Source organism: Actinospica robiniae DSM 44927 (assembly GCF_000504285.1).
GTDB lineage: Bacteria > Actinomycetota > Actinomycetes > Streptomycetales > Catenulisporaceae > Actinospica > Actinospica robiniae.
Genome location: NZ_KI632511.1, coordinates 3,505,412 through 3,618,340, shown reverse-complemented (window position 1 = coordinate 3,618,340; position 112,929 = coordinate 3,505,412). Strand labels below are relative to the sequence as shown.

The 112,929-nt window shown below is 69.9% G+C and carries 98 protein-coding genes and 6 pseudogenes (2 of these 104 only partly in view); 50 read left to right on the top strand and 54 right to left on the bottom strand.

Annotated features, from left to right (window positions below; all coding sequences use genetic code 11):
* A protein-coding gene (locus ACTRO_RS15380; RefSeq protein WP_157436228.1) for a DUF4097 family beta strand repeat-containing protein crosses the window boundary here: on the top strand, positions 1-682 show its 3' portion. Its footprint begins 101 nt before the window's first position; the window shows 682 of its 783 coding nt (coding positions 102-783); its start codon lies beyond the left edge, outside the window; the stop codon is at positions 680-682.
* An 85-nt stretch (positions 683-767) separates the two neighbouring features.
* Here the strand turns inward: ACTRO_RS15380 and ACTRO_RS15375 are convergent, their stop codons facing one another.
* The 5 genes from ACTRO_RS15375 to ACTRO_RS15355 form a co-directional block, all read right to left on the bottom strand.
* Positions 768-1,514: an AfsR/SARP family transcriptional regulator gene (locus ACTRO_RS15375; protein WP_034263750.1), complete on the bottom strand. Its 747-nt coding sequence runs from the start codon at positions 1,512-1,514 to the stop codon at positions 768-770.
* Between the two features lie 225 nt (positions 1,515-1,739).
* Positions 1,740-2,996 (bottom strand): helix-turn-helix domain-containing protein, encoded by a 1,257-nt coding sequence (locus ACTRO_RS43355; RefSeq protein ID WP_051450881.1) that lies wholly within the window; start codon positions 2,994-2,996, stop codon positions 1,740-1,742.
* 311 nt (positions 2,997-3,307) lie between these two features.
* Positions 3,308-4,036, bottom strand: coding sequence for a thioesterase II family protein (locus tag ACTRO_RS15365; protein WP_034263748.1), 729 nt, complete (start codon positions 4,034-4,036; stop codon positions 3,308-3,310).
* Positions 4,037-4,078: 42 nt separating this feature from the next.
* Positions 4,079-5,011 (bottom strand): TauD/TfdA family dioxygenase, encoded by a 933-nt coding sequence (locus ACTRO_RS15360; protein WP_051450879.1) that lies wholly within the window; start codon positions 5,009-5,011, stop codon positions 4,079-4,081.
* Positions 5,008-5,949 (bottom strand): TauD/TfdA family dioxygenase, encoded by a 942-nt coding sequence (locus ACTRO_RS15355; protein WP_211244264.1) that lies wholly within the window; start codon positions 5,947-5,949, stop codon positions 5,008-5,010. Before ACTRO_RS15355 ends, ACTRO_RS15360 begins: the two co-directional genes overlap by 4 nt.
* Before the next feature lie 145 nt (positions 5,950-6,094).
* Between ACTRO_RS15355 and ACTRO_RS15350 the strand changes: the two genes are divergently transcribed.
* From ACTRO_RS15350 to ACTRO_RS15330, 5 genes are all read left to right on the top strand, one after another.
* On the top strand, positions 6,095-6,517 hold the full coding sequence (locus tag ACTRO_RS15350) for a DUF6086 family protein (RefSeq protein WP_034263746.1): 423 nt from the start codon (positions 6,095-6,097) through the stop codon (positions 6,515-6,517).
* 112 nt (positions 6,518-6,629) lie between these two features.
* Positions 6,630-7,445 carry a tRNA(His) guanylyltransferase Thg1 family protein gene (locus ACTRO_RS15345; protein WP_211244263.1) on the top strand — a complete coding sequence of 272 codons (816 nt, stop codon included), beginning with the start codon at positions 6,630-6,632 and terminating at the stop codon, positions 7,443-7,445.
* A gap of 812 nt (positions 7,446-8,257) precedes the next feature.
* The gene (locus ACTRO_RS15340; protein WP_051450878.1) at positions 8,258-9,415 is read left to right on the top strand and encodes a transposase; all 1,158 of its coding nucleotides are present in this window, start codon (positions 8,258-8,260) and stop codon (positions 9,413-9,415) included.
* A gap of 154 nt (positions 9,416-9,569) precedes the next feature.
* Positions 9,570-9,848, top strand: coding sequence for a transposase (locus ACTRO_RS45690; protein ID WP_051450877.1), 279 nt, complete (start codon positions 9,570-9,572; stop codon positions 9,846-9,848).
* A 752-nt stretch (positions 9,849-10,600) separates the two neighbouring features.
* On the top strand, positions 10,601-11,905 hold the full coding sequence (locus ACTRO_RS15330) for an IS110 family RNA-guided transposase (RefSeq protein WP_211244262.1): 1,305 nt from the start codon (positions 10,601-10,603) through the stop codon (positions 11,903-11,905).
* A gap of 271 nt (positions 11,906-12,176) precedes the next feature.
* On the opposite strand, the gene ACTRO_RS47220 is transcribed toward ACTRO_RS15330, so the two are convergent.
* On the bottom strand, positions 12,177-13,052 hold the full coding sequence (locus ACTRO_RS47220; RefSeq protein ID WP_157436226.1) for a hypothetical protein: 876 nt from the start codon (positions 13,050-13,052) through the stop codon (positions 12,177-12,179).
* Positions 13,053-13,439: 387 nt separating this feature from the next.
* Here ACTRO_RS47220 and ACTRO_RS15315 point away from each other — a divergent pair, with 387 nt between their 5' ends.
* A complete protein-coding gene (locus tag ACTRO_RS15315; protein WP_034263741.1) occupies positions 13,440-13,898 on the top strand; it encodes a hypothetical protein in 459 nt (152 codons plus the stop codon).
* 89 nt (positions 13,899-13,987) lie between these two features.
* Here the strand turns inward: ACTRO_RS15315 and ACTRO_RS15310 are convergent, their stop codons facing one another.
* Positions 13,988-14,422 carry a hypothetical protein gene (locus tag ACTRO_RS15310; RefSeq protein ID WP_034263738.1) on the bottom strand — a complete coding sequence of 145 codons (435 nt, stop codon included), beginning with the start codon at positions 14,420-14,422 and terminating at the stop codon, positions 13,988-13,990.
* Between the two features lie 103 nt (positions 14,423-14,525).
* Positions 14,526-15,254, bottom strand: coding sequence for a hypothetical protein (locus ACTRO_RS15305; protein WP_034263736.1), 729 nt, complete (start codon positions 15,252-15,254; stop codon positions 14,526-14,528).
* 114 nt (positions 15,255-15,368) lie between these two features.
* On the opposite strand from ACTRO_RS15305, the gene ACTRO_RS15300 reads away from it, so the two are divergent.
* Together ACTRO_RS15300 and ACTRO_RS15295 are read left to right on the top strand one after the other, a co-directional pair.
* The gene (locus ACTRO_RS15300) at positions 15,369-15,869 is read left to right on the top strand and encodes a hypothetical protein (RefSeq protein WP_034263735.1); all 501 of its coding nucleotides are present in this window, start codon (positions 15,369-15,371) and stop codon (positions 15,867-15,869) included.
* Positions 15,870-15,891: 22 nt separating this feature from the next.
* Complete coding sequence (locus ACTRO_RS15295; RefSeq protein ID WP_034263733.1) at positions 15,892-16,374, top strand: SMI1/KNR4 family protein; 483 nt, start codon at positions 15,892-15,894, stop codon at positions 16,372-16,374.
* Positions 16,375-16,589: 215 nt separating this feature from the next.
* Here ACTRO_RS15295 and ACTRO_RS15290 read toward each other — a convergent pair whose 3' ends face one another.
* On the bottom strand, positions 16,590-17,615 hold the full coding sequence (locus tag ACTRO_RS15290) for a GNAT family N-acetyltransferase (RefSeq protein ID WP_034263731.1): 1,026 nt from the start codon (positions 17,613-17,615) through the stop codon (positions 16,590-16,592).
* A gap of 130 nt (positions 17,616-17,745) precedes the next feature.
* Entirely contained in the window at positions 17,746-19,062 is a 1,317-nt protein-coding gene (gene eno / locus ACTRO_RS15285) for a phosphopyruvate hydratase (protein WP_034263727.1), read from the bottom strand.
* Positions 19,063-19,264: 202 nt separating this feature from the next.
* Here eno and ACTRO_RS15280 point away from each other — a divergent pair, with 202 nt between their 5' ends.
* Complete coding sequence (locus ACTRO_RS15280) at positions 19,265-19,687, top strand: MarR family winged helix-turn-helix transcriptional regulator (RefSeq protein WP_034263724.1); 423 nt, start codon at positions 19,265-19,267, stop codon at positions 19,685-19,687.
* 41 nt (positions 19,688-19,728) lie between these two features.
* Here the strand turns inward: ACTRO_RS15280 and ACTRO_RS15275 are convergent, their stop codons facing one another.
* The 3 genes and pseudogenes from ACTRO_RS15275 to ACTRO_RS51415 all read right to left on the bottom strand — a co-directional run.
* On the bottom strand, positions 19,729-20,361 hold the full coding sequence (locus ACTRO_RS15275; protein ID WP_034263722.1) for an FMN-dependent NADH-azoreductase: 633 nt from the start codon (positions 20,359-20,361) through the stop codon (positions 19,729-19,731).
* A gap of 50 nt (positions 20,362-20,411) precedes the next feature.
* A pseudogene (locus ACTRO_RS15270) lies at positions 20,412-20,804 on the bottom strand (DsbA family oxidoreductase); the annotation flags it as partial.
* A gap of 29 nt (positions 20,805-20,833) precedes the next feature.
* Positions 20,834-20,998, bottom strand: a pseudogene (locus ACTRO_RS51415) (DsbA family oxidoreductase); the annotation flags it as partial.
* Positions 20,999-21,142: 144 nt separating this feature from the next.
* Here ACTRO_RS51415 and ACTRO_RS15265 point away from each other — a divergent pair.
* Complete coding sequence (locus ACTRO_RS15265; RefSeq protein WP_034274991.1) at positions 21,143-21,544, top strand: winged helix-turn-helix transcriptional regulator; 402 nt, start codon at positions 21,143-21,145, stop codon at positions 21,542-21,544.
* 110 nt (positions 21,545-21,654) lie between these two features.
* Here ACTRO_RS15265 and ACTRO_RS15260 read toward each other — a convergent pair whose 3' ends face one another.
* The gene (locus ACTRO_RS15260; protein WP_034263720.1) at positions 21,655-21,861 is read right to left on the bottom strand and encodes a hypothetical protein; all 207 of its coding nucleotides are present in this window, start codon (positions 21,859-21,861) and stop codon (positions 21,655-21,657) included.
* A gap of 173 nt (positions 21,862-22,034) precedes the next feature.
* Entirely contained in the window at positions 22,035-22,466 is a 432-nt protein-coding gene (locus ACTRO_RS15255; protein ID WP_063628246.1) for a nuclear transport factor 2 family protein, read from the bottom strand.
* Between the two features lie 88 nt (positions 22,467-22,554).
* Here ACTRO_RS15255 and ACTRO_RS15250 point away from each other — a divergent pair, with 88 nt between their 5' ends.
* Positions 22,555-23,382 (top strand): helix-turn-helix domain-containing protein, encoded by an 828-nt coding sequence (locus ACTRO_RS15250; RefSeq protein ID WP_034263718.1) that lies wholly within the window; start codon positions 22,555-22,557, stop codon positions 23,380-23,382.
* A gap of 3 nt (positions 23,383-23,385) precedes the next feature.
* Here ACTRO_RS15250 and ACTRO_RS15245 read toward each other — a convergent pair whose 3' ends face one another.
* Both ACTRO_RS15245 and ACTRO_RS15240 read right to left on the bottom strand, forming a co-directional pair.
* Complete coding sequence (locus ACTRO_RS15245) at positions 23,386-23,880, bottom strand: hypothetical protein (protein WP_034263717.1); 495 nt, start codon at positions 23,878-23,880, stop codon at positions 23,386-23,388.
* On the bottom strand, positions 23,810-24,727 hold the full coding sequence (locus tag ACTRO_RS15240; protein WP_051450874.1) for a MerR family DNA-binding transcriptional regulator: 918 nt from the start codon (positions 24,725-24,727) through the stop codon (positions 23,810-23,812). Before ACTRO_RS15240 ends, ACTRO_RS15245 begins: the two co-directional genes overlap by 71 nt.
* 206 nt (positions 24,728-24,933) lie before the next feature.
* On the opposite strand from ACTRO_RS15240, the gene ACTRO_RS15235 reads away from it, so the two are divergent.
* The 3 genes from ACTRO_RS15235 (at position 24,934) to ACTRO_RS15225 (ending at position 26,535) form a co-directional block, all read left to right on the top strand.
* Entirely contained in the window at positions 24,934-25,110 is a 177-nt protein-coding gene (locus ACTRO_RS15235) for a hypothetical protein (protein WP_245594386.1), read from the top strand.
* A gap of 128 nt (positions 25,111-25,238) precedes the next feature.
* On the top strand, positions 25,239-25,889 hold the full coding sequence (locus tag ACTRO_RS15230) for a molybdopterin-dependent oxidoreductase (RefSeq protein ID WP_245594385.1): 651 nt from the start codon (positions 25,239-25,241) through the stop codon (positions 25,887-25,889).
* Complete coding sequence (locus ACTRO_RS15225) at positions 25,873-26,535, top strand: cytochrome b/b6 domain-containing protein (RefSeq protein ID WP_034263712.1); 663 nt, start codon at positions 25,873-25,875, stop codon at positions 26,533-26,535. Before ACTRO_RS15230 ends, ACTRO_RS15225 begins: the two co-directional genes overlap by 17 nt.
* Positions 26,536-26,642: 107 nt before the next feature.
* Here ACTRO_RS15225 and ACTRO_RS15220 read toward each other — a convergent pair whose 3' ends face one another.
* Complete coding sequence (locus ACTRO_RS15220) at positions 26,643-27,098, bottom strand: DoxX family protein (protein WP_034263711.1); 456 nt, start codon at positions 27,096-27,098, stop codon at positions 26,643-26,645.
* Between the two features lie 711 nt (positions 27,099-27,809).
* Here ACTRO_RS15220 and ACTRO_RS15215 point away from each other — a divergent pair.
* Positions 27,810-28,664 carry a hypothetical protein gene (locus tag ACTRO_RS15215; RefSeq protein ID WP_211244261.1) on the top strand — a complete coding sequence of 285 codons (855 nt, stop codon included), beginning with the start codon at positions 27,810-27,812 and terminating at the stop codon, positions 28,662-28,664.
* Between the two features lie 1,475 nt (positions 28,665-30,139).
* Here ACTRO_RS15215 and ACTRO_RS15210 read toward each other — a convergent pair.
* Positions 30,140-30,964, bottom strand: a complete 825-nt coding sequence (locus ACTRO_RS15210) for a MerR family transcriptional regulator (protein WP_034263710.1) — start codon at positions 30,962-30,964, stop codon at positions 30,140-30,142.
* A 139-nt stretch (positions 30,965-31,103) separates the two neighbouring features.
* Between ACTRO_RS15210 and ACTRO_RS15205 the strand changes: the two genes are divergently transcribed.
* Positions 31,104-31,466 (top strand): nuclear transport factor 2 family protein, encoded by a 363-nt coding sequence (locus ACTRO_RS15205; RefSeq protein ID WP_034263708.1) that lies wholly within the window; start codon positions 31,104-31,106, stop codon positions 31,464-31,466.
* Positions 31,467-31,541: 75 nt separating this feature from the next.
* On the opposite strand, the gene ACTRO_RS15200 is transcribed toward ACTRO_RS15205, so the two are convergent.
* Together ACTRO_RS15200 and ACTRO_RS15195 are read right to left on the bottom strand one after the other, a co-directional pair.
* Positions 31,542-31,928, bottom strand: coding sequence for a YybH family protein (locus ACTRO_RS15200; RefSeq protein WP_051450873.1), 387 nt, complete (start codon positions 31,926-31,928; stop codon positions 31,542-31,544).
* A 64-nt stretch (positions 31,929-31,992) separates the two neighbouring features.
* Complete coding sequence (locus ACTRO_RS15195; protein ID WP_034263705.1) at positions 31,993-32,418, bottom strand: nuclear transport factor 2 family protein; 426 nt, start codon at positions 32,416-32,418, stop codon at positions 31,993-31,995.
* Positions 32,419-32,519: 101 nt separating this feature from the next.
* On the opposite strand from ACTRO_RS15195, the gene ACTRO_RS15190 reads away from it, so the two are divergent.
* Positions 32,520-33,419: a LysR family transcriptional regulator gene (locus ACTRO_RS15190; RefSeq protein WP_034263704.1), complete on the top strand. Its 900-nt coding sequence runs from the start codon at positions 32,520-32,522 to the stop codon at positions 33,417-33,419.
* 56 nt (positions 33,420-33,475) lie between these two features.
* Here ACTRO_RS15190 and ACTRO_RS43345 read toward each other — a convergent pair whose 3' ends face one another.
* The 7 genes and pseudogenes from ACTRO_RS43345 to ACTRO_RS15160 form a co-directional block, all read right to left on the bottom strand.
* Complete coding sequence (locus ACTRO_RS43345; protein WP_051450872.1) at positions 33,476-34,501, bottom strand: GGDEF domain-containing protein; 1,026 nt, start codon at positions 34,499-34,501, stop codon at positions 33,476-33,478.
* Between the two features lie 142 nt (positions 34,502-34,643).
* Complete coding sequence (gene egtD, locus ACTRO_RS50960; RefSeq protein WP_034274979.1) at positions 34,644-35,639, bottom strand: L-histidine N(alpha)-methyltransferase; 996 nt, start codon at positions 35,637-35,639, stop codon at positions 34,644-34,646.
* Between the two features lie 189 nt (positions 35,640-35,828).
* A pseudogene (gene egtC, locus ACTRO_RS50955) lies at positions 35,829-36,572 on the bottom strand (ergothioneine biosynthesis protein EgtC); the annotation flags it as partial.
* Complete coding sequence (gene egtB / locus ACTRO_RS15175; protein ID WP_051450871.1) at positions 36,572-37,957, bottom strand: ergothioneine biosynthesis protein EgtB; 1,386 nt, start codon at positions 37,955-37,957, stop codon at positions 36,572-36,574. The gene egtB and the pseudogene egtC, both read right to left, overlap by 1 nt.
* 17 nt (positions 37,958-37,974) lie before the next feature.
* Positions 37,975-39,264, bottom strand: a complete 1,290-nt coding sequence (egtA, locus tag ACTRO_RS15170; protein WP_051452397.1) for an ergothioneine biosynthesis glutamate--cysteine ligase EgtA — start codon at positions 39,262-39,264, stop codon at positions 37,975-37,977.
* A gap of 53 nt (positions 39,265-39,317) precedes the next feature.
* Positions 39,318-40,673 (bottom strand): dihydrolipoyl dehydrogenase family protein, encoded by a 1,356-nt coding sequence (locus ACTRO_RS15165; RefSeq protein WP_211244260.1) that lies wholly within the window; start codon positions 40,671-40,673, stop codon positions 39,318-39,320.
* 143 nt (positions 40,674-40,816) lie between these two features.
* Positions 40,817-41,287 carry a VOC family protein gene (locus ACTRO_RS15160; protein WP_051450870.1) on the bottom strand — a complete coding sequence of 157 codons (471 nt, stop codon included), beginning with the start codon at positions 41,285-41,287 and terminating at the stop codon, positions 40,817-40,819.
* A gap of 562 nt (positions 41,288-41,849) precedes the next feature.
* Between ACTRO_RS15160 and ACTRO_RS15150 the strand changes: the two genes are divergently transcribed.
* A complete protein-coding gene (locus tag ACTRO_RS15150) occupies positions 41,850-42,506 on the top strand; it encodes a Bax inhibitor-1/YccA family protein (RefSeq protein WP_034263698.1) in 657 nt (218 codons plus the stop codon).
* A 7-nt stretch (positions 42,507-42,513) separates the two neighbouring features.
* Here the strand turns inward: ACTRO_RS15150 and ACTRO_RS15145 are convergent, their stop codons facing one another.
* Positions 42,514-45,912, bottom strand: a complete 3,399-nt coding sequence (locus ACTRO_RS15145) for a DUF4132 domain-containing protein (RefSeq protein ID WP_034263696.1) — start codon at positions 45,910-45,912, stop codon at positions 42,514-42,516.
* A gap of 90 nt (positions 45,913-46,002) precedes the next feature.
* Here ACTRO_RS15145 and ACTRO_RS47215 point away from each other — a divergent pair, with 90 nt between their 5' ends.
* Together ACTRO_RS47215 and ACTRO_RS15140 are read left to right on the top strand one after the other, a co-directional pair.
* A complete protein-coding gene (locus tag ACTRO_RS47215) occupies positions 46,003-46,155 on the top strand; it encodes a hypothetical protein (protein ID WP_157436220.1) in 153 nt (50 codons plus the stop codon).
* 77 nt (positions 46,156-46,232) lie between these two features.
* The gene (locus ACTRO_RS15140; RefSeq protein ID WP_157436218.1) at positions 46,233-46,451 is read left to right on the top strand and encodes a hypothetical protein; all 219 of its coding nucleotides are present in this window, start codon (positions 46,233-46,235) and stop codon (positions 46,449-46,451) included.
* On the opposite strand, the gene ACTRO_RS15135 is transcribed toward ACTRO_RS15140, so the two are convergent.
* The 4 genes from ACTRO_RS15135 to ACTRO_RS47210 form a co-directional block, all read right to left on the bottom strand.
* On the bottom strand, positions 46,445-46,654 hold the full coding sequence (locus ACTRO_RS15135) for a hypothetical protein (RefSeq protein ID WP_034263694.1): 210 nt from the start codon (positions 46,652-46,654) through the stop codon (positions 46,445-46,447). The two genes, ACTRO_RS15140 and ACTRO_RS15135, sit on opposite strands and share 7 nt — an antisense overlap.
* Before the next feature lie 102 nt (positions 46,655-46,756).
* Positions 46,757-47,089 (bottom strand): RNA polymerase-binding protein RbpA, encoded by a 333-nt coding sequence (locus ACTRO_RS15130; RefSeq protein ID WP_034263693.1) that lies wholly within the window; start codon positions 47,087-47,089, stop codon positions 46,757-46,759.
* Between the two features lie 230 nt (positions 47,090-47,319).
* Positions 47,320-48,162, bottom strand: coding sequence for a DeoR/GlpR family DNA-binding transcription regulator (locus ACTRO_RS15125; RefSeq protein WP_245594384.1), 843 nt, complete (start codon positions 48,160-48,162; stop codon positions 47,320-47,322).
* A gap of 104 nt (positions 48,163-48,266) precedes the next feature.
* Positions 48,267-48,422, bottom strand: coding sequence for a hypothetical protein (locus ACTRO_RS47210; RefSeq protein ID WP_157436216.1), 156 nt, complete (start codon positions 48,420-48,422; stop codon positions 48,267-48,269).
* Between the two features lie 287 nt (positions 48,423-48,709).
* On the opposite strand from ACTRO_RS47210, the gene ACTRO_RS15120 reads away from it, so the two are divergent.
* The 5 genes from ACTRO_RS15120 (at position 48,710) to ACTRO_RS48080 (ending at position 54,178) form a co-directional block, all read left to right on the top strand.
* Positions 48,710-50,020 carry an ABC transporter substrate-binding protein gene (locus tag ACTRO_RS15120; RefSeq protein ID WP_034263691.1) on the top strand — a complete coding sequence of 437 codons (1,311 nt, stop codon included), beginning with the start codon at positions 48,710-48,712 and terminating at the stop codon, positions 50,018-50,020.
* Positions 50,021-50,029: 9 nt separating this feature from the next.
* Positions 50,030-51,022: a carbohydrate ABC transporter permease gene (locus ACTRO_RS15115; RefSeq protein ID WP_051450869.1), complete on the top strand. Its 993-nt coding sequence runs from the start codon at positions 50,030-50,032 to the stop codon at positions 51,020-51,022.
* Entirely contained in the window at positions 51,022-51,888 is an 867-nt protein-coding gene (locus ACTRO_RS15110) for a carbohydrate ABC transporter permease (protein ID WP_034263690.1), read from the top strand. Before ACTRO_RS15115 ends, ACTRO_RS15110 begins: the two co-directional genes overlap by 1 nt.
* 58 nt (positions 51,889-51,946) lie before the next feature.
* Positions 51,947-53,290 carry an alpha-galactosidase gene (melA, locus tag ACTRO_RS15105; RefSeq protein ID WP_034263688.1) on the top strand — a complete coding sequence of 448 codons (1,344 nt, stop codon included), beginning with the start codon at positions 51,947-51,949 and terminating at the stop codon, positions 53,288-53,290.
* A 207-nt stretch (positions 53,291-53,497) separates the two neighbouring features.
* A complete protein-coding gene (locus tag ACTRO_RS48080) occupies positions 53,498-54,178 on the top strand; it encodes a RodZ family helix-turn-helix domain-containing protein (RefSeq protein ID WP_169739902.1) in 681 nt (226 codons plus the stop codon).
* 43 nt (positions 54,179-54,221) lie between these two features.
* Here ACTRO_RS48080 and ACTRO_RS15090 read toward each other — a convergent pair whose 3' ends face one another.
* From ACTRO_RS15090 to ACTRO_RS15055, 8 genes and pseudogenes are all read right to left on the bottom strand, one after another.
* Positions 54,222-55,040, bottom strand: a complete 819-nt coding sequence (locus ACTRO_RS15090) for a DeoR/GlpR family DNA-binding transcription regulator (RefSeq protein WP_211244259.1) — start codon at positions 55,038-55,040, stop codon at positions 54,222-54,224.
* A gap of 138 nt (positions 55,041-55,178) precedes the next feature.
* Positions 55,179-56,141, bottom strand: coding sequence for an N-acetylglucosamine kinase (locus ACTRO_RS15085; RefSeq protein WP_034263681.1), 963 nt, complete (start codon positions 56,139-56,141; stop codon positions 55,179-55,181).
* Entirely contained in the window at positions 56,138-57,322 is a 1,185-nt protein-coding gene (locus tag ACTRO_RS15080) for an SIS domain-containing protein (protein ID WP_051450868.1), read from the bottom strand. Before ACTRO_RS15080 ends, ACTRO_RS15085 begins: the two co-directional genes overlap by 4 nt.
* Positions 57,315-58,658: a D-tagatose-bisphosphate aldolase, class II, non-catalytic subunit gene (locus tag ACTRO_RS15075; RefSeq protein ID WP_051450867.1), complete on the bottom strand. Its 1,344-nt coding sequence runs from the start codon at positions 58,656-58,658 to the stop codon at positions 57,315-57,317. The genes ACTRO_RS15080 and ACTRO_RS15075 overlap by 8 nt, the downstream gene beginning before the upstream one ends.
* 166 nt (positions 58,659-58,824) lie before the next feature.
* Positions 58,825-59,673: an SDR family oxidoreductase gene (locus ACTRO_RS15070; protein WP_034263679.1), complete on the bottom strand. Its 849-nt coding sequence runs from the start codon at positions 59,671-59,673 to the stop codon at positions 58,825-58,827.
* Between the two features lie 27 nt (positions 59,674-59,700).
* Positions 59,701-61,347 carry an oxaloacetate-decarboxylating malate dehydrogenase gene (locus ACTRO_RS15065; protein ID WP_034274959.1) on the bottom strand — a complete coding sequence of 549 codons (1,647 nt, stop codon included), beginning with the start codon at positions 61,345-61,347 and terminating at the stop codon, positions 59,701-59,703.
* A 185-nt stretch (positions 61,348-61,532) separates the two neighbouring features.
* Positions 61,533-62,315, bottom strand: a pseudogene (locus ACTRO_RS15060) (alcohol dehydrogenase catalytic domain-containing protein); the annotation flags it as partial.
* Positions 62,316-62,502: 187 nt separating this feature from the next.
* A complete protein-coding gene (locus ACTRO_RS15055) occupies positions 62,503-63,945 on the bottom strand; it encodes an NAD-dependent succinate-semialdehyde dehydrogenase (protein ID WP_034263675.1) in 1,443 nt (480 codons plus the stop codon).
* A 327-nt stretch (positions 63,946-64,272) separates the two neighbouring features.
* Between ACTRO_RS15055 and ACTRO_RS15050 the strand changes: the two genes are divergently transcribed.
* Entirely contained in the window at positions 64,273-64,464 is a 192-nt protein-coding gene (locus ACTRO_RS15050; RefSeq protein ID WP_034263673.1) for a hypothetical protein, read from the top strand.
* A gap of 37 nt (positions 64,465-64,501) precedes the next feature.
* Here the strand turns inward: ACTRO_RS15050 and fumC are convergent, their stop codons facing one another.
* From fumC to ACTRO_RS15035, 3 genes are all read right to left on the bottom strand, one after another.
* The gene (gene fumC / locus ACTRO_RS15045) at positions 64,502-65,950 is read right to left on the bottom strand and encodes a class II fumarate hydratase (protein ID WP_034263672.1); all 1,449 of its coding nucleotides are present in this window, start codon (positions 65,948-65,950) and stop codon (positions 64,502-64,504) included.
* A gap of 40 nt (positions 65,951-65,990) precedes the next feature.
* Entirely contained in the window at positions 65,991-66,821 is an 831-nt protein-coding gene (locus tag ACTRO_RS15040) for an alpha/beta fold hydrolase (protein WP_034263671.1), read from the bottom strand.
* Positions 66,822-66,884: 63 nt separating this feature from the next.
* Positions 66,885-67,682 (bottom strand): maleylpyruvate isomerase N-terminal domain-containing protein, encoded by a 798-nt coding sequence (locus ACTRO_RS15035; protein WP_034263669.1) that lies wholly within the window; start codon positions 67,680-67,682, stop codon positions 66,885-66,887.
* 193 nt (positions 67,683-67,875) lie between these two features.
* Between ACTRO_RS15035 and ACTRO_RS15030 the strand changes: the two genes are divergently transcribed.
* Positions 67,876-68,526 carry a GNAT family N-acetyltransferase gene (locus ACTRO_RS15030; protein ID WP_051450866.1) on the top strand — a complete coding sequence of 217 codons (651 nt, stop codon included), beginning with the start codon at positions 67,876-67,878 and terminating at the stop codon, positions 68,524-68,526.
* A gap of 48 nt (positions 68,527-68,574) precedes the next feature.
* On the opposite strand, the gene ACTRO_RS43340 is transcribed toward ACTRO_RS15030, so the two are convergent.
* The 3 genes from ACTRO_RS43340 to ACTRO_RS15015 all read right to left on the bottom strand — a co-directional run bounded on the left by ACTRO_RS43340 (position 68,575) and on the right by ACTRO_RS15015 (position 69,943).
* The gene (locus tag ACTRO_RS43340; protein WP_051450865.1) at positions 68,575-69,213 is read right to left on the bottom strand and encodes a DUF4352 domain-containing protein; all 639 of its coding nucleotides are present in this window, start codon (positions 69,211-69,213) and stop codon (positions 68,575-68,577) included.
* 102 nt (positions 69,214-69,315) lie between these two features.
* The gene (locus ACTRO_RS15020) at positions 69,316-69,609 is read right to left on the bottom strand and encodes a hypothetical protein (RefSeq protein ID WP_034263668.1); all 294 of its coding nucleotides are present in this window, start codon (positions 69,607-69,609) and stop codon (positions 69,316-69,318) included.
* 52 nt (positions 69,610-69,661) lie between these two features.
* Positions 69,662-69,943, bottom strand: a complete 282-nt coding sequence (locus tag ACTRO_RS15015) for a hypothetical protein (RefSeq protein ID WP_034263667.1) — start codon at positions 69,941-69,943, stop codon at positions 69,662-69,664.
* 140 nt (positions 69,944-70,083) lie between these two features.
* On the opposite strand from ACTRO_RS15015, the gene ACTRO_RS15010 reads away from it, so the two are divergent.
* On the top strand, positions 70,084-70,515 hold the full coding sequence (locus ACTRO_RS15010) for an ATP-binding protein (protein WP_051450864.1): 432 nt from the start codon (positions 70,084-70,086) through the stop codon (positions 70,513-70,515).
* 140 nt (positions 70,516-70,655) lie between these two features.
* Positions 70,656-70,963 (top strand): annotated as a pseudogene (locus tag ACTRO_RS49660) (transposase); the annotation flags it as partial.
* A gap of 86 nt (positions 70,964-71,049) precedes the next feature.
* Here the strand turns inward: ACTRO_RS49660 and ACTRO_RS15005 are convergent.
* Positions 71,050-71,880 carry a hypothetical protein gene (locus ACTRO_RS15005; protein WP_034263666.1) on the bottom strand — a complete coding sequence of 277 codons (831 nt, stop codon included), beginning with the start codon at positions 71,878-71,880 and terminating at the stop codon, positions 71,050-71,052.
* 148 nt (positions 71,881-72,028) lie between these two features.
* Here ACTRO_RS15005 and ACTRO_RS48890 point away from each other — a divergent pair.
* The 13 genes and pseudogenes from ACTRO_RS48890 to ACTRO_RS14940 all read left to right on the top strand — a co-directional run bounded on the left by ACTRO_RS48890 (position 72,029) and on the right by ACTRO_RS14940 (position 87,356).
* Positions 72,029-72,588, top strand: a pseudogene (locus ACTRO_RS48890) (DJ-1/PfpI family protein).
* A 178-nt stretch (positions 72,589-72,766) separates the two neighbouring features.
* Positions 72,767-74,158, top strand: coding sequence for a condensation domain-containing protein (locus tag ACTRO_RS14995; RefSeq protein ID WP_034263665.1), 1,392 nt, complete (start codon positions 72,767-72,769; stop codon positions 74,156-74,158).
* Positions 74,158-76,068: a N,N-dimethylformamidase beta subunit family domain-containing protein gene (locus ACTRO_RS14990; protein ID WP_211244256.1), complete on the top strand. Its 1,911-nt coding sequence runs from the start codon at positions 74,158-74,160 to the stop codon at positions 76,066-76,068. Before ACTRO_RS14995 ends, ACTRO_RS14990 begins: the two co-directional genes overlap by 1 nt.
* A complete protein-coding gene (locus tag ACTRO_RS14985; protein ID WP_034263664.1) occupies positions 76,065-77,210 on the top strand; it encodes an acyl-CoA dehydrogenase family protein in 1,146 nt (381 codons plus the stop codon). Before ACTRO_RS14990 ends, ACTRO_RS14985 begins: the two co-directional genes overlap by 4 nt.
* 50 nt (positions 77,211-77,260) lie before the next feature.
* Positions 77,261-78,214: a thiamine pyrophosphate-dependent dehydrogenase E1 component subunit alpha gene (locus ACTRO_RS14980; RefSeq protein ID WP_034263663.1), complete on the top strand. Its 954-nt coding sequence runs from the start codon at positions 77,261-77,263 to the stop codon at positions 78,212-78,214.
* On the top strand, positions 78,211-79,218 hold the full coding sequence (locus ACTRO_RS14975; RefSeq protein ID WP_034263662.1) for an alpha-ketoacid dehydrogenase subunit beta: 1,008 nt from the start codon (positions 78,211-78,213) through the stop codon (positions 79,216-79,218). The genes ACTRO_RS14980 and ACTRO_RS14975 overlap by 4 nt, the downstream gene beginning before the upstream one ends.
* Positions 79,215-80,345, top strand: coding sequence for a 2-oxo acid dehydrogenase subunit E2 (locus ACTRO_RS14970; protein WP_034263661.1), 1,131 nt, complete (start codon positions 79,215-79,217; stop codon positions 80,343-80,345). Before ACTRO_RS14975 ends, ACTRO_RS14970 begins: the two co-directional genes overlap by 4 nt.
* Positions 80,346-80,563: 218 nt before the next feature.
* Positions 80,564-82,324 carry a non-ribosomal peptide synthetase gene (locus ACTRO_RS14965; RefSeq protein WP_051450863.1) on the top strand — a complete coding sequence of 587 codons (1,761 nt, stop codon included), beginning with the start codon at positions 80,564-80,566 and terminating at the stop codon, positions 82,322-82,324.
* Positions 82,321-83,247, top strand: a complete 927-nt coding sequence (locus tag ACTRO_RS14960) for a 3-oxoacyl-[acyl-carrier-protein] synthase III C-terminal domain-containing protein (RefSeq protein ID WP_034263660.1) — start codon at positions 82,321-82,323, stop codon at positions 83,245-83,247. Before ACTRO_RS14965 ends, ACTRO_RS14960 begins: the two co-directional genes overlap by 4 nt.
* Positions 83,248-83,324: 77 nt before the next feature.
* Entirely contained in the window at positions 83,325-83,603 is a 279-nt protein-coding gene (locus tag ACTRO_RS14955) for a phosphopantetheine-binding protein (protein WP_034263659.1), read from the top strand.
* The gene (locus ACTRO_RS43335; protein WP_157436210.1) at positions 83,600-84,355 is read left to right on the top strand and encodes a hypothetical protein; all 756 of its coding nucleotides are present in this window, start codon (positions 83,600-83,602) and stop codon (positions 84,353-84,355) included. Before ACTRO_RS14955 ends, ACTRO_RS43335 begins: the two co-directional genes overlap by 4 nt.
* Positions 84,352-85,746 carry an MATE family efflux transporter gene (locus ACTRO_RS14945; protein ID WP_034263657.1) on the top strand — a complete coding sequence of 465 codons (1,395 nt, stop codon included), beginning with the start codon at positions 84,352-84,354 and terminating at the stop codon, positions 85,744-85,746. The genes ACTRO_RS43335 and ACTRO_RS14945 overlap by 4 nt, the downstream gene beginning before the upstream one ends.
* Before the next feature lie 11 nt (positions 85,747-85,757).
* Positions 85,758-87,356: a class I SAM-dependent methyltransferase gene (locus tag ACTRO_RS14940; RefSeq protein WP_051450861.1), complete on the top strand. Its 1,599-nt coding sequence runs from the start codon at positions 85,758-85,760 to the stop codon at positions 87,354-87,356.
* Positions 87,357-87,543: 187 nt separating this feature from the next.
* On the opposite strand, the gene ACTRO_RS14935 is transcribed toward ACTRO_RS14940, so the two are convergent.
* Positions 87,544-88,257 (bottom strand): SDR family NAD(P)-dependent oxidoreductase, encoded by a 714-nt coding sequence (locus ACTRO_RS14935; RefSeq protein ID WP_034263656.1) that lies wholly within the window; start codon positions 88,255-88,257, stop codon positions 87,544-87,546.
* A 162-nt stretch (positions 88,258-88,419) separates the two neighbouring features.
* Between ACTRO_RS14935 and ACTRO_RS14930 the strand changes: the two genes are divergently transcribed.
* The gene (locus tag ACTRO_RS14930; RefSeq protein WP_211244255.1) at positions 88,420-89,028 is read left to right on the top strand and encodes a TetR/AcrR family transcriptional regulator; all 609 of its coding nucleotides are present in this window, start codon (positions 88,420-88,422) and stop codon (positions 89,026-89,028) included.
* Between the two features lie 222 nt (positions 89,029-89,250).
* Here the strand turns inward: ACTRO_RS14930 and ACTRO_RS14925 are convergent, their stop codons facing one another.
* Positions 89,251-90,003, bottom strand: coding sequence for a GntR family transcriptional regulator (locus ACTRO_RS14925; protein ID WP_084316274.1), 753 nt, complete (start codon positions 90,001-90,003; stop codon positions 89,251-89,253).
* A 123-nt stretch (positions 90,004-90,126) separates the two neighbouring features.
* Positions 90,127-91,548 (bottom strand): cellulose binding domain-containing protein, encoded by a 1,422-nt coding sequence (locus tag ACTRO_RS14920; RefSeq protein ID WP_034263654.1) that lies wholly within the window; start codon positions 91,546-91,548, stop codon positions 90,127-90,129.
* A gap of 277 nt (positions 91,549-91,825) precedes the next feature.
* Here ACTRO_RS14920 and ACTRO_RS14915 point away from each other — a divergent pair, with 277 nt between their 5' ends.
* The 6 genes from ACTRO_RS14915 (at position 91,826) to ACTRO_RS14890 (ending at position 98,767) form a co-directional block, all read left to right on the top strand.
* The gene (locus ACTRO_RS14915; RefSeq protein WP_034263653.1) at positions 91,826-93,157 is read left to right on the top strand and encodes an extracellular solute-binding protein; all 1,332 of its coding nucleotides are present in this window, start codon (positions 91,826-91,828) and stop codon (positions 93,155-93,157) included.
* 40 nt (positions 93,158-93,197) lie between these two features.
* Positions 93,198-94,169 carry a carbohydrate ABC transporter permease gene (locus ACTRO_RS14910; protein ID WP_245594381.1) on the top strand — a complete coding sequence of 324 codons (972 nt, stop codon included), beginning with the start codon at positions 93,198-93,200 and terminating at the stop codon, positions 94,167-94,169.
* 38 nt (positions 94,170-94,207) lie between these two features.
* A complete protein-coding gene (locus ACTRO_RS14905) occupies positions 94,208-94,996 on the top strand; it encodes an ABC transporter permease subunit (protein ID WP_034274936.1) in 789 nt (262 codons plus the stop codon).
* A gap of 87 nt (positions 94,997-95,083) precedes the next feature.
* Positions 95,084-96,640, top strand: coding sequence for a beta-N-acetylhexosaminidase (locus tag ACTRO_RS14900; RefSeq protein ID WP_051450860.1), 1,557 nt, complete (start codon positions 95,084-95,086; stop codon positions 96,638-96,640).
* The gene (locus ACTRO_RS14895; RefSeq protein ID WP_051450859.1) at positions 96,637-97,392 is read left to right on the top strand and encodes a GntR family transcriptional regulator; all 756 of its coding nucleotides are present in this window, start codon (positions 96,637-96,639) and stop codon (positions 97,390-97,392) included. The genes ACTRO_RS14900 and ACTRO_RS14895 overlap by 4 nt, the downstream gene beginning before the upstream one ends.
* Positions 97,393-97,405: 13 nt before the next feature.
* Positions 97,406-98,767, top strand: coding sequence for a condensation domain-containing protein (locus ACTRO_RS14890; protein WP_034263651.1), 1,362 nt, complete (start codon positions 97,406-97,408; stop codon positions 98,765-98,767).
* A 1,317-nt stretch (positions 98,768-100,084) separates the two neighbouring features.
* On the opposite strand, the gene ACTRO_RS14885 is transcribed toward ACTRO_RS14890, so the two are convergent.
* The 3 genes in view from ACTRO_RS14885 to ACTRO_RS14875 are tightly spaced (each overlapping or abutting the next) and all read right to left on the bottom strand, a layout consistent with a single transcriptional unit that may run on beyond the window.
* Positions 100,085-105,508: a non-ribosomal peptide synthetase/MFS transporter gene (locus ACTRO_RS14885; RefSeq protein WP_034263650.1), complete on the bottom strand. Its 5,424-nt coding sequence runs from the start codon at positions 105,506-105,508 to the stop codon at positions 100,085-100,087.
* Positions 105,505-111,741, bottom strand: a complete 6,237-nt coding sequence (locus ACTRO_RS14880; RefSeq protein WP_034263648.1) for a non-ribosomal peptide synthetase — start codon at positions 111,739-111,741, stop codon at positions 105,505-105,507. The genes ACTRO_RS14885 and ACTRO_RS14880 overlap by 4 nt, the downstream gene beginning before the upstream one ends.
* Positions 111,738-112,929, bottom strand: the 3' portion of a protein-coding gene (locus ACTRO_RS14875) for a condensation domain-containing protein (RefSeq protein WP_034263647.1). Its footprint extends 284 nt past the window's final position; only the last 1,192 of its 1,476 coding nucleotides appear in the window; its start codon lies beyond the right edge, outside the window; the stop codon is at positions 111,738-111,740. Before ACTRO_RS14875 ends, ACTRO_RS14880 begins: the two co-directional genes overlap by 4 nt.

Here is a 112,929-nt window from a genome sequence, read left to right as displayed (position 1 = left end):
GTGCGCCGCCGTCACCGCCGGGCCGACCGACCAGACCGATCAGCACAGCAGCTATCAGCACACGATCTCCAAGGTCGAGCTCACCGTGGACTCCGGGAACATCTCGTTGTCCGCCGGGAACTCGGGCGCGGAGAGCATCTCGGCCCACCTGGAGTGGAACAAGACCAAGCCCTCCGTCTCGGAGTCCTGGAGCGGCAGCACCCTGGTGATCAAGTCCAGCTGCCCGAGCCAGTCGCACTGCAGCGTCGACTTCACCGTGCAGGTCCCGGCGGGAACCGAGGTGAGTTCCCGCACCACCGACGGCGATCTGTCGGTGCAGGATCTGACCGGGGGCCTCGACGCCACCGTCGGCACCGGCGACGTCAACCTCGCCGGGGTCGGCGGGCGGATCCAGGTCGGCTCGGACACCGGGACGGTCACCGGGACCGAACTCGCCGCCGGCGCGGTCACGGTCCACGGCGACACCGGGGACGTCTCGCTCGGCTTCGCGAACGCCCCGGACACCGTCTCCGCCGTCACCAGCACCGGCAACGTCACCGTCTCCGTCCCCGGCGGCTCGGCCGGCTACCAGGTGACCGCCGAGGCCCAGACCGGGCAGCGCACCGTCAGCGTGCCGGTCGACTCGGGCAGCTCGCACACGATCACGGCCCGGACCGGAGACGGCGACGTCACAGTGAGCTGAGCCGGACGCGGCCGGACGGACCGGGCCGCGCCCGTCTCCTCGCGGATCCGCCGCGCAAGCCGCAGCGGATTTCCGGGCAGGGACACTAGCGGGAGGGGACGAGGTCCCGCCCGTGCAGGATGAACTGGTGCGCCTCCCGCAGCGCCCGGCCCGGATACACGCCGAGCTCGTTGGACAGGATCCGGCAGCCGTCCTGGTACACGCTCATCGCGTCGCCCTGGCGGCCGCAGCGGTACAACGCGGTCATCAGGTGGGCGCGCAGCCGTTCGTGCAGCGGGTGCCGCACGACCAGGCCGGAGAGCTCGGAGACCAGCTGGCTGTGCCGGCCGAGGGCCAGATCCGCCTCGATCCGGTTCTCCAGCACCGCCATCCTCGCCTCCTCCAGCCGGTCGGCCTCGGCGTCGATCAGCGACTGGCTGACGTTCGCCAGGGCCGGCCCGCGCCACAGGGCCAGCGCGGCGCCCAGCAGCTCGGCGGCCGTCTCCGGGCGGCCCAGCCGCAGCGCCTCACGGCCCTGCGCGGCGTACCGCTCGAACAGGTCGCTGTCCAGGACGCCGTCGCCGGTCTTGATCAGGTAGCCGGGATGTTGACGGAGTATTGCGGTTCCCGTACCGAATCTCTTGCGCAACCGAGAAATGTAGGTGTAAAGCTGTGATGTATACGTTTTCGGCGGGCTTTCACCCCAGAGGAGGTCCAGCAGCACCGCGTCGGACACCGTCCGACCCTTTGCCAACAGAAGCGCCGCCAGCACCGTGCGCTCCTTCGGGCCGTCGATGGGTATCTCAGAGCCCATGTCCCACATCTCCACCGGGCCGAGGATGCGAAATTCCATGTCGCGTCGAGGCCTTCCCCTAAATATCAAATGGCGAGACGCGCGCGTCGGGTCAACAGACTAGTCCCCCCCGTTCGCACGCCTGGAATCCACTAAAGCCGACCCGGCGTGTTCGAACCGCCTTCTGCGGCCGGAAAGAGCTGCCATGGCAGAACGCTGCCACTTGAGCCGGCGAGTCGCGCCCACTCCGCTCGCGGTCGGTGGCGGTACGCTCGCGGCCGGTGGTCAGCGGCGGCGCGTCAAGGTGCGTGCGCCGACTCCCGGTTCGTCCCATTCCGGCGGGTAGTCCCGCGCCGGCCGGGGCTCGGGCGCGGCCCGGTTCTGCGCGCCGGAGTCCCGTACGGCGGAGTCCCGCACGGCGCCTGGGCGCGCGGAGCGGAGCGTGGCCGGGCTGACCCAGCCGCGGGCGGCGACCTCGATGGCGAGCTCGAACCGGGACTGCGCCTCGACCCGCTGCATCAGGTCGGCGACCCGGCGGCGCAGTGTGCGCACCGAGATGCCCAGCAGCCGGGCGACCGCGTCGTCCTTGTTGCCGGTCGCCAGCTGGCGCAGGATGGCCCGGTCCAGCGGGCTGCACTCCTGCGACTCGTCGTCCGAGGCCGGCGCCTTGGCCTGGATCCAGTAGGACTCGAACAGGGCGCGCAGCGCGGCGACCGTGCTGGCGTCCCGAATCAGCAGCGCGCCGCGCGCGGGATCGTCGGAGACCAGGGCCACGCCGCCGTCGACCACCAGCATGCACAGCGGCAGTTCGGGGGCGATCCGCGCCTCGGTGCCCTCGGGGGCGATCCGCAGCTGGTACGGCGCCCGGACCGGCACGGGCCCGGACCCGGCCGGTTCCGCGCCCTCCGTCTCCGAGTCGGAGTCGGCCTCGAAGGTCTCGATGTCGAGGGCCGCCGAACCGGTGACCGCGTCCTCGAGGCCGGCGCCGGGTTTTTCCGGACCGGCCTCCTCCGGTGCGCCGTCCGGGAGCGGGTGCCCCTGCGCGTCGGCGGGCGCCGACTCGTCGAAGCCGGCCGTGGCGTACACCGACTCCGGGTAGATCGCCCGGATCCGCACCCCGGGCCGGGCCGCCGCCTGGTTCAGCATCCGGTCGGTCAGGGCGGCGCAGTCGGGGTGCGCCGGCGTCGGCGGGAAGGCCAGGATCTCATCGCGGGCCTGGAACACCAGAACCTGAACGGCCTGATGTACCGCGGACAACCCGGTCAGCCGCTGCGGCGGATGCTCCGCCGTCTCCGACGCGGTGCTCACGCCCGGCCCGGCCGCCATCGACAGCAGGACCTCGCAGTTGCGCTGCAACTGCCGCCAGCGCTCGTTGACCACCGCGATCTCCTCGGTCAGCATGCGGTGGATGGCCAGGGCCGGATGATCGCCGGTGTCCGCCGTCCGCCGCGTGCCGGAGGCCGAGGCCCCCGGGCCGGCCGGCGGCGAATGAGCCGCGGCGGTCTCGTCCCCGTTCGGAGGCTGCGTGGAACTGACTGCCATGGTTCTTCCCCCAGCTTTGAGCGTTGGATTCCCCGCCGGCGAACGGCAGTCAGCCGGCCCGGCCCTGTATCGCTTCAAGCAGAGCGGATCACGATTCTGATTGTACCGCAGTGTACGCACGCGGCGTACGGAAAACGAAATACCACAGCAACGCTAAGAACCCGACATTCGATGTTTCCCCGGGGTTGCCGGACATGAATTCACATTCGTGTTTCGCGTTTGAAAAGAAGGGAGATAAAAGGCCTTGTTCACCACCCCTGATCATGCCGATTCCACGTGCGGACAAGGATCCTCCGGGTGTTCCCGGCCGGTCACCGCAGTCGGGAGAACAGATGCGCCAGCAGCGTTTCCCGCTCCGGCACCAGGTAGAAGTGATCACCGGGGAACACGCGCAACTCGAACCCGCCGAGGCTCAGTTCCGCCCAGGCCCGGGCCTCGTCCAGGGTGCAGCCGGGGTCGGCCAGGCCCGTGTAGGCGACCACCGGCACGCTCGTCTTGACCGGCTCGGCCGGGCAGTAGGCGGTGACCAGCCGGTAGTCGGCCCGCAACGAGGGCAACGCGATGGCCCGCATCTCGGGCAGGTCCAGCAACCCGTCGTCCACGCCGCCGAGTTTGCGCACCTCGGCCACCAGATCGTCGTCGGGCAGGTCGGCGAGGTTCTCCTCGAACGGCAGGTGCGGGGCTCTGCGGCTGGAGACGAACAGCCGGACCGGCGGGCGGCCGGCGGCCTCGAGCCGGACCGCGACCTCGTACCCCACGGTGGCGCCCATGCTGTGGCCGAACAGCGCGATCGGCCGGTCGAGCAGCGGCTCGAGCGCGGCGGCCACCGGATCGGCGAGCTGCTCCATGGACTCGGCGAAGGGATCGCCGTACCGGTCGTGCCGGCCCGGATAGCGCACCGCGAGAAGTTCCACGTCCGGCGGCATCAGCTCGGCCCACGGCTGGAAGAAGGACGCCGTCCCGCCCGCGTGCGGCAGGCACACCAGGCGAAGCCGGGGCCGGGCCACGGGTCGCAGCACCCGCAGCCACCGGTCAGTCATGGGGTCAGGGTATCGGCTCATCGCCCCGATTCCGATCCGGCCTCAGCCCGAGGGCGTGGCCATCGCGACCGCGACCTTGCGCGGCCCGGTGAAGGATTCACGGCCGTGCGCGACGCGCATGTTGTCGACCACGAGCACATCCTCGGCCCGGTAGTCGAAGCGGGTGCGAGCCGCCTGGTAGCAGCCCCGCAGATGCTCCATCACGTCGTCCGGTATCCGGCCGCCGTCGCCGTAGTACGTGTTGGTCGGCAGGTCCTCGTCGGCGAAGAAGGTGCGCAGGCCGGTCTGCACGTCAGCAGCCTGAGTGGTGATGTGGAAGAACGTCGCGTGGTTGAACCAGGTCTCCTCGCCGGTGACCGGGTGCCGGTGGACGGCGTCGCGCACCGCGCGGGTGCGCAGGCCGCCGCCGTCGCGCCACTCCAGCTCGATGCCCCGGCCGGCGCAGTACCGCGCGACGGCGTCCCGGTCTTCGGTGTTGAACACGTGCTGCCACTGCACACCGAAGTCGGGATGAAAGTTGCGCACCACGGTCCATCGCCGCCGGCGGAACTCCTCGCGCACATCCGGGTCGATCGACCGGTAGACCTCGCCGATGTCGGCGAGCGGTGTGGCGCCGAGGGTGAGCGGGGCGGTGATGCAGTAGAAGTAAAGCGTCAGCGGCCACACGGCCTGATACGAGTTCTCGTTGTGCAGGAAGATCTCCTCGTTCGGCGGGTAGTCCGTCGAGGTGTAGACCTGGCCCTTGATGGTGCTGCGCGGCGAGGAGCGCTCGGAGTAGGTCAGCGGCGCGCCGGAGAGCTCCCGCACGACCGCGTCGAACCCGTCCACCCCGCCGATCTCGAACCCGCGCAGCAGCACCGCGCCGCGTTCGACGAGCAGCTTGTGGATCTCGTCGTGCTCGGCCCGAATCCGGCCGGTGACAGACTCCTGTGATCCGGCGGCCTCGACCACGGCCGGCAGCATGCGCTCGGTCATCGGGACATCGCCACCAGCACCCGCCGCTCGCCGGCATACGGCCGCCGACCGTGTCCGACCAGAACGTTGTCGATCAGCAGCAGGTCGCCGGCGTGCCAGTCCACATCGACGGCGGCCGCCAGCCCCCGGTCGCGCACCTGGAGGACGTACTCGGCCGGGATCGGGCTGCCGTCGGCGAAAGTGACCGACTGCGGCAGCTCCTCGGCCGGCATCACCTTCGCCAGCGCCAGCGCGGTCTCGTCGCCCAGCGCCGCGGGATGCCACTGATCGGACTGATTGAACCAGACCTCCGTGCCGGTCACCGGATGGCGAGCGGTGGACGGCCGGATCTGGCTGATCCGCACACCGTTGCCGATCCACTTCCATTCGGCCCCGGACTCGGACAGGAAGGCCTCGACCTCGTCGCGGTCCACGGTCTCGAAGGTGTCCTGCCAGCTCTTGCCCAGGCCCGCGCCGCCGTGCAGGTTCTGCTGGTAGCGCACGCCGCCGGCATACGCCTCGCGCACCTGCGGATCGAGCTCCTCGAGCCAGCGGGCCGCGTCCACCACCGGTGTCGCACCGCCGCTCGCGGCTGCCCGCTCGCAGTAGAAGGCCAACCGGGACGGCCACGCCGCGGCGTAGGAGAGCTCGTTGTGCATGGAGATGGTGAACTCGGCCGGGTACTCGGTGGAGGTGTAGACGTTGCGCCCCACCTTGGTGCGCGGGGAGTTGCCGTGCACGTAGGCCAAGCGGTTCGGCAGCATCAGGTCGAGCACGGCGCCGAGCTGCTCCGTGCTCACCTCGAACTGCCGGAACACCAGAGCCTTGTGCTCGGTCAGCAGTGCACTGAGCCGGTCGCCGTCCCCGAGATAGCCGAGCAGACCGCCATCCCCTCCGGTGTCACCCACCGTGCCCGGAGAGATTGTCAACGGCTGCCACGAGCCGGCCTCGCTGATCATGGGACTCCTCACGACAACCCCGACTTTCCGGCAGTGTCGCTCGGGCGCCTATATATCTTCGATACTCGCGCAGCGGAGTCTGTCATCCTGGTGTCACCCCGGGGAAGATCGGCCACTGGGTCGTCTGCTGGTCGGAAGGAGCCTGATGAGCCAGTATTTTCGGCTGGCAGACGTGGCGTTGTGGAGCCCGTCGAACGGCGCATCGGGGTTGTTCTTGCAGCAGGCGAGCGTATTCGAGGCCCAGATCGGTATGACCTCAGGGATCGGCCCGATGGAGGAGGACGAGGCCGAGGTCGACGGCGCCCTCCTCGGAGAGTTCGTCAGCACATTGTTGGACTGGCGCAGCCGCACGAACCACACCGTCATGACGGCGCTCTCCGACGGCTTCATCGCCACATGCGTCGTCCTGGCCGAGCGCGCCGGTGCCAGCTTGCGCTGGCCGGAGCCGTTGACCGCCGCGAGCAGCCTGCACGATGTGCAGGTCGGTGCCGAAACGGGGTTCGGCGACGGATGGCAGGGCAGCGTACGCGAACAAGCGGCGCTTCTCGCTAGGGCCATGTGCCGCTGAATGCGCTCCCGTCGCGGCCAGCCGTTGGTCTCAGACGTCTCCGTCGCTATTCGTTGGCCCCTGCGATGGCGGATACGCGAGACTGAAGCGATCCGAACGCGGGAGGTGCGTGGTGAAGTTCAGCGAGCTCGAGGCCGCACAGCGCGAACGCGAGCGGTACCACGCGCTGTCCGTCCCCGAGGGACAGTGGATCGTCATCCGCGTGGACGGCCGGGGGTTCACGTCCCTGACCAATGCGCACTTCGGCAAGCCCTTCGACGACCGGTTCGGCGAACTCATGGCCACCACGGCCGCTGCGATGATCGAGGAGTTCGCCGGCCTTTACGTCTACACGCAGAGCGACGAGATCTCCTTGCTCCTGGCGCATTCTGACGGCTCCTTCGGCCGGAGCGTGGAGAAGCTCGTCTCGCTCAGCGCCGCCACCGCAAGCGCCGCCTTCACCCACGCTGCCGCGCAAAGCGTCTCCTTCGACTCGCGCATCTGGACCGGTGACGCAGTAGGCGACGTCGTCGACTACTTCGCCTGGCGCCAAGCCGACGCCCAGCGCAACGCCCTCAACACCTGCCTCTACTGGGCGCTTCGCCAGAACGGCCTGACCGCGCGGCAGGCGCAGCGTCGCATGGAGGCAATGGCCCGCGGCGCCAAGGAGGAAGCCCTGGCCGACTACGGTCCCGCGTTCGAGGAGCGCCCGGCATGGCAGCGGCGCGGGGTCGGCATGTGGTTCGAGACCGTGGAAAGGGACGGATACGACCCGCGGGATCAAACGCGCGTGACGGTGATCCGCCGCCAGCTGCACCGCGAACCGGACCTCCCGGGAGGCACCGAGTACCGCGATATGGTTGCGGCCCTCACCGGCGGCGGGTTTCCAGCATCCTGCCAAGCCGAAGAACGCCGCGACAGCCTTGCCCGCGTCGGCACGCAGCTCTAACCCGACTTGATGATCGGCTGGGTGTTCGTGAGGCCTGATGGCCTGCCGGGTCGGGGTGGTCGTCGGGGTGTGGTCGGGCGCTTCGCGCCGCCCGGGTTTGCTGCCACCCGCCCACCCGTGGCGTTGGCGGCGCGGGCTGGGGTTTCAAGATCGAAAGGCGCCGCTGGCAAGCCCTTCCCTCGGAGAGAGATGCCGGGGTTGCGTGGGTGCTGGCGTGACGGGGCGGGTTGGGATTCGGGGTGGTGGGGTTGCGGGGGTGTGCTCTCTCCTCGGTCGGTCCCCGGAGGCAATCAGGAACCTGCCGGGAGGTCAAGCGGCGGTGGTTGTCGATGGTGGTGGATTGTGCAGGGCGCCGCTTGACCTCCCGGCAGAACCCTGATCGGGCTTCGCCTGCCCGACCGAGGAGAGAGCCCACCCCCTGGGGGAGTGGTGTGAGCTGCGCTCGGGCCCGGGTCCCGTCCTGTGGCCCGAGCGCGCTCCATGCGGAACGATTCTGCATCATCCTGATCCGACCAATTCGATCCCCGACCCGCGCGAAGGGATCCCGCGGCCCGTCCACGCTCAACACGGAAGAATTCTGCATCGCCCTCGTGCGATTCACCCGGTGTGCCCGCAGCGCGCAGGGTCGCGCGGCTCGGTCGCACTCCGAGGACTCTGCTGGCGAAGTCGTGGTCTGATTTTGTGGCAGGCTGGGTGGTCGTGTCGGCTGGGTGATTGAGGGGCTTGTGGTGTTTCGTCCTGTGCGGGCTGGTGGGGTTCCGGCGGCGACGGCCGCGTTGGCGTGGGCGGTGCATCCGAAGGGCACGGGCGAGATGCGGGTGCGTGATGCGCTCGGGCCGTTGTTCGCCGATGAGGATTTCGAGCACGAGCGGTTCGCCGGGATGTTTGCGGCGCTCGGCCGGCCCGCGCTTTCGCCGGGGTTGCTGGCGATGGTCACGGTGTTGCAGTTCCTGCACAACCTCTCGGACCGGGAGGCGGTGGTGGCGATGGCGGACCGGATCTCGTGGAAGTACGCGCTGGGCCTGGATGTGGCTGAGACCGGGTTCGACGCGTCGGTGCTGGCCGAGTTCCGGGCCCGGCTGGCCGAGCCGGGGCGCGCGGACGCGCTGCTCGATACCGTGCTGGACAAGCTCAAGGCGGCCGGGCTGGTGCGCGCGGGCGGGCGGGCGCGTACGGACTCGACGCATGTGCTCGCGGCGGTGCGCTCGCTGGGCCGGGTCGAGATGCTCGGCGAGAGTGTGCGTGCGGCGCTCGAGGAGATCGCGCGGGTCGCTCCGGAGCGGGTCGTGCCGCTGCTGGCGCCGGGGTGGGAGGAGCGGTACGGGCGCAAGGTCGAGACCTCCCGGCTGATCGGGCGCGGGCGGGGCAAGGCCACGATGGAGGAGTTGGCCGGGCGGTTCGGCGCGGACGGCTCGCTGCTGCTCGAGACGCTTAAGGCGGACCCCACGGCCGGGTGGGTCCTTAGGCTGCCGCAGGTACGGCTGCTCGCCCAGGTCTGGGAGCAGCACTTCGAGCGGAGTGAGGGCGGCGGATGGGTGCTCAAAGCCGTCACCGACCTGCCGCCCGCGGCCGAGTTGCCGATCTCTCCGTACGACCCGGATGCCCGCTACGCGGTCAAACGCGCGAGCGGGTGGGAGGGAGGCAAGGTCCACCTGACCGAGTCCTGCGACGAGGATCTCCCGCACCTGGTCACGGATGTCGCCACGAGCGCGGCGACCGTGCAGGATTCCGCGCAGACAACTGATATCCAGGAACGGCTCCTGGCGCGCGGGCTGGGCCCGGGCGTGCATGTGATGGACGCCGGGTATCCCACCGCCGCGAACCTCATCGCCGCGGCCGGCCACGGCATCACCCTGATCGCGCCGGTCACCGTCTCGAGCGGGCGGGGCGCGAAGACCGGGACCTTCAGCCCGGCGAGTTCGAGATCGACTGGGACACCGGGCGCGCCCGCTGCCCGGGCGAGAAGGTGAGCAACCCGATGCGCGGGCAGAAGAACGGGCTGGTCGCCTTCAGCTTCTCCCGCCGCGACTGCACACCCTGCCCGCTACGCACCGCCTGTCTGAGCGCGCCGGCCCCTCGGCCACGCGTGCTGGTCGTTCACCCCGCGAGCCCTACGAGGCCCGCATGAACGCGATCCGCACCCAGCACACCCCAGAATGGCAGAAGGTTTATAACCAGCGCGCCGGTATCGAGGGCACCATCTCCCAGGCCGTACGCATCAGCGATCTACGCCACTCCCGCTACCGCGGGCTCCCCAAAAACCACCTCCAAAACGTCCTGACCGGCATCGCGATCAACATCAGACGCCTCGGCGCGCACTACGCGCCCACCCAGACCAAACCCCGCCGACCCACCCGTATACAAGCCCTCTACGACACCCACCACATCGGCAAACCCGCCTAACCAAACCACCCCCGACTTCGCCAGCAGAGTCCCCCGAGGGGAAATCCTGCACCGTCTTCGGCCTCACCCCTGACGTCATCTGCCCATCCACCCCGTCCACCTCCCTCCCGACGCAAGCCCCGATTCCTCGTACGCTTCCATGCTAGCCGCCGCCACCGACAAAAACCGTGAATCCGGCCTTTACCTGTTATAGAGAATTCCGGATACTTCCGGGGAACTCGGGCGCGCTCCCCGGCGTTGGAACAGTAGAGAACAAAAGAGCGGCCCAGAACGGTGATGCAGGATTCTTCCGGATCGAGCGCGGCCGGGCCACGGGACGGGATCCGGCCCGAGCGCAGCTCGCACCACTCCCCCAGGGGGTGGGCTCTCTCCTCGGTCGGGCAGGCGAAGCCCGATCAGGGTTCTGCCGGGAGGTCAAGCGGCGCCATGCAAGATCCAGCATCAACGGAGGCCGTCCGCCGCTTGACCTCCCGGCAGGTTCCTGATTGCCTCCGGGGACCGACCGAGGAGTCTTCCTGTCCCCTTCCGGTGACGCCTTGACGGCGTGAAAATGGGCTTGTGCCCGCCGCCTGTGTGAGGTCGAGTTCTCTTGGGTTTCGTATCCCGTCGAGGAGTCTGACACGGGCTGCTATCCGGGGCTGTGACTTGTTGCTTCGAGCACGCCGGCGAGACTTGGCGTTCCTCGGGTGGCCTGTCGGGTGGCGGGCACGGGGTGCCGGCTCGGGGGAGCGCGGGATCGCAAGGAGGCCCTGATGGGCGATCAGATGATGGTTTGGCGGGATGAGCAGGAAGCCGACGGGCGTGTCGAGCGGGTGGCAGCGCTCGATATCGCCAAGGCGTCGGCGGTGGTGTGTCTGCGGGTGCCCGGGGCCGGTGCGCGGCGGGTGCAGCGGACCTGGAAGGTGGCCGCGCTCACCTCGGCGATCAACGAGTTGGGCGACCTTCTGGTGTGTCAGGGGGTGGAGTTGGTGGTGATGGAGGCGACCGGGGATTACTGGCGGCCGTTCTTCTACCTGCTCGAGTCCCGTGGGCTGCGGGTGTGGCTGGTCAACGCCCGGGATGTGAAGAACGTGCCGGGCCGGGCCAAGACCGACCGGCTCGATGCGGTGTGGCTGGCGAAGCTGGCCGAGCGCGGGATGCTGCGCGCCTCGTTCATACCTCCCCGGCCGGTGCGGGAGTTGCAGGACCTGACCCGGTTGCGCGAGGTGCTGGTCGGTGAGCGCACCCGGTACCGCAACCGGGTGGAGAAGGTCTTGGAGGACGCGCTGATCAAGCTCTCGCTCGAGGCCTCGGACCTGTTCGGGGTCTCCGGGCGCGCGATGCTCGATGCGCTCGTGAGCGGGCAGCGCTCCCCGGCGGTGATCGCGGACCTGGCCCGGGGCACGCTGCGCAACAAGATTCCGGCGCTGCGCAAGACCCTCGAGGGCCGCTTCACCGAACACCACGCCTACCAGCTGCGCCTGCTGCTGGCCAACAACGACCGCCTGGACGCGCAGATCGCCGAGCTCGACGCCGAGATCGAGCGCAGGATCCGGGACCTCGAGGCGGGCGGCCCCCGGCCCCCGGACGGTATGGGCGTGCTCGAACGCCTCGATGAGATCCCCGGGGTCGGGCGCGCCTGCGCGCAGGCGATCGTCGCGGAGATCGGCCTGGACATGAGCGCCTTTCCCACCCCCGGCCACCTCGCCTCCTGGGCGAAGCTGACCCCGCGCGCCATCCAGTCCGGGTCGAAGAACACCCACGGCCCGACCGGGAAAGGCAACCGGTGGCTGAAAGGACCCCTCGGACAGGCCGCCAACAGCGCCAAACGCGGCCAGACCTTCCTCGGCGCCCGCTACCGCCGGCTGATCAGACATATGCCGAAGAAGAAGGCGCAGACCGCCATCGCCCGCAACATCCTCGAGATCGCCTGGCACCTGATCAACGACCCCGCCCTACGCTTCCGCGACCTCGGACCCGACTGGCACGAACGCCACCTCAACCAGGCCCGCGCCACCCGCAACCACCAACGCGCCCTGGAAAACCTCGGCTACACCGTCACCCTCACCCGGGCATAACAGGACACGAACACTAAACCCCCGGGGCCAGCCGGGGCGCTTCGCCATGCCCTCGAACAGTTGTATTTTCCGGCGAGAGAGCACGCCCCCGCTACCTCACCATCCCGAACCTCAGCCCGCCCCTCCAACGGCAGCAGCCACGCAGGCCCGGCACTCTCTCCGAGGAAGGGCCCGCCGGCAGCGATTTTCGTCTTGAACTGCAGCCCGTCTCGCCCACGAGCACCCAGCCGATCATCAATTCGCAGTAGGGCCGCCAGCTGGCTCCAAGATGTCATTCCTTGTCGCGCACTCGTCGCCGACGGAACGCGATGTAGGCCACCGACGCGCCCGCCATCAGGACGAAGGAGAGTGGCCAGAGCACCCGCCGCGCGGTGTCAGACCTGCTCGACGCGGACAGGACCGGGTCGAACCGACTGCTCGCCGGGATCGGCGTGCTCGCCTCGGACGAGGATGTCGCCGGCGTGGGCGAAGAGGTTGAGGGCGAGGGCGATGGCGACGCCGAGGCCGATGCCGCAGGGCTCGAATGCGCGGCCGTCGGGGTGCTCTTCGCGGGTGTGGGGGCCTTGGCAGAGGTCTTCGATGTGGCGGACGTGCCCGAGCTCGGCTTGCCTCCCTTGCCCGACGTGCTCGAACTGCCCCCGATGACGAACGTCGTCTGGAAGTCCGGGGTGTCGAGGTCGGCGTCGATCGGAGCGCCGGCCGCGTTGACGAGCTCGTAGGCCCAGGCGTCCTGGAAAAAGACGTGATACGTCCCCGCGGGCAGAGAGGAGCGCAGCGACAGCTGGAACTTGAGGGTCATGGACGCGTGAGGCTTCAGGGGCAGCCAGTTCGACAACGAGCCGAGGTCCCATTCGTATTGCCCGGTGGAGTTCTCCACGCTCGTGGGCGACTGCCAGGAGCCGGTGGCCGGGTTGAACCACTTCACAGCGTTGTTGCTGGCCACGTACGCGCTGTTGTCCGAGGGGAGCCAGACCGTCAGGAGCGTGCCGTCCACGAGCATCGTGTCCGACGAGGTCTGGCTTATCGTGTCGCTGAAGGAGTACGTGCTCCCCGCGTGAGCCGTCGAGGGCGCACTGATCGAGCTCTTCAGCGTCCCGACCGTCGGCCACGCCGTGCCCGCCCACCCCTGCGCCGGCGCCAAAACCACCGAAGCCGCCGCAGCTGAACACACCGCAACGAAGCCAGCTAAACGCCGCATCGACTCGCACTCTCCGATCACTGCGGCGGCCCGACGCCACCCCACGGCACGTTGACGTCAGCGCGAGCACAGCGGTTCCCGGCGGGTCCGACCTGGCACGCCGTCACTCCCCGTCGGCGCGCTCATCTTGGTTCGAGCCCTGATGAGGTCCGGCTTATTCGGGGCGAATCAGTCCTATATTGATAAGCCAGGAACACTCGGCCCTGTGTAATGGGGTCTCAGTACCGATAGCATGCGCGCCAGTCCCGGCGAGTCCGGGTCCGCGGAACCGCCCGATGGAGTTTCGGAAGTGGTCTGCGACGTGTACCTTCCAGCCGCCCGGGAGAGCGACCCGCCATGGCCAGATCCTCCTTACGTCCCGGTACCACCCCGGCCCTGATCGCCGCTGTGCTGACCATCGGGCTGGGAGTGCTCTTCGTTATAGGCGCGCTATGGGTGCGGAGCAACACCGCCGACTGCGGCGGTCAGACCATGCAGCAGGGCGACACCTGCGTGATCACCTACCAAGGCAGGACCACCGACGCCGACCTGGCCGGCCAGCAGGCCAACAACAAGCGCGAGGCCCTCATCCTCGACGTGGCCGGTCCGCTGTTCATGATCCTCGGTGGATACCGGCTCAGCAAGGAGGTCCGAGTGCGCAGGGCCCGCGCCGCCGCGCCGGCCGGAGAGCCCTTGGCCATGGCCGGCGCCGGCCCCCTGCCCGGCGACGGCGAGTTCGCCGTGTCTGCCAATGCGGCCCCGAACGGCGTGGCCGAGTACAACGGCTCGCCGCATCAGGCCCGGCCCAGGCAGTAGTCGTCGGACATTCGCGTCGCGGGCCGGGCAACTGCCCGGCCCGCGACGCGGATATCTGCCTAGTACTCCCCGCGCGGAGTCGGAGTGAATCAGTTCTCGACGGCCGGACTGACGGCGGCGATGAAGCCGTCCGGGTCCTGCAGGCTCACCATGAGGCTGTGCACGGGCGGCCTGAAAAACAACATGCTGGATCGGCGCGGCAAGTAGGCCGGCGGATCGAACTGAAGTCGGACGAAGTTGTCCGGCGGGCCGTTGACCAACCAGTGGCCGTTTCGCCCGTGCACGCCGGTGGTACCGCGCACCGGCGCACCGGCGCGGGCTGCGTGGCGCACCGATGACCGGGGCACCGTCAGCTTGAAACCGACCGCGTGCACCCTGAGCTCTGTCTCCCCTGCCTGGACGCCGGATTTTCCGGGGCCACCACCGAACAGGGTGTCGAGCGTGCGGGTCAGGCGGGGGACGATACCCGTATCGAGGTAGCAGAGCGGGTACCAGTTCGAGTCATGGGCCTGCTGGGTCCTCACATCGTCAGGCTACGGCATCACACTCGCGCCCGACCACCCGAAATTCATGCTCGCTGAGTAAGGGCTCTTTGTCAGCGGCATACGGAATCTCGCGAGTTCACCGTCAAATGATCTCTCCTATCGGATTGAGCGCGGCGGAGATGCGAGCGAGCCGTGCGGGCGGCAGGGCGCCTGGAGTGCGAAAGGCGTACCTGCCGTCGCACGTCCACACACCTTGGTCGTCGGCCTGCCAGTGGGCCGGGCCGGCTTGGCCCTGCCCGTCGAGCAGGAGTGTGGCGGCCCGTTCGGGGTCATCGACTTGGGTGCGTGCGGCCAGAGCCTCCGCCACGGACGCGACCGCCCTTCCGTCGATCTGGTCGTCGCCAAGGGCGGGCAGCAGTAGGAGCAGCCGGGCATGCGGATCCTGGGTGCTGCCACCGGGCAGCGTGTTGAACGCGGCCGCCTCGAGCTCATGCCAGCGCAGTCCCGGGCCGCGGAAGTGGCCGTCGTCGATGGCCAGCATTTCGGCCTGCTCCCAGTCGGGGTGGTGCGCCAGATAGTCGATGCCTGACTCGTCCGGGAAGGCGCGGTAGACGATGTAGAGCCGGTGACGGTCGGCGAGGGGCACGGTGAACACCGACCAGTCCTCACCCTGCAGTAGGTCACTGTTGAGTCCCGCGGCGTCGTCATAGTCGGCGCCGAACAAGGCTTCCTCGGCCTGCTCGCTCTGCACGCACCCGTAAAGGTGTCCAACCACGAACAGGTGCTCGTTGAGCAGTTGCGGGCGATGGATGAACGGCCCGCCCTCGTACCCTGGGATGTCGAGTGGCGGCAGCTCCGTGTTCGCGATCATGTCGCGGTGCCTTGTTGCGACTTCCACACGGCGAAGGCCAGTGCGAGCCCGTCCGTTGGTTAAACTCCTGAAGGCTGTTAAGCCGGCGCCGGAGGAGTCTGGAGGTCGTTCCCGATGAGCGCCCTCGCAGAGTTCGTCGCGTCCTTCGCCAAGACCGGGCGTATCGGGCCGCTGCGTGTGGGGATGGAGGCGACTGGGCTGTCGGCTGCCTTGGCGGATCTCGGCCTGGCCTTCGAGCCGCCGCCCGAGAGGGCGGAGTTCGCCGCGAGGTTCGAGAGTCTCGAAGTCAGCGTGAGCGAAGGCCGCGTAATCCTTCTCGGTCTGGACCATGACGGAGACCTCGTGCTCTCGGTGCCTCCATCGCTGTTGGACGCCCCGGCCTCGGAGGGCTCGCGGCTGGCGCGTAGTGAGATGGTGAAAGCCCTCAGTCGTGCTGACTGTGCTTGGGCCGTCGATGCAGCGCTCACGTTCCCTGGTCACCAGAGCGCCATCCGCACGGCCATCGGAGCGTCCCTGGTCTTTGCCGCTCCAGACCTGGATGTCACAGAGCCGGATGCCGTGCCCGACGAGGAGTACTTGGCATCCATCTACATGAGCTTCGCAAGGGGGACATGATGATCGGCTCGGGCAGCATTACATGAGCGCGATTGAGGACATTGACGCGTTCATCCGCATCGTCAAGACCCACGACGGGACCGTCAACTACCACGAGGACCCGCCGGACGCCGCGCTGATCGAGGAGGCCGAGCAGATCCTTGGTGTGACCTTCCCACCCTCCTACCGGCACTTCCTTGCCGAGATCGGCGGGTGTGACATCGAGGGCGAGGAGTTCTACGGCCTGTTTCGCCGCCGCGATGACCCACAGCAAATCATGGGGACCGCGAGCTTCTCGCTCCAAGAACGCCAGGATTCCCAGATGCCGGCCACGATGCTCGTCCTCCAGTACGACGGCATGGGCGGAATCTACGTCCTCGACACCGCCCAGACAGACGCTGACGGCGAAGCTCCCGTGCTGGTCTACCTGCCGCCCTGGGTGACCAACGGTCGACCGCTCGAATACATCGCATCGAGCTTCGGGGCGTTCGCCCTCAGGAAGGCCCGCCGTGTGATCGGGCGGTGACCGGCCGGTGGTGCCTCGGCAGATGTCTGGCTTCAACGTACGCGTGCGGCCGAACCCTCGCGCGGACGCAGACCCGACCGCGCCGCCGGCCCCGCCACAGGCCGGCAGCGCCGTCAACGTCATCGACAAGGAGAGCGGCGGAGTCACCTACTGGCCCGGCTGGCCGGCGAACGTCGTCGCGGCCGCCGCCGAGTCATGCCTTGCGGCACCTAGGCTCAGTTTCCCAACCGTGCGACCAGATCGTCGACCGAGACCTCGAAGTGCGCCAACCCTCGTGCGTCGGTGTAACCGATCGAGTGGTTCACGGCGATCATGTAGCTGTTGTCCGCCGCGGTCGTGGTCGCCACCTGCTTTATCTCGGGCCGCTCCGCCATCAGGCGGCGCATCATCTCGGCCTTGATCGCCCGGCCGAGTCCGTGGCCGCGGTGTTCCTTCAGCACGGCGGTGTCGATCTGCTGGGCGAGGTCGGGCGCCGAGGGTCGGACGACGATCTCCGTGAAGCCGGCGACCTCGCCGGTGGCCTCGTGGACGGCGATGGCGATCCGGTAGTCCTGCCCGGCCGCGGCGAACGAGGCCTCATCCTCGCGGATGCGTTCCGGCGTCCATTCCATCTCCTCCCAGTCCGAGTCCTGGGCCGGCTTGTCGGCGATGGCGTTGCGCGCCACGGTGTAGGAGGGCATGAGCTCCTCGGGCGCCGGACCCGACCAGCTCTGCAGGCGGTACCCGTCCGGCGCGGGGACGTCCCACAGCGTGCGATCGACCGACGGGACCTCGAGCGTCTGCATCAGCCCGGGGAGCGTGCAGACCGAGCCGAGTGCCACGGCGAAGCGCTCGCCGTCGGAGCCGTCGGAGCCGCCGGTGGTGACGTTCATCGCCATGATGCGCGTCCTCCCGGCGGCCTGGACCGCCGGGAGGACCGCCTTGAGGAACGCGGTGCCGATCCCCTCGCGGCGGCGGCCGAGGTCGACTTCGAGGGAGACGAACGCCGTCTCCGTGTTCTCCTGCTCGGGGAACGACACCATCCCGAAGCCGACCAGGCGGCCGGAGTCGTCGCGGGCCAGCCAGAAGTTGCGGCTGGCCAGGGCCGCAGCGTCCTTCTTCGTCATCAGCTCGAGCGTGGACGCCAGAGTGGGCAGCGGAGATCCGACCCGATCGACGGCGTGCATGCGCGCACGCATCTCGGCGATCGCCGCGTAATCCGCGTCGGTCGCGGTGCTCGAATCGAATGGTGCGAACTCCACGTCGGCAGCCCCTACCTAGAGAGATGACAAGATGACAAGCGGCGCACAGCTTGTCGGAGCAATCAGGGCCCGTCAACCGGATTGTTTTCGGCGGGTCGTCGCGGGACGCTGCCGGTGGCGACGCCAGGCGTCACAAAGTGCTTCTATTCGGACGTGCCAGCACTGCCCCGCCGGCGTACTGCGCGGAAGCGCCGAGCTCCTCCTCGATCCTGATGAGTTGGTTGTACTTCGCCGTGCGGTCGGACCGGGACAGCGAGCCGGTCTTGATCTGGCCGCAGCCCGTCGCCACCGCGAGGTCCGCGATGGTGGTGTCCTCCGTCTCGCCGGAACGATGCGACATCACGACCGTCCATCCCGCGCGGTGCGCGGCGGCGACAGTGCCGAGGGCTTCGGTGAGGGTGCCGATCTGGTTGACCTTGACCAGAATCGAGTTGCCGACGCCGGTGCGGATGCCTTCGCGCAGCAGGTTCTCGTTGGTGCAGAACACGTCGTCGCCGGTGAGTTGGCAGCGGTCGCCGACGCGGGCGGTCAGCTCGCGCCAGCCGTCCAGGTCGTCCTCGGCCATGGGGTCCTCGATGGAGACGATGGGGTACGTGTCGATCAGCTTCGCCAGGTAGTCGGCGTGCTCACTGGACGTACGGCGCACACCCTCGCCCGCGTACACGTACACACCGTCGCGGAAGAACTCTGATGACGCCGGGTCCATGATCAGGCCGATGTCCGTGCCGGGCTTGTACCCGGTGCGCTCGACGGCCGTCATGATGAAGTCGAGCGCCTCCTCGGCGGTACGGAGCGCGGGCGCGAAGCCGCCTTCGTCGCCGACGCCGGTGGCGTGCCCGGCGGCCAGCAGATCGCGCCGCAGCGTGTGGAAGATCTCTGAGCCCATCCGGACGGCCTCCGAGAAGTTCTCCGCACCGATCGGAGCGATCATGAACTCCTGGAAGTCCAGCGGGTTGTCGGCGTGGGCGCCGCCGTTGACGATGTTCATCATCGGGAGGGGAAGCAGGCGGGCGTCGGCGCCGCCGAGGTAGCGGTAGAGCGGCTGGCGGTGAGCCGCGGCAGCGGCCTTCGCGGCGGCGAGCGAGACGCCGAGGAGCGCGTTGGCGCCGAGCCGGGACTTGTCCGGCGTGCCGTCCAGCGCGACGAGCGCGGCATCGAGCCCTGCCTGATCGTCGGCGTCGCGCCCGACCACTGCGGCCGCGATCTCGTTGTTGACGTGCGCGACCGCGCGGTCGACGCCCTTGCCGTGCCAGCGCTCGGCGTCTTCGTCGCGCAGTTCCACGGCCTCTCGTGCGCCGGTGGAGGCGCCCGAGGGGACGATGGCGCGGCCGAGGGATCCGTCGGCAAGGAGGACGTCGGCCTCGACGGTGGGATTGCCCCGGCTGTCGAGGACCCTGCGGGCGGTGACGGAACGGATGTCGGTGGACTCGAGTGCGGTGGAAACCATGGGAGGTCCTTCGCGTTGGCGGACGCCGCGGCCCTGCTGCGACAACGCTGGCGCGTGCCGCGACAGCGCAGACTCTACAGCAATGCTGTGCAGTTGTGCTGTTCAGTTTGTCTGTGCAGTTTGGCTGTTCAGCTTGCCTGTCCAATTAAGCTGCGCAGATGGCGCGTACGGCCACACGGGTGATCACCGGTTAAAGTGCCCTATGCCCACCGCCGAGACCGCTGCCGTCGCCACCGAACTGCGTACCGCGATGGGCAAGCTCACCCGACGCGTGAAGCACGAGGACCACATCCCGCTCGGCCAGGTCTCCGTGCTCGGCACCCTCGACCGCGACGGGGCCATGACCACCAGCGACCTGGCCGCGGATCACCGGGTCCGCCCCCAGTCCATGGCGCGAGCGGTCGGACTCCTCATGGACCAGGGGCTCGTCGTGCGCCGGGCGCATCCCACGGACGGCCGCAAGTCCCTGCTGGAGCTCTCCCCGGCCGGCCACGCCGCGCTCGAGGAGGAACGCGGGCGCAGGGCGGGCTGGCTCGCCCAGGCCATCGAACTCGAACTCACCGCCGAGGAGCGCGAAGTGCTCGCGCGCAGCGCCGTCCTGATGGAGCGCCTCGCCGCACGTTAAGCCGCGCACGTTAGGCCTTAAGTTAGGCCGCACGAGTGCCGTCAGGTCGCGGGGGAGAGGTCTGCGGCGCTGCGGCGGGCCAGGTCGTGGGCCTCGGCAAGAGACGTCTCGTGCAGGGGGAGTAGGTGCTTGAGAGGCTCCATGATCGGTGCGTAGGTCAATTCCGGTGCGATGGTGTGGACGTCGAGGCCCAGTGCGTCGCCGAGGATGGTCTCCACGGCCGGGATGAGGAAGTCCTTGCCGTGCTGCGGGGTGCCCGGGCCGTAGCCGCCGCCGCGGGCGGAGACGAGGATGGCCGGACGGCCGGAGGCAGGATCTGACCCGCCGGTGGCGAAGGTCTTTCCGGGGATCATGATGTGGTCGAGCCAGGCTTTGAACACCGACGGCATCGAGTAGTTGTACATCGGGACGGCGAGCAGGTAGGCGCTCGCGCCCAGGAACTCCGCGACGAGTTCGTCCTGCAGTTCGGCCGCGGCCCGCTGTTGAGGGGTGTGCCGGTCGGCGGGGATTGTGCGGGCGGTGATGCCGGCGGCGTCGAGGTGGCCGAGCGGGTTGCGGGCCAAGTCGCGGGTGACGATGCGTCCGCTCCAGTTGCTGGCGAAGGTGTCTGCGACTCGCCGGGAGAAGGAGGCGTCGCCGGAGGCGGAGGAATCGATACGCAGAAGGTAGGACATGATCGTGCTTTCTGTACGTCGGGTGTTGCGGTACGGGTTTTCGGGTGCGTTCAGGAGGTGTGCGTGCCGGTGACGGCGCAGCCGTCCAAGCCGCACACTCCGTCGGCCTCGGCTCCGGCTCCGGCGATGGTCAGCGGTGACGGTGCGGCGCGGTGGCCGCCGGTGTCCCATGCCTCGGTCATCGCGGCGAGGAGCTGTTCGGTGCCGACGGCGCCGTTGATGACGCAGCGGCCGTCGAGGACGAGGAACGGCACCCCTGGGGCACCCAAGCGCTGGGCTTCGCGCTGGTCGGCGGCCACTCGTCTGCGGTAGCGCCGGTCCTCGAGGGCCTCGGCGGCAGCGTCGCGATCCAGGCCCAGCTGGGCGGCGAACCCGAGCACCTCGCTCGTGGTCCACAGCTTGTCGCCCTGCCCGAGGTGCGCGCGGAACATCGCTGTCCACGCCTCCTCACCCCGCCCCTTTCCAGGAGCTCCCGCTGGGTGACGCCGTCGCGTGGCAGGTCGGGGTGGATCTGGAAGGACCGGTGGACCAGCCGTACGTCGGCGGAGTGCTCGAAACGCTCCAATGCCTGGTGAAGCCGGTGGTCCATGAGCCCGCAGTAGGGGCAGACGATGTCCGACCAGAAGTCGATCTCCACGACGGCACCTCCATTACTTACGTCGTGTTCGTAACCCCACTATGGATTAGGATGAGAAGTGCTACAAAAGGCACATTCATGTGCGCGGCGGAGAGAGGTGACCTCGTGAGCTCGGGCAAGATCGGAGCGGAGCGTGCCGACGTCCTGCAGGCCGTGCGGCGCAAGCCGGGCCCGTGCGCGCAGTGGGACAGCGCGGAGACGAACTTCATCCGCGAGATTCTCGACCTGGTCGGCGACAAGTGGAGCGTGCTGATCATCGGCACCCTGGCCGAGGGCCCGGTGCGCTACTCCGAGCTCGCGGACGCGATCCCCGGCATCTCGCAGCGCATGCTCACCCTCACCCTCAAGCACCTCCAGCGCAGCGGCCTTGTGAGCCGCACCGCTTATGCGGAGGTCCCGCCCCGGGTCGAGTACTCCTTGACCGGACTGGGCACCTCGCTGCTCTCGACGGTCCTGGACCTGGCAGCCTGGTCCGCCGGTCACCACCGCGAAATCCGCAGCAACCAGCACGCTTTCGACGACGCGGCGATACGAACGGAGCGGTGAGCGGCGGCCAGAGCACGAATACCGTCGAAGAGTCCTGCCGTTCTACCGTGGGCGTTTCCGTGAACGAACCGCAAAGCCCTGATCGCGCGTGGGAGCGCCGGCTGCGCTGCTCAGACCGTCTCGGCGTGGTCGAACACCCAGATGGCGAGCGTGGGGAACTCGGTGTCGAGTTCGGAGGTCGGTCGATAGACCGCGCTGGACCCGTCGGCGTCGAGCCTGATCGGGACCCATGCCGCGACGTGGACACACCGGCCGTCGAGCGGTCCGCCGCGCAGGACCACGTTCGGGTCGGCGCGGCTGAACGTCGAGTCGATCATGCGTCCATCGAACCGTCCGGAGTGGCTGAGCGCGAGCCTGCGTCGGCCAGATGAGCGACGGCGCATCTCGGACGCGCAGCCCACCGGTCCCGCGGGCTCACCTGCGGGACCGTTCTCGACAGCGTGGCCCCGTGCGGATGGGCTTCAACGGCTCCCGGCTGCGATGCTGGAGCTCACGCAGCGTCGGATACCAGGCCGGCAAGCGGGTCCGCGGCGCCTGCCGCGAGCTGTTCGACGATCTCCCAGCGCTCGGCGATCCGCCCGTCTTGGACGCGGAAGACGTCGGCCACGGCGATGTCGAGTCCGACGGCGGGCAGCTGACGGCGGGAGAGCATCAGCACATTGTCTCCGTCCGCCACGAGGCTGCGGATGTCGATCCGCATTCCGGCCAACGGAAGAGTCCGCGCCGTCGCGATCCACGCCTCGCGCGACGACGTCTGGAACGGCAGGCCGTGGTCGGTGTAGTCCTCGCGCAGCAGCGGCACGACGTCCTCGAGCCTGCCCTGGCTGTACAGGGCGAGGCAGTCGAGAATCAGCTGCTTGTTTTCGGTGGCGGCGGCGGTGGCGGTGGTGGTGGTGATGGCGATGTTGTTGTCGATGCTCATGTCCACGAGCATCACCGTGCCGCGGGGGCGTTGTCGATGAACTCGTACTTCATAGACCGCGCCCAGGTGCGGCGATAGGGTCGAACGGATGGAGACGGTCGGGGGACTTCTACGCGGCTGGCGACAAGCCCGCCGGTTGAGTCAGCTCGATCTCGCACTGGCCGCGGACGTATCGCAGCGCTACGTCAGCCTCGTCGAGACGGGCCGGTCGAACCCGAGCGCGGCCATGGTCCTCCGGCTCGCGGATTGCCTCGAGGTGCCGCTGCGCGAGCGCAACCGCCTGCTGGTCGCCGCCGGATTCGCGCCGAAGTACCGCGAGCGTCTGCTCGACGGGCCGGATATGTCCGCTGTTCGAGACGCCCTGGCCAGGATCCTGCGCGCGCACGAACCCTATCCGGCGCTCATCGTGGATCGACGCTGGAACATCGTCCTGGCCAACGCGCCGGTCGACTTCTTCCTCGCGAACGTGGATCCCGCGCTGCTCAGCCCTCCGGTCAACATGGTGAGGCTGGGCTTCGACCCCCGAGGCCTGGCGCCGCGCATCCTCAACCTCCCCGAGGTGCGCGCGCTCTTCCGGGCGCGGCTCTCGCGTCAGCTCGCGAAGACCGGCGATCCCGAGATCGGCGCGCTCTACGACGAGTTCTTCGCGCACCGTGAGCCCGAAGCCCTTCACGGAACGCCGCCCCTCGACGTGGCAGTGCCGATGATCTTCAGTTTCCAGGACCGCCGGGTGAGCCTGATCTCCACGATCACGACCTTCGGCACGGCGCAGGACGTCACCCTCGAGGAACTCTCCATCGAGTCCTACTATCCCGCGGACGCGGAAAGCGCGGAGATCCTGCGTGCACTCGCGGAAACCGGGAGTGGGACAGGTGAGGCGGCTTCGACAGTTGATGCTCGCCGCGGCCCTGCGTGAGGGCTACCAGTTGGCAGCGAGACGACTCTCGTTTTGGCGGCCAGGCTTGGTTTCCAGCAACATCAGGGTCCCGATGGCTGCTGCGTTGATCAGGCTCGCCACGAACAGGGCCGCCGGGTTCGCGGCCGTAGCCAGTCCCGCTGCGCCGGACAGAGCCCACAGCGCCCACAGGATGGAAACAACGGCACGCTGGGTCCCTGCCCGCCGGTGAGCCGCAATGATCTTCATCGCGAGCCAGCAGGCGGCGCCGGGAACGAGGAGAACGACGCCCACCTCGATCGCCCTCCCCGAGTTGAACCACCTCTCGCGGCCGGGCTGCGTGTAGTTGAGCCGATCTGCACCGTACCGCGTGAGCCAGCGCGAGACGGCGATCCCGACGAGCGAGACCGAGCAGAGCCAATCGAAGCCATTGGGAACGTCAACATGCTCAACCGCCGTACCCCACAGTCCCCACCACGAGACGATGCCGAACAGGAGCAGGGCTGTCCAGGTGCCCACACCGGGACGAGTAAGAGGGGCAACAGGCCGCCTGCCGTAACCCTGCATGAGTTCCTCCCCCTTGAGCGCCGTGAGCGCCCGACGGCCCACACTCTATTGCTTGATGCAGGCCGGCGGTCGTCGCCACCAGGACGTGATACCGGTTCAGCTGCGTGAGTCCGGCCGTGCTGCTCGTCTGCCGTCGAGCCCCCTTGCCGTCGAACTCGACGATGCGCCGCCGGGCCTCGTCGATGTCGTAGCGCCCGGTCATGGCGGCGACCAGTTCGGCCGAGCCGGCGGCTACACGCTCGGGGAGGTCGCGGGCCTGCGCCGAATCCGCGGACACGCCCGCCTGCCAGGCGGCGCGTGCTTCCAGCAGGAGCCTGCATTGCTTCTCCACATGGGCCGCCATGTCCGGTGAGACCACCAGCCGGCCCTGCTCGGTGTCGAAGGTGCGGTGCAGGAAGTCGCGCACCGCCGTGCGGACCTCCTTGTCCTGCACGATCTCGGCCAGTTCGATCCAGGCCTCCAACTGCTCCGTGGACGGTTCCTCGGGCAGGTGCGGACGCCGATGGTGCAGCCGCTCGACGAAGCCGGGATGCACGTCCAGGCCGTCGGTCACGAAATCCCAGAACTCGCTGATCAGCCGGTCGCGCTCGTCGTCAGACATCGACACGAGCTTGTGCATCAGGCTGACCTGCTCCGCCGTGGTGTGCTGCCGCACGATGGCGTGCACGTCGTACTGGCGGAAGCCGCCCTCGGTCAGGCCGGTGGGCGCGACGACGCCCTGATCGGCGTAGAACCTGATCGTGCTGACGCTCAGGCCGGTGCGGCGGGCGACATCGCCGATGGAGTAGAGCTCGTTCATATTCGCCACTATGGATTCTCAAGCAGCCTGAGAGTCAAGGCGGTCGGCGACGAGCGGCCGGTCGACGTCCTCGCTGGCACGGGTCGCCTAAGGCGGTAGCGTGCCTGGATGAACGAAGTTCGCCGGCGGTACGTGGAGAGGGCGAAGGCGTCGGCATTCGGCCGGCGACTTGCTCGTGAACGGAGCGTACGGTGTGGGTTCGTGGTGTGATCGGCTTGATCCTGATCGCGGTCGGAGGTGTGTGGATCGCGCAGGGCAGTGGCACGATGCACGGGTCGGTGATGACTGGCCACTCCCAGTACACGGTGCTGGGTGTGGTGGTGGTACTCGTCGGAGTCGCCTTGGTCGGGTGGGCGTGGCGGGTGCGTAGCGGAAAGCGGTGACCAGGATGGCGGCAGGCGGCGGTTCCGATGGGCGGCCCGGCGATCCTCCGGATGCGGCTGCGGATGCGGATGCGGCTGCGCACGCGGATGCCGGCCGGCCGATCGGCCGCCGCGTCGTCCTGTCGATCATGGCTCTCGGGGCCGCGGGGGTCGTGACCGGCAGGACCGTCAGCGACACTCTGGCCAAGGTCGCCGCGCACGACCCCACCGGTCTGCTGAGCATCCTCCCGTTCGGCGACAATTTCCGGTATTACTCGGTCACCGGCTCGGTCCCCGCGGCCGATCCGGCGACCTACCGGCTCAGCGTCACCGGTCTCGTGGAGAAGACGCGGCGCTACTCGCTGACCGACCTCGCCGCTCTCCCGCAGACCGATATCGTCGCCGACTTCCAATGCGTCACCGGCTGGCGCGTGCCGCAGGTGCCCTGGAGCGGCGTCCGGTTGAGCACGCTGCTGGACGCGTCGGGCGTCGATCCTCGGGCCAAGGCGCTGCGCTTCGTGTCGTTCGACGGTGTCTACACCGAGTCCCTGACGCTGAATCAGGCGCGGGAGCCCGACATGCTCGTGGCGCTGCGGATGTTGAACGGGCCGGTGTCGCACGACCACGGCGGGCCGGTTCGGCTGTACACGGCGCCGATGTACGGGTACAAGAGCATCAAGTGGCTCTCGGAGATCCAGGTCGTGGACCGGGTTGAGCCTGGCTACTGGGAGGGCTTCGGCTACGCGGTGGACGGCTGGGTCGGCGAGTCGAACGGGAGGAACGATGCTCCCACCACCTGACGGCGAGCTCATCGAGCGTTTCACTCGGGCGGAGCGCTACGTCCATTGGGCCACGACCGGGTTGATGCTCGCGCTCATCGCGACCGGCGCGATCCTCTACAACGGCCAGCTGGCGATCTACACGGGACACCGGCAGTTCGTCGCCCTGGTGCACCTGTACTGCGGCTTCGCACTGCCGGTCCCGATGGCGGCCGGCGTGTTCTCGAAGGCCTACCGCGCCGATGCGCGCCGACTGAACCGGCACACCGATCAGGATCGGGCCTGGTTCAGGCACCGTGCCTGGCGGTCCGGGAGCGTCGAGCGGCACGAGCTGAAGGTCGGCAAGTTCAACGCCGGGCAGAAGCTGAACGCCGCGTTCCTGTGCGGGGCGATTCTGGTCATGGCCGGTACCGGGGTCATGATGTGGTTCCAGGGCCTCGTCGGTGTGTCGATGCGTACCGGCGCGACGTTCGTCCACGACTGGCTCGCCTTGGCCATCGGCTTCGACATCATCGGCCACGTCTACTTCGCGATGCGCGACCGGCACGCGCGGGCCGGGATGCGCTGGGGCAGCGTCCCGCGCTGGTGGGCCGAGCAGGAGCACGAGCTCTGGGCACAGGAGGTCGCCGCCGAGCGGGAGGCGCGGGCAGGTCTAGACGAACCCTGATATGTCCCCTGAAGTGCGACCCGACATGCCGCCTGGCCGACGTGGATGACCGCGGCCGGCCGACGTGGCGACGCTGCCACGTCGGCCGGCCGGGCCTCACGAGCTGATCAACTCTCCTGTGTCTCCGCGCGCAGTGCCGTCGTGGTGGTGCCGGGTGCGCGCAGGCGGCCGATGGCCGCGTCCAGGGACAGCGGGCCTGGGCCCAGGATCGCGACCATCAGGAGCCCCCAGCAGAACAGGACGGCCAGTTCGCCGCCGTTCTGGATCGGGAGCAGGCCGTGGCTGACGTGCACGGTGAAGTACGCGTAGGCCATCGAGCCCGAGGAGACCACCGCGCTGGTACGGGTGGCCAGGCCGACCAGGACGAAGACGCCCCCGACCAGCTCGATCAGCGCGGCGGTGCCGCCGGGCCAGTCCAGCGGCGAAAGGGTGCCGCCGCGGCTGCCCACCGCTCCGCCGAAGACCCCGAAGAGGGTCGCCGCGCCGTGGCAGGCGAACAGCAGCCCGAACACCGCGCGGTAGAGCGAGATGGCGTGCCCGTGCATCGACTTGAGATTCTGCATCCGGTATGACCGTTTCCGTGTGGGTCCGCCGAGGGGGTCGGCGGACGGGACCGGGCGGACCCCGGGGACGTCGGCGCTGACGGCCCGGGGCGCTCCGGGGGCGGATACACCGACTCGGTGAGTCAGCATCCTGCTACACGGAGTGGGAGTGGCGGCGGTTCAACGTGTTCTGCGGAATTTCTGCCGGGGTAAGCAGATACGCCGCATCCGCCACATCTGTCGTACCTGCTGCATCTGCCCCATCAGCAGCACCGGAACGAGCGCCGGCGTGACGTCGTCCCGTGCGCGGGTCGGCCCCTGCCGGTGGGCTACCATGCCGTACGGCCTCGCGGCCGGGCGGCCCGCTCCGCCGTTAGAACTCTTTTATGCGTGCGCGCGTCTCGCGGAATGGGGTCCCGGATCATGTCTGGTCACAGAGGTCGCAGCCGGCGACGTCCGGCTCGGCGCCGTGCCGTTCTGGCTGCGGTCGGCGCAGTCGCGTGCCTGGCCGTGGTCGCCGCCGTGGTCATGAGCTCGGGCGGGAATCCGAGCGCGCCACCTGTCGATCCGGCCGCGGCCGAGACGAACCGGACCGTGGCGGTCGTGACGGTATCCGCGCAGGTCGGCACGCCGAGTTCGACGCCGACGCCCTCCCGTTCGGCAGCGCGGGCTTCGGCATCCCCTTCGGCGGCCGCCCGTGGTCAGTTGGCGTCGACGTTGGACGGTTGTCCGGTGGCGCCGGCCGACAGCATCTGGCGCGCCAAGGTCGACACGCTGCCGGTCGCCTCCCGCTCGAGCGCTTACGTCGCGAACATCGGCGCGCAGAGCCATGTGCACGCCGACTTCGGCTCCGGAACCTGGGACGGCGAACCGATCGGCATGCCGATCACGCTGATTCCGCCCGGCACGAGCCCGGCCCACGTCTCCTTCGACTACGCCGATGAGAGCGACCCGGGGCCCTACCCGATTCCGGCCGGCGCGTCGATCGAGGGCGGCGCGCAGTCCGACGGGGACCGACACGTCATCGCGCTGGACCCGAGCGACTGCCGCGACTACGAGCTCTACGATGCCACGGCGTCGTCCGGCGGCGCGTGGCACGCCGGATCCGGCGCGGTCTTCAACCTGAACTCGGACGCGTTGCGTCCGGCCGGATGGACGTCCGCCGACGCGGCGGGTCTGCCGATCCTGCCCGGGCTGGCCCGGTACGACGAGGCCGCGGCGGGCGCGATCGACCACGCGCTGCGCATCACCGTGCCCAAGTCGCAGGCCGCATACCTGTGGCCGGCCCGACACGACGCGTCCTCCGACACCGACCCCGATCTGCCGCCGATGGGTCTGCGGCTGAGGCTGAAGGCCGACGTGGACATCTCCGGCCTGCCGCCGGAGGCCAGAGTCGTCGCGCAGGCGCTGAAGACCTACGGTGCGATCGTCGCGGACAACGGTTCCGCCTGGTACATCAGCGGCACCCAGGACCAGCGCTGGAACAACGACGAACTCTCCGCGCTCTCCGCTCTCACCGGCTCTGACTTCGAGGCCGTCGACACCTCCTCCCTGCAGGTCTCCGCAAACAGTGGAGCAGCACGCTGAGTACCAGGGGCGCGCGTCATCGAGACACCTACTGCGCATTGATGATCGGCTGAGTGTTCCTGGGGCGTGGTGCCTTGCCGGGTCGGGGTGGTTGTCGGGGTGTGGGCGGCCGCTTCGCGTCGCCCGTTTCGTCTGACCACCCACCCACCCGTTGCGTTGGCGGGGCGGGCTCGGGTTTCAAGATCGAAAGGCGCCGCTGGCAGGCCCTTCCCTCGGAGAGGGATGCCGGAGTCTGTGGGGTGCTGGCTTTGGTGGGGCGGGCTGTGGTCCGGGGTGGCCGGGTTGCGGGTGTGTGCTCTCTCCCCGGTCGGTCCCCGGAGGCAATCAGGAACCCGCCGGGAGCTCAAGCGGCGGCGGTTTCCGCTGATGCTCGATTCTGCATCGCGCCGCTTGACCTCCCGGCAGAACCCTGATCGGGCTTCGCCTGCCCGACCGAGGAGAGAGCACACCCCCTGGGGGAGTGGTTTGAGCGGCGCTCGGGCCCGGGTCCCTCCCTGTGGCCGGGCCGCGCTCGATCCGGAAGGATTCTGCATCACCCTGATCCGACCATCTCGATCATCGATCCGCGCGGCGGGGCCGGTGGTCCGGCCACGCCTGATGTGAGATCTGGCATCGCCGTCTGAGCCGCTGTTTTCTTCTCTAGTCCTTCAACGCCGGGGAGCACGCCCGAGTTCCCCTTAAATCTCCGGAATCTTCCTTATCCAGTAAAAGCCAGATATACGGCTTTTGTCGGTGGCGGCGTCTAGCATGGAAGCGTACGGAGGTTGTCGGGACTTGGGACTTGTGGCGGGAGGGGTGGTGGAGGTGACCAAGGGACGCGCCCGTCGGAGCGTACGACGCCGGATCGGAAGATCCCGGGCCGCATGCCGCACGGAATCGTCACCGTCCAGCACGTACGAGATGCAGGAATTCCCCTCAGCGCACGACCGAGCCACGCGATCCCGCGCCTCGCATGACCACCGGGACAATCACACCAGGGCGATGCAGAATCCTTCCGCACCGAGCACGACCAGGCCACCGGACAGAACCCGGCCCGAGCGCAGCCCGCACCACTCCCTCAGGGGGTGTGCTCTCTCCTCGGTCGGGCAGGCGAAGCCCGATCAGGGTTCTGCCGGGAGGTCAAGCGGCGCCCTGCAGAATCGAGCATCGACCCAAGTCACCGCCGCTTGAGCTCCCGGCAGGTTCCTGATTGCCTCCGGGGACCGGCCGAGGAGAGAGCACACACCCGGCACCCGACCACCCCGAACCCCAGCCCGCCCCGCCAACGCCAGCACCCACGAGGACCCGGCACTCTCCGAGGGAAGGGCCCGCGCCGGAGGCGAGATCTTGAAACTCCAGCCCACCCCGCCAACGCAACGGGTGGGTGGGTGGACAGACAAACCGGGCGGAGCGAAGCGCCCGCCCACACCACGACGACCGCCCCGAACCGACAAGCCACCACACTCCAGGAGCACTCAGCTGATCATCAATTCGCCTTAACTCTCCTGGTGGTCGGCTCGGAAGATCGGCCAGCCGATCTCGGTGACCCAGTGTGTGGGGTCGGGGCTCTCGCGGGCGTCGCGCACGTAGTACTCGCGGAGCGGGCCGGCGACGCTGATCTCGTGGTGGGTGGTGTAGGCGCCGAGTTCGCCATAGGTGAGGTCGGCGTCGGCGAGTGAGCCGCGGTGGGTGATGACCGCCAGTTCCGCGGCCGGGACCACCATGGGCTCGACCCGGCCGATGGAGCGTACGTCACCCTCCACAGGGATGAAGACCGTGGCCCGGCCGTGGTCCTCCTGGAAGATCTCACTCGCGTACAGGCCGCCGCTGGGGCCGGTCGGCTTCAGGTCCTGGGTCTGGACGGCGGCGTGCAGTTCGGCCAGGGCGCCCTGCCACCAGGCCAGCAGGTCGCTGCGGTCCAACTCGGCGGTGATCCCCACTGCCGGGCAGGGCGCCACCGTGCGGTGCTGCACGGGGGCGCCGGAGGGACGCTCCAGCAGGTTGCGCAGGGACGTCACGGCGGCACGGGTGTGGGCCAGTTCGGCTTCCAGGCGGTCGAGGTGGGTCGCGATCACCTCGCCGCGTGCCGTGGCATCCGAGGTGCTCAGTACGGCCTTGACGTCGGCGATGGGCATGTCCAGGTCGCGCAGTCGGCGGATGACCTGGGCGGTGGGGATCTGATCGGGCGTGTAGTAGCGGTAGCCGGTGTCGGGGTCGATATGGTCGGGGTCCAGCAGGCCGACCTGGTGGTAGTGGCGCAGCGTCTTAATGCTCAGGTGCGTGATCCGGGAGAAGTCCCCGACCGTCAGTGTCGGCTTCATGGAGCCAGTATCAAGTCTCCCCCCGGTGGAGAGTCGAAGTGCGCGCCGCGTGTTGACCCTCCCGTGGCCGGAGCGACCAACGTGGATACCAGGTCGCCGAGGCGGCGGCCACAGAGTCCGATTCAGAGAGGTCGACCTCATGTCTGACACCACCACGCTGCTGCCGGTCCTGGCCGAGCACGTCCGCGCCGTCAACGCCTTCGACACCGACGCGATCCTCGCCACCTTCGCCGACGACGCCTTCGTCAACGACGCCCGCCGCGAGTTCCGCGGCGCCGAGGCCATCCGCCGCTGGGCGGCCAAGGAACTGGTCGGAGACAAGGTCACGCTCGATGTGACCGAGGTCGTGGACCACTACGGCGACCAGATCGTGCGGGCGCGCTATGACGGCGAGTACGACAAGACGAACTTGCCCGGCGAGCTGATCATGACCAACTACTTCACCGTGTGCGACAGCAAGATCACCTCGCTGATCGTCATCCGCAACCAGCCCGCTTACTGAGAGCGGGCCCGCGAGCTCGGACACCCTCTCGGCCGGTCGACAGGACGAAGGGGCCCCGCCAGGCGGGGCCCCTGATCATGCACTGAGGTGCTCGTGGAGCATCAGCCAGGTGCCCTCGGTGTTGACGAGCACGTTGGTTCCTCGGCCGGTGCCTGACTTCGGTCTTCCGTCGACGGTGCCGGTCCAGGTGAAGCGATAGCGGCAGACCGCGTGGCCATGGCCGACTGTGATCCACTCCAGGTCGTCGATCCGGTAGACCTCGTTGTGAATGGTGGCGAAGGTCTCGGCGATGGCGGCTAGAACGGCGTCACGGCCGTGGTGTGATCCGTCGGAGAACCAGTAGACGGCGTCGGGGGCGATCAGCGGCGCGAGCCGGGTGAGGTCGTGGCTGTTCGTGGCCTGCTCATAGGCGCGGACGAACGCGGTGGGCTCGGCGATGGACTTGGCCGTGGACTCGGGCATGCTCGACTCCTTCCCCGCCGACGGCCGCGTCCGTCGGCCGCGTCCGACGGCTACGCCCGCGACGTCAGGCCAGGCGCGCGGGCAGGGGGGCGAGGTCGTAGTTGGCCCAGACGAAGGCGTCCATCTGGTGCTGGTCGCCCGACAGGTTCAGCACCCGGTCGATCTTGCCCTCGGCGTTGAAGTGCCACACCAGCGCCCACATCGTGTCGACCTGGCCCACGCCCTCGGTGGTGTACCCACGGTGGATGTCGACCACGTATTCGTCGTTGGCCTCCAGGAAGATCGGCTCGGCCTGGAAGCCGGCCTTGCCCAGTTGCGTGAAGAAGGCGGCTACCTCCTCGACGCCGTGCTTGGTGCCCGCGAGCGGGTGGTGGCCGGGGATCGTCCAGGCGATGTCGTCGGTGAGCACCGCGCGCATGCCCTCGAGGTCGTAGGTGGCGTAGGCGGCGAAGAAGCGGTTGATGGCCTCGATCTTCGGGTTCTGGCTCATGTCTGTATCCGTCCTCTGCTTCAGCCGGTGTTCTGCTTCTGAGATCAACTCTGCCCGGCCCCCGTGACGCGGTCCAATACATCGATCCATAACCTGGTCGCATGGATGTGGACACCCGCCTGCTGCGCTACTTCGTCGCCGTCGCGGAGGAAGGCAACCTCACCCGGGCCGCCGAGCGGCTCTACCTCTCTCAACCCGCGCTGACCAAGCAGATCAAGCAACTGGAGGCGCAGCTCGGCACGATTCTCTTCACTCGTTCCAAAGCCGGAATGAGGACCACCGAGGCCGGCGAGGCGCTCGCGGCGCGGGTGCCCGCCGCTCTCGCCGAGCTCGACTCCGCTCTGCGTGCGAGCACGGCCGCGGCCTCGCGGGCCGCGCGGGTGCTTCGGGTCGGGTTCGTCGCTTCTGCCGCCAACGAACGGACCCAGGAGATCATCGCCGCCTTCGCCCGCCGCCGGCCCGGCTGGCGCGTGGAGATGCGTCAGAGCGACTGGTCCGATCCCACTGCGGGGCTCGCCGACGGCCGCGTCGATGTCGCGCTGGTACGTCTGCCCTTCCCTGGGCAGGAGGCGCTCCACGTCGAGGTCCTGTTGACCGAGCCGCGCTGGGTCGCTCTGCCGGACACCCACCCGCTGGCCGAGCAGCCCGAGATCGAGTTCCGGGCGCTGTGGGATGAGCCGTTCATCGCCACGCCGGCCGAATCCGGCTGGTGGCGTGAGTACTGGCTCGCCACCGACGAGCGCGACGGCCGTCCCGTGCGGATCGGCGCCGTCGCCCACAACCCCGATGAGTGGCTCGCCGCGATCGCCAACGGCTACGGCGTAAGCCTTACGCCCGAAGCCACCGCACGCTTCTATCAACGGCCCGGCGTGGCTTACCGGCCGGTGCGCGGCGTCAGCCCCAGCCAGGTCGGCGTCGCCTGGCCTGCTGCGAACGACCACGACCCGGCTACGCGCGACTTCATCCACGGCTGCCGAGCCATACGCACGATTGCCGAGTGAAGGTGTACCTGGCGGTGTCACCGACCACGCCGTGACCGGCCGGCTCGGCATCAGGCTTATGATCCGTCATCCCGGTTTTCGCGTGGGCAGCGGACGGCGTTGCGGCCGGCGGATTTCGCCGCGTAGAGGCCGGAATCCGAGGCTGCCACCAGGGCCGAGGCGGAGTCGGCGTCGTCGGGGAGGGTCGCGGAGCCGATGGAGACGGTGATCGGGGTGATCCAGTGCGCGGAGTCGGCCTCGACGGTCTCGCGCAGCGTCTGGGCCCTGCGATAGGCGGTGTCCGCGTCGCAGGCGGGTAGCAGGATCGCGAACTCTTCACCGCCGGTGCGTGCGACCAGGTCGCCGGCGCGGACGTGTTCGGCGAGGAGGTCCGCCAGGGCGCGCAGAACCGTGTCTCCGGTCTGGTGGCCGAAGGTGTCGTTCACGCGCTTGAAGTGGTCGATGTCGGCCGTCAGCAGCGAGAGCGGATCGCCGCGGCGGCGGTTTCGTGCGATCTCGCGTTGGAGTGAGTCTTCGAAGACGCGGCGGTTGGCCAGGCCGGTCAGCGGATCGCGGTGCGCCTGGGCGCGCAGCTCGGCCGACAGGGTTTCGACGCGCCGCCGGAAGGTGACGATGATGGCCGTGGTCAACGCGAGTGGGGCCGCGACTTCCAGCCACAGCCTGAAGCCGTACGGCGTGTCCAGCACGGCGGCCACGATCCCGAAGCCGGCGAGGCCGAGCGCCAGCGTCGTCCATGCGACGACCTGGGGGAGGAGGCATCCGGCCAGGAGTATCGGCCACACCAGGAGCATCACGTTGGTGGCCGTGATGACGTCCGCGACCACGATGCAGGTGAAGATCAACCCGATGGCCAGCGCGGGGGACACGTAGACCAGCCAGTCCGGTGCCTGCGGGCGTGGCAGGAGCAGGACGAGCGCGAACAGGGCCGATACTCCGACGAGGCTGTAGACGACGACGCGCCCGCCTGCTCTGCCGGGCGGCAACGGCGCGCTCGCCAGGGCCGCCGCCAACGCGGCGCCCAGCAGGAACAGTCCGCCGGCGACGCGCCGCGGATACCGGAGATCGCCGACCGCCTCAGGCACGAAACCTCGTCATCGCGAATCCGAACTCCACGCGGCAGCCGCAGCGCCGGCTGACCTTCCGCAGCGGTCTCAGTCTGCCGCGCGCCGGTGAGACGACCCGGCCATTGCGCTGACCGTCGGCGAGTCGGCACCCTCCCGCTCGTCAGCCCTCGGGCGCGGCGCTCGGAACGGCCAGGAGCACCGCGAAGCGTTCGGCCTTGTCGGTCCGCCACTGCCGCACGTCGAGCCCGCAGTCCGCTAGTTCGGCCGTGAGACCGTCGCGCCGGAACTTGGAGGAGATCTCGGTGCGCATCAGCTCGTCGGCCGCGAAGTCGACGGACAGGTCGAGCGCCCGGACCTTGACGGTCTGGGCACGCTGGGAGCGAAGATGCATCTCGATGCGCTCTTCCTCCTCGTTCCACAGCGCGACGTGGGTGAAGGAGTCGGGGTCGAAGTCGGCGCCGAGCTCGCGGTTGATGACGTAGAGCACGTTCTTGTTGAACTCCGCGGTCACGCCTTGCCTGTCGTCGTACGCCCGGACCAGCACGTCGCGGTCCTTGACCAGGTCCGCTCCGAGCAGGAACGCGTCGTCGGGGCCGAGGGCGGCGCGCAGCATGCGGTAGAGCTCCGGCCGCTCGGCCGGGTCCAGGTTGCCGATGGTGCTGCCGAGGAAGGTGATCAGGCGCGGGCCCGGGGCCTCGGGCGGCAGGGTGAGGTCGGCTTCGAAGTCGGCGACGGTCGCGGACACGGTCAGCGCCGGGTAGTCGTGGATGAGCGCCGCGCCGGCCTGCTCCAGCGCACTGGGGCTGACGTCGAGCGGGGCGTAGCACTGGAGGGTGCCGCGCTCGGTGAGGGCGTCGAGCAGGAGCCTGGTCTTGCGGGAGGAGCCGGAGCCGAGTTCGAAGACAGTGGCGGCGCGCGTGGCTGCGGCGATCTCCGGGGCGACACGGGTGAGGATGCGCTGTTCGACGCGGGTGGGGTAGTACTCGGGGAGCCGGGTGATCTGCTCGAAGAGTTCGCTGCCGCGCGCGTCGTAGAACCACTTGGGCGGCAGGATCTTGGTCGCGGCGGAAAGGCCGGCGGTGACGTCGCGGCCTAGCGAGCTGGCGAGGTAGTCGGCGGGGAGTCGCTGGGCGAGGGTGAATCGGGGGGCGGGCACGGCGGCAGAGCCCGCGGACGAGCCGCTAGACGCGTCAGCAGTAGCGGAGGCTGACGGCTGGCCGGCCGGTGCCGTACTGCGACGCGTGCCGCGTGCCAGTCCATTGACGTGCCCCTCGGACGACGGCAGGGCACGGATATCAGTACCCGTACGGGTTGCGAGCAGCAGCGAGTTCTCGGGGACCTCCTGCCAAGGGCCCGCCCCGCGGGTGTCCGGGACCTCATCCGGCTCGGAGGCGACGAGCACCCGGCCGGGCGCGTCGCGGTACCAGAGCGTGTCGCCGAACCGGGTGGCGACGATGGTCTCGCCGTCGGTCAGCAGCAGGTTGAGGCGCGCGTCCGGGCGGACCGCCGCGACTTGGCCGACCAGCGCGGTCGCGGCGCTGTCCGCGGGCTCGCCCTCGCGCAGCCGGCTCGCCAGCATGGCCGACAGCAGTGCGGAATCGCTGCGGGCTTCGAGGGACAGGAGCTCGGCGGGGTCGAGCGGCGGAGCCGTGTCGGGCCCGGCTTCGGCTTCCGCGGCTTCCGCGAGCGCGGCCGGCAAGCCGGTCCAGTCGGAGATGGCGCCGTTGTGGCTGAAGAGCCATCGGCCCGCGCGGAACGGCGCGGCGGCGCCCTCGTCCTGGGCGGTCCCGGTCGTCGCCGAGCGGACCACGGCGAGGATCGCGTCGCTGCGCAGCGAGCCGGCGAGCTCGGGAACGTTGGGGTCGGCCCAGATCGGCACCGCTCGCCGGTAGCGGGCGGCCCGGCGTGGGGATCCGTCCGCAGGCTCGGCGCGGTCGGGGAACCAGCCGAGGCCGAAGCCGTCGGCGTTCACCGTGCCGTGGCGCTGGTGCTGCGGCGCCCAGGCCTGCTGGTAGAGGCCGTGCGGAGGATGGAGCACGACCTCGGCCAGCGATACGACGGGGCCGAGGTAAGCGAGGTGACGGCACATCAGCGTCCCTCCCCGGGCCGAGGGTCACGCGCCGTGCGGAAGCCGGCGAAGATCTGGCGCCGGATCGGGTAGTCCCAATTGCGGAAGGTACTCCGGCAGGCGACCTCGGCGACGCTGAAGGCGCCACCGCGCAGCACCTTGTAGTTCGGACCGAAGAAGACCTCTGAGTACTCCTTGTAGGGGAAGGCGGCGAAGCCCGGGTAGGGCGCGAAGTCGCTCGCGGTCCACTCCCACACGCCGCCGATCAGCTGGCGCACCCCATACGGGGAGGCACCGTCGGGATAGGCGCCGGCCGGCGCGGGCTGGAGGTGGCGCTGCCCGAGGTCGGCCAGCAGCGGCGTCGGATCCTGGTCGCCCCAGGGGTAGCGGCGCGAGCGCCCGGTGGCCGGGTCGTGGCGCGCGGCCTTCTCCCACTCCGCCTCCGTCGGCAGGCGCCGGCCGGCCCAGCGCGCGTACGCGTCGGCCTCGTACCAGCACACGTGCAGCACCGGCTCGTCCGGCGGCACCGGCTCCAGGACGCCGAAGCGCCGGCGCAACCAGTCTCCTTCGGTTGCTTCCGGGCCTGCGCCGCGCTGCCAGAACAGCGGCGCGTGCAGGCCCGCCTCGACGCGGTGCGCCCAGCCCTCAGGGCTCCACCAGCGCGGATCCTGATAGCCGCCGTCCGCCATGAACTCCTGGAACGCGCGGTTGCTGAGGGGCACGGTGTCCAGCCAGAAGCCGGGCACCTCCACGCGATGGGCGGGACGTTCGTTGTCGAGCGCCCAGGGCTCGTCGTCGGTGCCCATGGTGAACGGGCCGCCCGGGATCCAGGCTTCTGACGGCAGGTCAGCCGCGTCCGCGGGCGCCGGCTCCGGCCGAGGGGCGTGCAGGACGGCCGGGCCTCGGCGGAGCTGATGGGTGGCCAGCATCGTCTCGTCGTGCTGCTGCTCGTGCTGCGCGATCATGCCGAACACGAACCCGTTGGCCAGCAGCGGGTCCTGGTCGGGGCCGAGCGGGGCCTTCAGCAGCACGTCGAGGGCGCGTTCGCGCACCGCGGCGATATACCGCCGAGCCTGCGGCGGCGTCAGCAGCGGCAGCTCGGGCCGTTCGGCGCGCGGTTGCTGGAACGCGTCGTAGAGCGAGTCGAGGTCCGGGCGCAACGCGGCCTCGCCGCCGGCGGTGCGCACCAGCCAGATCTCCTCCTGGTTGCCGACGTGGGCGAGATCCCAGACCAGCGGCGACATCAACGGCGAGTGCTGCGCGCCGAGCTCGTCCGCACCGAGGCAGTCGGTCAGCGCGAGCGTGCGCCGCCGGGCCTGCTCGAGCGACTCGCGCACTGCCGCGCGCATCGCCTCGTCGGTTCGGGGCGGCGCGGGCGCGTCGGGTATTCGGATAGGCACGGCCATCAGGGTGTTCCTTCCGGTTATGCGGGCGGGATGGCAGCGGCGTCGTCCAACAGGTCGTCCGCGGGGCACCGGCCACGCGCGGGATAGCGTGCGGCGAAGTCCGCGACCTTCTCCCGCATCGCCCCGGGCACTCCGGCGCGGGCGAGGGCCGGAATGGCGGCCTCGAAGCAGGCCATTGCGGCCTTGCCGAATTCGGGCGCTGACATGCCCAGCTTCGCCGCGCGCGACCACACCGCCTGCGGCGGGAACGGCGAGGACGCGGCGCACAGCGGCTCCGTCGCGCTCCACGCGGCCTGAGCGGCCTCGGGGTCGTCGAGCAGCACCGCGGTGAGCAGCGTCGGGACGATCCAGCCGTCGCCGGGCTGGGCGTCGATCATGCGCAGCTCCAGCCAGCCGCGGGGGCGAACCGGCGGGAAGAGCGTGGTGAGGTGGTAGTCGAGGTCGTCCCGGGTGATCGGGCGCTCGGCGATGCCGCCGTCCAGCCACGAGGCGAGCGTGTGGCCGTGCGGCGCGGTCCAGTCCTCGGACGGCTTGCGCCGCAGGCACAGCAGCCCGGCTTCCAGGGCGAACCGTGCCCACGCGTCGCGCGGGTCGGCATGGGCGGGAAGGTCCTGCGGGGGGCTGGTTCGGCCGGGATCGACGTTCTCCCAGATCGCCTGCCGGGTCGAGCGCCAGCCGGTCGGCTCGCCCTGCCACAGCGGGGAATTGGCGAAGGCCGCGACCAGCACCGGACCGAGCCGGTGGGCCAACTGCCAGCGGGCCCGATAGCCGTCGAGGTCGCCGTCCTCGGTGCCGGCGTCCAGGTTGACCTGGATCGCGGTGGTGGCCCGCATCATCATCCGGCCGCACGGGCCGATCCGGTCGAAATACGTCTCCATGGCCGCGTAGCGAGGATGGTCCGTCACCCGCTGCGGGTCGCGGAAGGGGTCGAGCCCGTAGCCGGACAGCTCCAGGCCGTGGACGTCGAGTGCCCGGCCGACCAGCGCGAGGTCTTCGGCGACGGTGTCGACGCAGGCGAGCAGCCGCGATGCGGGCGGGCTGCTGAGCTCGAGCTGCCCGCCGGGTTCACGGGTGATCCGGGTGCCGCTGGGAAGGCAGCCGTCGGCCGCCGGGAGCGAGGCGAGCGCCTCGTCGAGCTGCTCGGGAAGGACTTGGCGGTGGGGTTGCGCGCGGTCGAGGACGAGCCATTCGAGCTCGACGCCGGTGCTTGCGGGCGGACCGGTCTTGAAGCACACGCCGCGGATGTAGTCAGCGGCGTGTGCGGCCGAGAGCCACTCGTCGGCCGCGATCGTGAGCCTGCGCTCCATGCTGAACTCCAATGCCGGTCGGTGATGCCGTTCGCGGCCGAGAGCTGCCGGCGCTACGTCCCGGCAGGCTGCCGCTTCTCGGCGCTGACCTTGTCGTGCACGGCCTTGAGCGCGGAGACGTAGATCTCGGAGAACGTGGGGAACGGCTGGATGGTGTCGCGCAGCACGTCCAGCGGAATCCGGGCGCGGATGGCGAGCGTCGCCTGCTGGAGCCATTCGCCCGCCTCGGGGCCGAGCGCGTAGGCGCCGGTGAGCACGCGGCCGTCGCTGAGCAGCGTGAGGAACCCGTTGGAGTCGGCGTAGGCGCGGGTGTAGGTGGCGGTCTTGGCCACCTCGGACAGCGGCACGGTGGCGCTGAACAGCGCATCCTGGGCGCCGACCGCCGCCGCCTGCGGATCGGTGAACACGACGCTCGGCACGGCCCGGTAGTCCACTTCGCGGGGCGTGCCGAGGATGTTGTCCGCGACGACCTCGCCCTGGTACTTGCCGGCGTGGGTCAGCATCCATTGGCCGGTCGCGTCGCCCACGACCCAGATGCCCTCCGCGGCGCGCAGGTTCCGGTCAACGGGGATGCCGTGCTCGTCCGCGCGCACTCCGACCGTCTCCAAGCCGATGTCGTGCACGCGGGGGCGCCTGCCTGTGGCGACGAGCAGCTTGTCGCCGCGCACTTCCCGCCCGTCGTCGAGGCTGAGGACGTAGTCCCCGTCATCTTGCCGAGCGCCGGTCGTCCCCGGGCCGAGCACCAGCTCGATCCCGTCGCGGCGCAGGACCTCGCCGAGCGCATCACCGAGAGGCGCGGGCTGGCGCGGCAGCACACGCCGGCCTCGTCCGGTCAGCACGACCTCGCCGCCCAGCCGTCGCACGGCCTGGGCCATCTCCACCCCGACCGGCCCGGCACCGAGCACGACCAGCCGCCGCGGGACGGCCTTCATGCCGGTCACCTCGCGGTTCGTCCACAGTCCCGGCAGCTCCCGCAGCCCGGGAACAGGCGGGATGAAGGAGGATGCGCCGGTGGCCACGACGATGTGCTCGGCCCGGTAGCGGACCCCGGCCACCTCGACGCACCCCGGTCCGGCGAGCCGGCCGGCTCCGCGTAGCAGGTCGATGCCGTGGTCGGCGAGCCAACGCTCCTGTCCCGCATCCGAGTAGTCGGACACCATGTAGTCGCGCCACGCGAGAGCCTGCTCGACATCGACCTTCGCGGTGGCGGCAGCCTCCCGCGCGCCCTGGACCGCCTCGCCTGGACGCAGCAGCGTCTTCGACGGGACGCAGGCCCAGTAGGAGCATTCGCCGCCGACCAGTTCCGGTTCCACGAGCGCGACCCGTAGGCCGCCCTCTGCCAGAGCGCCGGCGCAGTGCTCTCCGGGTGAGCCGCCGCCCATCACGATGACGTCGTAGGTGCTGTCCACACTCTGCCCTTCTGCTTGCCCCCTGTCGGCAGTCCGCTCCCGGCCTGTTCACCGAGCCTCGGCGCAGCCCGCTCGAACCGCAGACCCGACCAGCCTCGTACAGACGACCGCGGCCCGCATCCGGAAGAGGCTGACCTCGGCGTTCACGCCGAATCGCCGGTGCGCGTGCTCGGCGGCCAGTGGGCGGGCGTCCAGTCTCCCGAGGGGTCGGTGGTCTGCCCCACCTCGATCAGGTGGCCGTCGGGATCGCGCATGTAGCAGCGGATCTCGTACTGGTGCTGCTTCGGCGGCGTGAGGAACTGGGCACCCTGGCCGCTCCACTCCGCGTAGATGGCGTGGATGTCCCTGACCCGGATGTTGAGGAAGCTGCTGACCCGGTCGGGATCGGGCGGCGTCTCCAGGACGACCGACGGCTTGTCGTCGGTCGGGCCTCCGCCGACGTTGATGATGATCCAGGTGTTCGCGAGTGCGACGTAGGTCAGCCCGCCCGGGCCGGAGTAGACCAGCCGGCCGCCGAGCACTTCGGTGTAGAAGCGCCGAGAGCGCTCGACATCGCTCGAGACGATGAAGTGGGCGAGTACGATTCCCTCCGGCGGTGACGGAAGTTCGGCCATCAGGTGCCTCCATTCGTCGGTCTGATAATCCGATCACGCCCAGGCCGCAGGCGGGTGCGGCATGATCGGCGTTCGGCGTCGGTGGAAGAGTGCCCCTTCAAGCAGCCGGCGATTCACGGCATCACCCTCCTGGCAGCCGGATCGGACCGGCACCAGCCCGCTGTCCGGCACACCGATCGGCCGACGTGCAGTGCTGCCGATCACCTCCAGGTGTTGACTGAGGGCGAGCAGGCGCGCGCCGTGCAGGTCGCATCGGCGGCGCCGGAGGAGAGGCGGACATCGGCCATCCTGTGCGTTCCGACATCGTCCCCGGTGGGAGCCACGGACGACGGTCTCGCGCTGCGAGGCTCGGGGGATGAGCCGGCGGTCGCCCAGGTCAGTGTCCTAACCCTGATCAGCGGCCTGTCGAAGTATCCGGAGTCGAGCGACGCGCGTTTGTGACGGCGGTCTTCCGGCGACTGGAGAAGCCTACGGTTTTCCGTTGTCATGGCGGACAATGGGTCCCGCAAGGTCTCACCAGGTCCGCCGCCTTTGCCCGCCGTGACGCCGATCAGGAGAATCCGTGTACGACTCGACTGCGACCCGCTGGAACTCAGGGGTCTCGGCGAACACGCTGTTCGCCAGGACTATGACCTATGTCGCCGGCACCGCTGCGCTCTTCGCCGTGGGCGCCTACCTCGGCCGTCAGATGGCGCCGGGGGCCGGGATCATCGCGTTCATCGCCGCCTTCGTCTGCCTGATCGCGATGCGTTTCACCTCCGTCCGCTCCCCGCACACCACCACCGTCCTGCTGGCCGCCTTCGGCATGTTCCTCGGCGTGGCCGTCGCCCCGACGCTGCTCTACTACGCGTCGAGCGACCCGCAGACGCTGTGGCGCGCCGGCGGGGCGACGGCGCTGTTCGTCGCCGCGCTCGGTTCGGCGGGCTACGCCACCGAGCGGGATCTGTCGGCCCTGGCCCGCACGTGCTTCTGGGCCCTGCTCGCGCTGCTGATCTTCGGCGTCGTGACGATGTTCGCGCGGATCCCGCACGCCTCGATGATCTACAGCATCCTCGGGCTGCTCGTGTTCGCGGGCTTCACCGTCATCGACTTCCAGCGCCTGCGCCGCTCGCGCCAGAACGCCTCGGCGCAGCTGATCGCGGCCTCGATCTTCCTGGACATCCTCAACGTGTTCCTGTTCTTCCTGAGCATCTTCGGCGGTGGCGGCCGCAGGAACTGACGGGCCGTCACGGCGCGGTGACCTCCGCGAGGTCGCGAAGGATCTCGGACGCGGTCACCGGATCCATCGACGAGAGCGGGATCCCGCCCGTCTTGGGCGCGTAGTGGTACCACTGCGCACCGGCGGTGTCGGTGATCCAGACGGCCCGGAAGGACTGGTCGGGGCACTCGCTGATGGCGCCGATCCACAGGCCCGGGTCGAGGTCGACGATGATCTTGTGGCCGCTCGGCAGGTCCCGTATGACGTGGGCCTGCACGCCGCCGTCGGCGGGCGGGCTGCGGTGCCAGCCGCGCCGCTCCAGACCCAGCACCTTGGGTGCCGGGACACTCACTCCGGTGAAGCGGGCGAGCTGCGTCGCGACGGCCTCCTCCGCGGTGAGGGCGAAGATCGGGCGGCCGAGTTGGGCGAAGGGCTGGAGGATCTCGTAGTCGGCGAACAGCTCCGACCAGCCGGCGAGGTCGTCGCCGAGGTCGAGCGGGTGCGCGATGCCGACCTGGGCGCCGTCTGGGAGGGTGAAGGGCTCGTCGGCCACGTCGGCGAAACTCAGGTCCTCGGCGACGCGGAAGGCGCCGCGAAGCGTGCCGTCCGCGGCGAAGTCGCCCCAGACCAGGCGGCGCACGATGTGGCGCAACAGCGGGTGGCGCACGAAGTATGCACGGAAGTCCTCGACGGTCCAGCTGCGGCGCGTGCACATCGCCAGTTCCAGGCGGCCGATCTGATCCGAGGCCAGCGTGCGGACATCCTTCTTCAGACCGCTGAACTGCTGCGCGGCGGCCGGCGCGAGCTCCGGGTCGTCCTTGGCCCCGGGCTTCGGCAGGGCTTTGAGCCGCTTGCCTGCCTCGTCGGTGACGTAGGGCTTGAGCTGCTCGTCGAAGCCGACGACGAAGCGGCGCGAGCCGAAGTCCAGTGTCAGCGTGCCGTCCGCGTCCAGGCCGAGGTCCGGGACGAGACGGTCGCCGAGTTCGTCGGCGGTCAGCCCGAGCTCGTCGGCGATGTCCTGGACCCGGGCCGCCGCCTGTTCCCGCAGACCCTTGAACTTCGCCTTCTGCGCGATCCGGTACAGGTGCATCAGGGCCGTGTTACCGCCGATCGCGGTGAGCACGTCCAGACCTGCCACGGCGCGCGAATGGCCGCCGTCGCCGGGCCACTGCCGGATCAGCGGCGAGAGCCGGCGCACCGCCTCGTCGTCGCCGTACCAACGCAGCGCGTCCAGCGGGAAGCCCTGCTTCGACGGGTAATCCGCCAGCTGCCAGTTCTGGAACAGGGCCCAGACGAACTCGGTCAGCGAGCGCCGGTCGCAGGCCTCATCGACCTGCGCGAGGCCCGCGTAGGGCTGCTCCGGGGTGGAGACGGTGAGCATCTGGACGAACGCGAGGACGGCGTCCGGCGGCAGTGCCAGTTCACGCCCCTCGAGCAGGATCTGCGGCAGCACCGAAGGGCCGGCCCAGACCGGCACCTCCGGCATGACTTTGGGCAGGCGGAGAGTGCCGTCGTCGGCGAGCAGGACCTCGACGGCTCGCGCGGCCTCGGCGCCGTACGGCTCGGCGGCGGCCAGCACGGCCGCGGCGAAGCCGGAGGCCGCGAGCATCCGCAACGCCGACTCGGCGGCGCGACGGCCCGGGCCGGCCTTGCCCGTCGCCGCCGGGACCAGGGCTCGGGCCGCTGTGTCGGGATGCCGCTTGAGCCAGGCCTGCGCGATCGGACGGACGGTCTTGAGTCTCGCGTACCAGTCGGCCATCGCGGTGGCCACCTCGGCGGTGGCGAAAGGCATGAGCCACTGGGCGCACTCGGCCGGATTCTGCTGGGCCTTCTTCAGGGCGACGGGGAGCGCGTCGAGTTCGTAGCGGGCGAGGGCGAACGGGAGCCACGTCCAGTGACCCCACGTGGGCGGCGCCATCACCGGGAGCAGCGGACGGACCAGCCCCTCCGGCGCCTTGACCACGAAATAGGCGTCGGCGTACCAGCTACCGCCGTTGCCGCCCCCGGCGATCGAGTCCGCGATCTGCGGGAAGTCGCGGGTCTTGTGGTGGGCGTAGACCGGCACCCGGTCCACCGACCACTTCTCGCGCTCGCCTTCCTGCCAGGCGACGACCGGCTCCGCCTGCTGGGTCAGGCCACTGATGACAACGGGCTTCGGCGCGTTGCGGCCGCTCAGCCACGGCGGCGCGGCGAGCAGGGGCGGCAGGTCGCCGGGTGCGACGTCGGGCAGCCTCGTGGTCGCTTCGAGCAGGCTCTCGACGCGCGTCCGCGCCGTCGGGCTCAGCGAGGAAAGAGTTCTCTTCGCCACGTCGGCGTTCGCGAGGGTGTGCAGGCGCAGCAGGGCCGTAACGGTGTTCTGCTTCGGTGAATCGGAGCCTGCGGCCTCGGCGAGCATGCGCACGGCGCGCTGCGGGTAGCGGCGGGAAGCGGCGAGGACGGCGGAAGCGGTGTGCCTGTGTTCGATGCGGTCCAGCAGAGCTCTGAAGGCGGCGTCGGTGGGCGTCTCGGCGATCCGGGACAGGATCTGCTGGCGCTGGTCGAGGTCATGGCTGTCGCCGTACCAGGCCAGCAGGACCGGCAGGAGGTCCGGGCCGAGAACGGCCCCCATGCTCTCGATCACCTGAGGGCTGCCGTTGACGATCCACCACCACGAGATGACCGGGAAGAGCGCCGTCGCCGTGGCGATATCCGAGACGGCGCACATCAGCAGGCGCGCGGCCAGATGGCCGTTGTGCTGTTGGCCGGCCTGGACCAGCTCCGCGACGTCCTCGGCGACCCAGTCTGTTCGCTCCGGGAAGAGGAACGAGGTGAGGCAGCGCTGGACCCGGCCGCCGAAGGCTCCGGCCGAGTCCGCCTGCGCGCGGACCCGGGCCGCGACCTCTCGCGCCGTAGTGTGGTCCTGCTCGGGCACGGCGGCCAGGTGCTCCCTCAGCCGGGACGCGAGATGGAACCGCTCCGGCTTCTGCCAGGATTCCTGCTCGCCCGCCACCAGCGTCACGGGCTCGGCAGGCCGTCTCACCGGGACCTGCGTGCGCACGAGTTCGACCACCGCCTCCACGGCGAACGCCGGCCCCCGCTCGCCCACCCAGGCGTCGACGATCGCCCGCCGCGGCAGCTCGTTCAGCCCGCTGTCGATGATGAGCGCCGCGACGATCGCGGCCCCGGCCGGAGTGGTCGTGCCGAGTTCCCCGAATCCTGCAGCCTGCATGTGACGGACGAGCCCGGCATCGCTGCCCGACGCGCCGACGGCCTCAGCGGCGGAGCCCGCCACGGCCTCCCACATCCGTCGCAGCTGCCCCGCCGCATCCTGGACCGTCGCCACCACGGCCGCTCCGTCACCCCGTCGCGGTATGACGAGGCGGCGCTGTGCCTCCGACGGGTCGAAGACGTCTTCGGCCGCTGTCTCGGCGTGCTGCGCTGTTCCCACTGAGTCGTCCCCTGACACGCAATGGTGATGACTGATCAAGTGGTAGAGACTGTAGCCGGGCCTCCTGACAATGGAGGGCGGTGTTAACGGGTGTATGCGATCGAGCAGCGCGACCTCGCCCCGGCGGGCAAGGCCACAGCGATCGGCGTCAGCACCCAGATGCCCGTCAACGAGGACGGGTCCACCGACTACCCACGCGGAGACTTCCGCAGCGGGCTGGTCTACGGCATCGACCACGCGTAGCCGTTCGACGGCTTCGCATCGATGCCGGTGTCGATATCCCCATGGGGCCGGGGCCCGCCCGCCCGATGGATCGCGCGATGCTCTTCGCCGAATTCGGCGCGGACCAGGCCGCGAGCAGCGTTGACGGAGTGCGGGCCGCGCGCCCGTGGTGGTCGGAGTCCGAGATCGCGATCGAGGCCGAGGCTGCCGGACAGCGGGACGTGCCGGCCACCTCGACGAGTTCCTGGAGGCGTGCCTGCGAAGCCGCTGAGCCGGCCGCGGCTCGGCGTCCTGTCGGTCAGGGCCCTGATCAGTAGCGTCGGCGCCCCGGCGGCAGGGCCTCGACGTGGTAGGACCGGGTGTCGCCAGCCGCCGCGAGCTGCGCGATGCGGGCCGCCGCGAGCTCGACGGAGTCGAACTTGTAGGCGTTCGACCTGACGAAAGTGACTCCGTCGGCCCCGAACGAGCGGCCCCAGAACCCACCTGTGTCTGTCGCGATGATGAAGCTCGTGGAGTCCATGGGACCACTCTAGGGGCTCGATGACGATCAGGCCCAGCACACATCGTCCTGAACTGCGCGGAGAGTTTCCGGGCGGTCCGCCCCGCGAAGGGTTGCGGCTTGTCAGGCGGCGCGCAGTCGCGCCAGGGCCTCGGCGAGGAGGATCTCGGCGTCCGCGTCGCTGCGGCGCTCGCGCACGTAGGCGAGGTGGGTCTTGTACGGCTCGACGGTCAGGGCGGGCGGCGGGTTGCCCTGGTCCTGGCCCGCGGGCTGACCGCAGCGGTGGCAGTCCCAGACCTCCGGGACGGCCGCGGTGACGGCGAACTGCGGCCGCGTCGCGTGGCCGGTGGCGCACCAGAACGTGACGGTGACGCGCTCGATGAGGTCACCGCGCTCGGACTCGCCCAGCGGGCCGGAACCGATCCTGCTTCCGCGCAGCGCGCTGCTTCGTGGCATGGCCGGAACCTCCAAAAGGAATGGCCGGCCTGGTGGCCGACGCGCACTGCGTCGTTCCGCCAGGAGAGCCGGGTTCGGCGCGCATCGCGGGCAACTTCTTGACACTACTGCGCCGGCGGCCCCAGTCGATCACGAAACGGCATCGCTCGCGGCTCGTTCCGCCTACCCGCGTCCCAGGTTTGCCGTCTCGCGTCTCCACTGCGCTACCGCCCGGCGCGACTCGCTCACGCTCACCACACCGCGGTGTGCCCGGCCGGGTTCGCCGCGCCGGCGTCGGCTTCCGCCACGCGCAGGCGGATACCGCGCGCAGCGATCGCCCTCAGCACCGCGGGGTCCGCGCTCGTGTCGGTGACGAGCTCGTCCACGGCCGTCAGGTCGGCGACGTGCGCGCCGAGGCGCTGGCCGATCTTCGAACCGTCGGCGAGCACGACGACCCGGCGGGCCCGCTCGATCATCACGGCATTGATATGGGCCTCGGCCTCGTTGTGCGTGGACAGGCCCGTCTCGTCGATTCCGTCCACGCCCATGAACACCGTGTCCACGGTGACGCCGCCGAAGGTGCGCTCGGCCCACGGCCCGACCAGTTCCGAGGACGCGGAACGGGCCACCCCGCCGGTCACCACGAGCTTCACCCGGGGCCGGTCGACCAGCACGCCCGCGATGTTCAGCGCGTTGGTGACCACGGTCAGCTCGGAGCGGGTCGCCAGCAGTCTGGCCAGCTCCCAGGTCGTGGTGCCGCCGTTGACGGCCAGCACCTGCGGGCCCGCGGGCAGGCAGCGCAGCGCCGCGCGCGCGATCGCCTGCTTGGCGCTCTGGCCACGGGCTTCGCGGTAGCGCACCGGCACCTCATGGGCGGGCTTGGCGCAGCTCATGGCTCCGCCGCGGGTGCGTACCAGCAGGTTCTGCTCGTCGAGCAGGGTCAGGTCGCGGCGCACGGTCGCGACCGACACGCCCAGGTCGTCGGCGACGCCGGCGACGTCGAGGGTGCCGCCGCCGGCCAGCCGCTCCAGGATCGCGGTCACCCGCTGCGAGCGGTGCATGGAGACGGCGCGGGCATTGTGAGTTCGAGGCATCGGATTCTCCCGGATTCGACGGCTCGGCGCGGGGTGGGCCCGGGCGCGGCCGTCGTCTTACGACAGGCTCGTCGGCCTGCGGATAAGGCGGTGTCGGGAGATCGTCAGGCGGTGCCGGCCGAGCCGGAGCCGGGCGCACCGAGGCCGGGCGAACCACCGCGGGAACGCCGTCTGCGGACGGCCGTCGGGGCGGTCGAGGTGAAACCGAGTGCTGCGGCATCGAGGAGGCGCATGCCGGACTCCACTGTGCTTGCGGGCACGACCCCGCCTCGGAATCCGTCTGCGGTCCTGGCGACTCGGTCCGGGCTCGCGGCTGTGGCCGCATACCGGATGGGCGTACCTCTACTGCCGCGTTGCACCGCGACAGGCGGAACTCTACCCATTTCGTCCAGGGCTTGCCAAACAGGCGGCGGCGCCCGGCGCGGTCGAAACGCGCAACGGGACTGAGCGAAACGGGGGTCGATCTTGTTCCGGCCCCGGTGGCCGTGTTCACAATGACGCCACCCCCCGTCCTATCCGCCTACCTCGACGTTGAGGAGACCGATCCGTGCCAAGCAGACCGTTCAAGGCCGTTTCCCTGGCCACCGTCATGTTCGCGGGATCTCTGACCGCCGGCTGCTCCTCCGCTGCGGGCTCGGCCACCTTGGATACGAGCAAGCCCGTGACGATCACGGTCTGGACCGGCCAGGACATCGCCCCCGAGAAGGTGCTCGAAGGCCTGGCCAAGCAGTTCCACACGCTGCATCCGAACGTGACGATCGACATCTACCCGGGCGCGCCCACCACCGACGCGCTGCTGCCCAAGCTGACCGCCGCCTTCACCAGCGGCGACTACCCGGACGTCTCGTACACCTTCGGCTCCTGGGCCACCGAGCTGCAGCAGTCCGGCCGCGCGCTCGACCTGACCGACAAGGTGAAGGACCCCTCGGTCGCGTGGGACGAGTTCCCGCCCGCGGCGCGGCAGACCGCCACGCCGAACGGCGAGGTCATCGGCTTCCCCGCGGTCGTGGACAACCTGGCCCTGATGTACAACAAGAAGCTGTTCGCGGCGGCCGGCCTGCCCGACCCGACCGACACCTGGACCTGGGACCAGTTCCGGGCCGCGGCGAAGGCGCTGACCAACCCGGCGAAGAACATCTACGGCACCGCCTACTCCGTCTCCGGGACCGAGGACACCACCTGGCACTTCTGGCCGCTGCTGTGGCAGAAGGGCGGCAGCATCCTGACGCCGGACGACAAGAAGGCCGCCTTCGACTCCCCGGCCGGCGTCTCGGCGCTCACCTTCCTGCAGCAGATGGCCGTCGACGACAAGTCCGTCTACCTCTCGCAGGATGACGACAAGTACGCGGACCTGTTCAAGTCCGGGCTCATCGGCATGATCATGAGCGGCCCGTGGCAGCTGTCCGACAACGTCTCGGCCGGCCTCGACTACGGGGTGACCTACCTGCCCTCCTTCAACGGCACGAGCCACCAGACCATCTCCGGCCCGGACCTGTGGACGGTGTTCGACCACCACGACGCCGACCGTTCCTACTGGTCCTACCAGTTCACCGAGTGGCTCACCTCCGCCGCCGTCGACCCGCAGTTCAACCTGGCCACCGGAAACCTGCCGCTGCGCAGCAGCGAGGAGTCGAGCCCCGCGTTCGCCACCTTCGCCAAGCAGTACCCGGGTGCCGAGACCCTCGAGAAGAACCTGCAGAACGCCACCACGGCCCGTCCGACCGTCCCCGGCTACACCGGCCTCTCGCAGGCCGTCGCCACGGCGATCGCCGAGGTGCTGCAGGGCAAGAGCACTCCGCAGCAGGCTCTCGACCAGGCGGCCGCGCAGGCGAACACCGCGCTGGCGCAGGGCGACTGAGGCCGTGCCATGAAAAACAGCCTCCTCATCTCCGATCACGAGAAGTCCGCGCGGGCCGAGCGCCGCGGAAACGACGTGCGCGTCCCGGACCGCGACGAGCGACCCGGACGCGTCTACACCCGGCGCCGCCGGCGGCTGGTGGCGAACCTGACCGGCTGGTCGTTCGCCGCTCCGGCCACCCTGGTGATCCTCGGACTCACCCTGTTCCCGGCCGGCTGGGCGTTCCTGATCTCGCGTGAGCACTGGGACGGATTCAGCCCGGCGCGGCAGATCGGCTGGGCGAACTACTCGAACATGATGCAGGACCCGGACTTCCGGGGCGCCGTGGACCACACGGTGATGTTCACCGTGCTCTACGTGCCGGTGGTGCTCGTGTTCGGCATGTTCATCGCCGTGGCGCTCAACCGGAAGATCCGCTTCATCTCGTTCTACCGCACCGCCCTGTTCGTGCCGATGGTCGTCTCCGCGGCGGCCACCGGCATCCTGGCGAACTTCGTGTTCGACCCGCAGTTCGGTCTCGCGAACAACGTGCTGCGCGTGCTGCACGTCTCGAAGCAGGGCTTCCTGACCGACCCGCACGAGGTCATGTGGGTCATCGCGGTGATCTACCTGTGGAGCGACCTGGCCTTCTCCGTGATCGTCTACCTCGCCGCCCTGCAGGACATCCCGCAGGACTGCATGGAGGCGGCCCGGATGGACGGGGCCAACTCCTGGCAGCAGTTCCGGCACGTCATCCTGCCCAGCCTGGCGCCGGTCACGGTGTTCGTCGGGATCTGGGAGACGATCTCGGTGCTGCAGATCTTCGAACTCGTACTCACCACGACGCACGGCGGCCCGCTGGGCGCGAGCCAGACCGTCGTCTACTTCATCTACAACGAGGCGTTCAACCTCTCCCGGTACGGCTACGGCTCGGCGGCCGCCTACGCGCTGTTCGGCGCGACGCTGATCCTCACGCTCGGCGCGTTCGCGTACTCCCGGCGTAGCAAGATCGAGGCGTTCTGATGGCCGACACCACCGTGACCACCGCCAAGCCCCGCGCGGCGGGCGCTCGGAAGAAGCGCCGTTTCAGCCGGTGGCATCTGCTGCTCATGCCGTTGTCGCTGCTGTTCATGCTGCCGCTGGTGCAGATGCTGCTCACCTCGTTCACCGCCAACGGCGAGATCAACCGCTTCCCGCCGCGCTTCCTGCCGACCTCGCTGCACATCAGCGGCTACGTGCGGCTGTTCCAGGACGCGCCGGTGGCGCGCTGGATGCTCAACTCGCTGATCGTCTCGGGCGTGGCGATCGTCAGCCACGTGGTGCTGTGCTCGCTGGGCGGCTACGCCTACGCGCGGCTCTCCTTCCGCGGCCGGGGCGTGGCGTTCATGGCGCTGCTGGCCACGATCATGATCCCGACTCAGATGCTGATGATCCCGACCTACTTCATGTTCTCGAAGCTGGGTCTGATCAACACCCTGGGCTCCGCGTTCGTGCCCTTCCTCGCCTCGGCCTTCGGCGTCTTCCTGATGCGGCAGTTCTTCCTGTCGCTGCCCAAGGAGCTGGAGGAGGCCGGCCGGCTCGACGGGCTGAGCACGCTGGGCGTGCTGGTGCGCATCGTGCTCCCGCTGGCCCGCCCGGCGCTCGCCACCCTGGCCGTGTTCACCCTGCTCAACTCGTGGAACGACCTGCTGTGGCCGCTGATCTCGATCGACGACCCGAACAAGTTCACCATCCAGCTGGGCCTGATCAACTTCCAGGGCGCGCACCACGTCGACTGGCAGGAGCTGATGGCCTGCAACGTGGTGGCCACCGCGCCGCTGATCCTGGCCTTCCTCTTCGCGCAACGGCAGTTCGTGGCGACCATGAGCATGTCCGGCCTCAAGGGCTGAGCAGCCCGTGCGCCACCCCTCGACCCTTCCCCTCACCGCACATCGAAAGAGATCTGGCGTGATCCGCATTGCCTTCGTCGGCGCCGGCTCGGTGGTCTTCACCCGGCAGCTGTTGCACGACATCCTCTCGTTCCCGGAGCTCGCCGACTGCGCGATCGCCCTGCACGACATCGACCCCGAGCGCCTCGAGGTCGCGGTCGCGCTCGCCGCGCAGGCCGCCGAGACCCTCGGCGCGAACCCGACCGTGACCTCCAGCGTCGACCGCCGCGAGGCGCTGGCCGGCGCCGACGTCGTGGTCAACATGGTCGCCGTCGGCGGGCACGACGCGACCGTCACCGACTTCACCGTTCCGGCGGCCGCCGGGCTGCGCCAGACCATCGGCGACACCCTCGGCGTGGGCGGGATCTTCCGCGCGCTGCGCACCTTCCCGCTGCTCGAGGCCCTCGCCGCGGACATGCTCGAGGTCTGCCCGCAGGCGTGGCTGCTCAACTACACCAACCCGATGGCGATGAACATCCAGTACCTCGCCGCCGTCGCGCCCGACCTGAAGGTCGCCGGGCTGTGCCACTCGGTCTACTGGACCGTGCGCGGCCTGTGCGAGATCGTCGACGTCCCGCACGAGGAGGTCGACTACCTCTCGGCGGGCGTCAACCACCAGGCGTGGATCCTGCGCTGGCAGCACCAGGGCCGCGATCTCTACCCGGCCCTGGACGCCGCGATCGCCGCGGACGGCGAGCTCGCCCGGCGCGTGCGCGTGGACATGTACCGGCGGCTCGGCTACTACCCGACCGAGACCAGCGAGCACTCGAGCGAGTACGTGCCCTGGTACCTCAAGCACGGCAGCGAGATCGACCGGCTGCGCATCCCGGTCGACGACTACGTCGGGATCAGCGCGGAGAACCTGGCCGAGTACGCGGCGCTGCGGGCCGGGCTCGCCGCCGACGGCGCGCTGCCCGAGACCTGGGACGCGGAGGACGCCGCCGAGTACGCCCCGCAGGTGATCCACAGCCTGGCCACCGGCACCCAGCGCACCATCCAGGTGACCACGCTTAACACCGGGCTCATCACCAACCTGCCGATGGGCGCCGCCGTGGAGGTCCCGGCCACCGTGGACCGGCTCGGCATCCACCCGCACCACGTCGGGGCGCTGCCGGCGCAGCTGGCCGCGGCGAACCGGCACTTCCTCAACGTCGTCGAGCTCGTCGTCGCCGCGGCCGTGGAGGGCGACCCGGAGCACATCCGGCACGCCGCCATGGCGGACCCCGCCACCGCGGCCGTCCTCACCGTCGACGAGATCTGGAGCCTGTGCGACGCGATGGTCGCCGCGCACGGCGACGCTCTGCCCGCGTCCCTGCGCCGCACCCCGGTCGCCGCGGAAGGGGCCAAGGCGCGCAGATCCTGACGGGTCGAGAGCTCGGCGGAGATCTTCCCGCCCAGGCTGCGGACCGGTTACGCCGGTCCGCAGCCCGTGCTGTACCCGAATGAAAATTAGTGGGCAGATTTCTTCAACCGTTTCCCACCAGTCTCGTCTCTGGCTGTGAGCGCGTACGGTGCGATGCACCACAGCGCTCTGGGAAAGACACAATCAGAGGTTGGGGAGATCTCGATCATGTTCAGTACACGCACCCCTCGTTCCCGGTCCCACCGCGTCGTCGCCGTCTGCGCGCTTTCGGCGGCCGCACTCGTGAGCGCGGCGGCCTGCAGCAGTGCCCAGACCACGCCGGCCGCCCTCGGGACGGGCCACACCTCGCCGGCTTCGAGCCCGTCGACCGGCGTGACGGCTTCGCCCGCGGCGACCGTCTCGTCTGCGGCGAGCGTCTCGCCCGCGGCGACCACGGTCTCGCCCGCGGCGACCACGGTCTCGCCCGCGGCGACCGTCTCGTCCACGGGCACCGGGTGCGCGACCGCAAAGGGGTATCTCGCGGGTTCGTCGATCACCGTCTGCCCGGCGGCGGCACCGGTGGGAGCGGTCGTGCACCTCACCATCAAGGGGTGCGCCCGGGTTGATCCGGCCGAGGGGCTGCCGAAGATGGCCGCCGCCAGCGTCTCCTTCCTCGGCCCCGGAAGCTGGCTCGGCACCAACGGCGGCGGCGGCGCCAACGTGCCCTTCACCCCGCGGACCGGCTCGACCCAGGCGACGGCGACGTTCACCGTTCCCGCCACCTACCGGGGCGGGAACGCGAAGGGTGGGGCCTACCCGACCGAGAAGACGAAGCCCGGCACCGACTACACCTTCTCGACCGACCCGTCCGGGTGGTGCAACGTCCACTTCACCGTGACCGCTTCTTAGCTCACGGAGCTCTGGGCCGGGCCGGGCCGTATCCGGACGGGCCCTACGCGAGATGCACGTTCACGCCGGCGCCGCGGATGCGATCAAGCTCCGCGGCGTCGGCGTTCGCGTCGGTGACGAGGTCGTCCACCTGGGTCAGTTCGGCGACGGCCGCGGAAGTGGCCTTCCCGATCTTCGTGCCGTCCGCGACGACGATCACCCGGTTCGCTCGCGCGATCATGGCCGCCGTGGCCCGCGCCTCGGCCTCGTCGTGCGTCGTCACCCCGTGTTCCGCGCTCACGCCGTCGGCGCCGAGCACCGCTGTGGCCAGGGTGAAGAGGTTGAACGTGCCTTGGGAGAGCGGGCCGACCGCCTGCAGCGAGTGGGAGCGCACGAGCCCGCCGGTGATGATCACTCGGACCTTCGACCAGGTGCACGCCTCCACGGCGAGCGGTAGCGCGTTGGTGATGACGGTGAGCCCGGTGCGGTGGCGCAGGGCCCGGATCACCTCGGCTGTGGTCGTGCCGCCGCAGACGGCCACGGTGTGCGGCTCCCCGGCCGGGATCAGCCGCGCGGCGGCTCGGGCGATCGCCTGCTTGGTCTCGCTCGTCTGAGCGGAGCGCAGCCGAACCGGGATCTGCACGCTCCCGCCCTCTCCGGCCCGCACGCCCCCGTGCGTGCGCACGACGAGCCGCTCGTCCTCGAGAACCACCAGGTCGCGCCGCAGCGTGGCCTTGGACACGCCCAGTTCGGCGACGAGCTCGTCCAGCGTCAGCGGGGCCTGCTGGGCGCGGTCGGCCAGCAGCGCGAGCAGCTTGCGCATCCGCTCGACGCGCTTGCGGCCGGCGATGCGCGGCGTCGTGTGCGTGTGGAGTGGCTGCACGCCTGCCGCTCCCTTCGCTCGGGCCCGGGTCCTGCTGCTTCCTCCAGCGTAAACGCCCCATCCGTACGCGCCCTCTGGAAACGGTCGGCGCGTCGGATGGGGCGTTTTACGTGGGAGGTCGGGGCTGCCTGAGGCGGGTCAGGCCCCCGGCGCGGGGAGCGGTGGAAGCGCGGCGCCGTGCGCCTTCATCGCGCACAGCGCTGAACCCACGGCCGGGCCGTGGATCGGCGTGCGCAGTTCGAATTCGGGTCCGGCGGCCTGCAGGGCCCGGGTGAAGGCGGCGCGGAAGGCCGGAGCGGAGAACATTCCACCGGAGTAGGACACGGCCACCGGCTCGCCCTCGCGGTAGCCGAGGCTGCTGCGACAGGCCGAGATCAGCTCGACCAGTTCGACACCGGCGCGCTCCAGGATCGCCAGGGCTGCCGCGTCGCCGGCGTCCGCCGCCTCCACCACGGTCACCGAGAGACGCGCGACCACGGCCCGCTGACCAGCCCAGCGGTCCACGACCGTGCCGACCAGGTCGAGGTCGCTGGTGATCCCGACCTTGGCGGCGATCAGGGCGTGCAGCGGCCCGCGGGGTGTACGTCCGTCGCTCATCCGGCTGAACGCGTTCAGGCCCTGAACGGCGACCCAGTAGGCGGAGCCTTCGTCTCCGAACAGTTCGCTCCAGCCGCCGGCCCGATGCGCCACGCCGCGCCGCTCGCCGTAAGCGATCGACCCGGTGCCGGCGACGACGTTGATCCCGTCCTGACCGGCGAACGCCCCGGCCCATCCGCCCACCATGTCGTTGTCCACGGTGAAGCGGTCGTGCCCCAGCAGGCGGCGCACGATCTCGCGCACCAGCGGCATGTCGGCGCTGATCTCGCCGAAGCCCGGCAGGCCGAAGAACGCGTGGTCGAGCTCGGCCGGAGTGATGCCGGCCGCGGCGGTGACCCCCGCGAGGCCGGCGGACAGCACCCGCTCGAGCAGTTCGATCCCCGCGGCGAAGTAGTAGCAGCTCGGACCGGCCATCTCGGCGACGGTCCGGCCGTCGCCGTCGAGCACCACGTACGCGGTCTTCGAGCCGCCGCCGTCGACGCCCAGGAAGTAGCCGCCGGTCATCGACGGCCGTCCAAGGCGGCTACGGGACTCGCCGCATTGTTCAACGAGTGGATGATCACGCCCTTGACGACCCGGTTCACGTCTCCGTTCGGGAACGGGTTGTCCGGGGTCAGCTGGAGCGCGGCCGAACAGCAGAGGGCGAAGAACTGCGCGAAGACGACGAACGCGACCGCGTGGAGCGCATCGTCGTTGACCTCTGCGAGGCCGGGCAGGGTCCAGTGCGACTCGGCGGTCACCCGGGCGTCGGCCCGGCCGGCCGAGACAGTCAGGACCCTGTCCTGCCCGACTGAGGCGCGCAGCTCCTGCACGATGTCGTCGTCGTAGGCGCGGCTGTAGGAGCCGGCGGACTCGTAGACGACGGCGAGGGAGTGCGCGTCGAGCACGGCCTTGGGCCCGTGCCGGAAGCCCAGAGACGAGTCGTGATAGGCGACTACCTGACCGGCGGTCAGCTCGAGCATCTTGAGCGCCGATTCGCGGGCCAGCCCGGTCAACGGGCCACCGCCGAGGAAGACCACGCGCTGCGGGACGGTGGCAGCGAGCCGGGCGATCGAATCCTGCTGTTCGAGCAGAGCCTCGGCCGCGGCGGCGAGCGCGTCGACCGCGGATTCGTCGTCGCCGCCGAGGGCGAGCAGCACCGCCAGCAGCATCGAGGTGAAGCTGGAGGTCATGGCGAAGCCGGTGTCGTTCGACCGCTCCGGCATGAGCAGGACGAAGGAGTCCTCACGGGGCTCGTGGGCCCGGTTCAGAGCGCCGTCGGCGTTGCAGGTGATGATCAGGTGGCGGACCTCGCCCAGCAGCTGGTCGGCGAGGTCGGTGGCCGCCTTGCTCTCCGGCGAGTCGCCGGACCGGGCGAAGGAGACCAACAGCGTCGGCACGTCCTGCGGCAGGTGGGCCTCGGGGTGCGAGACCAGATCCGTGGTGGCGACCGCCTCGACCCGGCGGCTGAGCCGCGAGCCGAGCGAGGGCGCGGCGATCTGCCCGATGAACGCGGAAGTCCCCGCGCCCGTAAGGACGATGCGAAGGTTCTCCCGAGCGAGCGACGGCGCCAGGAAGGCGTCGAGCGCGGCCCGGCTCTTCCGGATGGTCTGTGCGGCCTCGCGCCAGACATCAGGCTGCTGCAAGATCTCCCGGTACGTGGCCGTCTCGGAAATCAGGGCCTTGAGCGATGCTGTGTCAGACATGGACGACTTCCCCCGCGTTGGTCTCAATGGTCTGTTCGATAGAAGCTTCGCCGCAGGCGCCGCCCGCCGCCAACGCGTAGCCGCGGAGGACGTCGCGCACCTTGTCGACGGCCAGTTCGTGCGGCGTCGCGGCGAGTTTCCCCTCGCGCACGCGCACGAACTGCTCGGGCAGGTACTGGCTCACCAGCGGCAGCGGAATCTCGAGCGCGGAGAGGTTCGCCATGAGACGCGCCACGGCGGCTTCGACCTCCGGGTCCGGCCAGTAGTAGCGCAGCCGGTCGCTGTAGCTGTAACGGCGGCCGATCCGCTGAGCCGCCGCCGTGCCGGGGTAGTAGCCCTCCCAGTACCCGGGGCGCGCGATCATCACCTGCTCGACCACCTCCGCCAGGTTCGAGCACAGGTCGGCGGGCAGCAGTTCGTCCTCGATCCGGGCGAGGGCGAACAGCGCTTCGCGCAGCGCGAAGGTGAGGCCCGGCCCGACCTTGAGGATCGCCCAGTGATCCTCGACCAGCTCGGCCAGGGCCGCGGAGGTCTGGTAATCGGTGGAATGCGCCTCGAAGACGAGGTGCGGCTCGTCTTCGAGGACGGTGCGGAGCTCGCGTGTGCCGACGCGCTCGTAGTCGATGACCTGGAGGTGGTCGAACTCGACCGCCGGCTGCACGACCAGGGCCGCGACGCGCGGCCAGACGTGGTCGAGGCCTACGGCGGCGAAGGCGGCGCGGTGGCACGCGAGGGTGTGGCGGGCGGCGGAGGCGGGCGTCGCGGTGAGCCGGCCGAGCGTCTCGTGGGCGCCGCCGGGCACCGGCACCTCGGTGCCGATGACGTAGGAGAGGGAGTCGGTGGTGCCGAGGCGCGCGGCGGCCTCCTCGGCGACGCGCAGCAGCCGGGCCGCGCGAGCCGCCACGACCTCGTCGCCCGGGGGCTCGGGGTCCCCGGCGCACGACATGCTGCAATCGAGGTGGATCTTCGTGTAGCCCGCGGCGACGTACGCGGCGACCAGTTCCTCGGCGAGCGCGAGCGCCTCCTCGGCCGGCCGGTCGCGCCAGCGGTTGGGGCCGAGGTGATCCCCGCCCAGCACCACGCGCGAACGCGGCAGCCCGTGCCGGTCGGCCATGCCCAGGACCAGTTCGCGGAAGTCCGCGGGCGTCAGCCCGGTGTACCCGCCGAACTGGTCGACCTGGTTCGAGGTGGCCTCGACGAGCAGATATCCGCCGTCGGCCAGCGTCTGGCGGATCGCCGCCTCCAGGACCAGCGGGTGCGCCGAGCACACCGAGTACACGCCGGCGTTCGCACCGGCCTTGTGCCGTTGGATCGTCTCGCGCAGATGGTTCGCCATGGATCAGTTCGTTTCTTCTCTCCGCCCGCGGGCGGGCAGCGAGCGGTACGAGCCGCCCGGCGCCCGCCCGGGGAAGCCTCCGATGAGTGGTCTCATCCTCTAGAGGCGCGGCCGGTCGATCAACGACTGGCACGGAAACGAGCACGAACCTTGCGCGGTTCGCCGGTCACTCCTCGACCGGCGTTTCGGGCTTCATCTCGAACGAGGCCTGCAGCTTCGGCGGCCGAGTGCCGAGGTTCTCCCTGATCTTGCGGTCCCAGGGCGCCATGATCAGGCTCTTGGTCTCCTCGAGCATCGACTTGGGTTCCAGGTTCCGGTAGCTCTCGACCTCGCCGGCGGCGACCGCCGTCAGCGTGGCATAGACCGGCTCCGGGTCGAACTGCGCGCGCGGGAAGGCGAGCTTCGCGTAGTCGAACAGCCGCTCCGACGCGTCGTCCTCCCAGCTGGCCCAGGTCTGGAACATGCGGTCGTTGAACCCGGTGAGGAACGGGCCCGGGTTGACCGTGGCGACTTCGATGCCGAACTCCTGCAGCTCGTCGGCCATGGACTCGGCGATGGCCTCGATCGCGTGCTTGGACGCGGAGTAGACGCCGGTGAACGGGTTCACGTTCAGGCCCTCGCGCGAGGAGACCCAGACGATGCGCCCCTCGCCCCGCTTGACCATCTGCTTGGCGATGCCCTGAGTCAACGCGAGCGGTCCGACCACGTTCACCTCGAACTGGTGGCGGACGTTCTCCGCCGGGACGTCCACGGTCGAGCCCCCCTCGCCCACGCCCGCGTTGTTCACCAGGATCTCCACGTCCCAGCCGAGCGCCTTCGCGCGGTCGCCGGGATTCGTCACGTCCAGCTTCTCGACCCGCAGGTCGACCTTCCGCTCGGCGGCCTGCCGCTTGAGCGTCTGCACCTGGCCCCAGATCTCGACCGCCGCGATGACCTCGAAACCCTTCTCGGCCAAGCGCATCGCCGCTTCGTATCCGAACCCGGTCCCCGCTCCGGTGATCAAGACGCGCTTCATGTCCGTCCGCCTCCAGACTTCTCGTCCTTACGCGTTCTCCGGGTAGACCGGCTGCCACATCGCGTCGTGCACGCTCTGCACCCAGTCGTCCGACGCGACCGTGGCGACGCCGTCGGCCACCGCGGCCTCGGCCACCGCGACCGCGACCGTCGCCGAGGACGCCCGCAGGTTCTCGACCGGCGGCACCAGGGGGGCACCGGGCTTGCTCATGTTGACCTGGCCGGCCACCGCCTCGGACGCGGCCAGCAGCATCGCGGCCGTCACGCGGGAGGCGCCGGACACGATGGTGCCCAGCCCCAGCCCGGGGTAGACGAGCGCGTTGTTCGCCTGCCCGATCCGGTAGGTGACCCCGTCGTACTCGACCGGCTCGACCGGGATGCCGACGGCGACCAGCGCCTTGCCGAGGGACCAGGCGATGACGTCCGCGGGCATCGCCTCGATCTGCGAGGTCGGGTTGGAGATCGGGAAGATCACCGGCCGCTCCACCCCGGCGCTCATCGTCTCGACGACGTTCCGGTCGAACGCGCCGTGCACCGTGGAGGTGCCGAGCAGAACGGTGGGCTTGACCTTCCGCACGGCCTCGAGCAGCTCGATCTTCTCGCCCGCGCCCTTCCAGCCGCGCACCTCGTCGGGCTTGCGCGCGTACGGGCGCTGGAAGTCGCGCAGGTCCTTCATGTCGCTGGTGAGCAGCCCCTGCTTGTCGATCAGCCACACCTGCGAGGCGGCCTGTTCCGGCGTGGCGCCGTCGCGCACCATGGCGTCGCGGATCTGGTCGGCGATGCCCACGCCGGCGGTGCCCGCGCCGAACACCACCAGCCGCTGATCCCGCATCCGCACGCCGCTCGCCTTGACCGCGGAGAACAGGGCCGCGAGCGTGATCGCGCCGGTGCCCTGCAGGTCGTCGTTGAAGATGCGGTACCGGTCGCCGTAGGTGGTCAGAATGCGCCGCGCGTTGCCCGGACCGAAGTCCTCGAAGTGCAGCAGCGCCTTCGGAAACGCGGCCGAGGTGGACCGCAGGTACTTCTCGATGAACGCGTCGTAGTCCTTCCCGCGCACGCGGGCGTGCCGGTTGCCGAGGTAGAGCGGGTCGTTGAGCAGCGTCTCGTTGTCGGTGCCGACGTCGAGCGAGACCGCGATCACGCGGCGCGGATCGATGCCGGCGGCGGCCGTGTACACGGCCAGCTTCCCGACGGCGATCTCCACGCCGCCGACACCCCAGTCGCCGATGCCGAGGATCTCCTCCGCGTCGCTGCACACGATCAGATCGACGTCGTCCGGCCCGAGCTCGAGCGTGCCGAACGCCTGCTCGATGTCGTCGGGCCGGTCGATCGACAGGAACAGCCCGCCCGGCCGCCGGTACTCGCGCGAGAACTGCTCGATCGCCTCGCCGACCGTGGGGTCGTAGACGATCGGCATCATCTCGGCCAGGTGGTCGCCGAGCACTTTGTAGTAGAGGACCTCGTTGCGATCGTGCAACTGCTCCATGTAGACGTTCTTCGCGAGGTTGCTGCCCTGCGCCTGGTACTGCCGGTAGGCCAGCTTCGCCTGCTCCTCGAGGGTCAGCACCCCCGAGGGCAGCCGGCCGGTGAGCCCGAGCTGGCCGCGCTCGGCCTCGGTGAACGCGACACCGCGGTTGACGAACGGGTCCTCCAGGACCGCCGGAGCCGCGGGGATGCGGCCTGGTTTATCGGTCACGTTCCTCGTCCTCCTTCGCTGTCGGAGCGCAGAGCGCGTCCGACCGGCTGCTGCCGAATCACGACACCCGTCGATCCTTGCACCGTACGTGTCCGCTCGCATGCGCACTGTACACACGCCGCGGCGCGGGCTCAGGGCTTGATGTGGACCTTGAGGCTGGTGCGGTCGACCATGGCGCGGTACCCGTCGGGCACGGCGGGGCGGGCGCCGACGGCCTCGATCACCACGTGGGTGCCCTGCCCGCCGGTGAGCTCGCGTACGGCGTTGATGCCCTCGTCGCCGCGGGCCGCGACGACGTCGGTGGCGCCGAACTCGCGGCCGAGGTCGGTGCGGGCCTGGTGGCGGCCCATGAGGATGATGCGTTCGGCGCCCCGGCGCTTGGCGGCCAAGACGGAGAGCAGGCCGACGGCTCCGTCGCCGATGACGGTGACGGCGGTCCGCGGGCCGACGTCCGCGATGGCGGCGGCGTGGTGTCCGGTGCCGAGGACGTCGGTGAGGGTGAGCAGGTGGGGGAGCAGCGCGGAGTCGGCGGCGATGGGCAGCTTGACGAGCGTGCCGTCGGCCAGCGGGGCGCGCACTGCCTCGGCCTGTCCGCCCTCGTCCTCGATCGAGTCCCAGAACCCGGCCTCAGGGTGGCTGCAGGAGCTCTGCAGGCCGTCGCGGCAGTACTCGCATGTGCTGTCGCTGATGGCGAAGGGCGCGACGACCAGGTCGCCCTTCTTCAGGGTGGCCACTTCGCGGCCGATGTCCTCGATGATGCCGAGGAATTCGTGTCCGACGCGGAAGGGCGCGTCCTCGGCGGTGCGCGAGGTGTAGGGCCACAGGTCGCTGCCGCAGATACAGGCGCTGAGCACGCGGACCAGGGCGTCGGTGGGGTGTTTGACGGTGGAGTCCGGGACCTGCTCGATCCGGACGTCTCCGGCGCCGTACATGACGGTGGCGCGCATCGGGGTGTACTCCGTTCACAGAAGTTGATCATCTGACGGCGCGATGCCTCCCCGCGCCCTGCATGATCCATGGAAACCGGTCCGGGCCGGATGCGGGAGCCACCGCCGTTACGGGTACCGGCGGAACCCCCCGGACGGGCCGATCGGCCGACAGGCGGGACGGGCCCGCCCCGCCTGTCGGCCTGCGTCACCAGGTGCCCGCGACGTAGGTGGTCTCCAGGTACTCCTCGATGCCCTCGAACCCGCCCTCGCGGCCCAGCCCGGAATGCTTGACGCCGCCGAAGGGCGCTGCCGGATCGGAGACCAGGCCGCGGTTGAGGCCGACCATGCCGACTTCGAGCCGCTCGCAGATCCGCAGGCCGCGGGCCAGGTCGCGGGTGTAGACGAAGCCGGTCAGCCCCATCGTGGAGGAGTTGGCCAGCGCGATCGCGTCGTCGTCGGAGGAGGTGGCGATGATCGGGGCGACCGGGCCGAAGATCTCCTCGGTGGCCACGGCGCAATCCCGGGGAACGTCGAGGAGCACAGTGGCCGGATAGTAGAACCCTGCGCCGTCCGGGACCGAACCGCCCAGGATCGCCCTGGCGCCGGCGGCGACGGACCGCGAGACCTTGTCGGCGATGCCGTCGCGCTGCCTGGCGTTGATCATCGGCCCCAGCTGAGTGCCCTCTACTGTCCCCGGCCCCATCTTCAACGCGCCCATCCGCTCGGCCAGCCTGCGTGCGAACTCCTCGGCGACCGGCTCCTCGACCAGGAATCGGTTGGCCGCGGTGCACGCCTGTCCGCCGTTGCGCATCTTCGCCACCATCGCGCCGTCGAGCGCGGCGTCGAGATCGGCGTCCGCGCACACGATGAATGCGTTGTTCCCGCCGAGTTCCATCGAGGAGTCCACGATCCGGTCGGCGGCCTGCTTGAGCAGGATCGCGCCGACCCTGGTCGATCCGGTGAACGAGAGCTTGCGCACCCGGTCGTCACCCAGCGCGTGCTCGACGATCGGGCCCGGCTGCTCCGTCGTCACGACGTTGACGACGCCGTCCGGGACGCCGGCCTCGGTCAGGATCCGGGCCAGCACCAGGGCGGTGAGCGGCGTGTCCTCGGCCGGCTTGAGGACCACCGAACAGCCGGCGGCCAGAGCCGGGCCGAGCTTGCGTGTGGCCATCGCCGCGGGGAAGTTCCACGGCGTGAGCAGGAGCGCGACGCCCGAGGGCTTCTTGAAGGTGATGATCCGATTCTGCCCGGTCGGCGACATGCGCAGCTCGCCGCCGACGCGCACGGCCTCCTCGGAGTACCAGCGCAGGAATTCCGCCGCGTAGAGGACCTCGGCCTTCGAGTCCTCGAGCGACTTGCCCATCTCCAGCGACATCAGATAGGCCATGTCAGCGGCCTGATCGATCATCAGATCGAAGGCCTTGCGCAGGATCGCCGAGCGCTCCCGGGGAGCGGCCGCCGCCCAGGCCGGCTGCGCCGCCGCGGCGGCGTCGATGGCGGCCGTCATGTCCGGCAGGCCGGCCCGCGCCACCGAGGCGATGGCAGAGCCCGTCGAGGGGTCCAGCACGTCGAAGGTGCCCTCCTTGCCGTCGACCCACTTTCCGCCGATCAGCAGCCGGGTGGGAGCTTGGATGGCCTCGGACATGGGTGCTCCTCTCAGACGCCGCGGCTGATCCAGGCGCCGGTGGTTCTTCGGCGCCGACCCGCGGCATACGTTGTCTTATTCGTCCTGAAAACCCCATTTATATCCCGGCCGGCCGGGCCCGACCCGGCGAAACGCTGCCCGCGCAAGGCCCGACAGGCGGATCGGGACGGAAACCGTCATATACCGAAGTGCCGCTTTCGTTCACTAAGGTGAGGGCGTGTCACACCCGTCGTCGTCCGCTTCGGCCGAGGTCACCACGCCGCTGCAGCCGGCCCCCGACCCGGCGCCGCCTTCGCCTTCCTGACCGCCGCGGCGGGTTTCTACGCGATGCTCGCGGGCCTGGTCAACGGGACCTGGGGCCGGCACGTCATCCCGACGTACCCGGACCCCGGCCAGCGTCTCGCGCGCCTGGCCCACAACCGGCCGCGCCCGCTGTCCATCACCTCGTCCGCCGGGGAGACCGATCTCGCCCGGGAGGCCGCCCAGCTGAGATCGGAGATCGGCAGGCACCACGCCTGACCCGATCCGTGGCCTGATCCCCCGGCAGCCCGGTCCGCTAGACCATGGTCCGAGGATCCACGACGCGGTCGAACTCGTCGGCGGACACGCCCGAGGCGAGCGCGGCCTCGCGCAACGTCGTGCCCTCGTCGTCGGCCTTGTGCGCGATGGCCGAGGCCTTGTCGTAGCCGATGGCCGGGGACAGCGCGGTCACCAGCATCAGGGACCGCTCGACGTAGTCGCCGATCCGCTCGTCGTTGAGTTCGATGCCTTCGATGCAGTACTCGCGCAGCTTGACGCACGCGTCGGCCAGGATCGTGGCGGAGTGCAGGAAGTTGTTGATGATCACCGGGCGCATGGCGTTGAGCTCGAAGTTGCCCTGGGAGCCGGCGAAGGCGATCGCCGAGTCCTCGGCCAGCACCTGGATGCACACCATGACCATGGCCTCGCACTGGGTCGGGTTGACCTTCCCCGGCATGATCGAGGAGCCGGGCTCGTTCGCCGGCAGGGTCAGCTCGGCCAGGCCGCAGCGCGGGCCCGAGGCCAGCCAGCGGATGTCGTTGGCGATCTTCATCAGCGGCACCGCGAGCGAGCGCAGCCCCGCCGAGGCGCCGACGAGCGCGTCGAGTCCGCCCTGCGCGGCGAACTTGTTGCCGGCCGTGACGAACGGCCGCCGGGTCTCCTTCGATATCTCGGCCGCGATCTGCTCGGCGAAGTCGGGCGGCGCGTTCAGGCCCGTGCCCACGGCCGTGCCGCCGGCGGCCAGCTCGTGCAGTCCCTCGACCGAGCCGGTCAGCCGCTCGAGCGCCTGCTCCAGCTGCCGCTCGTAACCCGACCACTCCTGGCCGACGGTGAGCGGGACGGCGTCCTCGAGGTGGGTGCGCCCGATCTTCACCACGTCCTGCCAGTCGGCCGCCTTCCGCCCAATCGCGGCCCGCAGGGCCCTGACGGCGGGCACCAGGTGGTCCTCGACCTCGGCGAGCGCCGCGATGTGCATCGCGGTCGGGAAGGTGTCGTTGGACGACTGGCCCAGGTTGACGTGGTCGTTCGGGTGGATCGGGGTCTTGCTGCCGAGCTCTCCGCCGACCAGCTGGATCGCCCGGTTGCTGATGACCTCGTTGGTGTTCATGTTGGACTGGGTGCCCGAGCCGGTCTGCCAGACGTAGAGCGGGAAGTGCCCGTCCAGCTCGCCGGCGATCACCTCGTCCGCCACCCGCTGGATGAGCGCGGACTTCCATTCCGGCAGGCGTCCGGCCCGGCCGTTGACGATCGCCGCGGCCTTCTTCACGTAGCCGTAGGCGTGGTAGACGGCCTTGGGCATCCGGTCGTCGCCGATGGAGAAGTGGATCAGCGAGCGCTGCGTCTGCGCACCCCAGTACCGGTCGGCCGGCACGTCGAGCGCGCCCATCGAGTCGGTTTCGCGACGTTTCCCGGTCGCGTCCAGGCCCACCGGGAGATCGAGCACGCGCGGCGCGCGGTCCTCGTTCGAATCCTGCCGCTTAGTCATCGCGCCACCTCGGCGTTTCTCGTTCGTCGGGAGTGGCGGATCAGCCGAGGAAGGCGAGCAGGTGCTTGTTGACCTCGTCGGCGTGCGTCCAGCACAGGCCGTGCGGAGCGCCCTCGACGGTGACGTACTTCGCGCCCTTGATCATCTCGTGGGTGCGCGCGCCGGTGGCCTCGATCGGCAGGATCCGGTCGGCCGTACCGTGCATGACCAGCACCGGGACGTCGATCTTGGGCAGGTCCTTGCGGAAGTCCGTGTACCAGGTCGCCACGCAGGCGATGGTCCCGGTCGGAGACGCGGCCGTGGCGGCGTTCCAGGAGTCCTGCACGGCCTCCGGGCTGATCCGCTTGCCGAGGTTGTCGTCGAGGTTGAAGAAGTTCTTGTTCCACTCGGTGAAGTAGGCGAAGCGGTCCTCGGTCAGGGCGCCGGCGATCGAGTCGAACAGCTCCTGCGGACCACCGTACGGATCCTCCGGCGTGTTGAGCAGGAACGGGGGCACGCCGGAGATGATCACCGCGTCGCGGATCCGGCCGGACCCGTAGGCGCCGAGGTAGCGCGCGATCTCGCCGCCGCCCATGGAATGGCCGACGAGGGTGACGTCGGTCAGGTCGAGGGCGGTGAGCAGCCGGTCGAGGTCGGCCGCGAAAGTGTCGTAGTCGTATCCGGTGGCCGGCTGGCTCGACTTCCCGAACCCGCGCCGGTCATAGGCGATGGTCCGGTAGCCCGCGGCCAGCAGCGCTCGCTCCTGGCGCTCCCAGGCCCGGCCGCTGAGCGGGAAACCGTGGATGAGCACGATCGGGCGGCCCGAACCGTGGTCCTCGTAGTAGAGGTCGATCGATCCGGAGTTCTCCTGGCCGACGGTGGCGTAAGGCACGATGTCTCCTCGCATGTATTGAGGTTAATCTCAATTCTGATATTACCTCTGATATCAGGCTACTCAGACGATGTTCAGGCGGTCCAGGAAGCGCGCCGCGTCCGCTTCGTCGCCGGTGACCTCGCAGTAGTCGCGCCACGGCTTGCGCGTGGTGCCCCACTTGATGAAGTCGAGGGCGGTGCTGCGGATACGGGTCGAGCCGTTCGCGCCGGGCACCACCGTCAAGGCATCACGGCCCAGATCGGCCGGCAGCACCGTCACCGTCGTCGCACCCGGGCCGGTCAGTTCCAGCACCAAAGGCTCGAGGACCGTGGCGGTCAACTCCTCGCCCTGCATCTGCGGCACGCCCGCCAGCATGAACTCGACGGCCGGCCCGACGTCCTCGTCCGTCGGTTCGGGCAACGTGAACGGCAGCGGCCCGTCCGGTGCCAACATGTCGTTGCGCACATGGCAGAAGACGTTGAAGGCCATCGTGTTCGCCAGCAGGTGCCGCGGATAGACGCCGAGCCCCGTCACGTTGACCGGATCATCCGCGATCTTCGCGTCCTGGCCTTTCGCCAGCAGCTTGAGCTGCAGCGGTGCGCTGCGCTGCCATTCGTCGATGACCCGCGCGTGGGGCCAGTCCCGCCGCTCGTCGACCCGGAGGTCGTGGTAGCGCTCGCGGTTCGCAGGCCACGAAGGGTCCGGCTTGGGCGGATCGACCGCCTCGGTGGCGAGCGCGGCGAGGTGGGCGAGCACATCGATCACCCGCCACCCCGCGCACGCGGACGGCGTCTCCCACATCTCGTCGTCCACCATGGGGATGATCTCGTCGAGTTGCGCCGCGCTCCGGCGCGCGGCTTCCAGTCCGGCGCGGGTCATCGGTCCTCCTCGCAGGATAGGCCGTCGTCACGACGGCCACGTGGCGACCGTAAGTCGGCCGCCGACGCCCGGCAACCTGTCGAGGGAACCGGGGTAGGGCCGTTCGTGGGAGTCGCACCCCCTGTAGATGCCGGTGCGCGGACGCGAGCCCTGGTGTTAGTTTTCGGGTGGCTTGCCGTAAGGGGAGGACCGAATGGCCCGGAATGACAGCGGTACCAGTACCAGTACCGGCACAGCATCCGCGGCGTCCGGGCTGAGGATCGTCCCCGCGAACGAGGCGTCGTGGGAGGACCTCGAGCTCATCCTCGGCAAGGCCAGATGCCACGGCGGCGCGTGCTACTGCCAGCGGTTCAAGGCGGGCGGGGCCGCGTGGGAACCGGCGTACGACGAGGCACGGGCCTTCCGGCTGCGCGGGCAGACGTCCTGCGGCGACCCGGAGTCCGAGGCGACAAGCGGGCTCGTGGCGTACGCCGACGACGAGCCGGCGGGCTGGTGCAACGTGGAGCCTCGCACGGCTTTCCCCGGCCTACCCGCCTCCCGCGTGGCGTGGAAGGCGCGCGGCGAGGACAAGGACGACGCCGGCGTGTGGGCTGTCACCTGCTTCATCACCCGTACCGAGTTCCGCCGCACGGGCATCACCCACGCCCTCGCGGCCGCTGCGGTGGAGTTCGCCCGCGAGCGCGGGGCACGAGCGCTCGAGGCCTATCCGATGGTCACCGAACCCGGAAAGGAGATCACCTGGGGCGAACTGCACGTCGGCAGCCGCGGCGCCTTCGCGGACGCCGGGTTCCGGGAGGTCGCCCACCCGACGCCGCGGCGCGTGGTGATGCGGATCGACTTCTGAGCCGCTCGAGCCGCTCGAGCCGAGCCGTCTACGGTGTCTTCACTCCGGTCACGCGAGCGTCCACTGCGCAATGCCCGGACCCATTCCAGAGTCGGTCTGGAACTGAAAGAGCCCGAGCTTGTCGCCGGACGGCAGTTGGAACACCTCGACGCCGAGGACGCTGGATCCGGGCGTAAGGCTCGCGGAACCGGCGAACGACTGGCCGACGCTGACGTTGTCGAGGTCGGCGTTGAACTGCTGCCCAGAGCCGTCGCGTAGCTGCACGCAGTTGTCGGGGGAGTCCGACCACGCGGATGTGCCGACGTTCTTGATGCGGAGTTGGACGGCGACGAACTGCTTGCCCGCGTCGGGCGCGTTGAATTCGTCCGCACCCTTCGCACCTGGGACGACTTTGATGAGCGTGACGGCGAGCTTGCCGCCGTTGGAGTCGGTGACGTCGATCGTGTCGCCGAGCCCGGCCGGCTTCGCCGCAGTAGCGGCGGAGTGCCCTCCGACGGGGGTGTTGTCATCGGGACTCACGGTCAGACTGGTACCCGCGCCAGAGCCGACTGCGACAGCGACCACGATGAACGCCACCACGACACCCAGGCAGCCGAAGCCGCCGATCCACCAGCCGGTGCGCTTCTTCTTCGGCGGCTGACTCGGCGGCTGAGCGAAATACGGCTGCTGGTCAGCGCGCCGTTCCATGAAATCCCCCTCGGTTCGATGGTCCACCGAGGGTGACCGTACCTGTGCAGTCGGCGATTCGTGCGGGTTTTGCGCAGTCGTGACCTGGCGTTCGATGAGGCGCTAGTGCGCCGTGGCGACCGCGACCTGATCGCCTCGCGCCAACTGCTCCACGACGGTGCCGGGCGTTCCCGGCCGGAAAGCCGACAGTTGGAGCGAGTGGGCGTCGATCCCACGCTCCACCCGCTTGGCGGTGTCCTCGTCGGGCGGGTTGCGCAACGCGATGACGACGGAGAAGGTGTTTCCGTCGAGCGAGCCGACGTCCAAGCTCACGATCTCGCTGAGTTCGCTGGCGGCCATGGCCACTTCGACATCGTGCAGCACGACCTGGGCCCGGCGCCTGTCAGCCTCATCCATACCAGGACGCTAACCCGCGAACCCGCGTTCCGCGACCGGTGCCGGCCGCGTGTCAGTCGGCCGAGGCCTGCACGACCGCGAGTACTTCTCCGCGCGCCAACTGCTCGAGCGGCGTGCCCTCGGGCATGAAGCCGTAGCCGGCGAGGTGCAGGTGACGCACGTGCAGGGCGTCTTGTACCTGCTTCGCCAAGTCGTCATCGGGCGGTACAGGCAGGGAGACCTGTACGGAGGGAGTGTTCCCGGCGAAGCTGGCCTCGTCCAGCGTCACGCGCTCGGTGAGGCCTGCGGCGTCCAAAGCGAGTTCGGCTTGCTCGAGGAGCGTCGGACCGTTCATGGCCCGACGCTAACCCGGCGTCTCGGTCTCCGCGAGCCGTGCTCGCATCGACTTCTGCGACCGGGGTACACGGAGTGGACTGGATCTGGCGCACTGGATCAAACACTGGATCAAGCACTGCATCGGAAGGGAGGCCGGAAGTGAGCGAGTCTTCCGTACGAGCGGTGGGCTGGGCGCGCTCGCTGCCGATCGACAGCAGCGTGAAGGCGGCGCGCGACTGGGCTCGGGAGCGCCTGCGCGCACTCGGCTGGACCACCGACGCGCCCGACACCGCGGACGCTGTGCTGCTTACCGTCTCCGAGCTGGTCACCAACGCACATCTGCATGCGCACAGCGATGCGCAGCTGATTCTGGCCTGGGATAACCGCTGCCTGCACGTCGTCGTCCACGACGCCTCGCCCGCGTTGCCGACGCCGCGCTCCCCGGACAACGAGAGCCTCGGCGGACGCGGCATGCTCCTCGTCGAGGCGCTCGCAGACAGCTGGCAGTCCCGCCGCTGCCCCTACGGCAAGATCGTTACCGCCTGCTTCCGGCCGCATCTGGTGCATCAGGAGGACGACGCGAGCAGCTGAGGGCATGCGCAATCGACGGCGCGTCGGCCTGTCTCCGCCCGTTGATAGCTTCCCGTCATGGACACCGGCGAAGACCTTGAACTGCCTGCCGCACTGGCGGCCGCGATGGAGCTCATGCTCGACGCGTTTTGCGAGGACCCGAAGCACTACGCCACGTCTTCAAAGTCAAAGGCACCGAAGGTAAAAACGCCCTGGACCGATGGCTCGCCTGGGCCGCACGCTGCCGCAGCCCGGAATTCACCGGGCTCGCGAAGAGAATCAAGGAACATCGCGCCACCCTCGACGCCACACTCGAACACGGCCTGTCCAACGCCCTGATCCAATCGACCAACACCAAAATCCGCCTCATCACACGCACGGCCTACGGATTCGCCAACCCCCAAGCCCTCATCGCACTCGCTCTCCTCAGCTCGGCGGCTACAAACCCACCCTCCCCGGCAGAAACTAACCCGCGGATACAGCAGGAGAGCCCGAATTCTGCATCGGCCGGCGGATTGCGGCGGACCACGGATGCCGTGTGTCCGCCGCCGGCAGTCAGCAGCGGCCGTAGATCCTGACCAGAATCGTCTCGGGCGGCAACGCTTCGAGGTACCGATGCTTGCCGGTGTGGTAGTTGGCGTTGCCGCGGGCGTCGTTGTAAGCATCCGGGCGGTGGATGCACGCGCTGCCGCAGGTTCCGTGGTGGGCGGCGCCGTCGTCTCCGATCCACCACCCGTCGAGGGTGAGCAGGTCCCAGCCACCCAGGTGCTGGGAGACGACGCTGTCGGCGAAAGTTTGCGCGTTCAATCTGGCGTGACGGAGAGCACCGGGGCGGAACTGGACTTCCGCCGAATAGTGTCGTGGGTCGCGGCCGCCTAGCGGGTGCGCTGCCTCGTAGGCGGCGATGAGCGGCTGTGCCGCGTATTCCCGGCGCGCTTGCTCGGAATCCACGCTCCCGCGTGGGCTGGACTGTAGGCGATGGCTGATGAGCTCGTAAGGCAGCGCCAGAGGGTGAGTATCGGCCAGCCGGTGCCACAATTCCCATGCCTCGACGGCCAGCGTGCGGCCGAGCTCCGGCTCCTCGGAGAGGTCGAGCAGCTCGCGTGGGCCACCCGCGCACAGACCCGGCAGGCTCGGCAGGTCGGGTACGACGCCATCCGAACCCAGGCCGTCGTGGATCAGCCGTGGGTCATCTTCGCATCCCGGGCGCACCCAGAAGCCATAGCCGTCGTTGCCGCCTCTGACTCGCCAGCTGTCCCACATGTAGCCGAAGTCCCAGTCCAGATCGGTGTCTCCCGCAAAGGGGGCGAGCGCCTTCGTCAGCGCGATGGGGAGGTCTGCCTCAGTGCCCGGCGACAGGCACACGGTCACCGAGTATTTCGCCATTGTCGTCCTTCTATTGATCTTTAAGTTCCAGGTAGCCACGCGTGCAACGGCTCAGCATATTCTGCGGTGTCCACAGACCCGCTGTCGACGGAGATTTCCGTGCTGTCGACAGAGGCCTGAGAAGCGCCCGATTCGGCATACTCGGCGTATGAGCGCTGAGACGATCCATCTCGCGGTGTACGACGGCCTGGCCGACTGGGAGGTCGGTTACGCGATCGCCCACATTCGGGACCCGCAGTGGCAGCAAGCACCCGGGCGATACGCGGTGGCCACGGTCGGGGCGACGGGGGAGCCGGTGGTCACGGCCGGCGGGGACCGGGTCCTGGCATGCGGAAGACGGCAACGGTGAGTTCGCGCGGGCCGCGCGCGCGTGCGTGCCTTGAAGCCGGCGTGCCCGTCGCGGCGATCTGCGGCGCGACCTTCGGCCTCGCGCGTGAGGGGTTGCTCGACGAGCGCCCGCACACGAGCAGCGCGCCGGAATACCTGGCCATGACCGGCTATCGCGGCGCGGCGCACTACCGGCCCGAGCTCGTCGTCGCGGACGGGGACCTGATCACCGCCAGCCCGATCGCGCCGGTCGAGTTCGCGCGGGAGATCCTGGGCAAGCTGGACGTCTATCGGCCGCGGGTGCTCGCGGATTGGTGCCGCTTGTTCGGCGAGAAGGACCCGAGTGCGTACGCGGATCTGAGCGCCGGCCCGAGCATGTGAGCTGGAGCGGAGCTCGTAGAACCCTGCGGAAGCCGGCATCGCGCCCAGTCTGATCAGTCTCCTGATACTGGCCTGGCCCCGAACTCAGAGCCCGAAGTCTGCCCTGCCAAATTGGACTAGACCTGTGGTACCTTCGGGGCCTGGGCGTCCGGGTGGGACGCGGGGGAAAGGGTCTGCGGTGTCAGACGTCGTGGTGACGAGCGTGTCCGTCGGCTTCCGGGGCGGGGAAGGCAGATCCGGCTCGCTGGCGTGGGGGCAGCAGGCGCTGTGGAACGCCATCCGGCGGACCCGGCCGGAGGATCAGTACTTTAACTTCAGCCGCGAGTTCACACCGGCGGGCCGGGCCGGGATCGAAGACGTGACCGACGCCTTGGCGCGGGTCCTGGCGCGGCACGAGGCGCTGCGCACGACGCTGGTCGCGGACGAGGCGCTGCCTGAGCAGGTCGTGCACGGCGCCGGGAAACTGAACGTCGACATGCACTGTTGTGCCGCCGCCGATGTCGACTCGGTGGCGGCGGCGACAGCGGCCGAATACGAGTCGCGCGCATTCGACTACGTCGGCGAGCTCCCGTTGCGGGTCGCGTTCGTGACGACGGACGACGACGCGGTAGCGCGGGTGGTGTTCTGTTTCTGCCATCTGGCGGCCGACTTCGGCGGCTCGCAGGTAGTGCTCGACGATCTCGCCGGGTATCTGCGAGCGGATGCGGAGCCCGCGTCGCCGGCGCCGCAGCCGTTGGATCTCGTCGCGACGCAGAACGCGCCGACCGGGCGGCGCGCTTCTGAGCGCGCACTGGACTATTGGGAGGCCGAGTACCGGCGCATTCCGCCGACGATGTTCCCGGTGGCGCGGGCTGCCGCGCAGGATCCGCCGTTCTGGACCGGCGCGCTCAGTTCGCCGGCCCTCGGCGACGCGCTCGCCCTCGTCGCCGCGCGGTGCGAGGTCGGCGATTCCGCGGTGATCCTGGCCGCCTGCGCCGCGCTGGCGGCCGAACTCGAGGGCCACGAGCTGTGCGCCATGCTGGCGATCGTGGGCAACCGGTTCCGCCCGGCGCAGCGCGCTCTGGTCTCCAGTCTGTCGATGGAGGGCCTGCTCACGCTGGATATCGACCGCGACGCCACGTTCGCGGATCTGGTCCGCCGCACCTGGTCCGCCTCGGTCCGGATGTACCGGGCCGCCGAGTACGACGAGGCCGGGCGGGACGCGATGTTCGCCCGAGTGGACCGGGACCGGGGCGAGAGCGTCCATCCGTACTGCTGCTACAACGATCTGCGCGGCGGCCCGGATCGCCCGGCGGGCACGGTCGACGGGCCCGGGCCCGGACTCGACGCGTTGCGCGCGGCCCGGGAACGCAGCGAGTTCAGTTGGGCGCGCAAGCTGCCGAAGGTCAGCTGCCGATTCTGCGTGCACGTCGTCGGCGGCGCGCCGCTGTTCCGCATCGACCTGACCGCCGACACCCGGTATCTGCCGCCGGACACGATCGAGCGATATCTGCGCGGTGTGGAGCACCTGCTCGTCGAGTCGGCCGGTCGCGAGGTCGCGGTCGGCGAGTTGGCGGGAATGCTCCGCTGATGGCGACCGCGTATGCGCTCGCCACTTCGGTCGCGCCCGGCGAACGGCTGATGTTCCAGGTCGACGGCAGCGCCGACGGGCCGGTGACGGCCACGGTGTACGACGCGGTCGACGGCACGCCGGTCGCCCGGTCGCGCGTCGAGGGGCCGCGCTGGGTGCTGGAGATCCCCGAGGGCTGGCGCAGTTCGCTTTACCGCGCGGTGTTCCGGGAGACGTCGGCGGAAGATGACGACGCGTCGGAGACGGACCCGGACGCCGAGGCTCACTTCGTCGTGCGCGCGGCCGCGCCGGGCGCACCCGTGCTGCTGTCGGTGCCGTTCGCCACCTGGCAGGCCTACAACCGCTTCGATGTGCCGGGCGAGGGGCTTTACGGAGCCGAGAACCCGGAGCGGGCCGCGCGGGTGAGTTTCGACCGGCCCGGCGGCGGTCCGCCGACCGAGCGCTGGGAGCACGGCCTGATGGCTTGGCTGCGCGCCAACGACATCGCCGTGGACTACTGCTCGGGCCTGGATCTGCACGGCGGCGACGATCTTCTGGCCGGCTACCGCCTGCTCGTCGTCAACGGACACGACGAGTACTGGACCAAGGAGATGCGCGACGCGGTGGAGACGTTCACCCGCCGCGGCGGCAACCTCGCCGTCTTCGCCGCCAACACGGCGTGGTGGCAGATCCGGCTCGAGGACGCCGGGCGCACCATCGTCTGCCACCGCGACGCCGTCGCCGACCCCTTCTCCGCGACCGACCCCGAGCGGGTCACCGTGGAGTGGTCCAGTGCCCCGGTCAACCGCCCGGAGAACGCCATGACCGGCGTCAGCTTCCGGCGCGGCGCGGGCTGCTGGGGCCCGTACATGCCGCTCATGCGCGAGGAGTCCTACACCGCGCGCTTCGCGGACCACTGGGTGTTCGAGGGCACCGGCCTGACGGACGGGGACCAGTTCGGGCGCGGCTGCTTGGGCTACGAGACGGACGCCGCGGACATCGAGGAACGTGACGGCGTGCCGAGGGCCACCGGTCGCGACGGGACACCGGCCTCCTTCGTCGTGTTGGCGACGGCCGATCTGGCGCACTGGGCGCACTACGGTCAGGGCGGCGCGGCGACGATGGGCGTCTTCGAGTCGGGCGCGGGCACGGTGTTCAACGCGGGGACGGTCAACTGGGGTGCCGCGCTGCACGACCCCGCGGTCGATCGAATCACCCGCAATGTACTGAGTCGCCTCTCGGAACCGCCCGACCGCAGCCGGTGGACGGTGATCGGCCCGGCCGCAGACATCCGTGCCCTGACGGCGGTCGATTCTCGGCTGTTCGCGGCGTTGGCCGACGGCGCCTTGGCGGTGCGTGACCTGTGCGGCCAGAATCTGCGGTGGCGGCCGGTCGGGCGGGCTGAAGGCGTTGTGGCGCTGGCGGTTCCGCGGGAGGCCGTCACCGGCGGGCCGCTCGGCATCTACGCCGCCACGGCCGACGGCGAGCTGCGATACACCGATGCCGACCCCGGGCCCGACGGCATATATCAATGGTCTGCATTCGGTCGGGTACCGGCGAACACCTCCGCCCTCGCGGCCGTGAACGGCGCGCTTTACGCGACGGACCGGGACGGCTTGCTATGGACGGCGCCGCTCGCCCGACCGGACGGTTCGTCCGGTCTCGACGCCGCGGAATGGCTGGAATGTGGAAAGGCCGGCATGCTCGTAGGTCTCACCGCGATGAACGGCCGGCTCTACGGGCTCGCGGACGACGGCACGATCCTGACGCGGCGCCCACTCGCACACGAGCCGTGGCAGCAGCTCGACGGGGACACCGGGCCGGGGACGGGATCCACGGCCCTCGCCGCCGGCGCCGGTCGGCTCATCGCCGGGTCCTGCGATGGGGTTCCGCTGCGCTGGCGCGAGGCCGGGCCGGGAGCGGCGCGATGAGGGACGCGATTCTCGAGCAGGACCACCTCGACTTCCGGGACACCGTACGCGCTTTCGTGGCGCGGGAGGTGTTGCCGCACTACGAGGCCTGGGAGGATGCCGGCCGGGTCGACCGGACGCTGTGGCGCGCCGCGGGCCGCAACGGGTTGTTGGGCCTGGACGTGGCCGAGGAGTTCGGCGGCGGGGGCATCGACGACTACCGGTTCCCGGCGCTCATCACCGAAGAACTGGCCCGGACCGGCGCCAACGGCGTGGCGATACCGCTGCACAACGACATCATCGGGCCATATCTCAATACCCTGACTGATGAGGCGCAGCGCAAGCGCTGGCTGCCCGGCTACTGCCGGGGCGAACTGCTCGCCGCGATCGCGCTGACCGAGCCCGGCGCCGGCAGCGACCTGGCGGGGATGCGTACCACGGCCGTGCGCGACGCCGACGGGTACGTGCTCAACGGCTCGAAGACCTTCGTCAGCAACGGTTCTGAAGCCGACCTCATCATCGTGGCCGCGGTCACCGACCCACGACGCGCTTCTCGCGGGCGAGTCAGCCTGCTGGTGGTCGAGCGGGACATGCCGGGGCTGGAACGCGGCCGTCCGCTGCGCAAGCTGGGCCTGCACGCGCAGGACACCGTCGAGCTCTTCTTCCGCGACGTGCGGGTGCCGCCGGAGAACCTGCTCGACGTCGAGGGCAACGCGCTGCGCGCGCTGACGGAGCACCTGCCCCGGGAACGGCTGAGCATCGCGGTGGCGGCGGTCGCGTCGGCTGAGGCGGTGTTGGCCGAGACGCTGGCCTACTGCCGGAGCCGGCAGGCCTTCGGCCGCCCGATCGGCGAACTGCAGCACGTGCGGTTCGAGTTGGCCGAGATGGCGACCGAACTGGAGGTGGCCCGGACCTTCGTCGATCAGTGTGTGCTGGACCACGTCGCCAAGCGCTTCGACGCGGTCGGCGCGGCCCGGGCCAAGTGGTGGTGCACCGACGTGCAGAAGCGGGTCGTCGACCGCTGCCTCCAGTTGCACGGCGGCTACGGCTACATGCACGAATACCGGGTGGCCAGGGCTTTCGTCGACACCCGGATGATGCCGATCTACGGCGGCACCAACGAGATCATGAAAGAGATCATCGGCCGGTCGCTCGGCCTGTGAGTATGAGTTCTGCTCTGATATATAAATCTTGACGCAAACGAGGTGACGACGTGATCTCCCCTAGCGCCAGTGCCGAAGCGCCGGCTCCGGCCGGGCTCTCCCCGCCCGCCGCGGCGGATCTGGACAGCCTGTTGATGATCCGGCATTTCGAACGGTCGCTGCTGGAGCTCTTCGCCCAAGGCCGGCTCAACGGCACGACGCACACGTGCCTGGGCCAGGAGTACATCCCGGTCGCGCTCTACCCTCTGCTGGACGAGGGCGACTTCGTCTTCAGCAACCACCGGGGCCACGGCCACTACCTGGCCCGCTTCGACGATCCGGCCGGGCTGCTGGCCGAGATCATGGGCCGGGCGGGCGCGGTCTGCAACGGCGTCGGCGGCAGCCAGCACATCTTCCGCGACCGGTATCTCTCCACCGGCGTGCAGGGCCAGAGCCTGCCCGTGGCGGCCGGCGTCGCACTGCACCTCAAGCACGCCGAGCCGGGCCGCATCGCGGTCGCGCACATCGGCGACGGCACGTGGGGCGAGGGCGCCGTCTACGAGGCTCTGAACATGGCTTCGCTGTGGCGGTTGCCGCTGCTCGTGGTGGTGGAGAACAACGGAATCGCGCAGTCCACGCCGACCGCGGCGGAGATGGCCGGGACCATCGCGGCTCGCGCGGCCGCGTTCGGGATCCGCCACCACCGCACCGACTCGATCGACGTGGCCGCGTTGCGCGGCGAGCTGGCGCAAGCGGTCGCCGGCGTTCGGGAGCGCCAGGAGCCCTGCATCCTCGAGTTCGTTACGCAGCGGGTCGGTCCGCACAGCAAGGGAGACGACACCCGCGACGCCAATGAGCTGCGCCGGGCGCGCGAGGGGGACTGGTACGAGCTTTACCGTCTGGCGTTCGGCAGCGTCTTCGCGGATGCCGACGAGCGCCAGCGGCGACGAGTGGATGCCGTCATCGCGGACGTCGCCGCCCGTCCGCCGTCGGAATGGACCACGAGCGACGGGATGCGCGCATGAGTCGGCCGGAGCGGGTCGCGGAGAATCTCAACCGCGCGCTGCACCACCTTTTCGAGCACGACCCGCGGACGTACCTGCTCGGCGAGGACATCGCCGATCCTTACGGCGGCGCGTTCAAGATCACCCGTGGCCTCTCGACCCGGTTTCCGCAGCGGGTGCTCACATCGCCGCTGAGCGAGGGCGGCATCGTCGGAGTCGGCGCGGGCCTGGCCCTGATGGGCGACACCCGGGTCGTCGAGATCATGTTCGGGGACTTCGTCGCACTCGGGTTCGACCAGCTGCTCAACTTCGCCAGCAAGTCCGTGTCCATGTATGGACGCGAGGTGCCGATGCGGATGGTGGTGCGCTGTCCGTCCGGCGGCAACCGGGGATACGGGCCGACGCACAGCCAAAGCCTGCACAAGCACTTCGTGGGCATCCCTCGGCTGAGCCTGTTCGAGCTCTCGCCTTTCCATGACGCCACCGCGGTTTTCGACGCGATGATCGAGCGTGGTGAACCGTGTGTGCTGTTCGAGGACAAGGTCCTTTACACGCAGCCGATGTACAGCGGCGGCACGGTCGACGACCTGTTCCGGTACGAGTTCGTCGAGGGCTCGGATGTGGCGCGGGTATATGTGGTCGATGAAGCCCCGGACTGGACGATCATCGCTCCCGGGGGCTTGACCGAGCGGGTCCTGGCTGCGGCCAGGTCACTGCTGCTCGAGCGGGAGACGGTCTGCGAGATCCTCATCCCCTCCCGGCTCTATCCCTTCGATCCGACGCCGCTGCTGGGTCTGCTGGCCCGGGCCGGCGGCGTCTGCGTGGTCGAAGACGGCACGGCGGACGGCAGTTGGGGCGAGCACCTGGCCCAGCTGATCCACACCGCGCTGTGGGGACGGCTGCGGCAGCCGGTCCGGCTGGTGAGCTCCGCCCGCGCCATCATTCCCACCGCGCCGCATCTCGAGCGCCGGGTGGTCGTCCAGGAAAGCACCATTCGGCAGGCTCTTGCGGAGGCTAACCGGTGATCGACGTCGAAGTGCCCAAGCTCAACAACAACGACACGAGCTACGAGCTGGTGCAATGGCTGGTCGAGGACGGAGCCGAGGTGGCCGGGGGCCAGCCGCTCGTCGTCGTCGAGACCTCCAAGGCCATCGAGGAACTGGAGTCGCCCGGGTCCGGCGTGCTGCACATCCGGGTGGAGCAGGGCGGCGAGTGCAAGCCCGGCGAGTCGATCGGTCAGCTGCTCGCGCCGGGCGAAGAACCCGTCAGCTATCGGCCCGCCGAACAGGGCCCGTCCGCTGCGCCGGCCGCCGCCCTGGTGGTCACCGATGCGGCGCGGGATCTCGCTGACATGCACGCAATCACCGAGGATGAGCTGCGTTCGCTTAATCGAACCCTGATTCGCACGGCGGACGTCCAGACACTCGTCGATACCCGCGCCGCGCAGCCCGCGGGCCTCGCGGACGACGCGGCAGCCGGCGAGCTCCTTCCGGCCCGGCAGCGCGCGGTCGGCGCCGCGGTGTCCGAATCGATGCGCACCATCCCCGCCGCGGCCGCCTATGTCAAGGTGCTGGTAGATGCGGCGCTGGCGCGGGCCGAGCGGCTGGCGCAGGAGCAGGGCGGTGGGTTCGCAGGCCTGGCGGAGCTGCTCGTGAAGGCCGTGGCCACGCTGCATCCGAGGCATCCGATGCTGTTCGGCACGCTCGTCGGCGACGGCCGCGTCCGCCGGGCCGACGCTGCGCACGTCGGGGTCACCCTCGACGTCGGGCGCGGGCTGCACGTGCCGGTCATCCACGATGCCGCCGAACTGAGCGTCGCGCAGATCGCGCAACAGCTGGGCCGGCTGCGATTCAAGGCCCTGCGAGGCGGCTTCGCAGAGGCGGAACTCGCCGGGGCCAACGTCCTCGTCGCGCTGCACAACACCGGCGGCGTCGTGCTGGCGACCCCGATCGTCTTCCCCGGCCAGGCCTGCGCGGTCTGCCTTCCGGACACCCAGGAGGAGCTCGCACTGTCCGCGGACGGCCGGGTCGTGGCGCGTCGCTACGTGAATCTCGGGCTGGTCTACGACCATCGGCTGGTGAACGGCCGCGATGCCGTGGTGTTCCTGCAGGAACTCAGGAACCTGCTGGAGGCACCGGAAGAACTGGCCTAGTGGTCTAGTCCTTTCCGCGCCTCATCTGCCATACTGGTCTAGTCCTTTCCGGGCAGTGCCTCCACGTCTCAGGAGGCTGTTTTCGTGTGTCCGCGCAGCGGGCCTGCCCGGCTCCAGACGAACGGGGACGGGGTCGAGTGTTCTACTCCACACAGCAAGTTCAGCGTGTTCCGGCTGCCTGGAACAACGGTCCGGACCGAAGTCACGGCTCTGACACAGTGCTCGAGCGCTTCCGCGAGCACGCCGCAGCCCGACCGGACGCCGTCGCGGCGACCGGCGGCGGCTGTGCGTTGACCTATCGCGAGCTCGCTTCTGCGGCGCGCGCGACGGCGCGTGGGCTCACCGCGGCGGGAGTGCGGCCGGGGGACCGGGTCGCGGTACTGGCGGAGCGGTCGGCCTTGGCGGCCGTCGCGCTGATCGCGGTCTGGCAGGCCGGCGCGGTCTACGTGCCGGTCGATCCCGACCACCCGGACGAGCGGGTGCGGTTCCTGCTCTCCGACTGTGCCGCCAGGGTCGTGCTCACCGAGCCGGGCCTGGTCGCCCGCGTGCCCGCCGGCTCGGCGGTCCTCATCGAGGCGGGGGCTGCATCGCAAGCCGCGGACGGAGCGGACCCGGCCACGCCGGCGCCGGACGAGGTCGCCTACATCATCTACACCTCCGGATCGACCGGCCGCCCCAAGGGCGTCGAGGTGACGCACCGTTCGCTCGCCCACGTCATCGCCGAACTGAGCCTGACCCTGCGAGCCGACGCCGATCAGCAGTGGCTCACCATGGCGCCGACCACGTTCGACATCTCCATGGCAGAGCTCTGTCTGCCGCTGTCGACCGGCGCCCGGGTCGCGGTGACCACCGCGGCCGAGGCCCGGGACGCCGCCCGCCTGGTCCGGATGATCGGCGAGCTCGGCGTCAGCAGGATGCAGGCGGTGCCGGCCCAGTGGCGGGCCCTGCTCGACGCCGGGCTGCGCGCGCCGGACCTGGTGGCCATGGTCGGCGGCGAAGCGCTGTCGGTCGGCCTGGCCGACGAGCTGACCTCGCGGATTTCCTTGCTGGTCAACGGTTACGGGCCGACCGAGACCACGATCGTCTCGACCCTGTGGCCGGTCGTGCCCGGCGCCGACGAGATCTCGCTCGGCCGGCCGATCGCCGGCACCCGCCTCTACCTCCTCGACGACCAGTTGCGCGAGGTGCCCGTGGGGGAGGCCGGCGAGCTGTACATCGCCGGCGCCGGGGTGGCGCGCGGTTACCTGGGCCGTCCGGACCTGACGAACGCCGCGTTCCTCGACGACCCGTGGGGGCCGGCCGGCTCGCGGATGTACCGCACGGGTGACCGCTGCCGATGGAACCCGGACGGCGCCCTGATCTACCTGGGCCGCGGTGACGGCCAGGTGAAGGTGCGTGGCCAGCGCGTCGAGACCGGCGAAGTGGAGAACCGTCTGCTGCTGCATCCCGGGATCGCCGGCGCAGCCGTCGTGGTGCGCGACGACGTTCTCGTCGCCTACGTCACCCCGACTGCCGGCGACTCGGCGGCCGGCACCGGCGCGGCGGTGCTGGAAGCGGTCGCGGTGCGCACATTCGCGGCGGCTGCGCTCACGCCCGCGATGGTGCCCGGGCTCGTGGTGGTGCTCGACGCCTTCCCGCTCACCCCGAACGGGAAGATCGATCGCTCTGCTTTGTCCGATCTGCCCGTGCATCAGACTACTGCCAATGACCTGACATCTGGCGGCGAAGACACCACCGAGGCCGACGATCCGTTCGCGACCGCCGTCTGCGAGCTGATCGCCGAAGTGCTCAACGTGGACTTCGTGCGCGCCGGCGACGACTTCTTCGAGCTCGGCGGCAGCTCCTTCGCCGTGATGCGTGTCGCCGCGGCCATGGCGGACCTGTGGTCCGTGGAGGTTCCGACAGAGGTCTTCTACGACGCCGAGACCGTCGGCGATCTGGCCGCGGCGGTGGACCGGCTGCGCGCGGGCGCGTCGTGACCGCGCTGCGCGAGGTCGCGGCGCACATCCCACCGACGGTGCCTCTGGAGGCGCTGAGCGAACGACTCGGCCTGACGACCCTGCAGACGCGCATCTTCCGGCGGCTGCACGGCCTGGAGCGCATCGCCGTGGGCGACGGCGAATCCTGGGGCGAGATGCTGCTGGCCGCGGCGTCGGGTCTGCGCGCGCTCGGCCCCGCGGCCGAGCGTGTCCGGTACGTCATCGCCGGACGCACCATCGGCTTCGCCGTCCCGCGCGACCAGCAGCCGCTGGCCGAGGTGGCCGAGAAACTCGGGCTGACCGGCGCGGTGACCTTCAGCGTCACCGAGCTCGCCTGCGCGTCCGGCCTCTTCGCTGTCGACCTGGCCGGCCGGCTGCTCGAAGCCGACGGCGATCCGGACGCGTTGGCGCTCGTGTTCAGCGGCGAGAAGGCGTTCACCCCGAGCATCCAGCACGCCCCGGAGACGACCATCATGGGCGAGGCCGTCGCGGCGTGCCTGGTCGGCGCGGACGGCGCGAGTGATCGGGTGCTGAGTTACGCGACCAGCACGCACGGGGAGTTCTACCGGGAACAGGACGACCCGGCTGTCGCGGTGGCCTTCCGCGAGATCTATCCCGGACTCGTCGCCGACATCGCGACGGAGGCGGTGCGCGAGGCGGGCCTCGGCTGGGACGAGATCCAGCTGATCCTGCCGCACAACGTGAACAAGGTCTCCTGGGTCCAGGTGGCGAAGCTGTTGGGCCTGCCGCTGGACCGGATCTATCTCGACCTCGTGCCCGTCTACGGGCACTGCTTCTCGGCCGACCCGTTCCTCAACTACCTGGCCGCTCGCGATGCCGGCCGGCTGACCCCGGGCCGGCCGTACCTGATGGTGACGGCCGGGCTCGGCGCGGTCGCCTCCGCCATGGTGCTGTGCCACTGAGACGCCGAGTCACTGAGGCTCCCGTGTCACTGAACCGCCGCTTCACCTGAAACCTGCGTACCGAAAGGGAATCCGTCATGACCACCACCTCCGGACAGACTGTCGAGCGCGGCGCGGTGCTCGCCGCCATCAGCGCCGCGGTCCAGGCCGCACTGCGTATGAGTACTGATGTCGCGGTCACCGAGTCGACCCATCTGGTCGACGAGCTCGGCCTGGACTCCAGCCAGATCTTCGGCCTCCTGCTGGAGCTGGAGGAGTCGCTGGCCATCGAGCTGGACACCGACTCGCTGCGTCTCGGCGACCTGGTCTCCGCCGGCTCGCTGGCCGACTTCGTCTCCAGGTGCCGGCCGGCATGAGCCTGACGGTGACCGCACCGCCGCACACGCGACCGCGGCTCGAGTGCGGCCTCGCCGTCGGCTTCGGCGGAGGGCGTCGCGTGCCGATCGTGGCCGAGCATCTGGAAGCGCTCAGGGCCTCCAGGCTGCTTTACGGACAGGAATCCGACCTGTCCGCGGTCGCCGCCGGATGGGGCAACCCGTACGGTTCGATGGCCGAGTCGGTCGTGGCCGGCCTCGGCCTGCGCCGGGAGGCTGATAACCAGGACCCTGATTCCGATGTCGACGCGGCGATCATCGCCTACGACGCAATGGACTGCGGTCCGCGCGAGCACCTCGGCTGTCGGCTGACGGAGGTGACTCGCGGTCGGCCGCGCACGTTCGCGGTCTCGGGCCAGGGCGAGGCCGGTCCGTTCACGGCGATGCGGATCGCCGCGGCGCTGGTGGCTTCCGGCTCGGCACGCCGCGTGCTGGTGCTCATGCTCGAACACGGCCAGGTGCCGCTGGACGGCGGCCTGCCCGCCCCGGCGTCGGACACCGCGGTCGGATTCGTCGTCGGCACGCGCGGGCCGGTGCGTCTGGCCGGCGTCGAGGTCCGTCCCTCCGGCCGCGAGCTGCCCGCGCCGGATCGGCCCGCGCCGGATCAGTCCGCACAACCGGGGTTGGCAGCGTGGGCGGAACTGGCCCGAACGCTGTCCTCGGGCGCGGAAGCCACGCTGCGCCGGACCGAGCCTGCCTTCGGATACCGTTGCGAGCTGCGGGTGGCGCCGTGACGGCGCAGGTCTCGGTTCCGGCCCTTGCTCCGCGAACGCGCGACAGATACCGCGAGATCGCCGCGTTGGCCGCGCCGATCGCGTTCGCCAGCGGCTTCGCGTTGTTCGCCCAGTGGGTCATCGTCGTCGTCATCGGCCGATTCGGGACACAGGCCCTTTACCTCAGAACCCTGTATCTGCCGCTGACCTTCATCTTCTCCGCGTTCCACGCCGGGATCGACGTCAGCACGCAGGTCGCCGTCGCCCGAGCCAAGGCGAACGATCCCGGCGGCCGCGGCCTCTCGGTCGTGGTGCGCGGTACCGCGGCTGCCGGCTTCGTCGTGATGGCCGGATTCTCCGTGCTGCTCGCGGTCTTCGCCGTGCCGCTCGCGGAGGCACTGGGCGCGCAGCCGCAGTCGGTCGGGCCGTTCGCCGCCTTCGTCCGGTTCATGTGTCTCGCCATGGTGCTGGAGGTGCCGTGGCTCGTGTTGGCCGGCGCGCTGCGCGGCTGGGGCCGCGCCGGCGCCGCGTCGACAGCGTCGATGACCGTCATGGTGCTGCAAACCGTCACCGTGTACCTCCTCGGCGGCCCGGGTGGCCTCGGCGTAACGGCGGTGCCCTGGTCGATCGTCGTCGCCGCGGTGCTGGGCCTCGCGCTGACCGCGATCCTGGTGCGCCGCAACGGTCTCGGCGTCCTCCTGACCGGCCGCGAGACCGAGGGGCCCGAGCGCTTCACCGGCGCGCTGCGCTCCGGCTTCGGCGTGCTCCGCTCGATCGGAGTGCCCATCGGCGGCACGTTCCTGCTGTTGTCCCTGCTCAACAGCGCGCAACTACGGCTGCTGAAACGCTTCGGCGACGCGACCGTGTCAGGGTTCGGTATCGGCAACGCGACGCAGACCATGGTCATCGTGCCGGCGGTCGGCCTCGGCACGGCGATCGCCATCACGGTCAACCAGGGCGGCGGTGTGGCCGCGGCCGACGTTCGCGGCGTGATCCGTCGCGGCCTGGTCATCGGTGCGAGCGTCTACGTGCCGATCGGCCTGCTGCTGTGGCTCGGATCCGGGACCATCGCCCGTTTCGCCGCCGGCACCGCGCCGGTGGCCGCCGCCGCGTCCTCCTACCTGCGCTACGTCGGCCCGACGCTGGCCTGTGTGGGGCTCATGCTCGTCCTGCTCACCGTCCTGGAACAGATCGGCGCGGGGTTCACTGCGATGACGTTCAACGCCGTGTATTTCGCGCTGAGCGTCGGCTGTGCCGCCTGGGTCGCGGCCGGCGCGGACGAACCCACGCCGTTCTTCGCCACCCTCGCGGTGGCGAACGTCGCGGCGTTGCTCGCGATCGTGCCGGTGATCCGCCACCGGATCCGCCGTCTGACCCGCGCCGCATCAAATCTCCCCGATCCGACCACGTGAAGGAACGCGCCATGCCCGAAACCCGGCCGGCAACGGCAGACCAGCAGCTCGTCCCAGGCGACGGCGCGGACCAGGCGTCGGCCGACCGGGACGAGATCGCCTCCGTCATCCGCCGCCATCCGGCGGTGGCCGACGTCGCGGTGATCGAGCGGACCGCCGCGAAGGGCGGCCAGGAGCTGGTCGCCCTCGTCGTACCCGCCTCCTCGGCATCCGTCGACACGGGAGCGTCGCAACAGGCGCAGGTCGACGACTGGGGGCGGCTGTTCGAGCAGATGTACGGGCGCGGCGGCACCGACGTCCCGGCCACGGCGCCGCTCGGAGACGACTTCGGCGGGTGGAACAGCGCCTACGACGGACGGCCGCTGCCGCGCGAGCAGATGGCGCAGTGGCGGGACGCGACCGTGGAACGCATCGCCTCGTCGCGCCAGAAGCGGATCCTGGAGATCGGCGTCGGCAAGGGACTGCTGCTCGCCCCGCTCATCGGCGACGTGGAGACCTACTGGGCGACGGACATCTCGCCGGCCGCCGTCAGCACCCTGCGTCATCAGCTGGACGCATGGCCGGAGCTCGCGGGCCGAGTGGAGCTGCGCGCGCAGCCTGCGCACGTGTTCGACGGCCTGCCGACAGGGTTCTTCGATGTGGTCGTCCTCAATTCGGTCGCGCAGTACTTCCCCGATGCCGACTACCTGAGCACGGTGTTGCGCAGTGCCCTGACACTGCTCGCGCCCGACGGCGCGGTGTTCGTCGGGGACGTGCGCAACCTGCGACTGCAGCGCACGTTCGAGACCGCGGTCCAGGCGACCAGGGCGAAGCCAGGCCAGGAGCGGGCTGACGTTCTGGCGGCGGTAGACCAGCGCGCCCGGCAGGAGACCGAACTCCTGGTCGACCCGGAGTTCTTCGACGGGCTCGTGGGGCGGGACGGCTTCTACCGCGTCACCGGGGTGGACGTGCGGATCAAGCGTGGCCGCTACAGCAACGAGCTCAACCGCTACCGCTACGACGTCACTCTGCACACCGCCCGGCCCCGCGATGCGGCCGGTATCCCGCGGCGCGACTGGGCGCAGGATGTGCGCGACCTGAATGCCCTGCAGTCCCTGCTGATTGAAGCCTGGCCGGACGGCGCGCGCGTCACGGGCGTGCCGAACGGGAGGATGGCGCACGAGGCCGAGGCCGCGCGACTGCTCGCGGTGGGAGAGCCGTTGGCGCAGGCGCGCCGGGAGCTCGAGCGGCTCGACGAGGAGATCGGCGTCGACCCGGAGGCTCTTTACGAACTCGGCGCCGCGTTCGGGTACCGGACCGCGGTCACCTGGTCCGGCGACGCCGAGGACGGCAGCCTCGACGTCGTCTTCCTGCCGCAGACCGAAGACCTCGTCCCGTCCGCAGCCGAGGGCGAAGAAGCGCTCAGCGGTGTCTATCTCTCCTCGGCCGGCGCGGCTAGCACGGCTGGCACTGCGGCTGCGGCCGCGCGCCCGCTGACCAACGACCCGGGTGGCGTCCGCCGCGCGGGCCAGCTCACCCGGGCACTGCGCACCCATCTGCGCGAGAACCTGCCGTCTCGCCTCGGTCCCGTCGCCGTTGTCGTGGTGGAGGAGCTGCCGGACAGGCCCTAAGTGGTCGGCGCGCCCGACCGCTTGCGGTCGGCCAGGGCGGGCACCCGGCCGGCCGCGAATCGGCCGCGCCGGCGGCGCACGGTGTCCACGTGCAGGTGGGTTTCAGCGGCGATCCGTGCGTTGCTGCGGCCTTGTGCTGTCAGGCATTGGACCCGGTGAACCTTCCAGGTCGGAGCCAAATTTCTCGTCAGGCGTTGGTGTGGACACCCATGCCGCCGGAGACGGCGAGGTTCTCGCCGGTGATGTAGCCGGCGGCGTCCGAGGCGAGGAAGGCGACGGCTTCGGCGATGTCGGCGGGAGCGCCGATGCGGCCGAGCGGGACGTCCAGGGCCCAGGAGTCGAACTTCTCCTGGGAGACGCCCATCTTGCTGTAGACAGGGGTGTTGATCATTCCCGGGCTGACGGCGTTGACGCGGATGCGGCGGGGGGCGAGTTCGAGCGCGAGGGAGCGCATGAGGGGCAGCAGAGCGCCCTTGGCGGCTGTCATCGCGGCCCCGAGCCCTTCGGCGGCGCCCACGGTGAACACGACCGAGGCGCCCTCGTTGAGGAGCGGCAGCGCCTTTTGCAGGGTGAAGAAGTTTCCCTTGACGTTGATGTCGAACAGGGCGTCGAAGGCGTCTTCATCGGTTGATTCGATCGGGCCGGGCCGGGAGATGCCCGCGTTGAGGAAGAGCAGGTCGATGCAGCCGAGTTGTCGGCGCGCTTGCTCGATCGCCTGGTCGATGTCCGGCAGAGACCGCGCGTCGGCCCGGAGAGCCGTGACGTCTTCGGGAAGTCCGGTGCTGGCGACGTTGCCGAGGCCGGTGACCATGACGCGGTAGCCGCGGGAGTGGAGTAGTTCGGCGGTCGCCTTGCCGATGCCGCTGGTTCCACCGGTGATCAGAGCTGTGCGTGCAGGCATGGTGCGCTCCTTCGCGTACTACTGGGCGGGGGGTGAGCAGCTCTGTCCGTGGGGGCAGTGGGCGGTGCCCGCGCCGTCACCTCTGGCAGCTTATGCCAAATTGGCAGTGACTGCCATGCGGAATGCGCGTGCTGTCTTGGCAGCGCTGGGTAATCTGGTGGTGTGCAGCAGGACGCCAAGGCAGCGACGAGGACTCCGACCACGCTGTGGGACCGGACACGACAGATGGCCTCCCGAGAGATCCTCGAGACGGCCCTGCGGCTGTTCATCGAGCAGGGCTACGACGAGACGACCATCGCCCAGATCGCCCGAGAGGCCGGCGTTTCCCAGCGCACTCTCTTCCGCTATTTCGGCACCAAGGAGGACCTTCTCGGCGGCGACCAGAACCGCTTCGGGCAGGTCCTGACAGACACGATCAGCGAACTGCCGGCCGACGTCGGCGTCTGGGAGGCCCTGCGCACAGGGGTTGCTGCCGTACTGGCCCTGCATGACAGCCGCGAGGGGGCCCTGGAGCGGTTCCGTCTCCTACACGACAACGCCTCGCTGCGTGCCGGTTGGCTCGAGAAGCGACTGCGATTCCAGGAGGACGTGCTGCCGCTCATCGAGACCCGTATGGACGCTGCTACCGGCAACGCGGGCGCGAAGGCCCGCGCGGTGATCGCGACGGCGTTCGCGTGCCTGGATGCCGCATCGATCACGTGGGTCGCCAACGACGGCAAGGACGAAATCATGGACCTATACGACGAGTGCCTTGCTGCGGTACGCGGCTGACCACGCCGCAGCCAACCAGCCCGGAAACTGAGCACATCCGTTAACAGGCCGAGTCCAGATCCGGATCTCCCAGCTGGCTACAGATGGGCCACACCCGCGTCATGCGCCACGACACCGATGGCACGTCCGGTCCGCTACCCGGACTCCATGAGACGAGTGATTCAAGTCAACCCCCGAAGGACTTCCAGCGCCGACCACTAAGGCGCGGGTGATCGCGCCGTGTCAGCCCGAGGTCTGGTCGAAGCGCAGCTTCGAGGTGATGCGGTAGCGGTCGCCCCGGTAGACGGATTGGGCGTGCTCGACGACGCGGCCTTCGGTGTCCCGCGTGGTGCGCTCGATCCGCAGGAGCGGGGCGTAGACGGGCACCTCGAGCAGTTCGGCCTGCTCGGGGTTGGCGACCGTCGGCTCCATGGTCTGCAGCGCCTCGGCCACGATGATGCCGTAACGCTGGCGCAGCAGCTGGTAGAAGTTGCCGGACTCCAGGTCGGCGGCCGCGAGCCGGGGCACGAGCAGCGCGGGCAGCTCCAGAGTCTCGATGGCGATCGGCTCGTCCTCGACGATGCGGACTCTGGTCACCCTGCGCAGGCTCGCCTCGGCGGAGATGCCGAAGCGGGTCGCCCGGGACGAGCCGGCCGGCAGGGTCTTGAACGCGACGACGCGGCTGGTCCAGGTGCCCTCGGCGGGCGGGACGGCCAGCGCGCTGCTGGTCGCGCCGGCGAGTTCCTGGGTTATCACGTGCGGGCTGGTGAACGTGCCGCGCCCCTGGTGGCGCACCAGCAGCCCCTCGCGGGTCAGCTCCTCGATCGCGGCGCGCACGGTCGGCCGGGACACGCCGAGGGTGTCGGCGAGGTCGCGTTCCGACGCCAGGCTGGAGCCGGGCGCGGCGTTCTTGATCACGTCGAGGATGTGCCCGCGGACCCGGTCGCGTTTCGCGGTCGGGACGTTGCGGGGTGCCCGCTGAATCGTGCTGCTCACCTACAAGTCATCGCACACCGGGGCGGGTGGATGCAACAACGGGCGCGGCTCGCGCACGGGCGAAAGCCCTCGCCGCCGGTCGGGCGAGGGCATTCGCGGAGATGGACCGTCTGGTGCCGGGCGTCAGCTCGCCGGGACGGTGTCGGTGAAGTTGGTGCCCGCGCCGTAGTACGCGTTCACCGCGCTCTGCACCTGGGCCGTGGACTGCGCGACCCCGCCGGCGAAGTAGACCCAGTTGACCTTCTCGTTCCAGGTCCGGGCGCCGGTGATCGGCAGGTCGATGAACCATTCGTTGAAGTCGATGGTCATGTCCTCGCGCGGGTAGTACTTGCCCGTGCTGGAGAAGACCTGGGTGCCGTCGATGTAGTAGGTGACCGTGCCGTTGAGTACGGTGGCGACCAGGGTGTGCCAGCCCTGGAGGCTGCCCTGCGTGTCCGTGGTCACCCGGTCCATGGCGTCGGCGCTGTACCAGCTCGTCGTGTACATCGAGTACGCCGGGCCGCCCCAGCCGCCGTTCGGCAGGTACTCGAAGTCGTCCTCGCTGTAGAGGCTGTTGTCGGGGCTGATCGCGTAGAACGTCTCGTTGACGTGGTCGCCGTTCGGGCCGGTCGTCGGCGCGTCGTTGAAGTAGACCCGCGCGGCGTAGGTGCCGTCGAGGAACTTCTGCAAGGTGGTGTCGATCTCCGCCTGGGTCGTGTTCGCGGACGTGCCGTCCGTGCTCGCGGCCAGGTTCATCACCTGCCCGCCCTGCGCGGTCGGGTCGGCGGGGAAGGTGACGGCGTTGGCCGACCAGGTGTTGGCCACGCCGGGGCCTCCCGCGCCGGTGCGCACGGTCCAGTCGTGGGCGGTCAGGTTCGGGTCGCTCGCGCCGGTGTAGTGGAAGTCGTCGAACATCACGCCGCTGGGCGCGGCCGGCGAGGTGGGCGAGGACGTCGGCGAGCCGGTGGGGTTCGAGCTCGCGGAGGTGCTCGGGCTCGCGCTCGGCGCCCCGGTCGGGTTGCCGCCCGGCGCGGTCCCGGACACGACGGAGCCTCCGACGGACAGCGTGATGTCCCCGTTCGCAGCGTAAGAGCTCTGGTTCGCGAACGAGTAGTCGTCGGCCTGGTTCACCGCGCCCCAGTCGGTCCGGGTCAGCCGCAGCTGCAGGTCGCCGGTGGACGCGCCGGCGGCGAGCGAGCCGCCGGTGAAGTCGATCTCGAGGTAGTGGTCCGCGGTCGCCGTCGGGGTGGCCATGGCGACGATCGAGCCGGTCAGGTTGGCACAGCCGATCTGCGCCCACTCGCAGGCGAACGAGTACGGGTGGCCGTCCTCGGTGAAGTAGTACCGGATCGCGACGGTGGAGAGCGAGACGGCAGAGCTGCCGTTGTTCACGACGGTGAGCCAGGGTTCGATCATGTCGGTGCCGGTGTCCGTGGTCTTGTACTGCAGCTGGAGCGAGCCGTCGGCCTGGGCGCTGCCGGCGAGCGCGGTTCCGGTGACGGTTGCGGCGCCGGCCAGGCCGAGCGCGGCGAGGACGGCGGCGCTGCGGCGTCGAGCGGGGTGCATCGGTGGGTTCTCTCCTGTTTCGCTAAGGGTGGGCGTCCTTGCAGGGAGGAGCAGGAGCTGACCAGAGGTCACTTTCCTCCGGGCGATGTGGCTACAACATGAACGGTGCGGCTTCGTTTGTCAACACCCCAATTTCGCGCCCAGACCTGGATGGACAGGGAGGATCCGGGCGAGAACCGGCCGTGCGCCGAGGGCTATTGACATGACCAATGGTTCGATGTCAGCATCTCCGGCACGCAGTGTGCGGGCTCTACCTCACCCTCAGGGAAGGTTCTTCATGCGAACACGTATTGCGCCGGCGCTGGGCGTCGCCGTGGCGTTGGCGCTCGGCGCCGCGGGATGCAGCAGTTCCTCGGCGCCGGCCGGCGCGGGGTCCGCTCCCGGGGTGGCGATAGCCGGCGCGGGGTCGGGCACCGGCAAGACCCTGACCGTCTGGTACATGCAGGACGACCTGACCTCGACCACGGTCGACGCGATCGACTCCGCCTTCACCGCCGCGACCGGCGCGAAGGTGAAGGTCCAGATCCAGCAGTGGGCGAACATCAACACCAAGCTGATCACCGCCCTCGCGCAGAACGACCCGCCGGACGTGATCGAGATCGGCAACACCGACGTCCCGATGTTCGCCGCCAGCGGCGGTCTGACCGACATCACCTCCGCGCTGCCCCAGCTCTCGGCCGGCCAGACCTGGCTGACCGGCCTCGAGGGTCCGGCCACCGTCTCCGGCCACAGCTACGCCGCGCCGCTGTTCGCCGGCGAGCGCGCGGTGGTCTACAACAAGGCGATCTGGGCCGCGGCCGGCATCACCAGCACCCCGACCAGCTTCACCGAGCTCACCGCGGACCTGGACAAGATCAAGGCGAAGAACACCGCCCCCGACTTCTCCGCCTTCTACGTCCCGGGCCAGTACTGGTTCGGCGGAATGCAGTTCGTCTGGGACGCGGGCGGCCAGATCGCCACCGAGTCCGGCGGCAAGTGGACCGGCGCGCTCGAGTCCCCGCAGGCGATCGCCGGCCTGCAGGCCTACAAGAGCTTCCTGGACACCTACTCCACGCCGGCGTCGCAGAACGTGACCAACACCGTCCCGGACTACAACAACATCTTCGCCCAGGGCAAGACCGCGGCGATCCTGAACACGAACGTCAACGGGATCCTGAAGATCAAGCCGGGCATGAAGGACCAGATCGGCAGCTTCCCGTTCCCCTCGAGCACGGCGGGCAAGAACCAGCCGGTCTTCCTCGGCGGCTCCGACCTCGCCATCGCCAAGAAGAGCCCCAACCAGGCGCTCGCCCTGGCCTACCTGAAGACGGCCACCAGCACCCAGGTGCAGACCGCCGACATCGCCGGGGTGGACGGCTGGACGCCGGTCTCGACCCAGCTGATCGACTCCACCTCGGCCGCCCGCACCCCCGTGCTCCAGGCCTTCTCCGAGGCGGCCAAGGACAGCGTGGCGACCCCGGCCACCCCCGGCTGGGCCACCATCGAGGCCGACAACTCCCTGCAGTCCTTCTTCGCCGACGTCGCCACCGGGCGCAAATCCGTGCAGGCCGCCGCGCAGGCGTTCGACCAGCATCTCGACCAGGCGCTCAACGCCGCGCCGTCGGAATAAGGGCCCTGTCCGACGTCGGATGAGAAGTGAAGGAACCGGTGTGAACGCCTTGCAAACCCAAGCGTCCCCGGGCCGCTCGACCGTGCGGCGCGGCGCCCCCGAGAAGGGGACGCCGCGCCGCCGGCGAGTCAGTGCCCTGCCCTACGGCCTGCTCGCGCCGGCCGCGCTCATCCTCGGCCTGGTGGTCGGGTACCCGTTGGTACGCCTCGTGATCATCTCCACTCAGGACTTCGGCCTGAGGGCGCTGTTCACCGGAACCACCCCGTACATCGGATTCGCCAACTACACCTCGATCTGGGACGACTCCCAGTTCACCGCGGTGCTCGTGCGCACTGTGGTGTTCGCCGCGACCCTCGTGGCCGGCACCCTCGCGATCGGCCTCGGCGTGGCCCTGGCCATGGTCCGGCTCGGCCGCAGGCTGCGCACCGTCTCCACGCTCTGCCTGATCTGTGCGTGGGCGATGCCCACGGTCCCGGCCGCGCTCGTGTGGCAGTGGCTGTTCCAGCCCACCTACGGCGTGGTCAACTGGCTGGTCTCGGCCGTGCACGTGTTCGGCGACCAGCGGCAGTCCGACTGGCTGGCCCAGCCGGTGTCCGCGTTCGTGATCATCTGGCTGCTCGTGGTCTGGACCTCGGTGCCGTTCGTGGCGCTGACCCTCTACGCCGGGCTCTCCCAGATCCCGGCCGAGTACTACGAGGCGGCCGAGCTCGACGGGGCCGGCTTCTGGCGCACCTTCCGGGTGATCACCGTGCCCTTCGTGCGCCCGATCCTGCTGCTGGTCACCGTCCTGTCCGTGATCTGGGACTTCAACGTCTTCAACCAGATCTGGCTGCTGACCCAGGGCGGCCCGGACGGGGGCACCACCACCATCGGAATCTGGTCGTTCACCAAGGCCTTCGCGTCCCAGCAGTACGGACAGGGCGCCGCGATCGCGGTCGTCTCGGTCATCCTGCTCGCCGCGATGACCGGTTTCTGGGTGCGCCGCCTGGTCAAGAGCGGGGAGGAACTGTGAGAACGCGCCGCCGGCCGAAGCTCGCGCTCAACGTCGTCATGTCGGTGTTCTGCGTCGTGTGGATCTTCCCGGTCTACTGGATGGTGAACACGGCCTTCAAGCCGCAGACCGACAGCCTGACCCCCACCCCGCGGTTCCTCCCGTTCCCGCTCACCCTGGCCAACTTCTCCGACGCGATCCACCAGCCGGACTTCATCGACTACCTTCTCAACAGCCTGATCGTGACCTTCTCGGTGGTCGCGGTGGCGATCGTGGTGGGCTTCCTGGCGGCCGTCGCGCTGACCCGCTTCCGCTTCCGCGGCCGGCACACCTTCCTGATCGCCGTGATGGTCATCATGATGATCCCCTCGCCGGCCCTGGTCATCCCGATGTTCCTGGGCCTGCAGAGCCTGAACATGCTCAACAGCCTGTTCGGTCTCGGCCTGACCTACACCGCGTTCGTGCTGCCGCTCACGATCTGGACCCTGCGCGGCTTCGTGCACGGCATCCCGGTCGAGCTCGAGGAGGCGGCGATGGTCGACGGCGCCAGCCGGGCCCAGACGATCCGGCTGATCCTGCTGCCGCTGGTGCTCCCCGGCATCATCGCCACCAGCGTCTTCGCGTTCATCACCGCGTGGAACGACTACATCTACGCGTACGTGCTGATGAAGGACAACTCGCACTACACGCTGCCGCTCTGGCTGGCGACCTTCTCCACCAACACCAGCACCGACTACGGCGGCCTGATCGCCGGGTCGACCCTGTTCGCACTGCCGGCCGTCGTCTTCTTCATGATCATTCAGACGCGTCTGGTCGCCGGCATGACCTCCGGCGCCGTCAAGGGCTGAGCCGACCGCACCCGCCCGCCGGCCCGCCGCCGGCGGCGGTCAGCCCTGCGGCGACCTCGCCGCGCCACCGCAAATCGAGAGGCCACCGTGATCCTTCCCCGCCCCGCGCACCTCGTCGCCGAGGCCGGTGAGTTCGTCATCGGACCGCAGGTCCCCCTGGCCGCCGGGCCGGGCACCGAGCGGGCCGCCGCCGTGCTCGCTCGGACCTTAGGTCCAGCCCGCTCGCGCACCGAAGCCGGCTGCGGCGCCGTCCGCCTGGAGATCGAGGTGGCGTCCGCCCGTCCGCCGCAGAGCTACGAACTCGTGATCCGGCCCGACGGCGTCCGCCTGACGGCACCGGACGAGGCGGGACTGTTCAACGGGGTGCAGAGCCTGCGCCAACTGCTGCGGCCGGCGGCCGAGGCCGAGCCGGGCGCGCCCGACGACAACTGGCGCCTGCCTTGCCTGACCGTCCGGGACGAGCCGTCAGTGCAGTGGCGCGGCGTCCTGTTGGACGTCGCCCGGCGGTTCCTGCCGCTGGAGTACCTGTTCGAGTTCGTCGACCTGCTGGCGCTGCACAAGCTCAACGTGATGCAGCTGCATCTGACGGACGACCAGGGCTGGCGGATCGAGATCGACGGGCTGCCGGAGCTGACCGAGGTCGGCGCGATGCGGACCGAGTCGATGCTCGGCCCGGCCGGCTGCGGCCGCTTCGACGGCACCCCGCACGGCGGCTTCTACACCCAGGACGAACTGCGGTCGCTGGTCGCCCACGCCGCGGACCGGGGCGTGACGATCGTGCCCGAGATCGGCGTGCCCGGCCACGTCCAGGCGCTGCTCGCGGCGTATCCGGAACTGGGCAACGATCCGGATCGCCGGCTGCCGGTGTGGACCGAGTGGGGCATATCAGAGCACATTCTGGGCGTGCACGACGAGGTCTTCGAGGTGCTCGAGACGATTCTCGACCAGGTGCTCGAGGTGTTCCCCTCGCCGTTCGTGCACATCGGCGGGGACGAGTGCCCCACCGTCGAGTGGGAGGCGAGCCCGCAGGGGCGGGCGAAGGCGCGCGAGCTCGGGCTGGCCTCCCCGGCGCTGCTCTACGGCTGGTTCCTCAGCCGGGTCCAGAAGATCCTGGCCGAGCGCGGCCGGCGCGCCATCAGCTGGGCCGAGGCCGAGCTGCACGGCGACCTCGATCCGGGGCTGGTCCTGATGGCCTGGCTCGATCCGGCGCACGGCGCGCGCGCCGTCGGGCGGGGTCACCAGGTGCTGATGTCGCCGCATAAGACCACGTATTTCGACTACCCGCAGAGCGACGATCCGGCCGAGCCGCAAGGCAATCCGGAGGAGGTGGTGACCCTCGCCGACGTGTACGGCTTCGATCCGCTCGAGGGCGCGCTGTCCGCGGTCGACCTGCGGGACTCGGACGCCGGCGTGCTCGGCGCGCAGGCGGCGCTGTGGACCGAGCACGTGCAGTCGGTCGAACACGCGAGGTACCTGCTGCTGCCCCGACTATGCGCGTTCGCGGAGGCGGCGTGGAGCAGCGAGGTGCGGGATTCGGCGGACTTCGAGCGCAGGCTCGGGTCGCACCTGTCCCGTCTTCAGGACGCCGGAATGACCGCGCGGACGCCGATCGCCGCCGGGCACGGCGGGACGGCGGCGGCGTGAGCGGCGAGGCCAAGACCAACGGCACCACCCGCCGGGCCACCTCGGCGAAGCGCGACCTGGTGCGCGACCACATCCTCGCGGTCATCGCGGACTACGGGCCCGGCCGGGGCCTGCCGCCCGAGCGCGAACTGGCTGAGCAACTCGGGGTCTCGCGCCCCACGGTCCGGGCCGCGATCCAGGATCTGACCCAGTCGGGCCTGCTCGTGCGTCAGCCCGGGCGGGGCACGTTCACCAGTCCGCACAAGGTGACCCAGGAGCTGTCGACCACCTCGGAGGGCCGCGGCGTCCCGCCGGCCGAAGGCTCATGGACCAGCCGCACCGTCAGCTTCGCCACCGCGGCGGCCGGCCCGGCCCGGGCACTGCGCCTCGCCCTCGCGCCGGGCGAGCAGATCACCCGGATCGTGCGGGTCCGGCTGGTGGAGGACGAGCCGATCGCGATCGAGCGCCTCGAACTGCCGGCGGCACTGGTGACCGGGCTGCGTCCGCAGGACATGGAATCCGGCAACTTCTACCAGCTGCTGCGCGAGCGCTTCGGCATCGTGGTCGCCGAGGCGCTGCAGACCATGGAGCCGACGGTGGCGAACCCCGAGCAGGCCGAACTGCTCGAGGTCCCGGCGTTCTTCCCGCTGCTCCAGGTGCAGCGCACCACGCAGGACGCCGCGGGCCGGATCGTCGAGTTCGTCGAATCCGTCTACCGCGGCGACCGGTACCGGATCACCTCGCGGCTCCGCTTCGACCAGACGTCGGGCTGAGGAGTCCGATCCGATGCACGAGGTCGAGGTCGCCGGGATCCTGGTGGATGCCGGCGGCGGCCGGGGCGGCGGGACGGCAGTGGCGGCGACCTGGGCGCAGTACGCGATGTGGCAGGCGTTCCAGGAGCTGGCACCGGACCACCACCTGTTCAACATCGCCTGGTCGCAGGCCGTCCCGCCCGGAACCAGCCGTGCGGCGGCCGAACGTGCAGGAGCGAGCCTCGTCGTGGCCTGCGAAAGCCTGCGCACGCGCCTGATTCCGAGCGGTGCAGGGCTCGATCAAGTCCTGGACGCGACTGGCTGTATTCACACCTCGATCTCGCGATGCACGACGGACGACGTGGCGAATCACGTAGAGGCCTTACAAGCGGAGATGCGCGGCCACGCCTTCGATTGCGCCACGCAATGGCCGATCCGGATCGGATGGGTCATGGTCGGCGAGGACGTGGCCCGCGTCGTGTTCACGCTCGCGCACACCGCGGTCGACGGATGGGCCGCGGGCCTGGTGAGTGAGGCGTTCGCCAACCTGCTCGCGGGGCACGAACGGGTCGAGCGGCCCGGCACCCTCCAGCCGCGCGAAGTCGCCGCGTACGAGCAGTCCGAGCAGGCCCTTCGCCGAAGCCGACAGGCATGCGCCCACGCCAGTTCTGTGCTGGCCGATGCCCCGGAGCGCGTCTTTCGCGACGAGCCACGGCCTGTGGACGGTCCAGCATTTCGTGAGGCGGTGCTGCGCTCACGCGCACTCGGACGCGCGGCAACTCACCTGGGCGCGGAAACCGGGGTGGGCTCGGCAGTGGTGTTGTTGGCCGGATTCGCCGAGGCGCTCGCCGCCGAATCGGGGACGTCGCAGCTGCTGATCATGGCCACGGCCGGCAACCGCACGCTCCCCGGCACCCAGGACGCCGTATGCGCGATGGCCCGCGAGACCCTGCTCGGTATCGACTGCGGCGATCCCGACTTCTCCCGGCTCCTGCCCGCAGTGGCACAAGCTTCGCTGCGCGCCTACCGGAACGGTCACTACGACAAGCGCGAAATGGACCGCGCCGTCGCAGAGGCCGAAGCCGCGCGCGGGACGCAGATCGACCGCACCGTCTGGTACAACGACCGCCGTCGGCCGCGCCCCGTGAGCCCATCCACGGCCCCGACCGCCCGCTCACTCGCGGCCGATGCGAGCCGTACCCGATTGACCTGGCCCGCGGCGTACGACCGCCGGTTGAATCTGACTCTGGCGCTCGACGTCCTCGACACCGTCGGCGACCTTCGCCTCTCTATGATCGCCGACACTCGCGTCGTACCCGCCGCCACCATGTCCCGCATGCTCTACCGCCTGGAGGCCACCATCGTTTCCGCCGCGCTCAGCCTCGGCCTTCACTAGAGCGGATTGATGATCGGCTGGGTGAGCGTTGTGGTGGGGGTGACCGCTTCGCGTCGCCCGTTTTATCTGACCACCCGCCCACCCGTTGCGTTGGCAGGGTGGGCTGGGGTTTCAAGATCAAAAGCTGCCGCTGGCGGGCCCTTCCCTCGGAGAGAGATGCCGGAGTCTGTGGGGTGCTGGGGTGGTCGGGCGGGCTGGGGTTCGGGATGGTGGGGTTGCGGGGGTGTGCTCTCTCCTCGGTCGGTCCCCGGAGGCAATCAGGAACCTGCCGGGAGGTCAAGCGGCGGTGGTTTGTGCTGGTGGTCGATTGTGCATCGCGCCGCTTGACCTCCCGGCAGAACCCTGATCGGGCTTCGCCTGCCCGACCGAGGAGAGAGCCCACCCCCTGAGGGTCTGGTGCGAGCTGCACTCAGGCCTAGTCCCGTCCCGGGGCCCGGCCGCGCTCGGTGCGGAAGGATTCTGCATCGCCCTGATCCGAGCAGCCCGGTCCTCGATCCGCGCGAAGAGGTTGGCGGCTCGGTCGCGCGTGATGTGAAATCCGGCATCGCCCTGTTGCGATCGACCCCGATCCCAGATCTCGCGGCAGAATCCCGCAGGCTGGCCCGCGCCTGATCGGGATGAATTCTGCATCGCCCCCGGTGCGATCCATCCGATGCTCACCCAATGCGCAGGATCGCGGGACTCGGTCGAACGCCAAGGGGAAATCCTGCACCGCTTTCGGCCCCACCTGCCCAGCCACCCCGTCCACCACCCTCACGTCACAAGCCCCGACCCTCGTACTCTTCCATGCTAGATGCCACCACCGACAAAAACCGTTTATCCGGCCTTTGCTGGATAGGTAAAATTTATGGAGATTTCCGGGCACTCGGGCGCGTTCCCCGGCGTTGAAGTAGTAGAGAAGAAGACGGCGGTCTGGAACGGCGTTGCAGGATCCTTCCGCGTCGAGCGCGGCTGGGCCCGGAACGGGATCCGGCCCGAGCGCAGCTCGCACTGGACCCTCAGGGGGTGGGCTCTCTCCTCGGTCGGGCAGGCGAAGCCCGATCAGGGTTCTGCCGGGAGGTCAAGCGGCGCGATGCAAGATCGAGCATGAGCGGAAGCCACCGCCGCTTGACCTCCCGGCAGGTTCCTGATTGCCTCCGGGGACCGGCCGAGGAGAGAGCACGCCCCCGGCACCTGACCACCCCGAACCCCAGCCCGCCCCGCCACGCCGGCACCAACGCAGCCCCGGCACTCTCTCTGAGGGAAGGGCCCGCGCCGGAGGCGAGATCTTGAAACCGCAGCCCGCCCCGCCCAACCGAAGGCCACTACGCCGCCCTATCAACTCGGCTGATCATCAGTTCGTAGTAGGGCGAGACCGATCAAGTCGTCGGGCTCGGCGTCCGGGACGCGGTCGTCGAAGGTGGCGAGCGGACTGCGTAGGGCGGTGGCGGTCCAGGCCGCGATGATGATTGCGAACGTGACGTACAGCAGCCCGATGCCGCGGCCCGGGCCGGTCCCGATCACCGCTCCCACGGTGGAGGCCAGCGCTCCGCCGGGCGCGAGCAGCGGTGCGGCGAGGCGCGAGCCCAGCGGCGCGACTACGCCGAAGCCCAGTGGGAGAGTGGACCAAGCGATCAGGGTATTGAGGGCGAAGACACGGCCGTGGAACCGCTGTGGCACCTTGACTTGGATGAGCGCGAAGTACACGCCGTTGAGCAGCGTCAGGCACATCGACATGCCGAACGCGCCGACGGCGATGACGAAGAGGTTCGGGCGGAGTCCGGTGAGTAGACAGAAGCCTGCAAGGGCCAGCGTCGCGATCAGGACCGCGCGCATCCGCTGGTGGCTCGGGCCGCCCCAGGCCGTCATCGCGAGGCCGCCGAGGAATACTCCGAGGCCGCCGGCGAAGGAGACCCGGGCCACGTCGCCGAGGCGTGCGAAGGAGAGGACCAGCGGCGAGATCAGCAGGAACAGGGGGGAGAGGAAGACGTTGAGCACGGCGAAGAATCCGAGCATGCGGCGGAAGTCCCGGTTGCCCCAGGAGTACCGGAACCCGCCGGCGATCTCGGCCGCCAGCGACTCGTGCCTGCGCCACGCCATCGTCTTTGGGAACCGGACCAGCAGGACACTGACGATTGCGATGGCGTAGCTGGCGATGTCCAGAGCCAGGATTCCGGACAGGCCGATCGCCGCCATGACGCCGACGGCGACGAGGGGGACGAGCAAACTCGCAGTGCCCTGAGTCAGTTGGACGATTCCGTTGGCGTGCCCCAGATAGCGCTTGGGCACCAGCTGCGCGACGGCCGAGCCGTAGGCCAGGCGCTGGAAGGTGAGTGCGAGTGAGAGCACGGCGAGGAGCGGATAGATCTGCCACACCTGCAGATGCCCGGTCCATAGCAGCAGTCCGAACAGCAGCTGGGTCGCGGCTGCCGCGGCGTCGCCGGCGAGCATGACGCGGCGCCGGTCGAATCGGTCCACCACGGCTCCGGCCAGCGGTGCGACCACCATGCCCGGGACCAGGGCGACGACCGAGAACAGAGCGAAGTGCGCGAGGGAGTGGCTGGTCAGGTAGATCCAGAGCGGCACCGCGAACTCGGTCAGCGCCGATCCCGTCATCGAGACCAGCTGGCCAGCGGCCACGGCCAGGAACCTGCGCATGCTCGGCTGCGGACCGGGCGGCGAGACGGGGACCGGGCTGCGCGACGTCGCGTGCCACCACCAGGTCGGCCGGTCCTGTTCGTCGTCGCGGGGGAGCTCCGCTTCCATCTCGTCGCGGTGCACGGTCGTCACGATCCGCGCGAGTTCCGTTGCGCGGTACTTGAGGAAGAAGTGCCCTGCCTCGCGCAGCACCACGACCGACGAGCAATCAGTGAGCTGATGCCACTCGCGGTACCGCTCCTGGTAGTACTCGGTCGAAGGGTCCTGCTCTCCGGCCACGGTGACGATCCGGGCCTTGAGCCGGGCGTCGCCGGAGTCGAACAGGTCGGTGAAGTACTGCTCGGCGGCTTCGGAGTCCTGGCGCATGGTGCGCACGATCCGGATGGCCTGCTCGGGGTCGAGGTCGCCCATGCTGACACCCATAGAGGTCAGCCAGTTGATGTACCCGCGATCGCTGCGCAGGCGTTCCATCCGGGCGGCGCCGGCCAGAGCGGCCAACGGTCCGCGCCGGGGCTTGGCGAACGGGAAGATCGCCCCGATGTAGACCGCCTCGAGGGTGCGGCCCTCGGCCTCGAGCCGCCTGGCCACTTCGACGGCCAGCGCCGAACCCACACCGCAGTGCCCGTATACCGCGATCGGCCCGGACACCTTCTCCCGGATCTCGGCGACGCAGCGGCCCGCGAGCTCGTCGAACGGCAGTCGCTGCTCGTCGAGGCCGACGTCGTGCCCCGGGATGGCGAGCGCCCACAGCGCATGCGTTGTGGGAAGCGCGTCGGCCAGCGGCTGGTAGACCACCGCGCTGCCGCCGCCGTAGGGCACGCATACCAGCGTCAGTTCCGGCGTGGTCGAACGCGGTGGTGTGAGCTGGTGCAGAAGTCCTCGTGGCGCGCGGTCGGCGGCGGGCGTGTCAATGAGCCCTGCGATGCCTCGCACGGTCGGGTGCTTGAACAGATCCATCACGCTCACGCCGGCGCCGCCAGACTTGCGGAGCTTGGCGATGACGCGGGTCGCGGTGAGCGAGTGGCCGCCGAGATCGAAGAAGTCGTCGTCGACGCCGAGCTCTGCGATGCCGAGCACTTCCCGCCATATCTCGGCCACCAGCACTTCCGTCGCGGTGGACGGAGCGATCACCGGTGCCGCGGCGTCGCGGGCGAGCGTGAGCGCTGGTGCGGGCAGCGTTGCGCGGTCGAGTTTCCCGTTCGTCGACAGTGGAAGGGCGTCGAGTACGACACATGCCGTCGGCACCATGTAGTCGGGCAGGGTCCGGCGCAGTGCCGCGCGATCCGGCTCCGCGCCCACGACGTAGCCGACCAGGCGCTGATCACCGGGCTGATCCTCGCGCACGACCACGACCGCATCGGTGATGCCGGGTTGCGCGCGGAGTGCCGTCTCGATCTCGCCGAGCTCGATCCGCATGCCGCGCAGCTTGATCTGGTGATCGAGCCGGCCCAGGAACTCGATCGTCCCGTCCGGCCGCCAGCGCGCGCGGTCCCCGGTTCGGTACAGGCGGGCACCCGGCGGCCCGAACGGGTCCGGCACGAACCGCTCGGCGGTCAACCTCGGGCGGCCGAGGTAGCCGAGCGCCACCTGCGCACCGCCGATGTACAGCTCTCCGGGCACTGCGATGCCCGCGGAGCGCATCGCGTCGTCGAGCACGTAGAGCCGGGTGTTGGCGATCGGCGCGCCGATGGGTACCCGCGCCGCACCCGCCAGGTCCTGCGCGCGGCAGTGCCAAGCGGAGACGTCGATCGCGGCCTCCGTGGGGCCGTAGAGGTTGGCGAGGGAACTGCCCGGCTGTAGCCGGAGACACCGCGTCGCCAGATCCACGGGGAGCTCCTCGCCGGAGCAGATGATCCGGCTGAGCGTCGGGCACGGGGGTGCCTGCTCGTCGGCCAGGAACATCCCGAGCATGGTCGGCACGAAGTGTGCGGTCGTGATGCGTTCCGAGTTGATCAGGGTACGCATGTACTCGGCGTCCTTGTGGCCGCCCGGCTCGGCCAGGACGAGGCGTGCGCCGACGATCAGCGGCCAGAAGAACTCCCAGACCGATACGTCGAACCCGGCCGGCGTCTTCTGCAGCACGGCGTCGCTGTGGTCCAGCCCGAACTCGGCCTGCATCCAGCGCAGCCGGTTGACGACGCCGCGATGGGTGTTGGCCACGCCCTTGGGCTTGCCGGTGGAGCCGGAGGTGAAGATGACGTACGCGATGTCCTGGGCCGAGGGCGGGGTGACGGGGTCGGCGGTCTCGGCGGATTCGACGCGGTGCGGGAGGTCTTCGAGGGTGACGATCTGGGCCCCCGCTACATCGGGTATCGACTCGAGAGAGCGCTGGGCCAGCAGTACGCGCGCGGCGCAGTCCTCGGCCATCGACGCGAGTCGCTGCGCGGGGTAGTCCGGATCCAGCGGAAGGTATGCGGCTCCTGATTTGAGTACGCCGAGGAGCGCGACGACGAGTTCGAAAGACCGGTGTGCGCACACGGCGACGACGTCGCCGTGTCTGATGCCCCGACCGCGCAGCATTCCGGCGACCGCTTCCGCGCGGGCGTCGAGTTCGGCGTAGGTCAGGCTCTGGCCGGCGAAGGTGACCGCCGCGGCTTCGGGAGTGCGCGTGGCTTGGGCTTCGAAGAGTCCGTGCACGGTGGCGGTGGTGGTGTCGGGGAACGGCGTTGCCGTCTGGTTCCAGCCCTCCACCGTCAGCCGACGCTCCTCCTCGCCGGGAAGCCCAAGCGAGGACAGCGCGGAGGTCGGGTCGGCGGCTACGGCGCGTAAGACGTCAGCGAAACGGCGGGCGATGCGCTCGATGGTCTGCGCGTCGAACAGATCGGTGTTGTAGACGAACGAGGCGATGAGCCCGTCGGCGTCGTCTGCGGCGGCGTACAACTCGAGGTCGTAGCGGGTGGCCCAGGATCCGGGCGCGAACCCCTCGACCCGCAGCGTGTCCCCGGCCGCGTCGTCCGCCGACGGATCGGCGTAGTTGGCCATGGAGAACAAGGCCTGGAATATCGGCGAGCGGGAAAGGTCGCGCGGCACTTTGAGCTCGGCGACTAAGCGTTCGAAGGGCAGATCTTGATGGGTGTAGGCGTCGAGGGCGGTGTCACGTACCCGCAGCAGCAGTTCGGCGAATGTGGGGTCGCCGCCGAGGTCCGCACGCATTGCCAACACATTGACGAAGCATCCGATGAGGCCGTCGAGTTCCGGCAGGGCTCGCCCGGCCACCGGCGAGCCGACGGTGACGTCGTCGCGGCCCGAGGCCCGGCCGAGGACGAGGGCGAACGCGGCGAGCAGCGTCATGTAGAGCGTTGCGCCGTGGTCCCGGCTCACGCCCGAGAGCCCGACCGTCGTGACGGGATCGACGGTGAAGTCGAAGGCGGCACCGCGGTGCGTCTGCTCGGGCGGCCGCGGCCGGTCCGTAGGCAGCTCGAGCGGGCTGACCCCGGCGAGCTGCGACCGCCAGTACGGCAGGTCGGAGCCGGGCTCTAGCCCTCGCTGCCACGCGGCGAAGTCGTCATAGCGGACGGGCGGATCGGGTGGCGTGCGTCCGGCATGGCTGGCCACGATGTCGCGCCACAGGATGCTCATGGACCAGCCGTCGGCGGCGATGTGGTGGACGGCGAGAGCCAGGACGTGGTCGTCCTCGTCGAGCCGGATGAGCAGCGCGTGGGCGACCGGACCGGCGGCGAGGTCGAATCCGCGGCCCAGGAACTCGTCCACCTGTTGACGCGCGTCGTCCGGCCCGGCGGCCGTCGCGGTTTCCAGCGGGAACCGGGCGTCCTCGTCGATCGTGGCGAGCGGACGGCCCTCGTCGTCCTCGGTGAACCGGGTGCGTAGCGGCACGTGCCGGGCCGCGGCCGCGGTCAGAGCTGCCGCCAGCGCTTCCGCATCGACGGCGCCACGGATTCGGCGCACGAACGGAATCGTGTACGCCGTGCCTGCCGCCGTGTGGCGGTCGAGGAACCACAGCCGCTCCTGGGCGAACGACACCGGCACCGGACCGTCAGGCGAACGCGTGCCGATCGTGCGCTTCGCCGCGCGACGGGCGAGGCGTTGAGCAGCGAGCGCCTTGCGCGCCTGTGTCGCGGGCGTGCCGGGCGATATCTCGGTCATGAGGCTTCCCTGGGGTCGAGCAGCCGCATGACGTCCTCGTCATCGAGTGCTGCGATCTCGGCGTCGAGCAGTTCGTCGAGCGCTTCGGCGTATTCCGCCACGGTTCGCCGCTCGAAGAGCGTGCGCAGCGGGATGTCGATCTCGGTGGTGGCGCGTATGCGCGCGGTGGCTCTGGTCGCCAGCAGCGAGTGTCCGCCCAGGGTGAAGAAATCGTCGTGCGCGCCCACCCGGCGCTCCAGCAGCTCCGCCCACACCTCGGCGACCAGCTCCTCGGCCGGAGTCCTCGGCTCGGTGAACCCCGTGGCCGGCTGGCTTCCGGGCTGTGGCAGGGCTTTGCGATCGACCTTGCCGTTCACGGTCAACGGGATTTCTTCGATCCCGATCCACCGGTCCGGCACGAGATGCGGGGGCAGGATCCGAGCCGCGTGCTGACGCAGCGCGTCCGGGGCGGTCCGGGAGACGACGTAGGCCGTGAGCGTCTCGCCCGTGGCCACCACCACAGCTCCGCTCACCTCGGGATGAGTCAGCAAACAGGCTTCGACCTCGCCGGGTTCGACCCGGAATCCCCAGACCTTGACCTGGTCATCGATCCGGCCAAGGAACTCGAGACGCCCATCGCGACGCCACCGGACGCGATCGCCGGTGCGGTACGCACGCGAGCCGGGAGGGCCGAAGGGGTCTGCGATGAAGCGCGCGGCGGTGGCGTCCGGGTCGCCGAGATAGCCGCGGGCGACTCCGGCCCCTGCGACGACGAGCTCGCCGGGTGCGCCGAGGGGCGCGAGCGAGCCGGCCTGGTCGAGCACGTACACGGCGGTGGCGCTGATCGGGTGCCCGATCGGCGGGTTGTCTTCATCCCGGATGTCGTCCGCGGTCGCGATGATCGTGGTCTCGGTCGGGCCGTAGGTGTTGACCAGCCGGATCCGGTCGCCGAAGCGGGCACGCCAGCGGGCGACAGCCGCTCCGTGGACCTGCTCGCCGCCGAGGATCACCAGGCGTAGCGCGACCGGCCACCTGATCTGGTCGAGATCGTCGACCAACGCGTGCCAGTAGGCGGTCGGCAGGTCGAGCACGCTGACGCGTCGTCCCTCATCGGTGGCGAGGAACTCGGCCAGGCTGTGCGGCCCGCCCGGCAGCAGTGCGACCGTGGCGCCGGACGCCAGCGCTGGGAAGATCTCCTCGGCGTGGGTGTCGAAGCTGGACGACGCGAACTGCACGACGACGTCGCCGGGGCCAAGTTCGTAACCGCGGCGCATCCAGCGGACGCGCGCAGCCAAGTTGGCGTGGCTGACGACTACGCCCTTGGGCTGGCCGGTCGAGCCGGATGTGTAGATGAGGTACGCGTCGTCGTCGGGGCCGGTGATATGAGGCCCGGTCGCATCGTGTTCGTCGGCGTCGTCACAGCACAGGACGGTGAACGCGCCGGGCGGCAGAGCGCCGCGCGATCCGTTGTCAGTCAACACGATCTCGGCGCCGCTGTCCTCGAGAAGGCTGGCGAGGCGTTCGGCCGGGTAGCCACTGTCAAGGGGCAGATACGCGCAGCCGACGGCCCACACGGCCAGGATGGCGGCCACGCTGTCGACGGACCGTTCCAAGCACAGGCCGACGACGCCCTTCGCCCCGACTCCGTGACGCCGCAACAGAGTGGCGAGCTGCGCGACCCGATCGTCGAGCACTGATCGGGTCATGGTCGCCGCACCGCAGACCAGCGCGACCGACGATCCCGGCACTGCGGCCAGCATGTCCGGGACGAGCTCCGTGTCCTCGTCCGCAGGACCGTCAGCCCAGGTGAGCAACTGCGCGATCTCAGGCTCGGGACTCATCGGCAAGGTGTGGATCCGCTGGCTCGGATCCTCGATGATCGAGTCCAGCAGGAGTCGGAAGTGCCCGGCCAGAGCCGCGATCGTTGCTTCGTCGAAGAGCTCTGTGTCATAGCCGAAGAGAAGTGAGAGTCCTGTTCCGCTCTGCCAGGCTTCGAGTGTGAGGTCGAGCTTCGCCTGCCGGTACCCGCCGTCGAAGGGGGACATGTGCAGATCGGCGAAGAGATCGTCGCGCTGGGGCGTGTCCTGCGTGTGCAGGATCATCATGCTGCGAAACAGTGGTGCGCGCCGCGAATCCGCCACGAGGTGCTCGAAGGGAATGTCCTGGTGCTCGAACGCTTCGAGCACCGTCAGACGCGTGCGCTCAAGCAGTTCGGTGAAGCGCGGGTCGCCGGACAGATCGCCGCGTAGAACCAGGGTGTTGGCGAAGTAGCCGATGACCGACTCGAACTCGACGCGCTCCCGTCCCGCGATCGGGGACGCCACGATGAGGTCGTCCTGCCCGGTGTGCCTTGCCAGCAGCACCTGGTACGCGGCCAACAGGAGCATGTAGAGGGTGGCGCCTCGGCTGCGGGCCACCTCCAGCAGCCGGGCCAGCGGCTCCGGCGAGATGTCGAGCCCGTGGAACGCGCCCCGATGAGCGCTCGCCGCCGGGCGCGGCCGATCCGTCGGCAGTTCGAGGATCGGCGGATCGGCGAGTTTTTCCGACCAGTACGCGCGTTCGCCGTCGTCCGCCTGCTGCGCGCGCCACCACAGGACGTCCGGATGGCTGATCGCGGGCGCCGGCGGCGGGAGCGTGCCACAGCGCCGGGCGGTATAGCAGCCGGCCAGTTCGGAAAGCAGGATATTGAGAGAGGCGCCGTCCGCGATCGCGTGGTGCATCGTGACGCACACGACGTGATCGTCCTCGGCCAGCCTCAGCAGCCGGCATCGCACCGGCGGTTCCGCAGTCAGGTCGAAGGCCCGGTTGGTCTCAGCGGCCACCGCAGACAGGGCTTCGCATTCGGCCGTGCCGCCCAGTCCCGACAGATCGAGGAAGTCGATCCGGCTGTGCCCGGGTTCGGCGACCTCGAGTACGGGCTCTGCGTCTTTCTCGGGAAAGCTGCTGCGCAGGCTTTCGTGGCGGTGGACGACGTCGGACCACGCGTCTTCGAAAGCGGCTGGATCCAGCGGACCGGAGAGCCGCTTGACCAGGTACATGGTGTAGGACGCGTCCTGCGGATCAAGGCGCTGGAGGAACCACAGCCGTTGTTGTGCCGCCGAGACGGGCACGAAAGCCCCGGCCGGTCGAGGCCGCACCGGTGCCAGGCCGGGCGCGCTCGCCCGGCGTTCCGAGACGACGCGCGCGAAGGCCTCGATGGTCGGGGCGAGGAACAACTCCTTGACCGGTATCGCGCCGCCCACCGCCGAGCAGATCCGGGCTACGGCCTGCACAGCCGCCAGCGAGTGTCCGCCGAGAGCGAAGAAGTCGTCATCGATTTCCACCTCGCCGCAGCCGAGGACGTCGCGGAACGACGCGGCCACGATCGCCTGCTCAGCGGTCATGGGTGGCCTAGGCGCCCCCGGCGCGCTTGGGGTGCCGGCGCCCGCGACGGATCTGCGCGGCGTCGGGGCTGGCAGTGCCTTGCGATTTACTTTGCCGTTGGGAGTCAACGGAAGCGCGGGCAGCTGTACGTAGCGCGTGGGCACCATATAAGAGGGCAGTGATGCCGCTGCGTGCTCGCGTAGTCCGTCCACGGATCCGACCACGTAGGCGACGAGTACTTCGTTGTGCACCGCGACGGCCGTCTGCGTCGCGCCGGGGAAGGCGCCGAGGACCGCCTCCACCTCGCCGAGCTCGATGCGATGGCCGCGAAGTTTGATCTGGTCGTCCGTGCGGCCCACGTACTCCAGCCGTCCGTCGGGACGCCACCGCACCTGGTCGCCCGTCCGGTACGCGCGAGCGCCCGCCGGCCCGTACGGGTCGGGGACGAAGCGGTCGGCGGTCAGGCCGGGGCGGCCCAAGTAGCCGAGTGCCAGGCCCGCACCGCCGATCACCAGCTCCCCGACGACGCCGATCGGGAGGAGGCGTCCCTGCGGGTCGAGGACGTAGACGGACGTGTTCGCGATCGGAGAGCCGATCAGCGTCTCCCGCGGATCGAGTGGAACCTCCCACGCGGTCGACCAGATCGTCGTCTCGGTCGGGCCGTACATGTTCACCAGGCGGCGGGTCTGTGCGCGCAGCTCGGCGGCCAGGCGTGGGGGCAGCGCCTCACCGCCGACCAGAGCGGTGATCGCGCGCGCGTCGACGTCGCCGGCCAGCAGCATCCGCCAGCCCGAGGGTGTGGCCTGGAGGTGCGTGACGCCCGCGGACTCGACCAGCCTGGCGAGCGCCAGGCCGTCCCGGGCCGTCGCGCGGTCCGCGATCTCGACTCGCGCGCCCGCGACGAGGGGCAGGTAGAGCTCGAGGCCTGATATGTCGAAGGAGAGCGAGGTCAGCGCAAGCCAGACGTCGCCGGGCCCGGTGTCGATTAGGTCTGACATTCCCGCGAGGAAGTTCGCCAGCGAGTCGTGCGGTACGACCACGCCCTTCGGCGACCCGGTCGAGCCGGACGTGTAGATGACGTACGCCGGATCCCCCGGCTCCGGCACGCGCATGGCGTGAGGCACGTCGAAAGTAGGTTCTTCGGCGGCGTCCAGGATGACAGGGGTCGTCCATTCCGGAAGCAGATGTCTGAGCTCGCTGCTGGTGATCACCAGCTGTGCCTGTGAGTCTTCGAGGACGTAAGCGGTGCGGGCAGCCGGATAGTCGGGGTCGATCGGCAGGTAGGCCGCCCCCGAACCGAGCACGCCGAGGAGCGCCGTGGCCAACGCCGGTGAGCGATCGAGACACACCGCGACGATCGATCCGGGCCCTGCTCCCAGTTTCTCGAGCCGTGCCGCCAGGGCGCCCGCCGACGCAGCCAGCCGTGCGTACGTCAGCTGATCGGGGCCGCATCCGACGGCGAGATCGTCGGGCCGGACCCTCGCCTGCGCCGCGATCATGTCCACGACCGTCGCGGCCGGGACCGACCTGGTGGTGTCGTTCCAGGCGAGGACGGTTTCGCGCGCCTCGTCCGGATCGAGCAGCGGCGCCCGCGAGATCCGTATGGACGGGTCCTCGACGAGTCCGGCGAGAAGCGTCTGGAACGACCGGGCCAGGCGGGCGATCGTGTCCGCGTTGAAGAGATCGGTGGTGTAAGCGAATACCGCCTCCATGCCCTCCGGCCCGGACCACACGTCCAGGCTCAGGTCAGTCGTCGCGTGCCGGCGGCCCGGCGGGAAGAGCGAGGCGGCCAGGTCGGCGAAGCCGGTCGGCTCGCCGTAGCCCACCGCATGCGAATGCAGGGTGAGCGACGCCTGGAAGACCGGGGTCCTGCTCGGGTCGGGGGCGGTCGGCAGCGCCGCGACGATCCGCTCGAACGGCACGTCCTGGTGGGAGAGGGCTAGTAGAACGCTGCGCCGCGTGCGCGCGAGCAGGGCGGAGAAGGTCGGGTCATCGGCCAGATCGGCCCGGAGCGCGAGCGTGCCGGCGAAGAGCCCGACCACCGGTTCGAAGTCCGGGTGCAGCCGTCCGGCGGTGGCCGTGCCCACGACCAGGTCGCTTTGTCCGGACCACCGCGAGAGCAGGACCTGGTATGCCGACAGGAGAACGACGAAGGGCGTGCACCTAGAAGCGCGCGCGAGTTGATGAACGCTCTCGACGGTGTCCGGCTCGATCCAGACAAGTTGCTCGTCCCCGGCGGTTCCGCGAATCGGCGGGCGGGGACGGTCGGTGGGCAGGCTCAGCGGCTGGATGCCGTCAAGCGCGTGGACCGCGTGGTCGAGCTTGGCGGGGTCGAGTTCGCGCTCGTCCTCGAGGACGCAATGGTCGCCGTAGGTCGCTGCGAGTTCCGGCAGTTGCGCGATCTCGCCGGCGCACCGGGCCAGGTAACAGCGGCTCAACTCGGACATCAGGATATTGAGCGACCACACGTCGGCGAGGAGATGGTGCATGGCGATGCAGAGCACGTGCTCCCGCTCGCCCAGCCGGAGCAGCAGCGCGCGGATCGGTGGCTGCTTGGCGATGTCGAATGCGGTCGCGGTGCAGTCGTTGACCTGCCGCTGTGCTTCGGCTTCGCGCGCCTGTTCGGGCAAGCCGGAGAGGTCGACGAGTTCGAGCCCGGCCGCCGCGACCGCCTCGACCTCGCACAGCGGGACACCGTCCGCCTCGATGAACCGGGTGCGCAACGACGCGTGCCGCTGTTGAACGTCGGTGAACGCCGCGGCCAGCGACGCCGTGTCCAACTCACCGGACAGGCGCTTGCTCACGTACAGGTTGTGGGCGGTGTCCTCGGGATCGAAGTGGTGGAGGAACCACAGGCGGCGTTGGGCGTGGGAGAACGGGTGACGGCTCACCGCGCCCTGCCGATCGCCTCGACCACGCCGATGACCGTGGGGTCGTCCGCGAAGACCTCGAACGGGACCTCGATGCCGATCTCCTTGCGGATCCGGCCGGCGATCTGGGTGATCGTCAGCGAATGCCCGCCGAGGTCGTAGAGGTCGTCGTCGAGCGCAATCTCCTCGACGCGCAGCACGTCGCACCAGATGGCCAGAACCTGAGCGGTAAGACCGGAATCGGCTTCGCACGACGGCGCACCGAATGCGTCGTCGGCAGACTCGGCTGCATACGGCCCGCTCCCGGCGTGCCGGACGAGTTCGCGCACGGGCGCGTCGGGGTCGGCCGCCGCCTTCGCCAAAATCTCTGCCAAGTCAGCCGCGATCTCGGCAGCGGCGGCCTCATCGATCAGGTGCGCGTTGAAGTCGAGCCGGGCATCGAAGCCGTCGGGCCCGTCGACGACGTGGGCGTGCATGATCCCGCGCACCATGGCATTGGACATCGCCCACTCCACCTCGCAGCGCATGCCTTCGAACACCGGGTTCGGCCCTCGGCGCCGGTAGCTGAGCGAGACCGGGGCCAATGCCGCCCGCGGTCGCAAGCCCCCGACGGCGCGCGCGTACGGCACACTCCGGACCGGTCTGAGCTCGCGCAGCGTTGCGCGCAAGCCGAGTGCGAGATCGCGGAACCGCTCGGCGCGGTCGGCCGGGACCGGAATCTCGTTGACGTGGCAGCCGATCGCCTGGTCGTCGCCGGGTGCCCGGGTGGACATGTCCACCGCGATCGCGGCGTCCGGGTTTCCGTAGCCGAGCAGGAGCGCGTGCAGCGCGGCGAGTAAGACTTCGAACCTTGAGACTCCAATGGCGTCGGCGAACGCGAGGTAGGGTGCGAACGCCAGCGACCTGGCTGGAGCCGGGCGCAGGGGCAGCGCGAACGATCCGCCCGGCAGGGCCACCTCGTCGAGCGCGCCGCGTCGCGTCGACCAGAGCCGTGCGGCCGCGCGCTCCACGGTCACGTCCGCCGACGGACGTCCGTTCGCGTCGACAACTGCGCCCACAGCGTTGGCAGATCGGTAGAACGACGACAGGTCCGCGAGCAGCACGTCCTTGGACATGCCGTCGAAGACGACGTGGTGCGCGACGAAGAGCAGGGTGCTGCTATCCGACCCCAAGTGCGTCAGGAGCCTGAATCGAGCTGGCGGCCCTTGC

What these genes read in the sequence shown, in the direction of transcription:
- ACTRO_RS15140 (WP_157436218.1), top strand. Translation starts at nt 46,233, where the DNA reads ATGCTCTTCGCCGAATTCGGCGCGGACCAGGCCGCGAGCAGCGTTGAC.
- ACTRO_RS15280 (WP_034263724.1), top strand. Translation starts at nt 19,265, where the DNA reads ATGCCCACCGCCGAGACCGCTGCCGTCGCCACCGAACTGCGTACCGCG.
- ACTRO_RS14955 (WP_034263659.1), top strand. Translation starts at nt 83,325, where the DNA reads ATGACCACCACCTCCGGACAGACTGTCGAGCGCGGCGCGGTGCTCGCC.
- ACTRO_RS14990 (WP_211244256.1), top strand. Translation starts at nt 74,158, where the DNA reads ATGGCGACCGCGTATGCGCTCGCCACTTCGGTCGCGCCCGGCGAACGG.
- ACTRO_RS15110 (WP_034263690.1), top strand. Translation starts at nt 51,022, where the DNA reads ATGGCCGACACCACCGTGACCACCGCCAAGCCCCGCGCGGCGGGCGCT.
- ACTRO_RS15210 (WP_034263710.1), bottom strand. Translation starts at nt 30,964, where the DNA reads ATGAAGCCGACACTGACGGTCGGGGACTTCTCCCGGATCACGCACCTG.
- ACTRO_RS15355 (WP_211244264.1), bottom strand. Translation starts at nt 5,949, where the DNA reads ATGATCAGCGAGGCCGGCTCGTGGCAGCCGTTGACAATCTCTCCGGGC.
- ACTRO_RS15260 (WP_034263720.1), bottom strand. Translation starts at nt 21,861, where the DNA reads ATGATCGACTCGACGTTCAGCCGCGCCGACCCGAACGTGGTCCTGCGC.
- ACTRO_RS15135 (WP_034263694.1), bottom strand. Translation starts at nt 46,654, where the DNA reads ATGGACTCCACGAGCTTCATCATCGCGACAGACACAGGTGGGTTCTGG.
- ACTRO_RS15070 (WP_034263679.1), bottom strand. Translation starts at nt 59,673, where the DNA reads ATGAAGCGCGTCTTGATCACCGGAGCGGGGACCGGGTTCGGATACGAA.
- ACTRO_RS14940 (WP_051450861.1), top strand. Translation starts at nt 85,758, where the DNA reads ATGCCCGAAACCCGGCCGGCAACGGCAGACCAGCAGCTCGTCCCAGGC.
- ACTRO_RS15230 (WP_245594385.1), top strand. Translation starts at nt 25,239, where the DNA reads ATGGCTCTCGGGGCCGCGGGGGTCGTGACCGGCAGGACCGTCAGCGAC.
- ACTRO_RS15195 (WP_034263705.1), bottom strand. Translation starts at nt 32,418, where the DNA reads ATGAGCCAGAACCCGAAGATCGAGGCCATCAACCGCTTCTTCGCCGCC.
- ACTRO_RS15365 (WP_034263748.1), bottom strand. Translation starts at nt 4,036, where the DNA reads ATGACTGACCGGTGGCTGCGGGTGCTGCGACCCGTGGCCCGGCCCCGG.
- ACTRO_RS45690 (WP_051450877.1), top strand. Translation starts at nt 9,570, where the DNA reads ATGAACGCGATCCGCACCCAGCACACCCCAGAATGGCAGAAGGTTTAT.
- ACTRO_RS15030 (WP_051450866.1), top strand. Translation starts at nt 67,876, where the DNA reads ATGGCCCGGAATGACAGCGGTACCAGTACCAGTACCGGCACAGCATCC.
- ACTRO_RS15125 (WP_245594384.1), bottom strand. Translation starts at nt 48,162, where the DNA reads ATGCCTCGAACTCACAATGCCCGCGCCGTCTCCATGCACCGCTCGCAG.
- ACTRO_RS15085 (WP_034263681.1), bottom strand. Translation starts at nt 56,141, where the DNA reads ATGACCGGCGGCTACTTCCTGGGCGTCGACGGCGGCGGCTCGAAGACC.
- ACTRO_RS15315 (WP_034263741.1), top strand. Translation starts at nt 13,440, where the DNA reads ATGGCCAGATCCTCCTTACGTCCCGGTACCACCCCGGCCCTGATCGCC.
- ACTRO_RS15080 (WP_051450868.1), bottom strand. Translation starts at nt 57,322, where the DNA reads ATGTCTGACACAGCATCGCTCAAGGCCCTGATTTCCGAGACGGCCACG.
- ACTRO_RS15330 (WP_211244262.1), top strand. Translation starts at nt 10,601, where the DNA reads ATGGGCGATCAGATGATGGTTTGGCGGGATGAGCAGGAAGCCGACGGG.
- ACTRO_RS14935 (WP_034263656.1), bottom strand. Translation starts at nt 88,257, where the DNA reads ATGCCTGCACGCACAGCTCTGATCACCGGTGGAACCAGCGGCATCGGC.
- ACTRO_RS14890 (WP_034263651.1), top strand. Translation starts at nt 97,406, where the DNA reads ATGCACGAGGTCGAGGTCGCCGGGATCCTGGTGGATGCCGGCGGCGGC.
- ACTRO_RS15115 (WP_051450869.1), top strand. Translation starts at nt 50,030, where the DNA reads ATGAAAAACAGCCTCCTCATCTCCGATCACGAGAAGTCCGCGCGGGCC.
- ACTRO_RS43335 (WP_157436210.1), top strand. Translation starts at nt 83,600, where the DNA reads ATGAGCCTGACGGTGACCGCACCGCCGCACACGCGACCGCGGCTCGAG.
- ACTRO_RS15300 (WP_034263735.1), top strand. Translation starts at nt 15,369, where the DNA reads ATGAGCGCCCTCGCAGAGTTCGTCGCGTCCTTCGCCAAGACCGGGCGT.
- ACTRO_RS15275 (WP_034263722.1), bottom strand. Translation starts at nt 20,361, where the DNA reads ATGTCCTACCTTCTGCGTATCGATTCCTCCGCCTCCGGCGACGCCTCC.
- ACTRO_RS14905 (WP_034274936.1), top strand. Translation starts at nt 94,208, where the DNA reads ATGTCGGTGTTCTGCGTCGTGTGGATCTTCCCGGTCTACTGGATGGTG.
- ACTRO_RS15020 (WP_034263668.1), bottom strand. Translation starts at nt 69,609, where the DNA reads ATGGATGAGGCTGACAGGCGCCGGGCCCAGGTCGTGCTGCACGATGTC.
- ACTRO_RS15225 (WP_034263712.1), top strand. Translation starts at nt 25,873, where the DNA reads ATGCTCCCACCACCTGACGGCGAGCTCATCGAGCGTTTCACTCGGGCG.
- ACTRO_RS15205 (WP_034263708.1), top strand. Translation starts at nt 31,104, where the DNA reads ATGTCTGACACCACCACGCTGCTGCCGGTCCTGGCCGAGCACGTCCGC.
- ACTRO_RS15075 (WP_051450867.1), bottom strand. Translation starts at nt 58,658, where the DNA reads ATGGCGAACCATCTGCGCGAGACGATCCAACGGCACAAGGCCGGTGCG.
- ACTRO_RS15130 (WP_034263693.1), bottom strand. Translation starts at nt 47,089, where the DNA reads ATGCCACGAAGCAGCGCGCTGCGCGGAAGCAGGATCGGTTCCGGCCCG.
- ACTRO_RS14985 (WP_034263664.1), top strand. Translation starts at nt 76,065, where the DNA reads ATGAGGGACGCGATTCTCGAGCAGGACCACCTCGACTTCCGGGACACC.
- ACTRO_RS15340 (WP_051450878.1), top strand. Translation starts at nt 8,258, where the DNA reads ATGCGGGTGCGTGATGCGCTCGGGCCGTTGTTCGCCGATGAGGATTTC.
- ACTRO_RS15200 (WP_051450873.1), bottom strand. Translation starts at nt 31,928, where the DNA reads ATGCCCGAGTCCACGGCCAAGTCCATCGCCGAGCCCACCGCGTTCGTC.
- ACTRO_RS15220 (WP_034263711.1), bottom strand. Translation starts at nt 27,098, where the DNA reads ATGCAGAATCTCAAGTCGATGCACGGGCACGCCATCTCGCTCTACCGC.
- ACTRO_RS15305 (WP_034263736.1), bottom strand. Translation starts at nt 15,254, where the DNA reads ATGATCGCGAACACGGAGCTGCCGCCACTCGACATCCCAGGGTACGAG.
- ACTRO_RS48080 (WP_169739902.1), top strand. Translation starts at nt 53,498, where the DNA reads ATGTTCAGTACACGCACCCCTCGTTCCCGGTCCCACCGCGTCGTCGCC.
- ACTRO_RS14885 (WP_034263650.1), bottom strand. Translation starts at nt 105,508, where the DNA reads ATGACCGAGATATCGCCCGGCACGCCCGCGACACAGGCGCGCAAGGCG.
- ACTRO_RS14915 (WP_034263653.1), top strand. Translation starts at nt 91,826, where the DNA reads ATGCGAACACGTATTGCGCCGGCGCTGGGCGTCGCCGTGGCGTTGGCG.
- ACTRO_RS15190 (WP_034263704.1), top strand. Translation starts at nt 32,520, where the DNA reads ATGGATGTGGACACCCGCCTGCTGCGCTACTTCGTCGCCGTCGCGGAG.
- ACTRO_RS15250 (WP_034263718.1), top strand. Translation starts at nt 22,555, where the DNA reads ATGGAGACGGTCGGGGGACTTCTACGCGGCTGGCGACAAGCCCGCCGG.
- ACTRO_RS15240 (WP_051450874.1), bottom strand. Translation starts at nt 24,727, where the DNA reads ATGAACGAGCTCTACTCCATCGGCGATGTCGCCCGCCGCACCGGCCTG.
- ACTRO_RS15035 (WP_034263669.1), bottom strand. Translation starts at nt 67,682, where the DNA reads ATGACCCGCGCCGGACTGGAAGCCGCGCGCCGGAGCGCGGCGCAACTC.
- ACTRO_RS15055 (WP_034263675.1), bottom strand. Translation starts at nt 63,945, where the DNA reads ATGTCCGAGGCCATCCAAGCTCCCACCCGGCTGCTGATCGGCGGAAAG.
- fumC (WP_034263672.1), bottom strand. Translation starts at nt 65,950, where the DNA reads ATGACTAAGCGGCAGGATTCGAACGAGGACCGCGCGCCGCGCGTGCTC.
- ACTRO_RS15050 (WP_034263673.1), top strand. Translation starts at nt 64,273, where the DNA reads ATGCTCGCGGGCCTGGTCAACGGGACCTGGGGCCGGCACGTCATCCCG.
- ACTRO_RS15160 (WP_051450870.1), bottom strand. Translation starts at nt 41,287, where the DNA reads ATGGCCGAACTTCCGTCACCGCCGGAGGGAATCGTACTCGCCCACTTC.
- ACTRO_RS43355 (WP_051450881.1), bottom strand. Translation starts at nt 2,996, where the DNA reads ATGGCAGTCAGTTCCACGCAGCCTCCGAACGGGGACGAGACCGCCGCG.
- ACTRO_RS15350 (WP_034263746.1), top strand. Translation starts at nt 6,095, where the DNA reads ATGAGCCAGTATTTTCGGCTGGCAGACGTGGCGTTGTGGAGCCCGTCG.
- ACTRO_RS15360 (WP_051450879.1), bottom strand. Translation starts at nt 5,011, where the DNA reads ATGACCGAGCGCATGCTGCCGGCCGTGGTCGAGGCCGCCGGATCACAG.
- ACTRO_RS14975 (WP_034263662.1), top strand. Translation starts at nt 78,211, where the DNA reads ATGAGTCGGCCGGAGCGGGTCGCGGAGAATCTCAACCGCGCGCTGCAC.
- egtB (WP_051450871.1), bottom strand. Translation starts at nt 37,957, where the DNA reads ATGGCCGTGCCTATCCGAATACCCGACGCGCCCGCGCCGCCCCGAACC.
- ACTRO_RS15255 (WP_063628246.1), bottom strand. Translation starts at nt 22,466, where the DNA reads ATGAGCATCGACAACAACATCGCCATCACCACCACCACCGCCACCGCC.
- ACTRO_RS14920 (WP_034263654.1), bottom strand. Translation starts at nt 91,548, where the DNA reads ATGCACCCCGCTCGACGCCGCAGCGCCGCCGTCCTCGCCGCGCTCGGC.
- ACTRO_RS15005 (WP_034263666.1), bottom strand. Translation starts at nt 71,880, where the DNA reads ATGGCGAAATACTCGGTGACCGTGTGCCTGTCGCCGGGCACTGAGGCA.
- ACTRO_RS15375 (WP_034263750.1), bottom strand. Translation starts at nt 1,514, where the DNA reads ATGGAATTTCGCATCCTCGGCCCGGTGGAGATGTGGGACATGGGCTCT.
- ACTRO_RS43340 (WP_051450865.1), bottom strand. Translation starts at nt 69,213, where the DNA reads ATGGAACGGCGCGCTGACCAGCAGCCGTATTTCGCTCAGCCGCCGAGT.
- egtA (WP_051452397.1), bottom strand. Translation starts at nt 39,264, where the DNA reads ATGGAGCGCAGGCTCACGATCGCGGCCGACGAGTGGCTCTCGGCCGCA.
- eno (WP_034263727.1), bottom strand. Translation starts at nt 19,062, where the DNA reads ATGGTTTCCACCGCACTCGAGTCCACCGACATCCGTTCCGTCACCGCC.
- ACTRO_RS15015 (WP_034263667.1), bottom strand. Translation starts at nt 69,943, where the DNA reads ATGAACGGTCCGACGCTCCTCGAGCAAGCCGAACTCGCTTTGGACGCC.
- ACTRO_RS15295 (WP_034263733.1), top strand. Translation starts at nt 15,892, where the DNA reads ATGAGCGCGATTGAGGACATTGACGCGTTCATCCGCATCGTCAAGACC.